The following is a 111,051-nucleotide window of genomic DNA, read 5'->3' as shown; positions in this document are numbered from 1 at the left end:
GTTGCCGACGCCCGAACCATATTCGCCCGAGTAGCTCAGGTTCAGCCGGACGCCCTTCGACACGGGCGCGGCCACGCCCAGCGCGAGATGCGCCATGGTATCGCCGCGCTCGGCCGCCAGCGCCGACATCAGGCCGCCCGCGTTCGCCGCGGCATAGGAGGCGCTGGCCCGGCCGTTGTCGCCGCTGAACTGGTGGCGGATGCCCGCCTCGGCCCAGGGGGTGATTCCGCCGAGGTCGAAGCTGACTCCCAGCGCGGCATCGCCGAACAGCGCGTTGCCGGTGTTCCGGGCCACTTCCAGCGCGAAGCCCGAACCGCCCTCGGTCAGGTGGTTGCGACCGCCCTCGACATAGGTGAGGCCGACGCGCGGCGTGATGCGGGCCGAGCCCAGCGCCACCTGATAGCCCGCCGACACATCGGCGACGAAGCCGCCCAGGCCGTAGCGCGAAGTGGCGGTCGCGCCCGGCACGGCGCGACGGGTCTTGGCCCGCGACAGGTCATAGGCGACCAGGCCGCGCAGCGCGAGGCCGCCGAGCTCGGCACTGGCCGAGACGCCGACCTGCATGCCCTCCAGCCTGGTGGTGGCGCCCAGGCCCTCCACCGTCTGGCTGGTCGAGAGCGTGCCGGCAAAGGCATTCACCCGGGCCGTTTCCGAGAAGCCCCAGCCGAACCCGCCGAGCAGGCCGCGGCTGTCGCTGCGCAGGTCGTGCGCGCCGGTGCCGGCATTCCCCTGGAGCGCGCCCTCCTGATACAGGCCCTGGGCGAAGCCGTAGAAGCCGACATGGCCCTTCCCGCCATTCTCCAGCGTGCGCATCGCATCGACCACGGCCAGGCCGTTCTCGATGCTCGCCTGGTCCGCCGCCGCATAGGCTTCGGCGCTGAGCTGGGCGAAGCCGGCGGCACGCGAGGCGCCGTTGGTTTCGACCAGCGCCGGCAGGGCGGTGGTGAAGGCCTGCACCATCTGGCCGCCGCCCAGCACCGCATTGGCGTAGCGGATCGAATCGCGCACATTGGCGCCGAAGGCGGCGTCATTTTGGAATTCGCCGACCAGCTGGATACGGTTCCCCCGCGTCGCGACGAAGCCGAACACCGTTTCCGACTTGTTGATCGTGGTGAAGCCGCCGGTGATGCCGCCCTGTGCCACGACGAGATCGAGCGCGCCGCCCGGCGTGGACTGGAGAATGCCCGTGATGTCCAGCGTGGCGCCCGGCTGGATGTTCATCGTGCCCGAGATGTTCAGGCGGTCGCTGCCGGTCGGCGCCATTTCGAGCAGCAGGTTCGAGCCGTTGGTGAACAGCACGTTGCCGTTGACCGTCATGGTCCCCGGCGAAGCGCCCGGCGACAGCGTCCCGCGCACTTCGATGTTGGCGTTCACCGTGCCCGCGGTGCCGAAGGTCGCGCCGTGGCTGACCACGATGGTCTTGGCCGAGGTGATGGTGGTGCCGGCCTGGCCGATCAGGCGGCCGCCGGTGACCGAGACGGTGTCGTAGCTGATGTTCCCCGTCAGCGACACCACGCCGCCGGCAACGTTGAACGCCTCGAATTCGGTGAAGCCCTGGCCGTTCCACGCGGTCGGCGCGGCATAGGTGCCCTGGGTGTTGAACTCGAGCGTGTCATAGCCCGTGCCGCCGCTGGCGGTGCCGGTGATCGCGTTGGCGCGGCCGAGCGTCAGGCGGTCGTCGCCCGCGCCCAGCGCGACATTGCCCGCCAGCGTGCCCTGCACGTTGAGGTTGTTGGCCCCGTCATTGCCCGTGAGCGCCGGCGTGGTGAGCGTGGAGCCCGCCGCGACCGTCAGCCTGGCGCCGAACAGGTCGACCGTGTCGAACTGCGCGTCGCGATCGACGATCAGCTCGCCGGCGTCGCCCGATTCGAGCTGCTCGAAGCCGGTGGCGTTGACGCTGCTCAGCTGGCGGACGGTATTGACGGCCTGATTGAGCACCAGGCGATCGATGCCGTCGCCGCCGTCGATCGCGCCGCTCAGGGTCGCGCGGCTGGAAAGCGTGAGGACATTGTTCGCTACGCCGAAGCTGATCTGCTCCGCGGAGATCGCGCTGCCCGCGGCGATGGTCAGATCGCCCTGCTCCACCGAGATGGTCTGGTAGCTGCCATTGCCGCTGATCGCGAGGTTGCCGGCACCCCGCGCCAGGATGTCCTCGAAATTGAGGATCCTGGCGGTGGCGAGCGTCGCGGTCTGATCGGCGAGCGTGTTGAACACGAGCGCGTCATGCCCGGCACCGCCATTGACCGTGCCGAGGATCGAGCCGCCATCGACGATCAGCTGGTTGTCATGCTCGTCGAAGTTGAGCGTCTGGTCGGCCGCGATGGTGCCGCCCAGCGTGAGCGACGCGCCGCCGGCCACATTGATCGTCTCGAAGCTGGTGATCCCGCCGGCGATCCGCGAATCGCCCGTCAGGTTGAGGTTGAGCACGTCGTTCCCCGCGCCCCCGTCGAGCATGCCAGAGAGCGTGCCGTTCAGGATCATGGTGAGCGTATCGTCGCCGCCGCCCAGCGATACGCCGCCGGTGAGCGCGGTATTGAGGATCACCGATTGCGCGCTGTCGTCGCCGATGATGTTGCCGATGTGATGATCGCCCATGCCCGGATTGACCGTCAGGTCGGCGCCGTTGCGCAGCGTCACCGTGTCGAAGTCCTGGTTCATGCCGATCGTCAGCCGGGCATTGCCCGAGACGTCGAGCGATTCGAAGTTGACGACGTTGGGCAGGTCGCTGGTGTCCTGCGTGATCTCGAAGGCCACCGTGTCGATGCCCTCGCCCCCGTCGATCAGGCCGGTGACGGTGCCGCCGGCAAGCACGAGGCGATCATTGCCCGCGCCCAGGTCGATATTGCCCTCGACCACGCCGCCGGCGTTGAGCGTCACGGTATCGTTGCCGCCGCCCATGGCGAGGCCGCCGCCGATCGCGCCCGAGACGGTGACCGATTCCGCCGCGTCCGAGCCGGCCAGCGCAGTCGCGCCCTGGGTCTGGAAGCGCGTGCCGGCCGCCACCGTCACGTTCGAACCCGCCATGTTCAGCGTGTCGAGATCGGCGGTGCCGCGGATCGTGATCGAGCCGGTGCCGCGCTGGCCCAGCGTCTCGAAGCCGCGGAACTGATCGAAATTGACCGTGCCGCCGCCGGTCACGTCGACGAGCAGCGTGTCGGTGCCCTCGCCGCCATAGGCCGTGCCGGTGAAGATGCCCGCGGCGGCATAGACGAAAGTGTCGTTGCCGTCGCCGAGGCGCAGGTCGCCCTGGAGCGTGCCGTAATTCTCGAAGACGTCGTCGCCGGCGCCCAGGTCGACATTGCCGATGATCGTGCCGCCGGCGAGGTTGCGGATCTTGTCGGTGGTATTGATCGTCTGGATGCCGCCGGCGATCACATAGGTCTGGGTCGTGTCGTCACCCGGGGCATGGAGATCCATTCCGCCCGCGTCGAAGTTGCTGTCGCCCTGCAGGACCGTGTCCGCCCCGCCGCGGATCATGCCGAGATTGTCGAGCTCGAACAGCCGCAGCGCCGCATCGACGCCGGTGCTGCCATAGCCCTCGTCGTCGAGGCCCGTGACCATCAGCGCCGTCGACACGCCGCCGGTGGCCTCGATCGTCCCGCCTGCCGCATTCGTCATGCCGACGATGCCATGGTCGCCGAGCAGGGCCGCGAAGACCCCGGTGGCGATGGCCGCCGACGAACCGCTGCTGCTGCCGCCGCCATTGGCCGCGATCCGGCCGCTATTGACCAGCTTGCCGACCAGCACCGGCTGCTGCTCGTCGGGGCAATCCTCGCCGAACGCGCCGCCGAGCGCAGTGAGCAGCAGGCCGGTGCCGCCCCGGCCGGTGGACTCGATCGTGCCGCCATTGGTCACATCGAACGCCTGGCCCAAGACCTGCGCCCCGGCGCTTTGAAGGTTCGCCGCGCTGATCGTGCCGGTGTTGGCGAGCTTGACCAGCCCCCCTTCGCCAAGGAGCCGCATGCCATTGCCGCCATCGGCCGACGCCGTGATCTGGCCGCTGTTCGTCACATCGATGCTGCGGCCGTTCGCGTCGCTGCCATAGCTTTCGACCTGGGCGCCGTCTCCCTCGGTCGAGGTAATCCTGCCGCTGTTGTTGAGGGTGAAGGCACCGATGCCATAGTCGCGATAGACCCTCAGGCCGTTCTGCCGCGCGGTGATCGTGCCGGTGTTGGTGAAGCTCGACAGCGTGGCGGTGGCATAGACTCCCCGAACCGCGCTGGTGATCGTGCCGTTGTTCACCAGGTCGAGCTGGGCGTCGTAGCGCGGATCGGTGACTTCGATCGCGGCGTTCAGCGTGTCGTCGGCGATGTCGAAATTGGCGTTGTTGATCACCTTGCCGTCGCCCAGCGCGCGCAGGCCCCTGGTCTGCGTCGCCGCGGAAGTGATCGTCACTTCGGTCTGCGCGCCGCTCGCCTCGACGCCGTGCAGCTCGAAGTCCGTGGGGATCACGTTGGTGGCGAGATCGAAGGTCCCGCTGCTGGTGAAGGACCGGCCATAGGCGTCGATGCCCGCCCCGCCGGTCACGGTGCCGCTCACGTCGAGCGCCGCGCCGTTGCGGGTGAGCACCGTGTCGTCGCCATTGCCCATGTCGAGATTGCCGGTGACCTTGCCGCCGGTCGCGAGGTAGAGATCATTGCCGTTGCCGAGCAGCACATGGCCGGTGATGGTGCCGGCATTCTCGACAATGTCATCGGCATTGCCGCCGACGATCGCGGCGCCCGGGGTGCCGGCGGCATTGTCCGTCTTGTGGCCCTGGATCAGGCCGGCCGCATAGTTGACGATGCGATTGACGCCGTAGCCCGTGGTCTCGATCGCATTGCCATGGGCGCTGGTGATGTCGCCGCTGTTATGGACCACCGAATTCTCCATCCGGATGCCGGTGCCCTGCATGGTGACCCGGCCGACGCCCAGATTGCCGCGGTCGTTGGTGAACATGCCGTTGCGGAGGTCCACGCCGAGCCCGAAATTGCCCGCCGAGGCGTCCTTCGAATCTTCCCAGATCGAGGCGCGGTTCATGATCGTGCTGCCATCGGCCTCGAGCAGCACGCCATAGGCGCTGCCCAGCTTGCGCAGGTTGGTGCTCGCCGAGATCAACACTTCGGTGCCGGCCCCGGTCTTGAGCGCGGTGCCGCCGGTGATGCCGATATAGCCGCTCTGCGCGAACAGCTCGACGCGGCGGGCATAGGTCGCGTCGACCGCGATGCCCGCGGTGCCGCCGTTGACGGCGCCGGCAATCACCAGGTCGAGCCCCTGCCCGCCCTCACCGAACACGCTGCTCGTCGAGTCCTTCTCGACGATGATCGACGGACGATCATAGCCGCCATTGTTGAAGCCCATGTCGAGCACGACGCGACCGTCACCGGCCACGCGCAGCAGGCCGCTATAGCTGTAATGGCCGCCGGTGCCGTCGGCCGGTCCTTTCAGCGTCAGCACCGTGCCGGCCCCCGCCGCCTCGTAGATCGTGCCGCCGGAGAAGCCGGTGGCCTTGCCCTGGAGCACCGAGAAGGTCTGCGTCTCGCCGGCACGGGCCTGCAGCACGTTGGCGCCGGCGCCCATGTCGAGCGTTCCGGTCACCAGCCCGCCGGTATCGACGCTGCCGTTCTGGCCAAGCCGCTTCAGGTCGACGACCAGCTTGTCGTCGCCGGCTCCGGTCGAGACATTGCCCTGCACCGAACTGCCCTCGGCCAGCCACACCATGTCCTTGCCCGAGCCGCTCAGCACGACGTCGCCCACGATCACGCCCTTGTTCGCGACCTGCGCGCCGGAGGGAGCCTCGGTGTACAGCTCGACGGCGGCGCCCGTGCCCGCGCGGATCTCGCCTTCGTTGATCAGCCGGGGCGAGTTGTAATATTGCGTGCCATAGGCGGAAACCGCGGCGTGCCCGCCGGTCCCGACGATCGAGCCGCGGTTCGTCAGGCTCGAGTCATAATAGAGGACCACCGCCCGATCGCCGCGGATCACGCCGCCGGTGTCGTTCAGGAAATTGCCGTACAGGCTGTCCAGGCTCACGGCGGCGCTGTTCTCGGACGTGTTCGAGATCGTGCCGCTGTTATAGCCCGAACCGGCCACGCTCACCGCAGTCGACACCGATCCCTCGGCATGGATCGATCCGCGATTGGTGAAGCCATATGCGTTCTCGGCGGACCCGCCGCCTCTCGTGCGGATGCCGGAGAACGCCTCTCCGGAGAGATTGATCGTCGCGCCCGTGTCGTTGACGAAGCTGGTGCGGTAGTCATTGGCGTCGATCAGCGCGGTCGGGGCGTCGTTCTCGGGGGTCGATATGCCGGTGAAGTTCAGCGTGCCGCGATTGACGAAGGTCAGCGGCGCCCCGTTGTTGAAGTCGTTGTACGCCGTGATGGTGAGGCCGGCGTCCGATCCGGTATAGGTGAGGTTGGCCAGGTTGGTGACGGTTCCGGGGCCGGACACGTCGAGGGCGCCGGTCAGGTTCTCGGCCGCGATGGTCACGTCGAGGTTGCAGCCGCACAGGTCGAGCCCATAGCGCTCGAAGCCCGTCGGCAGCTGGCCGAAGGCGATCGTCCCCGAGCCGGTCATGCGGATGCCATAGGTGTCGATGCCCGCGCCGCCGTCGAGCGTGCCGCCGGGCATGCCGGCAAGGCCGGTCCCATTGCCCTCGCGCCAGAACTGGTCGTCGCCGTCGCCCAGCACGATGTTCCCCGTCACGCTGCCGCCGATACGCTGGTAGAAGCGATCGCCATATTGGCCGAGCGCGAGGCTGCCGCCGATCTGGCCGGCATTCTCAATCTCCGCTCGCCCGGTGACTCGAATGGCTGTGTCGCCGGCGCTGCGGATCACACCCCCGGCCTTGTTCTGGAGCTCGAGGTACAGGGCCGAGATCGCCGGCGCGGCGCCGCGCGCCTCGATCAGGCCATGATTGCGGATATCGCCCTGGTCGACGGCGATGGCCGCTTCGGCGGCCGAGTTGTTCGCGATGGTGCCGCGATTCTCGATATCGAGATATTGGGCACGGATCGCCGAAACATCGCCGCCCTCGATCGTGCCGGCATTCGCGCCCTGGGCCTCATGGACGTCGACGCCGCCTTCGATGCGGCCGGTGCCACGGTTGCGCAGCTCCAGCGCGGCCGAACGGGCGCGCACGGCCGGGCCGTCGGTACCGCGCACCAGGCCGCTATTGTCGAGCGTGATGAAACCGCCGGCATCGTCGCCCTGGCGCAAGGCGTTGCTGCCCGAAAGCGTGCCCGACCTGCCGATCTTCACGTCGAGATTCGCCGTGTCGGCGAGCAGGACCGCGGGGCCCTGGGAGAAGACCCCGCCATCGACGATCAGCTTGCCGCCGACGTCGAAGCGCAGCGCCGGACCTTCGATCGCCTGGCTGCCGACGGTCGCGCCGGGCCGCACGGTGACCGTGCCCTCGGCCACGGCCATGACGAAAGGCGCCGACGTGCCCGTGCAGACGACCTGCGCGCCTTCGCCCGCGCATTGCGCGCGCGCCGCCGTCGAGGAAAGGGCGATGGCCAGCGTCGCCGCGCTCACGAACAGCGCCGCACGGCCCTTGGCGCGAGGAAGAATCGAAATACGGGTCGGGAACGCGGTACGCGCCATGATGCTGCTCCAATGCCGGAAGTGCCGGCCCGGATGTGCGCGCCAGCGTGAACAGCAAGGGCAGATGCCGATGTTCGAAAAGGAGTGCCAACCCTTTAATTGCACAGCGGAATGCAACTTCACGCCACTGTGCAGTTTTCAGCCGGGTATTCCCGCCAGGATGTTCTGGACCAGCAGCCCGGTCATCGCGCTCGCCGAATGATTGCCATGGCGCGCCGACACTTGGGCGGCCTGCTGGCGCATGCGATCGTCGCCGGCGGCGCGGCGCAGCGCCTCCCGCACGACATCGGCGCCGGCGGACACGGCCTGGGACCGCGCGACGCCGGCGAGGCGCAGCCGATAGGTGAGCAGCAGCGATTCCAGCGTATCGGGCAGGAGCAGCTGCGGCACGCCCGCGGCGAGCATGCTCGCCGACGCGCCATAGCCGCCGCGGCCGACATAGAGCGCCGCCCCCGGCCCCGCCGCGGCGAGATCGATGGGCGCGGCGCTGTACCGGATATTGGGCGGCAATGCCCCGCCGGGCGGGCTCGCCGAATGCCAGAGCACCGGCCAGCCCAATCCGCCGAGCGCCTGCGCCACCACCGCGCTGCCGCCCCGGTCGAACGGCAGGTAGACGAGCGTGCGCGGCCCCTTCCCCCCGGGCCATTCGGGATGGGCGTCCGCTGCGATGCCGATCAGGGGGCCGTAATAGAGGCTCGCCCTGTCGGGCCCATGATGGTCGAGCTCGGCCCAGGCGAGCGAATGGAGCGGCGCCCCCGCGAGCAGCTCGCCGAGCCCGGCGAGCGCGGGCGCGCCGAAATGGCGGCAAATCTCCCGTACCGCCTGGTCCGCGGGTTGCCGTGCCGCGGCCAGTTCGGCGGCGGCGTGCCCGGCCCAGGGCTGCAGGCTCGCGCCCGCGTCGCGCGCGCGGGGCGCCACGAAGGTCGGGCCGAGCCTGTGCGCGGGAAGCCCGGCGACATGCGCCGCCAGCAGGGACATGGGGGCATGCTCCACCAGCAGCGCGCCCGGCTCCAGGCGCTCGAGGACATCCAGCCATTGCCGGACCAGGGGGATCGCGCCGGCCGCATCGGTCAGCCCGCCCGCCGCGAGCACCTGGCCATAGGTCAGCGTCTCCCGCCGGGGCACCGGGCCGGCGAAGCGCGGGCTCTGCACCACCAGATCGAAGGCGTCGCGCTCGAGCCGAAGCGCGGTCTGCGGGGTACGCGCCGCCAATGCCAGATGATGCCCGCCTGCGCGCAACGCGCGGCAGACGGGCGCGAGGGTGGCGACATGGCCATATCCCAGCCCGAGTTCCCAGGTGGCGAGCAACCGCATGCAATCTCCCGGGGCGGACCGGAGCAATCCCGCACCCTAGCCGCGACCGGGCGCCGGCGCACAGCCGCCTTTCTTCCCACCGGCGTGCAATCCCGTCGCGAGGCGGACGGCTTCCGTCGCAGCCGATGCGGCATGGCCGGCCCCGATTGCGCATGGGCGCGGCCAGCATTGAAAGGGGGCAGCCATGTTCATTGTCGGGGACATCCGTCCGGAGACTTCCGCGCCCCGCAGCCGGCGCGACAATCGCGCCGCGATCCTGCACGCCGGCCGCGCGCTGTTCGCGCGCCACGGCGTTGCCGGCGTCACCTTCGAGCATATCGCGCGCGAGGCGCAGCTGACGCGCCGGACGATCTACAACCACTTCGCCAATGTGGACGATCTGTTCCTGGGCGTGGTCCAGCAGACGCTGCGGCAGCTGAAGGCGCAGATGCCCGCCGCGCCGCCCGCCGAGCAGCAACTGCACGCCGGGCTGACCCGGTTCATGCGGGACTTGTTCGGGCTGTTCGCCGGCCCCTGCTTCTCCGATCTCCATCTGGCGCTGGTCCGCCACGGCAATGATCGCCCGGACCTTCGCAGCGCCTTTGCGCGCGAGCTCCTCGATCCGCTGAACGCCAGCCTGGCCAGCTATCTCGGCGCGCGGCGCGCCCGCGATTTCCACCGGGATCCGCAACGCAGCGCCCGCGAAATCGTCGCGATCATGCTCGGTCTCGCCGAGACGTCGCGCCTGCTCGGCCGCACCGACGAGGAGGCGATCCGCCAAGCGCTCCCGCTGATCGCTGCCCTGGCCGAGGCGCTCGCCCGGACGCAGCAGAATCAGCTCTGCCGGGTGGCCTGAGCCGCCACCCGGCGCCGGCGCGGCGGCAAGGCCCGCGAATCGCTCCCGCACGTCACCGGCAGGGGTATCCCGAAACGAAAAGAGCCCGCATTTCTGCGGGCTCTTTTCATCGGGGGAATGGTGGAGCCGAGGGGGATCGAACCCCTGACCTTCGCAATGCCATTGCGACGCTCTCCCAGCTGAGCTACGGCCCCAAACCCCGGGAAGACGGGCCCTCTAGAAGGGCTCCGCGGGTCTGGCAAGGACCTTTTTTCGGTCCCTGCCGATTTCCCCGAATTATTGCTCTTCGTCGTCGCCGCCGGTCTCGACGCCCAGGTCGTCGTCGCCGCCCAGATCGACGTCGTCGTCCGCCGAGGGCTCCTCGTCGTCGTCGCCGATGTCCAGATCCTCGTCACCCAGATCGGAATCCTCCGCCTCGGGCTTCTCGGTCTTCACTGCCTCGAAGGGCAGCGGCTGCTTGGACTTCAGGATCGGCTCCGGATCCCAGGAGAACCCGCAGCTGATGCAGGTCACCGGCTCGTCCTTGGTCAGATCGTAGAAGCGCGTTCCGCACTTCGGGCACGCGCGCTTCGTGCCCCATTCGGGCTTCACCATGTGTTGCCTCTTCGCCTTTCAAATCTTGGATTTCGGGAACAGGTCCCGGAAAGTGGGAGGCGCCTTGCCATGCCGCAAGGGCGCTGTCAAAGCCGCGCGTCATGTCCGCCTCTCCTCCCCGCCCGCTCAGCGTCTCCGCCCGCGGTCCCCTCAAGGGCCGCGTCACTGTCCCCGGCGACAAGTCGATCAGCCATCGCTCGCTGATGTTCTCGGCGCTCGCCGTCGGCGAAAGCCGGATCGAGGGGCTGCTCGAGGGCGAGGACGTGCTCGCCACCGCTGCCGCCATGCGCGCGATGGGCGCGACGATCACGCGCGGCGACGATGGCGCATGGACCGTCAGCGGCGTCGGCGTCGGCGGGTTGCTCCAGCCCGAGACCGCGCTCGACATGGGCAATTCGGGCACCTCGACCCGGCTGCTGATGGGCCTGGTCGCCAGCCATCCGATCACGGTGACCTTCACCGGCGACGCCTCGCTTTCCAGCCGCCCGATGGGCCGCGCGATCGAGCCGCTCGGCCAGATGGGCGCGGAGATCACCGCCAGCCCGGGCGCCAACGGGACTCGGACGCTGCCGCTGATGCTGAGGGGGATCAGCCCCGCCGTGCCGATCACCTACACGCTGCCGGTGGCCTCGGCGCAGGTGAAGTCGGCGGTGCTGCTCGCCGGGCTCAACACGCCGGGCATCACCCGGGTGATCGAGCCGGTGCCGACTCGCGACCATAGCGAGCGCATGCTGCGCGGCTTCGGCGCCGAGCTGACCGTGGAGGACGGCCCCGAGGGCAAGATCATCTCGATCCGCGGCGAGGCGGAACTGAAGCCCCAGCACATCGTCGTGCCCGGCGACCCCTCCTCGGCCGGCTTCTGGATGGTCGCCGCGTCGATCGTGCCGGGATCGGACGTCACCATCGCCAATGTCTGCATGAACCCGACCCGCACCGGCCTGATCCAGGCATTGCGGATGATGGGGGCATCGATCGAGGCGCTGGACCCGCGCGAGGTGGGCGGCGAGCCGGTCGCCGATCTGCGCGTGCGCCATGCCCCGCTGAAGGCAATCGAAGTGCCGCCCGAGCTCGCGCCCAGCATGATCGACGAATATCCGGTCCTGTTCGTCGCTGCCGCGGTCGCCGAAGGGCGGACGGTCGCGCGCGGCGCGCACGAGCTGCGCGTCAAGGAATCGGACCGGATCGCGACGATGCGCGCGGCGCTCGAAGCCAATGGCGTCGTCCTCGAGGAATTCGACGACGGCCTTGCCATCACCGGCACGGGCGGCGCGCCGATCCCGGGCGGCGGCAACGCCGTCTCCAGGCTCGATCACCGCATCGCGATGAGCATGACCGTCGCCGGCCTTGCCGCCGCCGCGCCCATCGCGATCGACGACATCGCGCCGGTGCAGACCAGCTATCCCGCCTTTTTCGACGTGTTGGACAGCCTCGTCGCATGAGGCTCGGCCGTCGCGCCTTTCTGGGCGGGATGGCCGCCGGCACCCTGGCCCTCCCCGCCTGGGCCGGGCCGCGCGACAAGATCCTGTTCAAGCCCGACCGGGAGCTGATGGTCCCGGTCGAGGGCGGCAGCGTCTATGTGCGGGTGAACGGCGACCTCAAGGGCCCGCGCCCGCCGCTGATCTATGCGCATGGCGGCCCCGGCGGCGATCATTCGGGGCTGCTCCCCCTCACCGCCCTGGCGAGCGAGCGCGCGGTGATCCTGTGGGACCAGCTCGACAGCGGCCGCTCGGACGCGCCGCTCGATCCGAAGAACTGGCGGGTATCGCGCTTCGTCGACGAGATCGACCGGATTCGCGACGCGCTCGGCATCACGCGCTGGCACGTCGGCGGCGGCAGCTGGGGCGGCACGCTGGCGATCGAATATGGCGCGCGCCGGCGGCCGGGCACGGCGAGCCTGATCGTCCAGTCGCCGCTGATATCCACCAGGAGCTGGATCGCCGACGCCAATCTCCTGCGCTCCCGGATGCCCGCCGAGACGCGCGCCACGCTGGAGAAGTGCGACACCGCCGCGCCGCCGCCGGCCCAGGCCTGCGAGGCGGCGACCTGGGACTTCTACCGCCGCCACGTCATCCGCTCGCAGCGCGCCGACGGCATCGCCGCCTATCGCGCCCGGGCGCCGCGCGATGCCGGCGACACGCTCTACCAGCGCATGTGGGGCAAGGCCGAGTTCGTTTCGACCGGCACGCTCCGCGACTATGACGGCGAGCCCCTGCTCGCGAAGCTCGACGGCCCGCGCACCTTGTTCGTCTGCGGCGAATATGACGAGGCGCGGCCGGAGACGGTGGCGAAGTTCGCTGCGCGCGTGCCCGGCGCGACATTCAGGGAAGTGATGGGATCGGCGCACTCGATCCTGTCCGATCGGCCCGAAGCCTATCTCGCCCTGCTGCGCGCGTGGATGGCACGCCACGACGCCGCCTGAACGCGGATTTGCATCCGAATCGCTTGACGGCGCGCCCATGTGCCGCGAACGCTCGGACATATGATCATCGCAGTCGACGGACCGGCAGCCTCGGGTAAGGGCACCATCGCGCGCGCCCTGGCGCAGCATTACGGGTTGCCGCATCTCGATACCGGCCTGCTCTATCGCGCCGTCGCCGCCACCGTGCTGCGCGAGGAGCTGGATCCGGCCAGGGAAGCCGACGCGGTCTCCGCCTGCAGTTTCGAGGATTATCTGCTCGACGATCCCTGGCTGCGCTCCGACGAGGTGGGCAAGGCCGCGTCCGTCGTGTCCGCCCATCCGCTGGTGCGTGCCGCCTTGTTGAACCGCCAGAAGAAATTCGCACGCCAGCCCGGCGGTGCGGTGCTGGACGGGCGCGATATCGGCACGGTCATCGCGCCCGACGCGGACGTGAAGCTCTTCGTCAAGGCGACGCCGATGATCCGCGCCCAGCGCCGCCACCTGGAGCTGCGCAAGCACGGTGTGCTCACCAGCCTCGACAAGGTGCTGGCGGACATCCGGGCCCGCGACGAGCGCGACTCCAAGCGGACCGAGGCGCCGATGACCCAGGCCGGCGACGCGGCGCTGCTCGACACCAGCTTCCTCTCGATCGACGCCGCCGTGCAGCGCGCGATCGCGATCGTCGAGAGCAAGACGAACCCGATCCACGCTTCCGGCTGACGCAGCGCCCCAGGGCCGATCGACATTCAGCTCTGCCCCTTCCGTTCCCGGCGGCGAGGGACGGAAGCTGCATGTCGAAGCCCCTCCCTTCCGTCATGCTGACCTTGTTTCAGCATCCAATTCTCCACCAGCGATATCGCCGGTGGCACCTTGGCCCCTGAAACAAGTTGGCATGTATCCCCTTGAGACAAGGCGTGCCCCAATAGCCGTCATCCCCGCCTCCCTCTGCCGTCATCCCCGCGCAGGCGGGGATCCAGGGTAGCCCGGGGCGATCGAAGCAATCGCGCGAACGCTTTCCGGAAGAGGGCGGGGGCTGCTGCGCCCGCCCCGCCCCTGGCCCTGGATCCCCGCCTGCGCGGGGATGACGGAGGGGTACTTGTCCCAGCGGGACAAATGCCAAACAAGTTCAGGGTGACGGTGGAGGTTGGTTCGCAGTGTTCCGGCCCGCCAAGCCACACCCTTGGCCTGAATGTCGATCCGCCCTAGATTTCCAGCTGGATCTCGCCTTCCGTCGGCTGGGTGAAGCCGCGGATGATCTGCAGCATGCCCTCGGTGCCGAACAGCTGGTAGAGCGTGAACAGCCCCTGGGCGAGATCACCGCCGAACTTCATCGAGAAGCGCTCGATGCTGCAATCGGCCATCTCCACCGGCCCGCCCGAATAGACTAAAATCACGTCGTTGAAGCTGCAGTTGCGAAAGACGTTGCCGTCGAGCACGACCTCGGCATTCTCGAAGCGCTGCTTGTCATATTCCATTTTCATTCCTCGCGACCTGGGCCCGGACCGCACGTCGCATCCCGCGCGCCTCTCCGCAATGCTTGCGGATAAGGGCGGTTTCGGGTAGAGCGCGCGCGTCTGGCGGACGGGTGTCCGCGGAGGAAGGCGCGGAGGGGTGACTCTCACGCGCCCTTTTCGCTTTGATCGGCGTCTTGTCTTTCCTTCGCTTGCGCTCGCACCACGGATGCCGCGACCGGCGACCGGCCGCCGCGGCGAGTCTGGCCCAAAGACCGTCGGATCCAACCGACTGGCCGGAAACAACATGATTAGGAACTGAAACCCTTATGGCCACTACGGCAAATCCGAGCCGCGACGATTTCGCGGCGCTTCTCGAGCAGACCCTCGGTCAGGCTGACGGCTTCGAAGGCCGCGTCGTGATCGGCACTGTCACCGGCATCGAGAACGACCTCGCGGTCATCGACGTCGGCCTCAAGTCGGAAGGCCGCGTGCCGCTGCGCGAATTCGCCGCGCCGGGCCAGAAGGCCGATCTGAAGGTCGGCGACGAAGTCGAAGTCTATGTCGATCGCGTCGAGAACGCCAATGGCGAAGCAATGCTCAGCCGCGACCGCGCCCGCCGCGAAGCCGCCTGGGACAAGCTGGAAGCCGAGTTCGCCAAGTCGGCCCGCGTCGAGGGCGTCATCTTCGGCCGCGTCAAGGGCGGCTTCACCGTCGACCTTTCGGGCGCGGTGGCCTTCCTCCCCGGCTCGCAGGTCGACATCCGCCCCGTGCGCGACGTCACTCCGCTGATGGACATCCCGCAGCCCTTCCAGATCCTCAAGATGGACCGCAAGCGCGGCAACATCGTCGTGTCGCGCCGCGCCGTGCTCGAAGAGACTCGCGCCGAGCAGCGTTCGGGCCTCATCCAGAGCCTGGCCGAGGGCCAGATCATCGACGGCGTCGTCAAGAACATCACCGATTACGGTGCGTTCGTCGACCTGGGCGGCATCGACGGCCTGCTGCACGTCACCGACCTCAGCTACAAGCGCGTCAACCACCCGTCCGAGATGCTCAACATCGGCGACACGGTCCGTGTCCAGATCATCCGCATCAACCGCGACACCCAGCGCATCTCGCTCGGCATGAAGCAGCTCGAGAGCGATCCGTGGGATGGTGCCGGCGTCAAGTATCCGGTCGGCGCGAAGCTGTCGGGCCGCGTGACCAACATCACCGAATATGGTGCGTTCGTCGAGCTCGAGCCGGGCATCGAGGGCCTGGTCCACGTCTCGGAAATGAGCTGGACCAAGAAGAACGTGCACCCGGGCAAGATCGTCTCGACCTCGCAGGAAGTCGAAGTCGTGGTGCTCGAGGTGGACGCCGAGAAGCGCCGCATCTCGCTCGGCCTCAAGCAGGCCCAGCAGAATCCGTGGGAGAAGTTCGCGGCCGAGCATCCGATCGGCACCGAGGTCGAGGGCGAAGTCAAGAACGCCACCGAGTTCGGCCTGTTCATCGGCCTGGACAACGACGTCGACGGCATGGTCCACATGTCGGACATCGCCTGGGGCATCTCGGGCGAGGACGCGCTCAACCTGCACCGCAAGGGCGAGGTGGTTAAGGCCATCGTTCTCGCCGTCGAGCCGGACAAGGAGCGCATCTCGCTCGGCATGAAGCAGCTCGAGCGTGGCGGCGTCGCCGCCGCGGGCTCGACCGCCTCGGCCGATCGCCTGAACAAGAACCAGGTCGTCACCGTCACCATCCTCGAAGTCCGCGACGCGGGCCTCGAAGTGCAGGTCGGCGAGGACGGCGCGACCGGCTTCATCAAGCGCACCGATCTCGGCCGCGACCGCGACGAGCAGCGTCCGGAGCGTTTCCAGGTCGGCCAGAAGCTCGATGCGATGGTCACCGGCTTCGATCGCTCGAAGAAGCCCACCTTCTCGGTCAAGGCGATGCAGATCGCCGAGGAGAAGCAGGCAGTGGCGCAGTATGGCTCGTCCGATTCGGGCGCGTCGCTGGGCGACATCCTGGGCGAGGCCCTCAAGGCCCGCAACGAAAAGAACTAAGAACTTCGACGGGGAGCGGCAAAACCGCTCCCCGTTTCGTTTATTCCCGGATATCATGGGTTAATAGCCGTCTGCGGGTTGATGCAGGTTGGCGAACAGGGTTAGAGAGCCGATCAGGGATTTGGCGTTCGCGCGGAAGACCGCAGATCCGTGTGCGCAAAGGGAGGGTTGCGGATGATCCGCTCGGAACTGGTTCAGTTGCTGGTGCAGGACAATCCGGGCCTGTCGGTCCGTGAGGTCGAGAAGATCGTGTCGGTCTTCTTCGACGAGATTGTCGGCCGGCTCCAGCAGGATGGCCGCGTGGAACTGCGCGGCTTCGGTGCCTTCTCCACCCGTGCGCGCGACGCGCGTGTCGGCCGCAATCCGCGTACCGGCGAGACGGTCGAGGTGGATGCCAAGCGCGTCCCCTATTTCAAGCCCGGCAAGGAAATGCGCATCAAGCTCAACGTCTGAGCGATGCGCACCGCTTGACGCTGGCGATTCCATGCGCTTGCGTGGATGCGTGCGGACGTGGCGGAACCGGTAGACGCCGGAGACTTAAAATCTTCTGCCCTCAGGGGCGTGCGGGTTCGAGTCCCGCCGTCCGCACCAGCCGTCCGGCATCCCCCGCCCCGTAACCGCCAGGCCGGCGGGATCCGCGCGCAGGCCGCCGCACCGGGCCGGGCAGCGGCGCGCACGCGAATCAACGGCCCGGCCGCCTGCTCCCTATGAAGCCGCCGCCAGGCCGAGCCGGCCCGCAAGCTCGGCGAATTCCACCTGCGACAGATTCGGCCGCACGGCGAACTCGATCACCGCGTCGAACGCCTCGCGAGGCGCCTGCTGCCGCATGCCGGCCAGCATCGCGGCGCGCTCCGCCGGATTGGCGGCCGGGACCATCAGGCGCATGAAGGCCATTGCCTTCTCCGGCGACAGCGAGCCGACGATGCGGCCCTCGATCGCCAGCAGTTCGGCATCGGAGAATTGCGACCAGAGCCGCGGCGCCGCCACGGTCTCTTCCTCGAGCATATGCGCCAGGTCGCGCGCCACATAGCCGGAGAAGGAAAGATAGAGGCGACGGCCCAGGCCCGGGCGCGCCGCCGCATCCGCCGCCTCGATCCTCGCGATGCGCATCTCGATCTCGGCGAACATGGCGTGGTGATCGTCATGCTGGCGGTCGAGGCGCGCGACGCAATCGGCGACGTGCGAGCGCAGCGCGTCATGGACGTGCCGGTTCTCATGCTCGATATGCGCGGCGGCGAGCACCAGCAGCTCGCGCATATCCGCCAGCAGTTCGGCCGTCCCCCGGTCATCGCCGAAATCGGCACAGCCCAACCGGACGAGCAGGTCGCATTGGGCCTTGCGAAGACCCTTGTGAATTGGACCGTAGAAATCATACCGGCCGCCAAGGTCGATGATATCGGCACGATCATTTGCCTGAGTCACTAAACGCTCCACGATTTGTTGCTACTGGAGCGGCCTCTAGGGACGGCGCGCGGGGGCCTCTCCCTAAAAGCTTCCTAAGCAGCGTCCACTGTTCCTAAAAATTTGCTATCTGGGCGAAGATGTCATGGAGAAGTCGATGATAGGCACCGACATCGCCGCGTTCCTCGAAGGCCCTGTCATGATTCTGCTGTCGACATGCGACGGCGCGGACCGCGCCTGCATCGCCCGCGGATCGAGCATCCGTTTCGACCGGCGCAACGGACATATCCATGTCCTGTTCTCCGGCAGCCAATGGCCCGATGTCGGCGGCAATGTCGCGACCGGCGCTCGCATCGCCGTCACCGTGGTGCGGCCGAGTGACTATCGCGCCTTCCAGATCAAGGGCATCATCGGGTCGGCCGCCCCGGCTTCCGCAGAGGAGCAGCAACGCGCCACCGCCTATGTCGCGCGCATGCTGGAAATCATGGCGGAGCTTGGCGTCACGACCCAGCAGCTCTCGCACACGCTGACCGACAGGGACCTGGTCAGGGTCAGCTTCCTGCCCACCGACCTGTATGCGCAGACGCCGGGCCCGGGCGCCGGGCAACGCCTGGAGCAGGCGCCGATATGAACACCCGGCTCAGCGATATCCGGGACAGTTTCGAGGGCGTGATCCCCTCGGTGATCGCGACCACCGGCGCGGACGGCATGCCGAACATCTCCTATCTCTCGCATGTCCATTATATCGACGAGCGGCATGTCGCCCTGTCCAACCAGTTCTTCTCCAAGACCGCGGCCAATGTCCGCGATCGGGGCGTGGCGACGCTGATGGTGGTCGACGGGCGGACGGGACGGCAGCATATCCTCGACCTGCGCTTCCTGCACTCGACCACCGAGGGCGAATTCTTCGAGGGCGCCGCGTCCCACCTGGCGGTGATGAGCCTTTCCCAGGGCATGGCCGATGTCATGAAGCTGCGCAGCCTCGAGATATATGAAGTGCACGGATGCCGGCCGGTCGTGCCGGCCGCACCCCTCGCCTCGCCGGCCGAACCGGAGATGCGGCGGGATCACCTGCACGCGGCGGCCCGGCTCTGCGCGGCCATCGCCGAGCAGAGCGATGCCGAAGCGATGCTCGATTGCGCGCTCGAGGGCATGGCGGCGCGGTTCGGCTTCGCCAACGCGGTCGTCCTGGTGCCGGACGACGAAGGCGGGAAGCTGAGCACGATCGCGAGCCGCGGCTATCCGGCGTTCGGCATCGGCTCCGAGATCCCGCTCGGCATGGGCACGATCGGAGTTGTCGCGGCGCTGCGCCGGTCCTTGCGGATCTGCGACATGCGCCGCGGCGAGCGCTATGCCCTGGCGGTGCAGGCCGAAGCCATGCGCAACGGGCTGGAGGAGATCCCGCTTCCCTCGCTGCCCCAGGCACGCAGCCAGCTCGCAGTCCCGCTGTCGAGCCGGGGAAGGCTGGTTGGCGTGTTGTTCGTCGAATCCGAACGGGCGTTCGCGTTCAGCCATGCCGATGAGGAGGCATTGTCGCTCGTCGCCAGTCAGCTCGCGACGAGCCTGTTGCTGACGGAGCGCGATCGCCCGGAAGGCCGGGCGTCGCCGTCAGCGGGGCATCGGCCGGCGGCCACGACGGAACGGCGGATCGCGATCCGTTATTTTCCCTTTGACGGCAGCATCTTCGTGGATGGCGGCTATGTCATCCGCGGGCTGCCGGGGCGGCTGCTGCTGCATTTCCTGTCCTGCTATCTCAGGACCGGTCGCACCGATTTCACCAATCGGGAGGTTCGGCGCGACCCATCGCTTCGATTGCCCGAGTTCAAGGACAATCTGGAGACTCGCCTCATCCTGCTGCGCCGGCGCCTGGAAGAGCGCGGCGGACCGATCCGGCTGTCACGACCGGATCGGGGCCAGATCCGCCTGGAGTGCGACGGCATGCCCGAGATTGAAATGGCCACGGCCGATCGCGGTTAGCCGTTTCCGCCTCGGCGCCCACCGCCCGCGACGCCGGCGCTTACGGGCTGTCGGGTTTGTCATCCTGGGTGGCGATGATCACGCCTCCCGCCACGATCGCGACGACACCGATGATCGCGATGATCGGTGCGCCGGCAAGGTCCGACTTGTGCTTGGATCCGGTCGACGCACGCAGCGACAGCTTCGACGCGGAAGTTCCATAGGCGTCGGTTTGGGACGCCGCGAGCGCCGGCACGGCCGCCAGCGATACCAGGGCGGCGACAGCCGCAGCCCGTCCGAGAATACGCATGGTACACACTCCCCTTTCAAAGGAATGGGAGTGAAATGCCCCGCATGCCCCGATGGTTCCCGCATTGCAGCAAATCGCGGAAGCACCGCAGGGGTTGGCAGCGGCGCGCGGCGATCATACACCCGGTCTGCCCAGCCGGATTTTCCTGATGTCCCCTCGCCTCTTCTGCCTGTTGTCCTTCGCCATGCTGGCGGCGTGCGACGGCGGCGCGGGGCAGCGGCGCGACGATACCGCGGTGGTGGTCAGCGCGATCGGTTCGGGCAGCGCGCTCGCCGATCCCGACGCCGGGGAGCTGGACCCTGCCCGCCGCGTGCTGCTCGGCGCGACGGCACAGGGCCTGGTGCGGTTCGATGCCGCCGGCCAGATCGAGCCGGGGCTGGCCGAGCGCTGGATCGTGATCGACGATGGCCGCAGCTACATCTTCCGCCTGCGCGACGATGCGACCTGGCCGGATGGCGAGCCGGTCACCGCCGAGCAGGTGGTGCGCGCCCTGCGCCGCACGATCGCGCCGCGTTCGCGCAACGCGCTCTCGCCTTTTCTCGCGGTGATCGACGAGATCGTCGAAATGACGCCGCAGGTGATCGAAGTGCGGCTGAAACGCCCCCGGCCCGACCTGCTCAAGCTGTTCGCCCAGCCCGAGATGGCAGTGTTCCGGCTCGACGGGCTCGACGGCAGCGGGCCGTTCCGCGCCACGCCGCATCGTGCCGGCGTGCTGCTGCGCCCCGCCCCCGATCCGGACGCCGCCGAGGACGCCGCCGCCCCGCGTCCGCAGGAGACGCTGCGCTTCCATGGCGAGCGCGCCGCGGTGGCGCTCGCGCGGTTCCGCGACGGCCAGTCGGACCTGGTGCTGGGCGGCAGCTTCGCCGACTGGCCGCTGGTCACGGCATCGGGCATCGCCGCGCCCAATGTGCGGCTGGACAACGCGCTGGGATTGTTCGGCCTGGCGATCGTCTCGCGCACCGGGTTCCTCGCCGATCCCGCCAATCGCGCCGCGATCGCCATGGCGATCGACCGCGCCACGCTGACCCGCCAGGTCCATCCGGACTGGGCGCCGGTCGAGACCCTGCTGCCGGCGCAGCTCGATTCGGCCAATCCCCCCGCCCAGCCCGCCTGGGCACCGCTCGACCTCGACCAGCGCCGGCAGAGCGCGCGGGCCTCGGTCGCCGGCTGGCGGCGCGCGCATCCGGGGCCGGTCACCCTGCGCATCGCCTTGCCCGCCGGCCCGGGCGCCACCCTGGTCTGGTCGCGGCTGGCCGAGGCGCTCTATGCGATCGGCATCGTTCCCGTCCGCACCCCCCTTGATGCGCCGGCGGACCTGCGCCTCGTCGACGCCGTCGCGCCCTATGACAGCGCCCGCTGGTTCGTCGCCACTGCCTGCCAGGCCTGCTCGGACGATGCGCAGACGCTGATCGAAGCCGGGCGCGACGCGCCGGACCTCTATGCGCGCGCGCATCGCATCGCGGAGGCCGATGCCGCGCTCACCGCGGACGGCGCTTTCATCCCTATCGCCCAGCCCTTCCGATGGTCTATCGTCGCCTTGCGGCTGCAGGCCTGGCAGGGGAACGCCCGGGCGTGGCACCCGTTGAACCACCTGCGCAACGAGACGAGGTGAACGTGGCGAGAACGACACGGATGGCTTCGGGGGCAAAGGCGGCAGCGGCGGCGCTGCCGCTGGGAACGCATGCGGCGGACGTGCGCCGGCGGATCGAGATGATGGAGCATCTGCTGGAGCGCAGCGTCCCCATTCCCGGCACCAAGGCCAAGGTGGGCCTCGACGCGATCCTGGGCCTGGTGCCCGTGGGCGGCGACCTGATCGCCGCGCTGCTCGGCCTCTATATCGTCTGGGAGGCCCGCAACCTGAAGATGCCCGCGACGACGATGATGCGCATGGTCGGCAATGTCGGCTTCGACTGGCTGATCGGGCTGGTGCCGGTGGTGGGCGACGCGGCGGACTTCCTGTTCAGATCGAACACCCGCAACCTCAGGCTGATCAAGCGGCATCTCGACCGGCACCATCCGGGCACCGCGACGGTCCATCAGCGCTAGGTTGAGAACCCAAACAAGCCCTTTAGGTCACTTCCGTCATCCCCGCACAGGCGGGGATCCAGGGTAGTCCGGGATGATCGAAGCAATCACGCCCGTGCTAGCCGGAAACGGCAAGACGAGCCTCGCCCCCTTGGCCCCTGGCCCTGGATCCCCGCCTGCGCGGGGATGACGAGTAAGGGATAGCGGGGATGACGGTTGAAGGAATGAGTCCCTCGACCCTAGCGCCGGCCGCCCCGCCAGATCTTCAGCGCGCTGCCATCCGCCGCGCCGCCGGTACCGGGCCGGCACGCTTCGTAGCGCATTCCCTTGTCCAGGCAGAGCCAGAGCTCGTCGAGCCACCCCTCGCGCGTCACCGTCACGCGGATCGCGCTGGCGGGAATGCCGCGATTGGCTTCGGCGAACCGCGCCTTGAACCGGCCGACGGTGAGCTCGCCGCGCGACAATTGGTCCATGTCCGGATAGCGGACCGCGTCGTAGAGCCGCTTCGCCGTGCCGAAATAGGCGGCCGGCGACATCGATGTGCAGGTGCCGTGCTTGGCCCATTCGTGCTGGATCAGCTGGGCCGACGGCGTGGCGCAAAGCATCGACTTGATCTGCGCGGGCGGCAGGATGCGCGTGTCGGCGCAATATTGCGGCCAGCTCCGCGTCTCTCCATCCGGCCACAGGCCGTGCAGGGTGAAGCCGAAGCGGGCGCCCTGGCGGCACTGGAAGCGATTCTCCGGTTCGTCGCCATGGGCACGGCAGAAGCCCGGGCTCCAGGTGAGCGCCAGCGTATAGGAGCCGATCGGCATGATGCGGCGCGGCTCCTTCGCGCCGGGCAGGTCGGGGCGCGGCCGCTCCACCTTACCGGGCACGCGGCACATCAGCGCCTGGGCCGAGGCGATGCCGGGCAGCAGCGCGAGGCCCGCGCCGGCGAGGCCGAGTATCAGCTTGCGCATCTCCATGTTCCTCATCCCTGCGCGAAATCCAGGCCGATATCGGCGGCGGGCGCCGATTGGGTGAGCCTGCCGACACTGACATAGGTGACGCCGCTCGCGGCGATCGCCCGGATCGTGTCGAGCCGCACACCGCCCGAGGCTTCGGTCGGCACCCGGCCCGCGACCAGCGAGACCGCCTCGCGCAGCGTCTCCGGCCCCATATTGTCGAGCAGCAGATGCGTCGCGCCCGCGGCGAGCGCCGGCTCGATCTGGTCGATCCGGTCGACCTCGACGATGATGCGCGCGATCCCCGCGGCGACGGCGCGCCGCGCCGCCTCGGCCACCGATCCGGCAACGGCGACGTGATTGTCCTTGATCATCGCGGCATCCCACAGGCCCATGCGATGGTTGGTGGCGCCCCCCATGCGGGTCGCATATTTCTCCAGCCTGCGCAGGCCGGGCAGCGTCTTGCGCGTGTCGAGCAGCGTGGCGCCCGTCCCGGCAATGGCATCGACATAGCTCCGCGTCATGGTCGCGATGCCGGACAGATGCTGCACGGTGTTGAGAGCGGAACGCTCGGCGGTGAGCAAGGCGCGCGCGCGCCCGCGCAGCCGCATCAGATCGGTGCCCGGCGCCACGGGATCGCCATCCTCGACCAGCCGCTCGATCTCCACCGCGGGATCGAGCGCGCGGAAAAACGCCTCGGCAATGGGCAGGCCGGCGACGGTGATCGCGTCGCGGCTGTCCATCACCCCGGCGAATACCGCCTCGGCCGGGATCACCGCGGCGGAAGTGATATCACCCCCGTCGCCCAGATCCTCGGCAAGCGTGGCGGCGACGAAGGCATCGAGATCGAATCCCGGCAGCGCGAAGACGTGTGGCATGGCGCGCTTGTGGCATAGTCCGCGCGGACGGCAAGGGGGTGCGGAACCGCGCGGGATCGGTTCGAACCCGAATTGACCGGGATGCGGCACGCATACAGGCTGGCGCCATGGCCGATATCGAACCCGCCGCGATGCCCGAAGTCCGCCGGTTGCACGGCTATTGGGAACGCCGCGTCACGCATCGCCCCTCCCCGCCGGAGGACTGGATGGCGGACAAGCTGCTGCTCGACGCCCTGGGGCTGGGCCTGGAGCAGACATTGCAGTTCCTGGGCCGCGAACGGCCCGATTTCGAAGCCTTTCGGCGCTGGATCGTGGCGACGGCCGGCCCGCCGGACCCGGTGACGCTCGCCCGCTATCATGCCGCGATCGCGGGCGCCCCGCCCCCGCCGCAGGTCGCCGCCCGGCTCGCGCGGATCGACGCGATGCCGGCGGTGCTCGACGCCGCCGACCTCGCCCATTGGGATGCCCAGGGCTATGTGATCCTGCGCGGCGCGATCACGCCCCGGCAAGTCGCTGCCGCCGCCGCCCTGCTCTGGGAAGCGGCCGGGGCCGATCCGGCGGATCCGGCGAGCTGGCACAATCCCCGCACCAACGGGCTGATGGTCCAGCGCTTCCAGCACCCCGCATTGGAGGCGGCGCGGCGCGCCCCGCGCGTGCACAAGGCCTTCGCCCAGCTCTGGGGCACGAGCGACCTGTGGCCGCGCATCGACCGGATGAGCTTCAACGCGCCGCTGCGCGCGCCGCAAAGCTTCGCCGCGCCGCGGCTGCACTGGGACGTCAGCCTCGTCCCGCCGATCGCCTTCGCGACCCAGGGCATCCTCTATCTCTCCGACACCGCCGCCGACCAGGGCGCGTTCGAGCTGGTCCCCGGCTTCCACCACCGCCTGGTCGAGTGGCTGGCGGCGCTGGGCGACGCCGATCCGCGGACGGTGGATCTGAGCGGCCAGGCGGTGCGCATCCCCGCGCGTGCCGGCGACCTGATCATCTGGCGGCACGACTTGCCGCACGGCGCCAGCCCGAACATCGCGGCGCGGCCGCGGCTCGCGCAATATGTGAACTATTATTCGGCGGAGATGGGCATCCAGCCGGCATGGCGATGAAGGGCATGTCCCGGCGTCGCCCCGGCCTGGTGGCGGAGTGACGAAGAGGAAGCGAGGCTAACTGTCCTCGGCCGCCATCCCGCCATTCCTTCCACCGTCATCCCCGCGCAGGCGGGGATCCAGGGCCAAGGGCGGTTGCGGGCAGTCGAGTCCTGCGCGCTCCGGAAGGGGCTCACCTGGCAGCATCCTTGTCCTGCGCTACCCTGGCCCCCCGCCTCCGCAGGGATGACGGGGTTCGCTGATTGGGTCGCGACCCTAACCCCTCCCGGCAGCATCCCTACCGATCGCGCCCAGATCGCCCTGGCCCACCGTGCCCGCCGCCATTTCCAGCATCCGGTCGAGGCTCTTCTTGGCCTGGAGGCGCAGGCCCTCCTCGATCTCGATGCGCGGCGTGAGGTCGCGCAGCGCGAGGTAGAGCTTCTCCATCGTGTTGAGCGCCATATAGGGGCAGATATTGCAGTTGCAGTTGCCGTCGGCACCGGGCGCGCCGATGAAGGTCTTGCCCGGCATCGCCTTCTGCATCTGGTGGATGATGTGCGGCTCGGTGGCGACGATCAGCGTGTCGCCCGGCACGGTCTGCGAGAATTCCAGGATGCCGCGAGTCGAGCCGACATAGTCGGCGTGATCGAGCACGTGCGGCGGGCATTCGGGATGCGCCGCCACCGGCGCGCCGGGATGCTGCGCCTTGAGCTTGAGCAGCTCGGTCTCGCTGAACGCCTCGTGCACGATGCAGACGCCCGGCCAGAGCAGCAGGTCGCGGCCCACCTTGCGCTTGAGATAGCCGCCCAGGTTGCGGTCCGGCCCGAAGATGATCTTCTGGCTCTCCGGGATCTGGGCGAGGATCTTCTCGGCCGAGCTCGAGGTGACGATGATGTCGCTGAGCGCCTTAACCTCGGTCGAGCAGTTGATATAGGTCAGCGCGATATGGTCCGGATGCGCCGCGCGGAAGGCGGCGAACTGATCGGGCGGGCAGCTGTCCTCCAGGCTGCATCCGGCATTCATGTCGGGCAGCACCACGATCTTGTCCGGCGAGAGGATCTTGGCGGTCTCGGCCATGAAGCGCACGCCGCAAAAGGCGATCACTTCCGCATCGGTCTCGGCGGCCTTGCGGCTGAGGTCCAGGCTGTCGCCGACGAAATCCGCCAGGTCCTGCAGCTCCGGCTTCTGATAATAATGGGCGAGGATGACGGCATTGCGCTCCTTGCGCAGCCGGTCGATCTCCGCACGAAGATCGAGCCCCGACAGGCTTCCGCCGATACCATTGCGCGCGTCCATGCCTAACACTCCCTTGCCCGCGCCGCACATGGCCCGGCGCGCGCGCGGGTTCAAGGTCGATCAGGGAAAGTGCGCGGCAAAGGCACGATCGGCACCCGGCGTGCCCGCCACCACGGCGCGCGCCACCGATTCGCCGATCGGCGAGAAGGCGATCGCCTCGCCCACCGCGAAGGTGCCGATCATCGCGCCCAGGCCCCAGAGCCAGGCCGGATGCACCCGGCCGGTGCGCCGCCAGTCCACGGCCATGCCGATCAGCGGGAAGATCGCCGGGGCGAGCAGGGCCGCGACCAGCCACGACCACGGAATCATGAAGGGCACCGGCAGGATCCGCCCGAAGCCCGGCCCGGTGATCGTCGCCATCGAGCAGAGCATCAGCCGGCGATGCCAGTCCGAGCGACCGCGCATCGAGAACCCGGCAAGGGCCAGCCCGGCGAAGCAGAGCAGGCCGGCAGGATTGCCGAACAGGAACTCGGGCAACGCGAAAAAGGGCGGTCCGCCATGATCACGCACCGCATAGAGCGTGATCGCCAGCCCCATCGCCACCATTGCCGGCACCCAGGCCAGGGCGATCCAGCCGAGCCGGCGATGGATCGCCGCGTTCCCGGTGGCGATCAGCAGGTTCTGCGCCAGATAGATCAGGATCCAGCCCATGAAGACAAAGGCATGGACATGATAGATCAGCGGCAGGCCGAAGCTCGACCGGCCCAGGGCCAGGTTGAGCGAGAAGCCGGCGAGGATCACCGCGATCATCGCCAGCGACAGGATCAGGAAGAAGCGATCGCGCTGGACGCGCGGCATTGGTTCGGCGAGCGTCGCCATGTTCAGTCCCCCAACTGAAATATGCACTGCCGTGAAGGTAGCGCATTCGGGCCGGCCGCTCAACGGCGCGACCGCTCACCATTTGTTGGCGACGACGTCCTCGGGCCTGCGCGATTCGTCCCAGCGCTCGGCCGGGCGATTCGCCTCGTCGGGGAAGATCACCTGGACATCGGCGGCGATGCCCGTCGCCCGGAGCGGCATGGTGAAGCTGCGCTCCACCGCGCGCCGGGTCGCGTCGCGAGCCATGCGCATATAGGGGCCCGACTGGGCCTGGCGCAGCAGCTCCTGCTGGCCGGCCTTGCGATTGGCATCGTCGAGCTTGCCGCCGACATCGGTGACCGAGAGCAGGATGCCGCCATTGTCATATTGGCGAACCTGGTCGAGATCGACGTCCGGGCCCATCGCCTCGACGGCCGGCAGCCGGACGGTGAGCAGCTTGTTCTGCGCGTCCCAGGTCACATCCTCCTGGCGCAGCTTCGACAGATCGACTTCGTAGCGGACGCTGCCCGGCATGATCATCGTCTTCTGCGCGGTGAGGCCGAGCTGGCTCTGCTTCGAGGTGACCACCGCGACGAACTTGGCCGCGAAGGCCGACAGCCGGTTCTGCTCGCGCAGCCCCTGCAGGCTGGCCTGGGCCACCGTCTCGGGCGTCGGGCCCTGGAACTGCCGCTTGATCGTATCGCCCAGGAACCAGAAGCCGGCGCCCATCGTCAGGACCACCGCCAGCACGATCACGAGAGTGACACCGAACAGCTTGAGGCAGCCCCCGCCGCCCTGCTTCACGCTGTCGTCTTCCAAACGCCGTCCTCCTCGATCACGAGCCCCCGGTCGCGCAGATCGATCAGATGCGCGAGCACCGATCGCCCGGCCGCCCCGCTCAGCCTGGGATCGAGCCCAGCATACATGCGCTCGACCATGGCGGGAACCGCGCCGACATCGGCCCTGAGCAGCCGCAATATCTGCCCCTCGCGCTGCCTGCGATGCCCGATCAGCCCGCGCACGAAACGGTGGGGCTTCTCGATCGGCTCGCCATGCGCGGGGAAATAGATGCGGTCGTCCTCGCGCGCCATCAGCTTGTCGAGGCTGGCCATATAGGCGGCCATGTCGCCGTCCGGCGGCGCGACCACGGTGGTCGACCAGCCCATGACGTGGTCGCCGCAGAACAGCCCGCCGCTCTCCGGCAGGGCGAAGCAGAGATGATTCGAAGTGTGGCCCGGCGTGGCGACCGCGACGAGCGTCCAGTCCGGGCCCGAGACCGATTCGCCGTCGGCCAGCACGCGATCGGGCGCATAGCCGGTATCGAATGCGGCGTCGGCGCGCGGGCCGGCATCCTCGAGCGTGAGCGGGGCGCAGCCGATGATCGGCGCGCCCGTCGCCGCCCTGAGCGGCGCGGCGGCGGGGCTGTGGTCGCGGTGCGTGTGGGTGCAGAGGATCGCCGCCACCCTGCGCCCGCCGATCGCGGCGAGCAGCGCGGCGAGATGGCGGGGATCGTCCGGCCCGGGATCGATCACGGCGAGCACGGAAGTGCCGACCAGATAGGTCTGGGTCCCGGTATAGGTGAACGGCGAGGGATTGGGCGCCAGCACCCGCGTGACCAGCGGATCGAGCGCCATGGCCAGGCCGGTCGGGGCATCCGCGATGATGTCCATGCCCCCGAAATGGCCTTTGCCGCGCCGCAGCGCAAGACCGGCCCGCAAAACGGAAACGGGGCCGGCCGCGAAGGAGATCGGCCGGCCCCGTCGAAAGGCGTTCGTGAAAGGGGCTTTTTGACGAACGCCCTTCCCCTCCATGTCACTTGTCGTCGGCGGCGCTCTTCTCGACTTCGGCGATCGCCTCATCGATGCCCTTCAGCGCCTTGGCACGCTGCTCGGCGCTGAGATCGGACTGGCTCTCGATCGAGCGCCGGGCCATGCGCAGGCCCATCATCGCGCTGCGCATGCCCATCCGCTTGGCGTCGATCGCCGCCCGCTCGGCATTGATCGTGATCCTCTCGATCCGGTTGGAGCAGACGATCATGACCTTCTTGCCGTCCCGCTCGAACTTCTCGACGACCGGCTTGCCGTCCGCCGTATCGGAACATTTGCCGTTCCGGACCTCGGGCACGCTGGCGCGGAGCGCGTCGAGATCGGGCAGCTTCGTCTCGGACGAACTGCCATCGGCGTGCACCATCACGATCTTGGTGAGGCGCTTGCCGTCCTTCTTGTCCTTACCGTCGCCATCGTCGCTATAGCTGTAGACGTAGCGCCTGGCCTTGACCGGAGCCTCGGGCGCTTCCGGCGCGGCGGCGGGCGCCCGCGGAGCGACCGGCTCGGCGGCAACCGGCGGCGCCGGCGGCGCGGGCACGTCCTGGTCCAGCTTGACGCCGGTGACGGTTTCCACCTTCGCCTTGATCTGCTCGGCGGCCTGCGTTCCCGAGGCAGTGAGACCAAGCGCGGCGAGGCCGAGCGCGCCGGTGCCGATCAGGCCGGCGGCGAGGCGGGCGGGGGTGTTCTTGTGGGTCTTCGAAAGCATGCGGAGCCTCCCTTTGACTTCGTTGATCGTGTGCAAGTGACATGCCGCCGAGACCGCACCCCCATGCGCGGACTTGACGATCGCACGGCCATAGGCATGGCGCAGTGCCTGGGCGCGGCCGGCGAGCACCAGGGCGTCGCAGGCCATTTCCTGGTCGGCGCGGAAGGCGCGGAAGGCCCTCCAGGCGACCGGATTGAACCAGTGGATGGCGAGGACGAGCAGCGCGACCCAGTTCGCGATCAGGTCCCCCCGGACATGGTGGCCGAGCTCATGGGCCAGCGCGAGGGCGCGCTCCTGCTCGTCATAGCGCTCGGTGAAGTCGCACGGAAAGGCGACATATTTGCGCAGCACGCCGAAGGCGAGCGGCCCGTGCACCGCGTCCGTCTCGATCACGCGCACCTTGCCCTGCGCCACGGTGCGATCGACGCGGGCGGCCCTGAGCAGCCGGGCGCAGTGGCGGCGATGCGCGATCAGGTGCCAGGCGAGAAAGGCCAGCGCGCCGATCGCCCACAGGCCGAGGCCCAGGATCAGCAAGCTGGGACCGCTCGCGCCATAAGTGGGCGCGACCAGCGCCGCGGTGGCCGGGTGGCTGCCGGTGCCGATCTCGATCATCGTCACCGCGCCCTTGTCGATCCCGGCGGGCAGCGCCTCCGGCTTGATCACGCCGGTGACGATCCCGGGCACATCCGCCTCGCGGACGAAGGGCGCGATCAGGCTGGTGAGCTGCCAGTCGCCCGGCAGCGGGGGCAGCAGCATGCGGATCACCGGCAGCGCCCAGAGCGCATAGGCCATTTGCGGGCCGAACGCGCGGCGGACGGGCGCCCGGATCGCGAGCACCAGCAGCATCAGCAGCGTGCTGGCGACAAAGGTCTCGATGAGCCAGCCGGTCATTGCTTGAGCTCCTTCAGCAGCGCCTCGATCTCGGCGATGTCCTGTTCGGTGAGTTCGTCGCGCTCGGCGAGATGCGCGACCAGCGGCGTCAGCCTGCCGCCGAAGAGGCGGTCCATCAGCTTGCGCGATTCCCCGGCAACATAGTCGCCGCGCACGACCAGCGGGCGATAGAGGTAGCGCCGCCCCTCTTCCTGGTGCGCGATGATGTTCTTGGCGAGCAGGCGCCCGAGCAGGGTCTTGACCGTGTTGGCGCTCCAGCCGCGCTCGGCGGGCACGCGCTCGGCCACTTCCTGGGCGGTGAGCGGCGACTCTTCCCACAGCACTTCCATCACGGCGTGCTCGGCGTCGCTGATCCGTTCCGTCATCGTTCCCTCTTTCCTCGACTACTGTTGTAATCGTTACGATTACATCTGTAGTCAAGTGGGTGAACGCCGGCTGAACGAATTTCGTCGGACTTTTCGGGCGCCCTTGGGGCGAGGGCGTGAAACTGTCGGGATCGTTTACAGCCGCACGAGATGGTTAAGAGCCGATAACCAGCGTGAAGCCCGGAAATCCTCGGCTCGCGCGAACTGGCACGGGGGCTGCAAAGTAAAAGGCACCCCAAGCGTTCAACGCTTCATTCCAGGGTGGGTCGACCGCTACTTTCCCCGGTCTCGCGTCGACCCACCCGACCCGGGGTTCCCCGAAAGCTGATGTCGAATAGGGCGCGACTCGCCCCATGAACCGTCATCCCCGCCTTAGCAGGGATGACGAGAGCAGTGGCCGCAACGCCGGCGGTTATGCGGAAGCCGCTCCGGCGCCCTTGTCGGCCAGCAGCGCACCCAGCTCGCCGCTCTCGAACATCTCCATCATGATGTCCGAGCCGCCCACGAACTCGCCCTTCACATAGAGCTGCGGGATGGTCGGCCAGTCGGAGAATTCCTTGATCCCCTGGCGGATGCCCTGGTCCTGGAGCACGTCGACGCTCTCGAACTCGGCACCGAGATGGTTGAGGATCGCCACCGCGCGGCTGGAAAAGCCGCACTGCGGGAAGAGCGGGCTGCCCTTCATGAACAGCAGCACCGTGTTGCTGTCGACCAGCGCCTTGATGCGCGCCTGGGTATCGTCGGTCACTTCACTTACTCCTCGAGCGGCGCTTCGGTGGTGAGCTGGAGCGCGTGGAGCACGCCGCCCATGCGCCCGCCGAGCGCGGCATAGACCGCCTGGTGCTGGCGCACCCGCGGCATGCCCTTGAACATCGGCGCGACCACGCGCGCCGCATAATGATCGCCGTCCCCGGCAAGATCGGTGATCTCGACCCGGGCATTGGGGATGCCGGCCTTGATCAGGTCCTCGATCTCGGCGGCAGCCATCGGCATCAGACTTCGCCCATCAGCTGGCGGCGCGCCTCGACCGCCTGCTCCGCGAGCGCGCGGCGCACGGTGGCGTCGTCGGTCTCGATGCCGGCGGCGAGCAGGTCGCCGAGCAGCTTGCGGATCACGTCCTCGTCGCCGGCTTCCTCGAAATCGGCCTGGACGACCGCCTTGGCATAGGCGTCGGTCTCTTCCGGGGTCAGCTTCATCTGCGCGGCGGCCCATTGGCCGACCAGCCGGTTGCGGCGCGCGGTGACGCGGAAGGCCATGTCCTCGTCGCGCGCGAACTTCGCCTCGAATGCCTTTTCGCGATCGTCGAACGTGGTCATTGCAATCCCCTAACTGGCGTTTGGTGCGGAGATAGGGGGGCGATGGGCATAGGGCAAGCCAGCCTTCTCCCCTCCCTGGAAGGGAGGGGTCGGGGATGGGTGGATATACGCGATACGGCGGGAGCGGGCTTCGAACCCCGGCAGTATCGCCAAGCCTCCACCCACCCCCAGCCCCTCCCTTCCAGGGAGGGGAGCGCCTAGATCGTCACCACGACCTTCCCGATCACCTGGCGCGCGGCCATCTTGGCGATCGCCTTGCCGCCATCGGCCAGCGCGAAGGTCTCGGTGACCCTGGGCGCGATCCTGCCCTCGCCCCACAGCCGGAACAGCTGGCCGACATGCGCCGCATTGGCCTTGGGATCGCGCGCCGCGAAGGCGCCCCAGAACACGCCGCACACGTCGCAGCTCTTGAGCAGGGTAAGGTTGAGCGGCAGCCTGGGGATGCCCGCCGGGAAGCCGACCACCAGATAGCGCCCTTCCCAGCCGATCGCGCGCAGCGCCGGCTCGGCATAGTCGCCGCCCACCGGATCGTAGATCACATCGGCGCCCTGCGGGCCCAGCGCCGCCTTGAACTGTTCGGCCAGCGCCTTGGACTGGTCCTTGTCGAACGGCGCGCGGCCATAGACGAGCGCCTCGTCCGCGCCCGCCGCCCTGGCCGCCGCCGCCTTCTCCTCCGAGGAGACCGCCGCCACCACGCGCGCGCCGAACGCCTTGCCCAGTTCCACCGCGGCAAGGCCGACGCCGCCCGCCGCGCCCAGCACCAGCAGATTATGCCCCTCGCGCAGATGCCCGCGATCGAGCAGCGCGTGGATCGTCGTCGCATAGGTGAGCAGCAGCGCCGCGCCCTCTTCGAAGCTGCGGCCCTCGGGCAGGCGGAACAGGCGGAAGGCCTCGATCGCGATCTTCTCCACCAGCCCGCCATGGCCGGTCACCGCAATCACCCGGTCGCCCACCGCCCAGTCGGTCACGCCCTCGCCCACGCTCTCGATCACGCCGGCGATCTCGCCGCCCGGCGCAAAGGGGCGCGGCGGCTTGAACTGGTACTTGTCCTCGATGATCAGGAAATCGGGATAGTTGATCGCGCAGGCCTTCACCGCGACCACGACCTGCCCCTTCCCCGCTGCCGGATCGGGCAGATCCTCCAGGATTAGAGTATCAGGTCCGCCCGGTTGCTTCGAGAGCAATGCCTTCATTCGCCGTCTCCACCGCAAGCCAGGGGCGATCCTTTGCCATCCCGGCTTCGAATTTCGAAATCGCGGTATCTTGTGCCAGCGTCATGCCGATCTCGTCCAGCCCTTCCATCAGGCATTGGCGGCGGAACGGGTCGAGATCGAAGGCGAAGCGATCCTGGAAGGGCGTGGTGACGGTCATCGTCTCCAGGTCGATGGTGATCTCGTCGGTCCTCGCGACTTCGACCAGCCGGTCCACCGCTTCCTGCGGCAGCACCACCGGCACGATGCCGTTCTTGAAGGCATTGCCCGAGAAGATGTCCGAGAAGCTCGGCGCGATCACGGCCCTGACGCCCAGATCGGCAAGCGCCCAGGCGGCATGCTCACGGCTGGATCCGCAGCCGAAATTGTCGCCGGCGACGAGCACGGGCGCACCGGCATAGCGCGGATCGTCGAAGACATTGCCCGGCTGCGCGCGCACGCTCTCGAAGGCGCCCCTGCCCAGCCCCTCGCGCGTGGTGGTCTTCAGCCAGTGCGCCGGAATGATGATGTCGGTGTCGATGTTGCTCGCGCCCCACGGATAGGCGCGCCCCTCGACCTTGCGAACGGCTTCCACGCTACACAACCTCCCCGATCAGCGGGTGGCCATGATCTCCGCCCTGGCCTCGACCGTCTTGCCCGTGGCCGCATAGGCCGCGGCCAGGCCGCTCAGCACCGTACCCGCAATCAACGCGACTAGCGCCCGCTTCATAGAACATCCCCTTACGCATCCTCCGACATCAGCTCCCTGACATCGGTGAGGCGCCCCCGGATCGCCGCTGCCGCCGCCATTGCGGGTGAAAGCAGGTGCGTCCGCGCCCCCGGACCCTGCCTCCCTACGAAATTACGGTTCGAGGTGGAAGCACAACGTTCGCCGCTGGGAACCTTGTCGGGGTTCATCGCGAGACACATCGAGCAGCCCGGCTCGCGCCATTCGAACCCGGCCTCGCGGAAGATGCGGTCCAGCCCCTCCGCCTCGGCCTGGCGCTTGACCAGGCCGGAACCCGGCACGATCAGCGCCTGGCGGATGCGGTCGGCGACGTGATGGCCCTTCACCACCGCCGCGGCGGCGCGCAGATCCTCGATCCGGCTGTTGGTGCACGAGCCGATGAAGACATGCTCGATGGGAACATCCTCCATCCGCATGCCCGGGGTCAGCCCCATATAATCGAGCGACTTCTGCGCGGCGGCCCGCTTGGCGGGGTCTGCGAAGCTCTCCGGATCGGGCACGGCGCCGGTGATCGGCACCACGTCCTCCGGGCTGGTGCCCCAGGTGAGCGACGGCGCGATGTCGCTGGCCTGCAGGATCACGCTCTTGTCGTACACGGCGCCGGCGTCGCCGGGCAGCGTCCGCCACCAGGCGACGGCCCTGTCCCAGGCCGCGCCGGCCGGGGCCATCGGGCGCCCCTTGAGATAGGCATAGGTCGTCTCGTCGGGCGCGATCAGGCCCGAGCGGGCGCCGCCCTCGATCGACATGTTGGAGACGGTCAGCCGCCCCTCGATCGACATGTTCCGGATCACGTCGCCCGTGAACTCGATGACATAGCCGGTGCCGCCGGCCGCGCCGATCCGGCCGATGATCGCCAGCACGACATCCTTGGGGCTCACACCGAAGCCGAGCGTCCCGTCGACGCGGATCTCCAGCGTCCTGGACTGTTTCAGCAACAGCGTCTGCGTGGCGAGGACATGCTCCACCTCGCTGGTGCCGATGCCGAACGCCAGGGCGCCGAGCGCGCCGTGCGCGGACGTATGGCTGTCACCGCACACCAGCGTCGCCCCGGGCAGGGTGAAGCCCTGTTCCGGCCCGATCACGTGCACGATGCCCTGCCGTGCATCGAGCGCGTCGATATAGGGCACGCCGAACTCGGCGACGTTCGCCCGCAGCGCGGCGAGCTGGCCGGCGCTCGCCGGATCGGCGATCGGCAGCATCTGCCCCGCGGCGTCCACGCGCGGCGTGGTCGGCAGGTTGTGATCGGGGACCGCCAGCGTCAGGTCCGGGCGGCGCACCGGCCGCCCCGCCGCGCGCAGGCCGGCAAAGGCCTGGGGGCTGGTCACCTCATGAACGAGGTGGCGGTCGATATAGATCAGGCAGGTTCCGTCGTCCCGGCGCTCGACCACATGGTCGGCCCAGATCTTCTCGTAAAGGGTACGCGGTTGAGCGGTCATGCGGGCGCTTTAGTCGATTCTTGCGCACAGGCAAGCGTTCGTGCAATTTTCCGTCGCATAGTTGAACTATTCTCCGGTCAGCGGCCCAGCCGCGCCGCCTCGCCCCTGAGATAGGCATGCAGCGCCGCGATCTCCATGTCGCCGAGCGCATGCACGGCGTCCCGCGCGACGGCCGATATCGGGCCGCGATCGCGCCCATGCCTCCCCATCCCGGCGCGCAGCAACCTGTGGAAGGCGGCGGGATCCTGGCCGGCGGCCCGGGGCGCCAGCGCGGGGGCGGCCGGTCCGTCGCCCGGCGCATGGTCGTCGCCCAGCCGATGGCACGCGGCACAGGCAGTGTCATAGACATAGCGACCGGTCTCGGGCGGCCGATGCGCGGGGGCGAGCCGGACATGGCGAACGCTCTCCTCGAAGCTGCCGGTCAGCATGCCCAGGCGCGGCAGCGGGCCATAGCTGGTCTCGACGCGCGAATCCCCCGCCCCCGGCTTCAGCGTGCGCAGCCAGGCGATGATCCGGCCGAGATCGTCATCGGCCCAGCTGCCAAGCGCCCGGCTGGGCATGCGGAAGAGCGTGCTGCCGTCCCGCTTCACACCGTACCGGATCAGCCGGACGAGCTCGGCGTCCGAATATCCCGCGAGCTTGCGGGCAAGCGCGGGCGGAGCGATCGTGCCGGCCAGCCGGTCGCTGGTCCAGACGCGCCCCTCGCCGTTCGGCCCGTGGCAGCCGCGACAGCCCGCCAGCCTGGCGAGCCTGCCCCCCTCGGCGATCGCGGCGGGATCGCGGGGAATGGCGACTCTGTCGTCCGGCACGGCATGGCCGCGTCCGATGATCCACTCGGAGCCAACGAACAGCCCGGCCGCCAGCACGATGGCGATCGCCACCAGCGCCTCGAACAGCTTCACCGCACGCCGCATCGGATTCCCCCCGGATTCCCCGGGGCGATCCAGAGCCTAGTTTCGTTACAGCGCCGCGACGAAGCCTGCCGGCGCCCTCCCGGTCAGCCGGCGCCCGCCATTTCCTTCGGCGAGACATAGGCCGGATCGTGCGCGAAGGGCAGCGGCCGCCCCGCCCGCAGCGCCTCCAGGACTTCCGCGAACCCGGTCTCGCACCGGAAGCCGAGGCGACGCTCGGCGCGGGCGGCGTCGTAGACGCGGCCGATGCGCTCCGGGAGCGCCCAGCCCCGCGCCCGGTACAGCTCCGGCGCATCGGGGAAATAGCGCGCGATCACGGCGCCGGCATCGGCCTTGAGCGCGGCGCAGTCCGCCCGCGCGAAGGGCGTCGGCGCGGAGACGATGAAGACGTCGAAGCCGATCTCCGGCGCCTGTTCGAGCGCGCGCAGATGGGCCCGCGCGGCATCCTCCGCGGTCAGCCGGCGGTACAGCAGCTCGTTCGCCTTCATGTTCTCGCCGGAGAGTCCCCGATCGGTGTCGTCCTCCTCCGGGAAGAAGCGGCTGGTGCGCAGCACGACGCAATTGAGCCCGTCGTTCAGCCAGGCCAGGCGGCAGAGCTGCTCGGCGGCGAGCTTGGTGACGCCATAGATGTTGCGCGGCTCGATCGGCCCCGCATCCTCATCGAGCCAGATCGCCGCGTCTCCCGCCTCGTCGCGGATCGCCTGGCTGATCATCAGCGAAGTGGTGGAAGTGAAGACGAACCGGTCGTGCCCGGCACGGGCCGCCGCCTCGAGCAGGTTCAGCGTGCCGGTGACGTTGACGTCGACGAACGCCTGGGCCGGATAGCGCGCGATGTCGGGCTTGTGCAGCGCTCCGCCATGGATCACCGCCTCGATCCCGCGCTCGGCAAAGACCCGGTCGATCAAGGCGCGATCCGCCACCGATCCGATCACGTCGGTGTCCGCGCCCGGCGCGATGTCGAGCCCGGTCACGACATGCCCCTTCGCGCGCAACATCGGTGCGAGGAACCGGCCGAGCCAGCCGGACGAGCCTGTCAGCAGAATGTGCATGGGCGCTCGATAGACGAGCCTCAGCTGCGCCGCCAGTCCGACACGAGGTAGCGGCAGGATGGCGCGGTCCAGTGCGTCGAGAAATGCGAGGCTCCCGCCTCGCGGTCGCGCGCCGTCTCCAGATCGGCCGGCAGATCCAAAGCCACAAGAAACACGATCAGCCCGGTCAGGCCGCAGACCATCCTACGCATGCACAAACCCCGTTACGCCCGTGCGCCGATATCCCGGCACACCCTCTCCGGCAGGTTGCAGCAGTGCGACCTTGTGCTGCGGCGAGCCCCCATGCACCGGATGGTCATGCGGCGCCGCAGCGATGCGACGAATCCGGACATGCGGGCGACCATGCCGCACGCATGCACGTCGAAAGCGGGGAGATCAGGCCAGGCTGGGGACGGTGGAGGCCCGGGCCTCCGCGGGTTCGCCCGCATCGGCCCATTCGGTGCGGCGCTTCACGCCGGGATTGAGGAACAGCACCGGCAGCTTGAGAAACAGCAGCTCGGAATGGATGAACCCGTCGATCGCCCGCTCCCACCAGCGGGGATCGCGCTTGCCGTTCGCCCTGAGCCAGCCGTCATAGGGCGCCCAGTGGCTCGGCTCGTCCTTCTCGATGACCCGGAAGATCTTCATCAGCACCTTGTCGTGCCGCACCAGCGGATGCCGGAGCAGGACGTCGACCTGCTTGTAGCCGCGCTGCTCGGTGAGGGAGATCACCCGGCACAGCTTCTCGAACTGCGCGTCGTCGTCGATCACCGCCTGGGTATCGAGCTCGTCGATCGTGCGGCGGAACATGATCTCGACGAACCGGTCGATATGCCCGCATGTCCGATCGACCTGGAGCGGCATCTTGCCCTGCAGCTCGAACCAGCGCTTGAACATCACATAATGCTTGCGCTCGTCGGCCCGGTGCTTCTCGATCGCGGCGATCAGCGCATGGTCGTCGGGCGCGCGCGCCTTCACCGCCTCGAGCACCCGGTCGATGCTCGTGTACCCGCGATGCTCGTTATAGATGTAGATCGAGCCCAGCAGGTCGAGATAGCGGCGGCGGAACCATGCTAGCATCGAAGAATGCTACGCTTTTGTTTCCGCCCCCGCCAGTCGCGCGAAGATTAATTCGCGGTCATGTGGCCTTGCCGCCGCTCAGGCGGCGACGAGCGCCACCTCATATTTCGCCGTCGTCTTCTCCGCGACTTCCGCTTCGGTGACCCCGGGCGCCAGCTCGACCAGGCGGAAGGGCGAATCATGGTCCGTGCGCTGGAACACCGCGAGATCGGTGATGATCATGTCGACCACGTTCCTGCCGGTGAGCGGCAGCTCGCAGCTCGGCACGAACTTGGGATCGCCGTTCTTGGAGTTGTGCTCCATCACCACGATGATCTTCTTCACGCCGGCGACCAGGTCCATCGCGCCGCCCATGCCCTTGATCATCTTGCCGGGGATCATCCAGTTGGCGATGTCGCCGCCTTCGCTGATCTCCATCGCGCCCAGCACGGTCAGGTCGATATGGCCGCCGCGGATCATCGCGAAGCTCTGCTCCGATCCGAAATAGACCGACTGGGGCAGCTCGCTGATCGTCTGCTTGCCGGCATTGATCAGGTCGGGATCGACTTCGTCGTCATAGGGGAACGGCCCGATGCCGAGCATGCCGTTCTCCGACTGGAGCGTGACCTCCACGCCTTCCGGAATATGGTTCGCCACCAGCGTGGGGATACCGATGCCCAGATTGACGTAGAAGCCGTCCCGCAGCTCCTTCGCGGCACGCGCCGCCATCTCATCGCGGGTCCAGGCCATTATTTCTTCTCCTCGGCCGGATCGGCCCATTGCTTGTCCTTGGGGAACACATCGTCCATCCCGCCCTTCAGGCCGCTGCCATAGACGGGGTTCGGCAGGATGAACCAGCCATGCCCCCAGAGCGGCGCGATCAGCGTGTTGGCGGTGGTGTTGCGGCGGGCGGTAACCGACAGCTCCCTGGCGTTGAACAGGTCGCTGAAATCGCCCAGCTGGTCGCCGCCCATCGCGACGATGCAATAGCGCTCGGCGATCTTCCAGCGCCGCTCGTCCTTGCCGCCGGGCGCGGCGTCGTCGCGCAGGATCAGCGTGTCGCCAAGCGTCACCGGCCCCAGCCCGGCATGGTCCAGCGCCTGGATCGTGAACGCGGCGGTGCTCGCCGAGCGATTGGTATTGTAGATCACGGTGATGCCGTCGCCGCGGATCGCCGCGATCGTCTCGGCGGCGCCGGGCACCGCCTCCACCTTGTCGGCCCCGGTCTCTTCCCAGCGCGTCCAGCGGCCCTGGTCATAGCCGGGCCCGCGCCGGGCGGCGTCGCTCTCGAAGCCCAGGTTGAGCAGCACCGTCTCGTCCACGTCGAACACCACGGCCAGCGGACGCTTGCCGCAGGTCTCGAACCGCGGCGAGGCCAGCGTCGAATCGCGCGTCATCACGACCGAGGTGACCTGGCTCTTGTCACGGCGGAAGCGCAGCTCGCCATGGATATAGTTCCACAGCGCCGCATAGGCCTGCAGGCTGAGCGCCGAAGCCTCGCCCGAGCCATAGAGGAACTGCATCTCGGGCGGCACGCTGCCCGGCGCAGCCACCGGCCCCGGCACCGGCGCGGCCGGAACGCCGCTCGGCGGCGGCAGCCTGGTCAGGTTGGTGAGCTGGACCTTCTTGCCGTCCTCGGTCTCGAACACCTGGCCCGGCTGCGGTGCCGGCCGCTCGGCCTTGTCCTTCTTGCGCTTGTGATCCTGCGAGGTCTTGATCACGCCCGCCGCGGCGCCCAGCGGCACCGCCGCCGCGGCGATGCAGCCCGAAAGGCTGCTCGCGGCGAGCGCGAGGCCCGCGATCGCGCAGGCCCGGTTCACGCCGCCCCCAGCGTCTCTGGGCGGGGCCGGGTGGTCCGGAACTCGATCTTCTTGTCATAGGGCGCGCCGATGATCATGCGCTTCACATAGATGCCCGGCAGGTGGATCTGATCGGGATCGAGGCTGCCCACCGGCACGACTTCCTCCACCTCGGCCACGCAGATGCGCCCCGCGGTCGCCATCGGCTGGTTGAAGTTGCGCGCGGTCTTGCGGAAGATCAGGTTGCCGCTCTCATCGGCCTTCCAGCCCTTGATGATCGACAGGTCGCTGCGGATGCCCCGCTCGAGGATATATTCCTCGCCGTCGAACAGCTTCACTTCCTTGCCCTCGGCCACCAGCGTGCCGACGCCGGTCTTGGTGTAGAAGCCCGGGATCCCTGCCCCGCCCGCGCGGCAGCGCTCGGCCAGCGTGCCCTGGGGGCAGAATTCCACCTCGAGCTCACCGCTCAGATACTGCCGCTCGAACTCCTTGTTCTCGCCGACATAGGAGGAGATCATCTTCTTCACCTGGCGGGTGCGCAGCAGCTTGCCCAGCCCCTCGCCGTCGATGCCGGCATTGTTCGAGGCGATGGTGAGGTCCCTGGTCCCCGCATCGCGGATCGCGTCGATCAGCCGCTCGGGAATGCCGCACAGGCCGAAACCGCCCGCGCAGATCGTCATGCCGTCGAACAGCAGCCCTTCCAGCGCTGCCGTGGCGTTGGGGTAGAGCTTCTTCATCCGCGATTCTCTCCTGACTTCGCCCGGGGCGATAGTCCGGCGCGGAAGCCCGGGTCAAGCGAACCTGAATCAGCTTTCAACTTCGCTGCATCGCAGCAAATGCCGGGACTGCCCGCCATCCAACCTGAACAGGAGATGATCAACCCCGGCGGTGTGGCACAAAGGCAACACGGCAGGATTGTAATTAAATTGCCATATTGCACTGCGGAATCGGAGGCCTACGTAGAGGCCCGGATGGCCATCCGAACCTGAGTATCAAAGTCCAAAGGTAGGAAAAGAAATGCGAATTCTCGCAACGACCGCGCTCGCCCTGGTGGCGGCCACCGCAACCCCCGCCCTCGCGCAGGACGGCACCTTCCAGGGTCCGCGCGCCGAAGTGATCGGCGGCTGGGACCGCGTGAACGGCGATGGCGACGGCAAGTCGGGTTTCGTCTATGGCGGCGCCATCGGCTATGACCTGCAGCGCGGCAAGGCCGTGTTCGGCGTGGACGCCGAAGTGACCGGCTCGACCACCAAGGTCACCGATGCCGGCGTCACCGTGAAGGCCGGCCGTGACCTGTATGCGGGCGTTCGCGCCGGTGTCGCCGTCACCCCGACCACCCTGATCTACGCCAAGGGCGGCTACACCAACGGCCGCATCACCGGCGAGACCGGCAATGTCCGCGTCTCCGACAATCTGGACGGCTTCCGCCTGGGCGCCGGCGTCGAGCACGCCTTCGGCCAGCGCCTCTACGGCAAGGTCGAGTATCGCTACTCGAACTACAGCCAGGACGTGGAGCGTCACCAGGTGCTCGCGGGCCTCGGCGTCCGCTTCTGATCTTCCGATCCGAGCAGGAAGGGGCCGCGCGGGCGACTGCGCGGCCCTTTTCCGTTTGCGGTTCCGCTGCGATAGCGCCGCATGCTCGCACTCATTCTCGCCTGGATCGTCGGGGTGAACCTGTGGACGATGCTGCGCTTCCGGCAGGACAAGCGGCGCGCGGCGGCCGGCTTGCGCCGCGTTCCGGAGGCGCAACTGCTCCGGCTCGCGCTGCTGGGCGGCACGCCGGGCGCGTTCGCGGCACGGCGGCTGTTCCGCCACAAGACCCGGAAGCAGCCCTTCTCCACGCACCTCGCGCTGATCGCCGCCGCGCAGCTGGCCGTCGCGATCGCGCTCCTCGCCCTGTGGCTCCGGAAATGAGCGGCTATCAAACAAGTGCCTGATCTTTCACCGCCATCCCGGCCTTGAGGTGACGAAGGAAGAATATGGGTCTCAGCCTAGGGCCCGTCGTCCAGCATGATCGAGCGGTGCGGCGCGCGCCCGCCATAGCTTTGCTCGGCCACCTTCGCCCCCGCCGCGCGCAGCGCGTCCGGCCGGTCCGGCGAGCGCACGCCGACGATCGCGGCTTCGAACTTCATCGTCCCGGCAAAGGCCGGCACCGCGCGCACCCGCTCCAGCCAGCCCGCCGTGCGCGGCCAGCGCGCCGGGTCGATCTCGAACCCGGCGAGCGAGGCGTTGCGGAAGAAGCACGCATAAGTGAAGTCCGCGGTGCAGACATGGTCGAACAGAAAGCCGTCCGCCGGCGCCCGCGCCTCGATCCAGTCGAGCGCTTCGGGCAGGTCGCGCGTCGTCACCTGCGCGATCAGGGCGTGGTCGGGCTCGCGCTTCCAGACATAGGGGACGATCGTCTTCTGGTAGAAGAGCCGCCAGATGATCAGGTCGCCGAGCCGGCTGTCGGCATATTCCTCCATCCAGCGCGCCTTTGCCCGATCGGCCGCGCCCCGGGGCATCAGCGGCGGCGCGGGCCAGCGCTCGTCGACATATTCCGCGATCACGGTCGAGTCGTTGAGCACCAGCGCGCCGTCGATCAGCACCGGGATGCGGCGCAAGGGGCTCACCCGGGTGAATTCCTCGGTGCCGTAGAAGGGCACGATCGGGTCCATCTCATAATCGACGCCCTTGTGATCGAGGGCGACGAATACCTTGCGGGCATAGGGCGACACATGATTGCCAATGATCAGCATGGCGCCAGGGGTTACGCTCCCCGCCCCGCCCGGTCTAGACATGGGCCATGACCGCGAAACGAACCGGGGGCCGGATCCTCGTCGACAATCTGGTCGCGCAAGGCTGCGACCGCATCTTCCACGTGCCGGGCGAGAGCTTCCTCGCCGTGTTGGACGCGCTGCACGACGTGCCCGCGATCGACGTGGTCACCTGCCGCCAGGAAGGCGGCGTCGGCTTCATGGCCTGTGCCGACGGCGCGATGACCGGCCGGCCCGGCATCGCCTTCGCGACGCGCGGGCCGGGCGCGACCAACGCCTCGATCGGCGTGCACGTCGCCATGCAGGATTCGCAGCCGATGATCCTGTTCGTCGGCGATGTCGACCGCGGCATGCGCGACCGCGAGGGCTTCCAGGAAGTCGACCTGCCCGCGATGTTCGCTCCGCTCGCCAAATGGGCGACGCGGATCGAGGATGCGCGCCGCATCCCGGAATATGTCGCCCGCGCCTGGGCCGTCGCGACTTCGGGCCGGCCGGGACCGGTGGTGATCGCGCTGCCCGAGGACATGCTGCGCGACGAAGTCGAGGCGCTGGACCGGCCCGCCCTCGCGCCGCCGCTCCAGTCGCCCGATTTCGTCGAGATCGACCTGCTCTATGACGAACTGCGCAAGGCGAAGCGCCCGGTCGCGATCGTCGGCGGCGCCGGCTGGGACGGCGAGACCGGCGAGGAATTCGCCAGGTTCGCCGAGCGGATCGGCCTGCCCGTGGCCGGCGCCTTCCGCCGGCAGGACGCGATCCTGAACAGCTCGCCCGCCTGGGCCGGCAATCTCGGCTATGGCCCGAATCCGAAGCTGGTCCAGCGGATCAGGGAGGCCGACCTGCTGCTCGTCGTCGGCGCCCGCCTCGGCGAGGCGACGACCGACGGCTATGCGCTGATCACGCCCGACCATCCGGGCCAGACGCTGGTCCATGTCCATCCCGATCCAGGCGAGCTCAACCGCGTCTATCTGGCCGACCTGCCGATCTGCGCCCGCCCCTTCGAGTTCGCGGCGACGCTGGCGGCCGAGGAGGAAGCCGAGCTGCCCCGCTTCGACGCCGAGGCCGCCCATGCCGACTGGATCGAATGGTCCACGCCGAAGCCGCGCGAGGGCGTTGCCCTCGACCTCGGCCAATGCGTCGCGGCGATGCGCGCGGCGATGCCGGCGGACACGATCATCTGCAACGGCGCCGGCAATTTCTCGAGCTGGTGGCACCGCTACTGGCCCTATGGCCCCCAGCCCTCGCAGCTCGCTCCCACCGCCGGTGCGATGGGCTATGGCGTGCCTGCCGCCGTGGCGGCGGCGCTGCGTTTCCCGGATCGCGCGGTGGTCGCGCTCGCGGGCGATGGCGACTTCCTGATGAACGGCCAGGAGCTCGCCACCGCCGTCCAGCACGGCGCCGACCTGATCGTCCTCCTGGTCGACAACGCCGCCTATGGCACGATCCGCATGCACCAGGAGCGCGAATATCCCGCGCGCCTCTCGGGCACGACGCTGCGGAATCCGGATTTCGCCGCGCTCGCCCGCGCCTATGGCGGCTGGGCCGAGACAGTGGAGGCGACCGCGCAGTTCGCCCCCGCGCTGGACCGCGCCCTCGCCCGGCCGGGCCTGCGCCTGCTCCATCTCAAGACCGATATCGAGTTCATCACCCCGGGGCTCACCGTCTCGGGCCTCAGGAGCAAATAATCCCGCCGGCCCACGGCCTTGGCCGCCCTGCCGCCGCTATAATGCGGGCAGGACAATCGAAGAGGCGAGTATATGGGCTGGCGGCACCTGCACGTCGGGCAGAAGGGCGACAATCTGACCATCCAGAACCGCCGGGTCTGGCAGGAGGAATGGCGCTGGATCAATGCCGAGACCGTGCGCCTGCCCGATCCGCTGGTGCCGATGGACATACTTTCGCACATGATCTGCGAAATCGGCCCGAGGACCCGCCCCGTGCGCTTCGCCGCGCACAAGCTGCAAAGCGATCTCTGGTCGTTCTACGTCCCCGATTGAGCGGCGGGCCCCGGATCGGGATCCAGGGCGAGAAGCCGAACAAGCCTTTGAAACCGTTTCCGTCATCCCCGCACAGGCGGGGATCCAGGACCAAGGGCGGGGCAGGCGCAGCAGCCCCCGTCCTCTTCCGGAAAGCGTTCGCGCGATCGCTTCGATCGTCCCGGGCTCCCCTGGATCCCCGCCTGCGCGGGGATGACGACGGAGGGAAGCGGGGATGACGGCTGTTGGGGCACCCCTTGTCTCAAGGGGATAAGTGCCAGGGAAGATCAGCCGGTCGCGAGCCCCTCCGCGATCTCCCACCAGGCCGGATCGCGCTTGCGCCCCAATATCGCCGCCGCGGTTTGCCCCTTGTCGTCGGGAATGTCCCCGCGCGCGCCGGCGCGGACGAACATGGCGAAATGCTCCGCCGCGCTGCCCTTCTTCAGCATCAGGTGCAGCGCCGTCCGGCCCTTCCCGTCCCGCGCATCGGGATCGGCGCCGCCGATCAGCAGCTCCTCCGCCGGCCCGAACCTGCTCCAGCCCACGGCCCCCAGCAACGGCGTCTCGCCGCGGCCGGCGCCTTCCTCGATATCCGCGCCATATGCGAGCAGCAGCCGGATCGTCGCGCGATCCTCGTTCCAGGCGGCGGCGAACAGGCAATGATTCGAGTCGCAACCCGCCTCCAGCAGATGCGCGGCGAGCGGGTGGTTCCCGCCATGCGCCACCGCGAACCACAAGGGCGTCGCGCGCCATTCGCCTTCGGTGAAGGCGGCATCGTCGAGCCCCAGGCCGAGCGCGAGCAGCAGCTCGGCCATGGCGATGCCGGTGCCCGGCGTCGCACAGGCCAGGTGCAGCCAGTTCCGCCCGCGCGCATCGCGATGGCCAAGCAGGTCGGGCCTGGCCGCCAGCCCCGCGCGCACTTCCTCGACGCGGTGCCGGCGGACACTCTCGGTGAGGCTGGTCTTCGAAACCATGCCGCATCCTATCCTCGAATCCCGTGCACGCGAAGAGGCCGTCCCGGTCGCCCGGAACGGCCTCCCCTGAGCATCCTCCAAGGGATCAGATATCGTCGCCGAGCGCGCCCTTCACCTTGCCCATGAGCTGCTGGCCCTTGCCCTTCAGCTCCTGGACCTTGCCCTCGGCGTCGAGCTTGTCGTCCGCGCGGGTGCGGTTGGGATCGTCGGCATCGCCCGCCATCGCCTGCTTGGCCTTGCCGACCAGCTCGTTGACGTTGCCCTTGATCTTGTCGGTAAGTTCACCCATGATTTCAACCTCCTGGCCGCGGATCGGCGCTTGGCCGCGCCGGTGATCCGTAGACTGAAACAACGGTCCGCGCCGGTTATGGGTTCCGTCATGCCAGAGCGGATTGCCGAGCATTATGAACGTCATGCGCATGCCTTCGATCATGCGCGGCGCAAGCGCTTCACCGAGCGACCATGGCTGGACCGCTTCCTGCTGGGCGTGCCGAAGCGCGCCCCGGTCCTCGATCTTGGCTGCGGCGCGGGCGAGCCGATCGCGCGCTATCTGCACGACGCGCACCATCCGATCACCGGCGTCGACGTCTCGGCGAAGATGATCGCGCTCTGCCGCACCCGCTTCCCGCGCGAGCGCTGGATCGCGGCGGACATGCGCGGCGTGGTGCTGGACGGCATGTTCGGCGGGATCATCGCCTGGGACAGCCTTTTCCATCTTCCCGCCGACGACCAGCTCGCCTTGCTCGAGCGGATGGCGCCCTGGCTGTCGCCCGGCGGCGCGCTGCTGTTCAACAGCGGGCCGGAACGCGGCACCGCGATGGGCTGTCAGTTCGGCGAGCAGCTCTATCATGCCAGCGCCGGCCCGGCGGAATATCGCGCCGTGTTCGCAAGGACCGGCCTGTTCGAAGTCGCCCATGCGCCCGAGGACGCGGCGACCGGGGGCCGATCGGTATGGCTGGTGCGGCGGCCGCATTAGGTCTCCCGCCTCCCACAAATTCCGCGCAACCGGCTTCCGTTGAAACCACACCCGTCATCCCCGCCTGCGCAGGGATGACGGTAGAGAAGCGGGGATGATGGCGGAGAAACGGGAATGTCGGTGGAGAAACGGGAATGTCGGGGCTTGCCGATCGAGTCCCGGCCTCGGCCCGAAGTCCGCATGACATAAGCCCCTTACGGCGCCACCTTCTGCAGGAAGGCGATCACCGCAGTCCAGGCGGGTTCGGCGCCCTCGGGGTTCTTCGCGCGCAGCAGCGTGGAGGAACCATGCGCCCCGCCCTGCTTGGGCACGAACTGCTCCTTCTGCCCGGGCACCGCGGCCAGGATGTCGCGCACCGCGTCGATCTCCCGCCCGTCCTGCGCCGAGGTGGCGAACACCGGCGCCTTCACGTTCGCGGCGGCCGTGCGCACCATCGTCTTGTTGTCGAAATACTCGCCGGGCGAGAACGCCATCACGGCCTTTACCTGATCGGGATAGTCCGCGGCGAGCAGGAAGACGAGCGACGCCGAATAGCTACTGCCCCACAGGATCACCGGCAGCTTCCGGTCCTTCGCCCAGGCCAGCGCCGCCACCAGGTCCGGCTTGGCCTGATAATAGCTCGTCGAGCGGCCCAGCGCCTTCACCGTCGCATTGCCGCCGAACAGGTCGCCGCCGGCGCGCTGGTCGATGCGCAGCGAGCTATAGCCCCAGGTCGCCAGCCTCGGGGCGATGGTCGCATATTCGTCCTTGCCCGAGCCGGCCTGGTGAAAGAGCAGGATCAGCGCCTTGGGCTTCTCGACGCTGGTATGGACGCCGAACACCTTCACGCCGTCCGCCGCGGTGAGCGTCACCGGCTCGGCGGAGATGGCGCGCGATTCCTTGGGGACGGCGGCGGGCCTGGGGTGGCAGGCGGAAAGCCCGAGCAGCGCGAGCGCCGCCCCGGCGGCCAATCCCGTCGCGCGCATCAGATCAGCCCCGCCAGCGGGCTCGACGGATCGGCATAGCGGCGCTTGGCCATGCGTCCGGCGCGATAGGAGAGCCGCCCCGCTTCCACCGCCGCTTTCATCGCCGCCGCCATCAGGATCGGGTCCTTGGCCTCGGCGATCGCGGTGTTCATCAGGATGCCGTCGCAGCCCAGCTCCATGCCCACCGCGGCATCGCTCGCCGAGCCGACGCCGGCATCGACCAGCACCGGCACCTTGGCGCCTTCCACGATCAGCCGGATCGTCACCTGGTTCTGGATGCCGAGGCCCGAGCCGATCGGCGCGCCGAGCGGCATGATCGCCACCGCGCCGGCATCCTCCAGCCGCTTGGCGGCGATGGGATCGTCGACGCAATAGACCATCGGCTTGAAGCCTTCGTTCGCCAGGATCTCCGTGGCGCGCAGCGTCTCGACCATATCGGGATAGAGGGTCCGCGCCTCGCCCAGCACCTCGAGCTTCACCAGCTCCCAGCCGCCTGCCTCGCGCGCCAGCCGCAGCGTGCGGATCGCCGATTCGGCATCGAAGCAGCCGGCGGTGTTGGGGAGATAGGTGATCTTCCTGGGGTCGATATAGTCGGTGAGCATCGGCGCATTGGGGTCGCTGACGTTCACGCGGCGCACCGCCACCGTGACGATCTCGGCGCCGCTCGCCGCGACGGCGGCGGCATTCTGCTCGAAATCCTTGTACTTGCCGGTGCCGACGATCAGCCGCGAGCGGAAGGTCTTGCCGGCGACCGTCCATGTGTCCTCGTCGACGGGCCGGCCATTGTCGACCTCGCCCCCCGCGACCGGATGGTCGCCACCGCCGACGAAATGCACGATCTCCAGCTCGTCGCCATCCTCGACGATCACCTGGTCGAGCGTCGAGCGCGGCACCACTTCCAGGTTGCGCTCCACCGCCAGCTTGGCGGGCACCAGCCCCAGCTCCTCGGCCAGCTGGGCGATGGTCAGGCCGGCGGTCACTCGCCTGTGCTCGCCGTTGACGGTGATGGAGACGGTGCCGTCGATATGCATGGACTGTCCTTGGAAATTTGATCGGGAGCGCGGGCTCATATAGGGAAGCCGCTCCCGCGCCCGCAACCGAAAGGCTTGGCCTTGGCCGACATGATCTACGTCCTCAACGGTCCCAACCTCAACCTGCTGGGACTGCGCGAGCCGGAGATCTACGGTTCGGACACGCTCGACGACATTGCGGGCCGCCTGGAAGACCGGGCGAAGGAACTGGGGCTGGAGATCGACCTGCGCCAGTCGAATCACGAGGGCCATCTGATCGACTGGCTCCACGAGGCCCAGGCCCGCGGCGCCAGGGCCGTGCTGCTCAACGCGGGCGCGTTCACGCATACCAGCCTCGCGCTCTACGACGCGATCCGCTCGATCCGGACGCCGGTGCTCGAAGTACATATCTCCAACCCGCTCGCGCGGGAGGAGTATCGCCACCACAGCTATGTCGGCATGGCCGCCAGGGGAACCATCGCCGGTTTCGGGGCGCTGTCCTACATGCTTGCGCTTGAAGCCGCCGCGCTCCTCTGACAAAGGGCGCCGTTTCATCGGAAGACGAGATCAAATGGCAGAAAAGAACGACAAGACGGGCGCAATGCAGGTCGACATCGACCTGGTGCGGCAGCTCGCCGCCGTGCTGGACGACACCAATCTCACCGAGATCGAAGTCGAGGACGGCGATCGCAAGGTCCGCGTCGCGCGCACCGTGCAGGCCGCGCCGGCCATCCTGCAGGCGCCGATGGCTGCGCCGGTAGCCGCTCCGGCCGCCGCCGCGCCGGTTGCCGCCGCCGCCGCCGCCGCCGAGGCCGCGCCCGTCGCGGCGCTGAACGCAGTCAAGTCGCCCATGGTCGGCACCGTCTACCTGGCGCCGAATCCGGAAGCGGCGAACTTCGTCGCGGTCGGCCAGGCGGTGAAGGCCGGCGACACGCTGCTGATCATCGAGGCGATGAAGGTGATGAACCCGATCCACGCCACCTCGGCCGGCACGGTCAAGGCGATCCTGGTCGACAATGGCCAGCCGGTCGAGTTCGACCAGCCCCTCGTCGTCGTCGAGTAACGCGGCACCATGCCTGAAATCAAGAAGCTCCTGATCGCCAATCGCGGCGAGATCGCGCTGCGCATCCATCGTGCCTGCCACGAGATGGGCATCAAGACCGTCGCGGTGCACTCCACCGCCGATTCGGACGCGATGCACGTCCGCCTGGCCGACGAGGCGATCTGCATCGGCCCGCCGGCCGCGGCCGAGAGCTATCTGAAGATCGACCGGATCATCGCCGCCGCCGAGATCTCGGGCGCGGACGCGATCCATCCGGGCTATGGCTTCCTGTCGGAGAACGCCAAGTTCGCCGAGATCGTCGAGGCGCACGGCATCATCTTCGTCGGGCCCAAGCCCGAGCACATCCGCACGATGGGCGACAAGATCGAGGCGAAGCGCACCGCCGGCGCGCTCGGCCTGCCGCTCGTCCCCGGTTCCGACGGCGCGATCAGCGATGTCGAGGAAGCCAAGCGCATCGCCGAGGCGGCCGGCTATCCGGTGATCATCAAGGCCGCCTCGGGCGGCGGCGGCCGCGGCATGAAGGTCGTGACCAACCCCGCCGACCTCGAAGCGCAGATGCTCCAGGCCGGCAGCGAGGCGAAGGCCGCCTTCGGCGACGCCACCGTCTATCTGGAGAAATATCTCGGCAACCCGCGCCATATCGAGGTGCAGGTGTTCGGCGACGGCAATGGCAACGCCATCCACCTGGGCGAGCGCGACTGCTCGCTCCAGCGCCGCCACCAGAAGGTGCTCGAGGAAGCCCCCTCGCCCGTGCTCTCGGCCGAAGAGCGCGAGCGCATCGGCGGGATCTGCGCCAGGGCGATGGCCGATATGGGCTATCGCGGCGCCGGCACGATCGAGTTCCTGTGGGAAGACGGCGAGTTCTACTTCATCGAGATGAACACCCGCCTGCAGGTGGAGCATCCGGTGACCGAGGCGATCACCGGCCTCGACCTGGTCCGCGAGCAGATCCGCGTCGCCGAAGGCCATGGCCTGACGCTGCGCCAGGAAGATGTCGTCTTCCGCGGCCATGCGATCGAGTGCCGCATCAACGCCGAGGATCCGCGCACCTTCGCGCCCTCGCCGGGCCTGGTGAAGGGCTATCACGCGCCGGGCGGCATGAACGTCCGCGTCGATTCGGGCCTCTACGCCGGCTACAAGGTGCCGCCCTATTACGACTCGATGATCGCCAAGCTGATCGTCTACGGCACCACCCGCCAGGGCGCGCTCCGCCGCCTGCGCCGGGCGCTGGAAGAGTTCGTGATCGACGGGATGAAGACCACCATCCCGCTCCACCAGGCACTGCTCGACGACCCCGAATTCCAGAAGGGCGAATATACGATCAAGTGGCTGGAGGAATGGCTGGCCCGGCAGGACGACGCGCAATCGTGAACGCCACCATCTACCACAATCCCCGCTGCTCCAAGTCGCGCGAGGCGCTGGCGATCCTGAACGGGACGCCCGGCCTCGCGGTCGAGGTGGTCGAATATCTCAAGACCCCGCCGAGCCGCGAGACGCTGAAGGCCCTGTACCAGCGCGCCGGCATGACCGCGCGCGAAGGCCTGCGCATCGCCGAGGACGCCGCCAAGCCGCTGAAGGGTGCGGACGACGACGCGATCCTCGATGCGATGGCGGCCAATCCGATCCTGATCGAGCGGCCGCTGGTGGCCACCGACAAGGGCGTTCGCCTGGGCCGCCCGCCGGAGCGGGTGCGCGAGATCCTGTAGGACGGGAACCCAAGGTATCTGAGGCCATATCCGTCATCCCCGCCTGCGCGGGGATGACGATGGAGGGCGTAAGTCCCCAACCCGCCACCACCCACATTACCCGTTTTGGCGAATTCCCGGCCGGATTAACGCGAATATTACGATCGTTCCCGTAACGATCTCGCCGGAAACGGGGGCGGGGAATGCGGACAGGGACAAGGATCGATGAGCGTAGCGCGGGCAAGGGCTCCGCGCGGCTCGGCGCCGGGACCGGGAGAGCGCGCGCATGAACGCGCCGGTCTCCCTCCACTCGCCGCTCGATCGGCTGGTCTCCTGGTTCCGCCGCGGCGAAGGCGAGGATCCCTGGGCCGCGCCCGACCGGACCGCGCTCCACCGGCTGCGCTACGAGCAGATCGGCGCCTTCCTGTTCCAGCACGGCCTGGAGCCCAGCACGACCAATTTCGATTTCGCCGGCCGCTTCCTCAACGGCCTGGAGGCGCCGCTGGTGCGCGCCGCGCAGGAGCTGCTCAACGCCAAGGGCAGCCTGACCGACCGCGACGTCGAGCGGATCGTCGAGCGCTGCGCCGCGAGCGAGACGCCGGACAAGCTCGACAAGCTCACCCGCGAGCTGGAGAGCAAGGTCGCCGACTGCCTCGCCGCGGTGGGTGACGCCACTGCCTCGACCAGCGCCTATTCCACCGCGCTCGGCGAAGCCGCGGACCAGATGGGCAGCGAGCCGGGCGAGGCCTATCGCCGGCTGCTCGAAGTCACGCTCGAAGTGGCCGAGACGACCCGCAGGATCGGCGGCCGGCTCGAGCGCACGCGCGAGGACACGCGGCGCCTGCGCGCCGATCTCGAGCGCGCGGTGCGCGAGGCGGAGGAGGACCATCTCACCGGCCTGCCCAATCGCCGCGGCTTCTTCGCGCGGATGGAAGAGATGCTGGCGCGGCCCGATGCCGCGCCCTTCGCCCTGGCGCTGTGCGACATCGACAATTTCAAGGCGATCAACGACCGGCACGGCCATCATACCGGCGACCGGGTGCTCCGCTTCGTCGCGCGCTTCCTGCGCGAGGGCCTGGGCCGCCGGGTGACGGTCGCGCGCTATGGCGGCGAGGAGTTCGTCTGCCTGTTCGAGGGGGCCGATGCGGAAGAGGCCGCCGACATGCTCGACGGCTGCCGCGCCCGGCTGCGCGAGCGGCTGCTGCGCGACCAGACCACGGACCTGCCGATCGGCAGGATCAGCTTCTCGGCCGGCGTCGCGCCGGTCGCGGACGATCACGCCGACGCGCTGCGCCTTGCCGACGATCTGCTCTATGCGGCGAAACATGCCGGCAAGGATCGCGTGGTGACGTCTTCGCTGCCGGTGGCCTCGGCGGCCTAGAGGCGGATCGGCGTTCAGGCTAAGGTGTGGCTTGGCGGGCCGGAACACTTCGAGCCAACCTCCTTCGTCACCCTGAACTTGTTTGGCGCGTATCCCGCTGGGACAAGTATCTCTGCGTCATCCCCGCGCAGGCGGGGATCCAGGGTAGCGCAGGGCGACGATGCTGCCAGGTGAGCCCCCTTCCGGAGCGCGCGGGACTCGGCTGCGCGCAACCCGCCCGTGGCCCTGGATCCCCGCCTGCGCGGGGATGACGGCTATTGGGGCACTCCTGGTCTCAAGGGGATGATCGCCAACTTGTTTCAAGGTCCAACGTGCCCCCAGCAACGTCCGTCCCTCGCCACCAGGAAGGAACGGAGCTGGATGTCAATTCGCCCTGGTTCCTTCCCCTCCCGCAGAGGAACTGGCTAGGTGAGGACTCATATTCTTCCTTCGTCACCCCGGCCTTGCGCCGGGGTCCCGCTGCCTCGCCAGCACAGGAGGAAGCGGGATCCCGGCTCAAGGCCGGGATGACGGTAGAAAATCAAATACTTGTTTGGGTTCTCAACCTAGTCCCGCCGCAGATGGGTGATGTCCTGCTTCAGGCCATAGAGATAGGCTGCACGGCCGTCGCGCACCTCGACATCGGCGGTCACGCGCATCCAGCGCATCTCGCCGTCCGGCCGCCGGATCTCCGCCTCGAAGGTGAAGCTGCCGCAATTGGCGATCGCCTCCGACCGCAGCCTGGCCAGCTCGGCCCGCGATTCCGGGCTGTACATGGCGACCACCTCTTCGCGCCGCACCGGACGATCGGGCGGCAGGCCGAAGATCGCGAACACCCCGGGCGTCCAGCGCAGGGAATCGTCGGAAAGGTCGCATTCCCAGGCGGCCGGCATCGGCGCGAGCACCGCGGGCGCACCGTCGGGCACGACGTGCAGCGCGTTCGCCCAACCCATCGGCACGCGCCCGGGCGGCGGCGCCGCCACGCGATCTATCCAGTGATTCGTCACGCTACACCCAAGGCTCCACTCCGCTCGCCTTGCTACGCCTCCAATGGTTAATCTCCAACCCCCGCATATTCCGACGATTCGGTCTTTTAATGTAGGATTCCATCCGCTTGGCTCGGCCGCGATGCGAACGCCCCGCCCCTTCCCCGCTCCTCGCGCGCCACGGGCGCGCAGGAGAGCAGCCGCGCGCGATGCCGTCGGGGCCTTTGCGACCTTCCGCGCCGTTCGCGCACCCGGGTGCGTCAAGAGAGTCAAGATTTTCGCACCGCCCCTGCCCGGGGGTGACGCGGGCACATGCCCTCGCTATGGGCTGCGCCCATGACCCAGATCACGTCCGAGATCGTCGCCGAGCACGGCTTCACCCCCGAAGAATATGAGCGCGTCCTGAAGGCGATGGGCCGCGAGCCCAACCTGACCGAGCTCGGCATCTTCTCGGTGATGTGGTCCGAGCATTGCAGCTACAAGTCGAGCCGCATCCATCTGAAGAAGCTGCCGACCACCGGCCCCCAGGTAATCTGCGGCCCGGGCGAGAATGCCGGCGTGGTCGATATCGGCGACGGCCAGGCCGCGATCTTCAAGATGGAGAGCCACAACCACCCGTCGTACATCGAGCCCTATCAGGGCGCGGCGACCGGCGTGGGCGGCATCCTGCGCGACGTGTTCACCATGGGCGCGCGCCCGATCGCCAACATGAACGCGCTGCGCTTCGGCCGGCCCGATCACCCCAAGATGAAGCACCTCATCGCCGGCGTGGTCCATGGCATCGGCGGCTATGGCAATTGCGTGGGCGTCCCCACCGTCGGCGGCGAGGTCAATTTCCACAAGGCGTATGACGGCAACATCCTGGTCAACGCGATGACGGTCGGCATCGCGGACACCGACAGGATCTTCTATTCGGCCGCCTCGGGCGTCGGCAATCCGATCGTCTATGTCGGTTCGAAGACCGGCCGCGACGGCATCCACGGCGCGACCATGGCCTCGGCCGATTTCGGCGAGGACAGCGAGGAGAAGCGCCCCACCGTCCAGGTCGGCGATCCCTTCACCGAGAAGCTGCTGATCGAGGCGTGCCTCGAGCTGATGTCGTCGGACGCGATCGTCGCGATCCAGGACATGGGCGCCGCCGGCCTCACTTCCTCGTCGGTCGAGATGGCGAGCAAGGGCGGCGTCGGCATCGAGCTGATCATGGACGACGTGCCGCAGCGCGAGACCGGCATGACGCCGTACGAGATGATGCTGTCGGAAAGCCAGGAGCGCATGCTCATGGTGCTCAAGCCCGGCCGCGAAGCCTTTGCCGAGGCGATCTTCCGCAAATGGGAGCTCGATTTCGCGGTGATCGGCCATGTGACGGACACCGGCCGCATGGTGCTGAAGTGGCAGGGCGATATCGTCGCCGACATCCCGCTCGCCCCGCTCGCCGACGAAGCGCCGCTCTATGACCGGCCGCATGTGCCGACGCCGAAGCCGGCCGAACTGACCGATGTTCCCGAGAGCGCCGATCCGGCCGCCGACCTGCTCAAGCTGGTCGGCACGCCCGACCTGGCCAGCCGCCGCTGGATCTGGGAGCAATATGACCACATGGTCGGCGGCGATACCGTGCAGCGCCCGGGCGGCGATGCGGCGGTGGTTCGCGTGCACGGTTCGGGCAAGGGCCTGGCGATCACCACCGACTGCACCCCGCGCTATTGCTTCGCCGACCCGGTGGAGGGCGGCAAGCAGGCGATCGCCGAGGCATGGCGCAACCTCTCGGCCGTGGGCGCGACGCCGCTGGCGGTGACCAACTGCCTCAACTTCGCCAATCCGCAGCGCCCCGAGATCATGGGCCAGATCGTCGGCTGCCTCGAGGGCATGTCGGAGGCCTGCCGCGCGCTCGACTTCCCGATCGTCTCGGGCAATGTCTCGCTCTACAATGAGAGCAAGGCGACCGGCGGCGGCTCGGCGATCCTGCCGACTCCGGCGATCGGCGCGATCGGGCTGCTCAAGGATTATTCGAAGAGCGCGACCATCGCCTTCAAGGGCACCGGCGACATCATCCTCGCGATCGGCGAGCGCTCGGGCCATCTCGGCCAGTCGCTGTGGCTGCGCGAGCTGCACGGCCGCGAGGAAGGGCCGGCCCCCGAGGTCGATCTGATGATGGAGCGCCGCACCGGCGCCTTCATCCGCTCGGGCATCTGCACCGGCGCGATCACCGCCTGCCATGACGTGTCGGACGGCGGACTGGCGGTCGCGATCGCCGAGATGGCGATGGCGTCGGGCATCGGCGCGATCATCGACCAGCCCCAGCCCTTCGGCATCGCCGGCTCGTTCTTCGGCGAGGACCAGGGCCTGTATGTCGTCACGATCTGCGACACCTGCCTTGCCGACTTCCTCGTCGCGGCGGACAAGGCCGGGCTGGTCGCCGATCCGATCGGTCGCACGATCAAGGACCGGATCATCTTCGAGCTGGAAGAAGGCGATTTCTGCGTGAGCCTGGCCGATCTCAAGGCAGCGCACGAAGCGTTCTTCCCGGAGCTGATGGGGGAAGACGCGGCCCTGGCCTGAGGTAGGTGCATGCCGGGCCGGCAATGAGGGAGGTCATGATGCCCGCTGGCTATTCCGGCACGCCGCTGGCGAAGAAACTGGGGCTCAAGCCCGGCATGCGCTGCTGGTTCCGCGACATGCCGGACAGCGTCCGCGCCGAGATCGATCCCGCTGGGCTGGGGATCGAGGAATATGCCGCCGCCTGTGCCGGGCTGCAGGCGGCGCATGTCTTCGTCACCGAGCGGGCGCGGCTCGAACGGGAATTGGCGGCGCTGCTCGCCCTGATCGACCGGAACGGCTTCATCTGGGTCTCCTGGCCCAAGAAAGCCGCCCGGGTGGAGACCGACGTTACCGAGGACGTGATCCGCGCGGTCGCGCTGCCCATGGGACTGGTCGACATCAAGGTCTGCGCGGTCGATCCGGTCTGGTCGGGCCTGAAGCTGGTGATCCGCCGGGAGAATCGCTGAGCGCTACGGGGAAAACCGGATTGCCCGGCCCGAGACACCGGTGGCATCGTCGAATCAGAGGGAGCGTCCATGGCCGAGCACGAAGCGCTGCCGTGGCAGCCCTATCCGGAACTGAGCGACGATGTTCGGATCGCCCGTGCCCGGGCGTTCCTTGCGGAAATCGCCGCCCGCCGCAGCTGCCGCGCCTTTGACGAGCGGCCCGTGCCCCGCGAAGTGATCGAGGTGGCGCTGCGGGCCGCCGGCTCGGCACCGAGCGGCGCCAACCGCCAGCCCTGGCACTTCTGCGCGATTGCCGGGGCGGAAGCCAAGGCGGCGATCCGCGTCGCCGCCGAGGAGGAGGAACGCCATTTCTACGCCAACCGTGCGCCGCGATCCTGGCTCGATGCGGTACGCCCGCTCGGCACGCATGCCGACAAGCCCTTTCTCGAGACGGCGCCCTGGCTGATCGCCGTCTTCGCCCGGCGCCTTGCCGACGAGGAAGCCGTGCCGCGCAACTATTACGTCACCGAGAGCGTGGGCATCGCCACCGGGATCCTGCTCGCCACGCTGCACGCCGCCGGCATCGCCACCCTGGTCCACACGCCCAGGCCGATGCGCTTCCTCAACCGCGTCTGCCGCCGGCCGGACAGCGAGAAGGCGCTGATGCTGATCGTCGCCGGCCACCCGGCTGCCGAAGCCATGATCCCGGTGGCCGGCAGCATGAAGAAGCCGCTGGAGGAGATCAGCTCCTGGCTGTAGCGTCGGGCGGGGAGAGCGGGAGGACAATAGACATGGCCCATGCCGGACGCCGGATCCTGGTGGCGACGCTGGTCGCCGGCACGCTCGACATCGCCGCGGCGGCGATCCTCGCGCTCCAGGCCGGGCGCACGCCCGACGGCATGCTGCGCGGCGTCGCCAGCGGTCCCTTTCCCGGCGCGACCGGCTGGGGCACGGCCGGCGCGGCGCTGGGGCTGGCGGTCCATTTCGCCATCATGGCGGTGATGGCGACGCTGTTCGTCCTCGCCGCCGACCGGCTGCCCCTGCTCAAGGCGCGGCGCATGGTCGCGGGCATCGGCTATGGCGTCGCCAGCTGGGCGGTGATGAACCTGGTGCTGCTGCCGCTGCGCTGGCCGGCCGTCTTCCCGCATCTCGACCCGCAGACGGTCGCGACCCAGCTCTTCTGCCACATCGTGCTGGTCGGCATCCCGATCGCACTGATCGCCGCACGGCGCTGAATGCCGGCTCCCGCCGCGGGCATCCGGCTCGCTTCCCTCGATATGGTCCGCGGCGTGGCGGTGCTGGGCATATTGCTGCTCAACATCCTTTCCTTCGCCATGCCAGAGGCCGCCTATGTGAACCCGCGCGCCTATGGCGGCTGGCACGGGGCCGACCTGGCGGCCTGGGCGATCAACTTCGTCCTGTTCGACGGGCGGATGCGCGGGCTCTTCTCCTTCCTGTTCGGCGCGTCGACGCTGCTGGTGATCGAGCGGGCCGAGGCAGGCAGGCGCAGCCCCGCCGGCGCGCATTACCGGCGCATGGCCTGGCTGCTCGTCTTCGGCATCGCCCATCTGTTCCTGGTCTGGCACGGCGACATCCTCGCCCATTATGCGATGATCGGCATGATCGCCTATGCGATGCGCAGCCTGCCCGTGCCGCGCCTGCTCGTGCTCGGCACCATGCTCGCCCTGGCCGGCGCGGTCCTGTTCGCGACCATTCCGCTGGGCATCGTCCAGCTGCAGGCGAGCGCGCCGCATGGCGCCGAGCTCCGCCACTATGCCCAGGCCTTCGGCGTTCCCGCCCCGGCCGACATCGCCCGCGATCTCGCCCTGCACCGTGGCGGCTATGGCGCGATCCTCGCCGATCGGGTGCGCGAGGACGGCGGCGCCCTGTTCGCGCTGTTCGTCTTCTTCGGGCCGGAAACGCTCGGCTATATGCTGTTCGGCATGGCGGCGCTGCGCAGCGGCATGCTGCGCGGCGCATGGACGCGGGCGCGCTATCGCCGCTGGCTGATCGTCTGCTGGGGCATCAGCCTGCCCGCCTATGCCGCGCTGGCATGGTGGCAATGGCGTTCCGGTTTCGACATGCGCGTGGTCGCGGCGATGCTGCCCCTGACCGCGCTGGTCCGCCCGCCGATGATCGCGGGATGGATCTGCCTGATCCTGCTCCTCGCCCGGCCGGGCGGCGCGCTGACCGCCCGCCTCGCCGCGGCGGGGCGCATGGCCTTCACCAACTATCTCGCCACCAGCCTGATCTGCACCACGCTCTTCTACGGCTATGGCCTGGGCTGGTATGGGCAGCTGACGCGCTGGCAGCTCTATCTGGTGGTCTTCGCGATCTGGGCGCTGATCCTGCTCTGGTCCAGGGCCTGGCTCGACCATTTCCGATTCGGCCCGTTCGAATGGCTGTGGCGCAGCCTGGCGCGCGGGAGCTTCCAGCCGATCCATGGGCGCGCGCCAGATAGTAATGCGAGTGCCTCGCAATAGTCTTGCGAATCAGTGTCAATAGCCCTACCTCTTCCCGCGAGAGTTGTGAGGGTCTGATGGTCGTTTGCGTTTGCAATGCTCTTCGGGAACGTGAGGTACGCGCCGCCGCGCGCGAAGGCGCGACCAGTGCCTGCCAGGCCTATCGGGCGCTCGGGTGCCAGGCCAAGTGCGGACAATGCGTGCCGTTCGCACGCGAGATCATCGCCCAGGAACGTGCTGCTGCGTAACGTTCGCAACAGCCAAGAACCGCAGAAATCAGCCATTTTCTGACTGTCCAACCCGGCGTTCCGCGCCTATTCTGCCGCCCGAAATCCAATCACAAGCACAGGTGGCGGCAATGAAGGGCGACCCCAAGGTCCTCGATTATCTCAACGAGGCGCTCAAGAACGAGCTCACCGCGATCAACCAATATTGGCTGCACTACCGGCTGCTCGACAATTGGGGCGTCACCAAGCTGGCCGAGCTCGAGCGCCACGAATCGATCGACGAGATGAAGCACGCCGACAAGCTGGCGGAGCGCATCCTGTTCCTTGACGGCCTGCCCAATTTCCAGCTGCTCGGCCGCCTGCGCATCGGCGAGACGGTGGAGGAGATCCTCAAGGCCGATCTGGCGGTGGAGATGGAGGCGATCCCGCTGCTGCGCGACGCGATCCAGCATTGCGAGAGCGTGCGCGACTATGTGTCACGCGATCTGTTCGCTCATATCCTCGAAAGCGAGGAAGAGCATGTCGACACGCTGGAGAAGCAGTTCGACATGATCGCCCGCATGGGGCTGGAGAACTATATCCAGCTCAACAGCGAGGCGGCCGAGGCGAGCTAGGGTCAAAGCCTGACCAGGGCTTTGCTTCTATTTGCCGTCCTGACTTCTTCCGTCGTCCCCCGCCATCCCTCCCTTGTCATCCCCGCCTGCGCGGGGATGACGGAAATACTCTCAAAAGCTTGCCTGGATTCTCAACCCGGGCCCCGGCGGTCAGCCGGCGAGCGAGCGCCGGCCGAACACCGGGCGGCGCTCCACCAGCGGGTTGGATTCGCGCTCGAGCAGCGCCAGCGTCGCCTCGAAAAGCGGGCGCAGCTGCACGACATGTTCGAGCACATCGGTCGGCGTGTCCTGCCGCTCGATGCACAGGCGCGCGCTCATTTCGATCGTCTCGGCTAGGTCCGCCAGCGGATCGGCGCCGAACTGGCGCGATTCGCCCTTCAGCGTATGCGCGGGAATCACCATCGACGCGGCATTGTTCGCCCGCATGGCCTCCTCGATTCGCGCAACGGACTTGACGCCGTCTTCGCGAAAATAGCCGAGAATGCGCACGAAATTGGCGCCGAGCTCGGCCCGCGCCTGCGCAAAACTGTCCCAGTTCACCAGCTGCTCGTTGCCGGTCATCGCTTCTTTCCCCTACTCCGCACCCTCCAGAGCGTTCCGAAAGGTATCGCCCGTGTGTAAACACAGGGTTGATTTGGGGTCAGGATCGTTACGGAAGCGATTGGATTCTCATTCCTTATCGCGATCGAACGGATTCTTCGGCGCGCGCAAGGTCAGCCGCACCGGCACCGCGCCGAAATCGAATTCGCGGCGCAGGCCGTTGATCAGATAGCGCTGATAGCTCATCGGCAGCAGGTCGACGCGGGTGCCGAACAGCACGAAGCTGGGCGGGCGCGTCTTGTTCTGGGTTACGTAGCGCGGCTTGATCCGCTTGCCGCCGGGGGCGGGCGGCGGATTCGCTTCGACCGCGCGCTCGAACCAGCGATTGAGCTGGCCGGTGGAGACGCGGCGCGACCAGGCCTCGCGCGTCTTGAAGGCAACGTCGATCAGCGTGTCGAGCCCCTTCCCCGTCGCCGCGGAGACCGTCAGCAGCGGCACCCCCTTCACTTGCGCCAACCCTTCGTCCAGCGCGCCCTTCACGCCGTTGAACAGGCTGGAGGCGTTCTCGGCCACGTCCCATTTGTTGAGCGCGATGATCAGCGCGCGCCCCTCCTGGAGCACGCGATCGGCGATCTTGAGGTCCTGGACCTCGAGCCCGCGCGTGGCGTCGAGCAGCAGCACCACCACTTCGGCGAAGTCGATCGAGCGCAGCGTGTCGGCGACGGAGAGCTTCTCCAGCTTCTCCTCGACGCGCGCCTTCTTGCGTAGCCCCGCCGTATCGATCAGGCGGACCGGGCGCATATTGCCGTCGAAATCCTCCCATTCCCAATCGATCGCGATCGAATCGCGCGTGATCCCGGCCTCGGGCCCGGTGATCATCCGGTCCTCGCCGAGGAAACGGTTCACCAGCGTCGACTTGCCCGCGTTCGGCCGGCCGACGATCGCCAGCTTGAGTGGGGCATTGGGGTTGTCGGGATCCTCTTCCTCGACTTCCTCTTCCTCGCGCTCGACATGCGGCAGCAGCGCCTCGAACAGGTCGCCCATGCCCTCGCCATGTTCGGCCGAGAGCTGCACCGGATCGCCGAAGCCAAGCGCCATCGCCTCGATCACGCCGGTCTCGCCCGCGCGGCCCTCGGCCTTGTTGGCGACGAGTATGATCGGCCGGTCAGTCGAGCGCAGCCAGCGGGCGATCTCCTCGTCGAGCGGCGTCACGCCGGCCCGGGCATCGACCAGGAACAGCGCGACATCGGCCTCCTGCACCGCCGCCTCGGTCTGCTGGCGCATCCGGCCGGGCAGCGTCGCCGCGTCCTCGTCCTCATAGCCCGCCGTGTCGATGATGCGGAATTCGAGCCCGAGCAGGTTCGCATCGCCCTCGCGGCGATCGCGGGTCACGCCCGGCTGATCGTCGACCAGCGCGAGCCTCTTGCCGACCAGCCGGTTGAACAGCGTCGATTTGCCGACATTCGGCCGGCCGATGATGGCGACGATGGGCAGTGGCATGGCGTGAAAACTCTTGTCGACGGTGTTCAGACGAGGAAAACGGCATGGCACCCAAAAAAGCAACGGGCGAGGCCTTTCGGCCCCGCCCGCCTGCCATGGCCGGGACAGATGCTCAGCGGAACGCGGTCAGGCGCCCCTTGTCGTCCAGGATGTAGAGCATGTGGTTCGCCACCACCGGCTGGAGCGAGATCGGCGCCTTCAGCTCGATCGTCGAGCTCACGCTGCCGTCGGTCGGCGAGACGAAAACCAGCTCGCCGCGCGTGCTGCCCAGGATCAGCTTGCCGCCGGCCAGGACGGGGCCGATCCAGTTCCACGGATCCTTGGGCTTCTTGTCGTTCTTGTAGCGCTTGAGCGGCGCGATCCAGCGCACCTTGCCGCTGGTACGCGAGAGGCACAGCAGCCGGGCGTCGTCGGTCACCACGAACAGCCATTCGCCCGCCACCCAGGGGGTGGAGATGCCGGCGATGTTCTGCTCCCACATGCGGTTGCCGGTGGCGATGTCCATCGCGACCATGCGGCCGCCCTGCCCCACGGCATAGACGCGGCCCTGGTCGATCACCGGCTCGGCATCGATGTCCGACAGCGAGGAGACCGAAGTGGTCATGCTGCTGCGCGACAGCACGTCGCTCCACAGCGAGCGGCCATTCTCGTAGCGATAGGCATTGAGCTCGCCCGACGAGAAGCCCGCGATCACGGTACCCTGCGCCGAGGCGGGCGCCGCGACGCCGAACACGCCCTGCGATTCGAGGCTGGCCGAAGCGGTCCAGCTGACGTCGCCATTCTCCTGCTTCATCACGAAGAGCTGGTTGTCCTGCGTGACGACATAGGCATTGCCGTTGGCGAGCGTCGGCGCGCCGCGCAGCGGGCCGCCGGGACGCTTGCGCCACAGCTCGGTACCATCGGCGACCTTGAGCGCCACCACGTCCCCCAGGCCGTTGGTGGCGAAGACATGCTCGCCCGAGACGCTGACGCCGCCGCCGAAGCGCGCGGTCTTGTTGCCATCGGCCTTCACCGTCGCGGCGCGCCACAGCTCGGCGCCGGTGGCGGCATCCAGCGCATGGACCTGGCCGTCGGTATCCATCACGAACAGCTTGCCGCCCGCGACCACCGGCGAAGCGGCGAGACGCTCCTTCTTGGAGGTCTTGGCGATCTGCTGGCTCCACACCTGCGACGGCGTGGCGGACAAGGCGAGATGGCCCATCGACTTGGCGGCGTTGCCGCCCGGCTGGTTCCAGTCCTCGTTCGCCGTCGCTTCCGGCACGAGCACGTCGACATTCGCCAGCGACTTGTCGCTGGTGATGTCGTTTTCGGACATCAGGATGGGAACGCGCTCGCCGAGCACGGGCGTCTTCTTGCCCTGCCCCTTGAGTACCCCGCAGCCGCTAACCAGCGCGAGTGCCGCAAGGGCCCCAGCCACCCTCAGCTTATTGTTCATTTAGCCTGCTTTTCCTTCGACTGATCGAGGACGTCGATCCCCAATACGCTCGCCAGCTGAACCGCGCGTTGCCGCGTCGTATCCGGCACATTGTCACCGCCCTGGGCGATCTGCTGGAGGAGCTTGCCCGCCTCGGCGCGCTTGCCGAGCTTGATCTGCGCGGCCGCGACCATTTCGCCGGCGCTGCCGAACCAGGCCGAAGCCGGCTTGGCGAGACCCTGGAGGCGCGAGACGACCACTTCCGGCTTCAGCGTGTCATATTCCACCGCGGTCTGGCGCAGCAGCGCGTAATCGCGGAACGGCTTGGCGAAGCCGCCATTGCCGGCAACCGCCGCGAACTTGGCGGCGGCGCCCTTCGCATCCTTCTTCTGCAGCAGCAGATTGCCCTCGATGATCGACGACATTGCGGCATAGCCGTTGGTGCCGCTGGCGGCGAGCTTGGCAAGCTCGGGGTTCGCCTTGTCGAGCTGGTTCTGCTCGATGTTGCGCAGGGCGGCGTCATATTGCTCGCCCTTGGCGCCCGCGGCGGCATCGGTCTGATGCTGCCAGAACAGGAAGCCGCCGAGCGCGGCGAACGCGACCACGACGGCGCCGATGATCAGCCGGCCATAATTCTGCCAGATGCCGAGCATCTGCGAACGGCGATATTCCTCGTCGACTTCGCGCAGGAAGGCTTCGTCTGTCGTGCCGGAGGGGGGAAGCGCCAAAATCTACTCCATGCGTCTCTTGCGGGCGCGAACCTAAATCGTGCCGTGCGGGAATCAACAGAGCGCTCGGTAGCCCGTCAATCCCGCGGCGCATAGACCTGATCGGGGCCCGGGAAGGCCCGCGACCGAACATCGGCGGCATAGGTTTCAACCGCGGCGGAAATACGGCCGGCGAGATCGTCATATTTCTTCACGAACCGGGCGGTCCGCTCGAACATGCCGAGCATGTCGTCGATCACCAGCACCTGGCCGTCGCACTCGGCCGAGGCGCCGATGCCGATCACCGGGCACGAGACCGCCGCGGTGATTTCCCGGGCCAGCGTCTCGACCACGCCTTCCACCACGATGCCGAAGGCGCCGGCGGCAGCGATCGCCCGCGCATCGTCGAGGATCTGGGCATGTTCGGCGTTGCTCCGGCCGCGCGCGCCATAGCCGCCAAGCGCGTTGACCGCCTGGGGCGTGAGGCCGACATGGCCGACCACGGGGATCCCGCGCTTCGTCAAAAACTCGACCGTGGGCGCCAGCGTCTCGCCGCCCTCCATCTTCACGCCGGCCGCCCCGGTCTCGGCAAGCACGCGCGCGGCGGAGGCAAAGGCCTGTTCGGGGCCCTGCTCATAGCTGCCGAAGGGCATGTCGACCACGACCAGCGAGTGCCAGCTGCCGCGCACCACCGCGGCACCGTGCGCGATCATCATCTCCAGCGTCACCGGCAGGGTGGAAGGCAGGCCGTAGATCACCTGGGCCAGGCTGTCCCCCACCAGCAGCACGTCGCAATGCGGGTCGAGCAGCTGCGCCATCCGCGTCGTATAGGCGGTGAGCATCACGATCGGATCCTTGCCCTTGCGATCGCGAATCGCGGGAACGGTGAGCCGCTTCATCGGAGCGGGAGTCGGGTTTGCGCGGCTCGTGGCCGTATCCATGGTGACGTGCGACATAGCGGCGGGTCTAGCGGGTTGCGACGAGGGTCGCCAGTGTAACGGCGTCCGGCGGGCCACCCCGCCCCCTCACGCCCCCCCTCACGCCCCCTTGCGATTTTCCACCCCCGCCATCCTCATTTCCCGTCCCGTCCCCGCCGTCCCGTCCCCGCCATCCCATCCCGTCGTCCCCATGCCCCCTCCGTCATCGCCGCGCAGGCGGGGATCTAGGGCCACGCAGGATGGTGCTCGACACCTCTGGATCCCCTTCTTCGCGGGGATGACGGAGGGGAGGGTTCGAATCACTTGACTCAATGTCAATAATACTCAACATTGAGTTATATATTTCGAACCTGAGGTGCGTTATGCCATTCAAGGAAAAGATCGCCTGGATCTCGATGATCACCACCGCGCTGGTGTGGGGCGGCTATTTCGGCTTCATGCTGGCGACCGGCGGCAAGCTGCACGGCGCCGTCTATTTCACCGGCTTCATTGCCGCGGTGATCCTCCAGACGATCCTCGCCACGGGTGCCGCGATCGTCACCGCGGCGCTCGCTCCCGCCGATGCCAGCGCCGGCAGCGACGAGCGTGACCGCGACATCGCCCGGCGCGCCTATGCCCTTGCCTATCCCGTGCTGATCGCGCTGGTGTTCTGCGTTGCGGGAAGCGTGCATCTGGGCTTCGACAGGATCGACATGGCCTATGCCATCATGGGCGCGATCGTGATCGCGGAGATCGTCCATTATGCCGCGCAGATCGCCGGCTATCGCAGGGGGCACTGACATGGCCTATCGTGAGAAGACCGCTTGGCTGACCCTGATCTGCATGGCCGTGGCCTATGGCATCTACTTTCCGATGATGGCGCTGCGCGAAACCCCGCCCACGCTGTTCGACATCCTGTGGAGCTTCGGCATCATCGCCGGGACCCAGGCGGTGGTGGTGATCATCGGCCATATCGTCCTCGCCGCCCAAGCCCCGGGCGCCGCGGGCCGCCGCCCGGACGAACGCGACAAGGCGATCGCCCGGCGCGGCGCGTCCGCGGGCTATTATGCGCTGATGGCAGGCACGATCCTGGTCGGCGTGGTCATGCCGTTCAGTGAGCCGCCGCCCAAGATCGTCAATACCGCGCTGCTCGCGATCGTGATCGCCGAAGCGGTGAACCACTGCCTGGTCCTGCTGAGCTATCGGAGGGGCTGGCATGGCTAGGGTGGTCAACCAGGTGCGCACCTTGCGCTTCCTCGCCGGCGAGATGACCCAGGCCGAGCTGGGCGAGAAGATCGGCCTCACCCGCCAGACGATCGCGGCGATCGAGCAGGGCAAATATTCGCCGTCGCTCGAAGCCGCGTTCCGCATCGCCCAGGTGTTCGGCAAGCCGCTCGAGGAAGTGTTCAGCTGGGAGGCGTGAACGCGCGCGGCCCGCGCGCGCCGGTCAGAGCAGCGCCCGGGCGTAGTTCTCCGGCTTGAAGCCGACCAGGATCCCGCCCGGATATTCGAGCACGGGGCGCTTGATCATCGAAGGCTGGGCCAGCATCAGCGCCGCCGCCTTGCCGGCATCGATGCCCTCGCGATCGGCATCGGGCAGCTTGCGGAACGTGGTGCCCGCCCGGTTGAGCAGCACTTCCCAGCCGGCGATCCCGCTCCAGCGCGCGAGCCGGACCGCATCGATCCCCGATGCCTTGTAGTCGTGAAAGGCATAGGCGATGCCATGCTCGTCCATCCAGGCGCGCGCCTTCTTGATCGTGTCGCAATTCTTGATGCCGTACATGGTGACCGTCACGTCGCGCCCTCGCCTGCTCATGGTTTCGGCCATGCGATAGCGTGCTTCGCGGCGGAAAACAGTCGGCTTTCGATCCGGCGGGCCATGCACTAGGCTGGGTGTCCGAATTGGTGCCGAGAGAACAGCGCGATGAATCGGTTCGACAAGCTGGCGCTGACGGCGGCGATCCTTGCGACGCTGCTGTTCGCACGGCACGCGATATCGGCCGCCAGCCTCTATCTCGCCCATGCCTCGCCCGCGACGGTGGCGGGCCGGATCGCGGGGGAACTCATCGTCACCTATGGACCGATCGCGGTCGCGGCTCTGTTCTGGCGCTGGTCCAAGCGCACGTCCATGCCCTGGCTCCCGCATCTGCTGTTCCTTCCCGTCGCGCTGCTGGTCTTGTGGGCGGGCGCCGCGCTCCTGCTCACGCTGGCAGAGGCATCGAACTTCGACGACACTATCGGAGGGCCGGTGGTCGCCGCCTTCCTGCTGTTCCTGATTGCCATCGGCATCTATTGCGCCGCGCTTCTCTCGTCGCCGAGAGGCCCGCGCCCGACCGGGGAGCGCGGGGCATGACCGGGCCGAAGCTCCTGTCCGGCGGCAATCCCCAGATTCCCAAGGGCGAAGGCGACGCGCCGGTGCAGGCCTATATCGCCGCGATGCCCGGCTGGAAGCAGCGGATCGGGCGCGCGATCGACGATCTCGTGGCGGGCGCCGTGCCCGGCGTGCGCAAGGCCGTGAAATGGAACACGCCCTTCTACGGTGCGCCCGATCGGGAAGGCTGGTTCCTCGCCTTCCACTGCTTCGACCGATATGTGAAGCTCACCTTCTTCCGCGGCGCTGCGCTCGATCCGGTGCCGCCCGGTCCATCGAAACAGCAGGACGTGCGCTATCTCGACATCCGCGAGGAGGACGCGATCGACGAAGCGCGACTGGCCGCGTGGATCCGGCAGGCGAGCACCCTGCCCGGCGAGATGCTCTAGGACGGATCGCGATCCGACCAATCCGCCCCGGAGGGAGAGGAATGCCGCCCCGCCTGGTCGTTCAGGAAACGGCCGAACGTGACCACGCCCTGCCGTTCCAGCCCGAGGGCTTCGTAGAAGCCGAGCGCCTCCGCATTGCCTTCGCGCACCATCAGCTGGATCTTCGGGCAGCCGCGCGCGTGCAGCCAGGCCTCCGCCTCCGCCATCAGCGCGCGGCCCAGTCCGACGCCGCGGGCGGCGGGTGCGACCGCGAGATAATAGACCCAGCCGCGATGGCCGTCGTCGCCCAGCATCACGCTGCCCATGATCTCGCCGCCCTCCCCCTGCGCGACCAGGATCGTCGCGGATTCCGCCGCGAGCGCGCGGGTGAAATCCTGCCCGGGATCATTCCACGGCCGCGTGAGCCCGCAATCCCGCCATAGCGCGATGACCGCCACCGCATCCTCGGCGCATGCCTGCCGGATCATGCCGGGCGCCGCGCGATGTGCCACAGCGTCACTGCGCCGATCAGCATCCAGATCACGTTCAAGGTCGCCGAGGGGATGGCGCCGTTCCAACCGCTGTTGACCACGAAACAGCCCGCGCCGATGACGTTCATCCACTGATAGGCGCGCGACCGGCCCGTCAGCCTGCCGGAAGAAAGCAACAGATAGGCAGCCAGGATCAATGCTGCCCCTGTCCAGCCGACGATCTCGATCAGCAGCCTCTCGACGCTCATCGCGCGATGCAGGTGACGCCGGCCCACAGGTTGGTCACCTTGCCGTCGGGCGCGGGCGAGCTGAGCAGGCCGGAAAGCGCGCCCATCATGAATTCGTTGCCGATCGACGTCTCGCCGACGTCCACCGTGCCGGCCGCCTCCAGCTCCTTGCGGCTGGTGCCGATGCCGATGCCCTTGGCCGTGGCGAACCCGGCCGCCTCGCGCCCGTCCAGGTCCCAGCCGGCGAACTTGCCGTCCTGGAAATAGAGCGAGAGCCCGTCGCGGAAGGCCGCGGAGCCGAGCGGGCCGGCACCGCAATCCTGGTTGCCCGCTTCCTCGATCGGGCTGCCCAGCGCGCCGGCGAGCATCTGCACCGCATCGGCCCTGGCCATGCCGAAGCGCACATGACGGGAGGAGCCGTCGGGCAGCACCAGCGTCAGCTCCTCGGGCGCCAGCCGAACCCCGATGCCCGGCGCCTCCGCGCGCGCGCTCGCCGCATTGGCCTCGGCATTGCTCGCGGGCGGGACGATGATCTCGGCCTCATTCGCCGCCGCATCCTTCTCCACCGGCTTTTCGGGCTCGGGCGAGCAGGCGGCGAGCAGGCCCAACGCCACGAGCGCCCACGGCAGCGGCTTGATCGTCATCGTCCCTTCCCCACCCGGTTCGCGGCCATTTTCTCACTATCCCGCGGCGCCCGCAATGGCTTCAGGCGAGCGCGGCGACGGGCGCGCGGCGGAAACAGCCCTGCTGATGATCGTTCACCAGCCCCACCGCCTGCATCCAGGCATGGACAATGGTCGGCCCGACGAACTTGAAGCCGCGGCGCTTCAGCTCCTTGGAGATCGCTTCGGAAAGCGGCGTGGTCGCGACGAAGCCGTGCCCCGGGCTCTGGATCGGCGCGCCGCCGGTAAAGCCCCAGCAGAATGCGGCAAAATCCTCGCCGCGCGCCTGCATCTCGCACCAGATCTGCGCGCCCCTGATCGTCGCCTCGATCTTGGCCCGGGCGCGGACGATGCCGGGATTCGCCATCAGCCGCTCGACATCCTCGGGCCCGAAAGCGGCGACCTTCACCGGATCGAAGCCGGCGAACGCCGCGCGAAAGGCTTCGCGCTTGCGCAGGATGACGATCCAGGCGAGCCCGGCCTGGAAACCCTCGAGCATCAGCGCCTCCCACAATTCCCGCGAATCGCGGATCGGCACGCCCCATTCGGCATCGTGATAGGCGCGGTTGAGCGGATCGCTCACCGCCCAGGCGCAACGCGGCAGATCGTCGGTCATCGGCTTCCCCTGATCGTCTCGCCGATACGCACTTCGCCCAGCCCGAGCCAGTCCGCCATGCGGGCGAGCTCGATCGCCAGCCGCTCCTCGGTATCGCGCGGCGCATGCGGTTCCAGCGTCACCCGGTGCGCGAGCAGCCGGCCGGCCTGGCGATCGGCCTTGAGGTCGACGCGCGCGGTGAGCGCCTCGTCCATCAGGAAGGGCAGCACGAAATAGCCATGGGTCCGCTTGCCGGCCGGGACGTAGATCTCGATCCGGTAGCGGAAATCGAACAGGCGCTCGGTGCGGGCCCGTTCCCAGATCAGCGGATCGAAAGGGGCCAGCAGGGCGTCGCCGCGCACCCGGCGCGGCAGGCGGGCATCGCGGTGCAGCCAGGCCTTCTGCGTCCAGCCCTTCACCTGGACCGGGATCAGCGTGCCCTCTTCCTCCAACTCGGAGACGGCGCCCTTCGCCTCTTCGGGCCTGAGCCGGAAATAATCGCGCAGGTCGGTCGCGGTCGCCACGCCGAGCGCACGGGCGCTGCGCTCGATCAGCACGCGCTGGGCGGTCGCGGCATCGGGCGCGGGCAAGTCGTAGACCGCGCGCGGGATCACGCGCTCGCTCAGGTCATAGACCCGCTCGAAACTGCCGCGCCGCGTGGCGGTGGTGATCTGGCCCGACCAGAACAGCCATTCCAGCGCGAGCTTGGTCTCGCTCCATTCCCACCAGCCGCTTTTCGAGCTGCCATTCTCGAACTCGGACGCGGCGAGCGGCCCTTCGCCGGCAATGCGGTCGCGCACCGCCCTGGCCTCGGCGTTGCGTTCGCGGGCGAACAGGCGGAGCTGGCGCCAGCCGATCTCGCCGCGCTCGGCCCGGGCCATTCGCCAGCGGAAATAGGGATGGAGATCCACCGGCAGCAGCGAAGCCTCGTGCGCCCAATATTCGAAGAGCCTGCGCCCGCGCCGCGGCCCCCAGGCATCGCGCTCGAGCAGGGTCCGGTCATACCCGCCCAGCCGCGAAAAGGCGGGCAGATAGTGCATCCGCGTCAATACGTTGACGCTGTCGATCTGATGGAGGCCCAGCCGGTCCACGGTGCGGCGGAGGTGCGCGGCCCCCACATTGCCGGGCCGGCGCGCGCCGAAGCCCTGCGCCGCCAGGAAGATGCGGCGAACCTGCTGCGGCGAAAGCGTTTCCCCCGCGTTCATGGCGTGGTGAGCGCCGCGAGGTCGGCCGGCAACAGCTGCTTGAACAAGGCGAGCACCCGCCTCCCCTCGGCAGGCGGCAAGGTGATCGCATGGCGCACCGCCGCGGCGATCAGCGTCATCACCAGCTGGGCATAACGCTCGATCGCCGCCGGGCTCGCCCCGCCCGCGATCGGCCGCACCGCCTCCGCGAGCAGGCTGGCGAGGAAGGCGCCATCCTCCTCGTCGAGCTTCTGCAGGGCACGATCGGCCTGGGTCGCCTGCCAGATGTCGCGCATCATCGGTTCGTCCATGAACATGCGATAATAGCTGTCGACGATATCGCCCAGTGCCGGATGCAGGTCCGCCGCGCTCTTCACGGTGGCAAGGTCGCGCGCCACACAGGCGCGGCCGATCGCGTTGCAGCGCTCGGCCAGCGTGCCGATGATCGCCGCCTTGTCCGGGAAATACTGATAGAGCGAGCCAAAGGGTATGCCGGTGCGCTCGACGATGTCGCTCATCCGAAAGGCGTCGCTGCCCTTCTCCGCCATGACCGCCGCGGCGCATTCCAGGATGCGCTCGAACCGCTCGCGGCTGCGCTTCTGCGTGGGCACCATCCGCGCCCGCGCCGCGGACGGTGCCGCCTCCCGTTCCGTCCCTGCCGGCCTTCGCCCCATTCCGCTTCCCGTCATGCCCGCTTGACGAGTCAAATACGAGATATTATCGGGTTTAGCAAATACGATATATTCTCGTATTCAATCGAAGGGCCTGGATCATGCGAACCTTTCTCGTTCCCGGACTGCTCTGGTTCTCGGCAATCGGCGCCGGACTGATGGCCGGGGTCTATTATGCCTTCTCGACCTTCGTCATGGCGGCGCTTGGCCGGATTGCCCCGGTCTCGGGCCTGGCCGCGATGAACGCGATCAACGTCGACATAGTGCGCTCGTCCTTCCTGCCGCTGTTCCTCGCGACCACCGTCGCGGCAGGACTGATCGCGGTGGCCGGCGCGCTGCGCTGGGGCGAGCCGGGAGCGCCGGCGATGATCGCGGGCGGCACGATCTATCTGCTCGGCATGTTCGGCGTGACGATGTTCTTCAACGTGCCGCTCAACGACGCATTGGCCGCGGCCGGCGACGGTCCCGGCGCGGCCGGGATCTGGGCGCGTTATCTCAAGGAATGGACGATGTGGAACCATGTCCGCACCCTGAGCTCCGTCATCGCGCTTGGACTGTATGTCGCGGCGCTGGTGCAGCGCTAGGGTCAAGATCCAATCAGGAAATACCGTTGCCCCCGCCTGCGCGGGGATGATGATATCCGTTGATTGAGGCGGTGACCTAGCCCCCGACCTCACTCCACTCGATTATTTCGAGCGGCATAACCGCTTGATCTGCCTGGCCGGAATATTTCCGGCCGGCACTACATCGTCAGACAAGCCGTCAAGAAGTACCGCTTTTTGAAAACATTGGATTTTTCGCTCAATCACGAGAAATCGCGGTTTCGCCGTCTATCGATCGACACGTAGCACCGATCATAGCCATGAACCAACGGTTCACGGCTATGATCGTGGCTGGATTCCGCCTGCGCATGCGTCAACGCAGCCGGCCTGACGATAATCTCACCACGCCCGGTGCGCAGCCTTCGAGACATCTTCCCACGCTTCCCAGGTTTTCATCCGCTCGCCGTAGACGTGACGGACCATCGGCAGATCAGTGCCCAGCATCAGTCGCAAAGGCGGATTGTCGGAATCCACGAGCTTGGCGATGGCCGGCCAGGTCGCCGCCGGATCGCCAGGCACCAAGCTTGTCATCGACTGAGCAACAGCGTCCCGGACGTCGTCGTAAGCCGCCATCGACTCGGCGACTTTCAGCGAAGTCCCGAAATCAGTCGCATAGGCGCCAGGCTCGATCATTGTCGTTCTGATTCCGAAGGGGGCAACCTCGGCAGCGAGCGCTTCGGCAAAGCCCTCGATGGCGAACTTCGTCGCTTCGTAGATCCCAAAGGTTGGAAAGGTGATCAGGCCGGCCACGCTCGAAACGGGAAGGATGTGACCGCTGCCTTGCGCGCGAAGAAAGGGCAAGGCGGCCTGGACGAGGGAAATCGTGCCCAGGACATTCGTCTCGAAGACAGCCCGAATATCCGCAAAGCGCGTTTCCTCGACCGCACCCATGATGCCGTAACCGGCATTGCTCAGAATGATATCGAGCCGGCCAAAATGCGCATGTGCCATTGCCACCGCCTCGAACACGGCGTCGCGGTCGGTGACGTCGAGACGCAACGGCAACACCTGGTCGCCATAGGTGCCGACCAGATCGGCGATGGCATCCGGATTGCGCGCCGACGCGGCAACCTTGTCGCCGCGCGCGAGGGCTCCTTCCGCCCAGAGGCGACCGAAACCGCGCGCAGCTCCCGTAATGAACCAGATCTTGCTCATGATGATTGTCCTTCGCGACACTATGACACTTTTAGTCTAAATGTCAGCTAGCATCATTGACATGAATGGTCAATATGTCAGAGTGTCAGGCATGAGTGATTCAGCAAGCACACGCCGGTCGCATATCGTCGGGGCGGCAACGTCGATATTCCTGCGCTACGGTTTCGGCCGGACGACGATGGCGGATATCGCCAAAGCCTCGGGCCTGACGCGGCCGACCCTCTACCTCACATTTCCAGACAAGGAATCCGTGTTCCGGGCCGTCGTCGAAGCGATGGTCGACGAGAAGATTGCGCAGATCCGAACCGGGATCGCGGGCTTGCCGACGGTCGATGAGAAGCTGCTCTATGCATGCAATGCCTGGGCAACCGAAGGGTATGAGCTGATGCAGGCCCATCCCGACGCGCGCGATGTCTTCGACCTGGGCTTCAAAGCCGTCTGCAGTGGCTACCAGGTTTTCGAAGATCAGCTGGCCGACATCCTGGGGAACGCGGTTGACCGATCGGCTCTCGATCTGTCGTCGGCGGATATTGCCCGGTCGATTGTCTATGCCCTCAAGGGCTTCAAGGATATTGCGACCGACAGCGCAGACCTCCGGACCCTGATCGCCACGCATGTCGCAATCGTCAGCGCCGCGCTGGTCAAGGCGCCTTGATGGGGAAGGCAGAGAGATTGCGCGGCGTTGGGTCGGCCGACCTCATTCCCACTCGATTGCCTCAATGGCCAATAAATCATTGATATAATTCACAAATTATACCTTCGCCGAGTCCGTGCCCGGCACACAAACCGTCAAAAATCTACGCTTTTGATTTCAAACGATTTTTCCTGAAGAAATTTTTTGCAAGGCTTCGCCATCTATCGCTGTCGATCGCCCCATTCCGACGCCTTGGATCGCAGTTGCCTTCGTAGCGGCGCTCCAAAGATACCGTCACCGCCCTAACGAACACTCGTGGGAAATGCGAGCGTCAGCCTTGCGGGGAGTACGTCAATAATAGGCAGGCGGCCGAAAGTCGTGATCGTCGTCCTCGGCAAACAGCCGGCTCTCCTCAAGCCGACGCTCAAGACCATCTGCCGACAGCGCCAACTCGCGACGCGCCAGCTTTTCCTCCGCAAACGTCAAAAGAACCGCAATCCTTGCGGACGCATCCGCTTCCAGCTCGGCGCGCAGCGATGAGACAAGGCGCCGCAGCCGATCGAGCGAGGCCATTTCCTCCAGCAGGCTGTCGAGCGCCTTGGACCGGCGTTCGTCGATGTGTTTCTGGCGAAGGACACTCTCGCGACGCTGCCGTTCTTCCTCGCGCTGGCGCGCATCCGAAAGCACGAATTCTTTCGCGAGATAGGTCATCGGTTTCGACCAGACGAGATCGTAGAATTCTTCGCGCGTGAAGGTTCTGGACATGCACGGCTCCTGCCTTGCTCAGGTTGCACTAATGCGAGAGTCCTGATGCTTGCTCGGGCCACCGCGACGATCTTGATGCGCGATCACGATCGTTACTAGACCTTGTTGAAGTCGGGCGGATGTTATAAAACCTCGGATGCCATGGATAAGTCTCCGAGGAAATATAACACATCTGAGACCCAAGGGGAGCGGGCGCGAAAGCTGCTCGCCCAGCATGGCATGATGCGCATTCGGGAGCTCGAAACCGAAGGTATTGCGGCTACCACGATTGCTCGCCTGCTGTCTGACGGAACGGTGATGCGGCTGTCGCGGGGCCTGTATCAACTCGTCGATGCCGAGATAGACGCCAATCATGATCTCGCGGAGGCCGCGAAACGCGTGCCGAAGGGCGTCGTCTGCCTCACCTCCGCCCTAGCCTTTCATGAACTGACCGATCAGATGCCGCGAAAGGTCTGGATGGCGATAGGGCATAGGGACTGGACACCCGCCGATCACGGGCCACGCCTCAAGGTGGTGCGGATGTCAGACAGCCTGCTGCGATCGGATGTCGAGACGCATATGATCGAGAATGTCGGCGTTCCGATGTTCACCATCCCGCGGACGCTGATCGACTGCTTCCGTCATCGAAAATCCGTTGGGATCAATGTCGCGGTCGAGGCGCTGCGCGAGACGCTCAGGCAGCGCAAGGCGACACCGGCAGTCATCGCGGAATGCGCGCGCAAACGCGGTGCGTGGTCGGTGATGGCACCGTATCTCGAGACACTCACGCTCGATGGTTGAGAAACGCCCCAACCTGGGCGCCTCGGTCCGTGCGAAGCTGCTCAACCAATCGCGAGCCTCCGGTCAGCCGTTCGACCTCATCCTTGTTCGCTTCGCGCTGGAAAGGTTGCTGTATCGCCTGAGCATCTCCGCTCATTCGGAGCGGTTCATCCTCAAGGGGGCAATGCTGCTCACCACCTGGTTCGATGATCCACTTCGTCCAACGCGCGATCTCGACCTGCTCGGGTTTGGCGATCCGGATCCGGACGCGATGCAAACCACATTTGCCGAGATTTTTGCCATAGAGGTCGATGACGGCATCCTGTTCAACAGCGATGCCTTGCGTGTCGATCGCATCCGAGAAGCACTCGACTATGGCGGTGTCCGCCTCCGGACTATCGCCGATGTCGGCGGTGCGCGTGTGCCGGTCGCGATTGACGTCGGCTTCGGGGACGCGCTCGAGCCCGGTGTCGAAGTGCTCGACTATCCGACGCTGCTCGATCAGCCAGCGCCGAAGCTCCGCGCCTATGCCCGAGAGACAGTGATAGCCGAGAAGTTTCAGGCGATGGTCGCACTCGGCCGCGCGAACTCCCGCATGAAAGACTTCTACGACATCTGGCTGCTCGCCACGAGCTTTTCGTTCGAAGATGACCGGCTGGCCCGTGCGATCAGGGCGACGTTCGAGCGCCGCGAGACGATCATCCCGGAACAGCTTCCGGACGCCCTCACTTCCGATTTTGGTGAGGATCCCGCCAAGGTGCAGCAATGGGAGGCGTTCAAGCGCGATCTCGGCGCCGACCCAGGCAGCTTAGCCAGCGTGTGTGCTGCCCTCGCATCCTTTCTTGGTCCAAGGGCCGCAGCGGCCCGCGCGCTATGACCAATCCGGCCGCTGTCTTGACCATGTTGCGCCCTGCCGCCTCGGGTGAGCACGCCAATGGCCGGTGATTGGACGGACGAGCAGAACGATGCGATCGTCACGGACCATTTTTGCAATGCTCGCCGCCGACATCGTCGGGCGCGCATACAGCAAGGCCGAACATAACCGTCGCCTTCAGGCCATGATCGGCCGGCCGCGCGGCTCGATCGAATACAAACATCAGAATATCAGCGCCGTGCTCAAGGGCCTCGGTGAAGACTGGATTCCGGTTTACAAGCCGGCCTTCAATTTCCAGGCTTCGCTGGTCGATGCTGTGGTGCGCTGGCTCCAGCATCATCCGGCTTGGCTCGCACCGGCCGTGCGGATAGCGATGGGGCCATCACCGGCAGCGCTTCGGGAGGAGGCAATGTTGTGGATCGGCCCGCCACCGACGCACAGCAACGCGCCGCCGCCCGACGAACTCGAGCAGATGACCGCCATCGCCCGGAAGTACGATGTAGCAGAGCGTGATGCCCGCAATCGGGCTCTGGGTCGGGCCGGCGAGGAGCGCATCCTCGCGCATGAACGCGCCAATCTACTCGCAGCCGGCCGAACCGATCTCGCCGAGCGCATACGCTGGGTGTCGCATGTAGATGGTGACGGGGCCGGCTATGATATCCTGAGCTTCGACACGGACGGCAGTGATCGGCTGATCGAAGTGAAGACCACGAATGGCTGGGAACGGACACCGTTTCACATCTCTCGCAATGAGCTTGCGGTTGCCGAGGAGCGCCGCGCCGACTGGCGGCTGGTCAGGTTATGGAATTTTTCGCGGGAGCCGAAGGCGTTCGAACTGCGACCACCGTTGGGGACGCATGTGTCGCTAATGGCGACCAGCTTTCAAGCAAGCTTTTTGTAGCGGCGGTGGCCTCGTGGGTTCGGAATTCAAAGGAGGACATTCGCGGGTGTGTCCGCCCATAGAAATTAGCCCATTCGTTCATGTTCGCGAATACCGCGCGCTAGCGGCCTCACCTCGTACGAGAGTATTCCCGCGTCGCGAAAAATCGCGACGGAAATTTTCTATAGGGCGTCCCTCGTCGCCATTTGCGGTTATGTTGCCCCTTACGATCCGCCTCCCGATTGGCCGCCGAACGACATTTGGCCGTAAGCGGGTATGGCTCGAAGATCAGCATCGGATGGAGTTCGAGCGTTGAGTGGTCGGGGGGACGGGATATCGTTGAAGGCGCGGGGCAAGAAGCCGCTCAGCAGCCTGAACCGCACCCTCCGCGACCAGTTTAGTGATGCGCCGAGGGCATTCCTAATCCGACGGCTATCTGACCTTATCATCGAAAAGGCCCCATCAGCCTCCGACAAGTTGGTAGCCGCCCTCGCTGAGCACCTCGCCACCAACCCCGCAAAACCGTTCGACTGGGACGGATCGGATGATATCAGCATCGACATCAAGCTTACCGGCGACGACCTGATGCCGGCTTTCGAGGCCGCTCTCAAATTCGCATCTGAAGAGCTGCCTGAGATTATTCCTAAAGCGCTCGCGAGCGCCGCGGAGGTCATCGTCCGGTCGCTCCGAGCCGACTGGCCGGCGCAGCGAAAACACGACCAAATGATCATGGCGGGGTTCTCCGCCAACCTGCACGACCGCTGGGGCGATGCCTTTGCGACACTCCGGATGATGTACACGATCTCAGTCGAGATCGGCGGCGGCATTGCAGCCGCTCGCCGCCGGTCGCGCGCTAGGCGCAAGCCTGTGCTTAACGACACTATGCTGCACCTGCACGCGAGGGCCTGTCAGGTGGTGTTCGAGATCATCACTCTGATGGAGAACGGTCTTGCGGATGGCGCGATGGCCCGTTGGCGGACGCTTCATGAGATCACGGTCGTTGCGACGATTTTAGCGGAGCACGGCGAGGAACTGGCGATTCGATACAGGTCGCACGCGGCCATTGAGTCGAAACGGGCGATGGACCGGTTTGTCTTATCGTACGAGCAGCTCGGCTACGCGCCCCCTACGAAACGGGACATCACCGAAACCGATCGGAAATACCAAGCGTGCCTCGACCGCTTTGGCGACAACTTCGGATCGGAGTATGGCTGGGCGGCGCAGCATCTCGGACTCAAAAAGCCACGGCTCGTCGATCTCGAAGTCGCCGCAGGTAAAAGCGCCATGCAGTCCTACTACCGGATGGCCAGCTACAACGTGCACGCAGGAGCCCGCGGCATCGACTTCCGGCTCGGCCTTCTTGACGGCAGCAACACCCCTACGGCACTGGCCGGCGCTAGCAACGCTGGCTTTCTAGATCCGGCGCGGAACACTGCTTACGACTTGGTGCTCATCACGACGCTTTTGTCGTCGGGCACCACACGGTTCGATCGGATGCTCGAGTGGCAAATCTTGACGCAGCTAAGGGACGAGCTCCTGCAACAGCTCGATAAGGCACAGCGTGCGCTCGAGCGCGCGCACCGCGCTCAACTCAGGGCGGAGCGCGCGACGCGATGAACCATTTCCAGACGCTCGCGCCTTCTTCTAAGCCCCCCGATCCGGCAGATCGTTCATGTTACCGGGCCGTCTATACGAACGGCTCGCTTTAGGGCTTTTCTGCCGTGCCGGAACGCTACGTCGAACGGCCGTTTTTGTAAGGAACCGAATATCAATGTTCGCCTAACCGGCATAGTTGGATGATAAAATGTGGGCCGACAGCTAGCCGGCATGTTCGGCGCGCATACTGCGGGAAGGCCGCCCGCAGGGGCAAAATCTCTACATCTCATGCGCAAAGATCGCCGATCTCGCGTTCGATGAGCCTAAAACGCTCCTTAACCTCGTCACCCGCATAAAAAGCAAGCATGTCTTCCTTGGTGAGGGTTCCTTCGGCGAGGAACTTGATAAGGTAGCGCTGATTGAATTCAGCGAGAAGGATCCCCTTCTCAATCTGCGCGAGGATCTGTTTCATATTGTCGATATTGGCGGTAACGAGGTGCTTCACCAGCGCCATGTCGCGCGCATCTTTGATCAGCCGGTTCACGATGATCTTCAGGACATCGGTGTCGAGCTCGAGTGTCTTTGCGTTGAGCGCGATGTCGCGCGCGAGCATGTAGGCGATGGCGAGATTGCGATAATCGCCCTTCTGAGAGTCGATGATCGCGATCAGCCCGATACCGGGCAGGAACTTCAGGTCCTGCACGGCGACCAGGATACTGTTGTCGACGAGCGAGGCGTCGAAGACGATAATCCCGGCCTGGCCGTCGCGATTGGCCTGCGCTTCGAGGAGCTGGCTCCAGGCGGTGTCCGCCTTCTTGGTGAAGATGTCCTTGGTCTGGATGTCACCGAGGCGGATACTCTTGTCGAATTTGCACTCGATTGCGATCCGCTTGCCGCTGTCGCCGGCGAGATGGCAGACTATGTCGCCGGTCTTGTTGCGGCGGATCGTACCGGCGCGGTCGCCGGTCAGTTCGATCCGGTCACCGATTTTCTGCCGATCGAAAAACTCGGACAGAAAGTCGGCGATATCGGTCTCGGCGAGCACGCCCTTCACCGCGGACCGGTAGAACAGCTCCTTCTTCATGTCGAAGATGAGTTTCAGGCTTTCGAGCTCAGTCCCGAGCTCGTTCGCGGTTCGCGAGAGGAAGCTCGAAAGCCGATCCTCCATGAGCGCCAGAACACCGATGTAGAGCGCCTTGTGGAGCTGCTCGTCGCGATCAGCGGCGGGAAGCTTGTTGAAGAACTCGAACAGGATCTTGTTGTCGACCTCGAAGGCACCGAACTGAACGCGACTGTTTTTCTGATCGAGGCTGACGAGCGGCATCTTAAACCTTGCTGTAACGATAATGACCCTTGATGGACGCCGCGAGGAATTCCCCCTTCGATCCGGCCTGATCGAAGGCCTGCGCTATCTGCGGCGGCACCTCATAGTAATGATAGCGGCCGCCGTTGAGAAACTCGACCTCGAGCAGCAGCTGATCCTCATCATAACGGATCGCCGCGAGGTTCGACGAGGTGAAAGGGTTGAATTCCTGCCAGGCCATATGCATCATTCCTTTTTGGGTGGGGTATGGACCGGGTTCTGCTGGAGCCAGGTCTCGACGAAATAGCGGTAGTCCGCGGCAATATGGGTCTTCAGATTCCAACCGCCAGGCGTCATCGAATCCTCGGGCGCGACCTCGTCGCAGATCAGCGGATCCTGGCTGTCGGGACGACGGTCGCGGGGTGGCGCTTGGATCATGGTGCGCATCGGCAGCCGCACTGCTTCGCCCAAGATGATCGCCTCGCCGGTGCGCAGCACGGGCAGCATGCTGGTCAGACCCTCAAGATTGTCGGAGAGCGCGCTGGTTACATGCGAGCGATCGGTCGAATTGCTCAACCGCATCGCAAAAAATGTCCCGCACTGCGACAGGATCGTCGGGTTGATCTCAGCCGGGCGCTGGCTGACAATCATCGCGCCGATCCCATATTTGCGACCTTCCTTGACGATCCGCTGCGTCGCGATCGAGGCCGCGCTGCTTCCGTCGTCACCAAGGTAGCTATGCGCTTCCTCCATCACGACGAGCAGCGGGCGCTCGCGCCCGCCCTCGGAGAGATTCCGGGCCCAGAAAAGACCGTCATAGAGAACACGCAGGATGTTGCCGATGATGTCGTTCGTCACCGTCGAGGGGATGCCCGACAGGTCGAGGATCGTGATCGGCTTGTCGCTGCCAAGCCAATGCCCGACCAGATCGGCAAGCGTCTTGGTCGTCTTGCCATCGAGGCCGGGATGCCAGTCACCCGCCTTCAAAAGAAAGTCGTATCGGGCAACACGCAGCCGTGCGCCCAGCGCTTCAAGCGGTCCTCGGATGTTGAGGACGTCCGGGAGGGCGTTGACTTTGTCGGGATCGCCCGCGACGTTCTTAAATTTGCGGAAACGGGGCGGAATGCCCGCCTGCGCGTCGCCAATCTGCTTCACGCCCGTCGCATCGAGCTCATAGGCCCAGGTCGCCGGGTCATTGGGATTTGCGCCCGCTACGTTGTGATACGTCCCGAAGTCCCGACAATAGAGATCATACCAGAGCTTGTTGAGCGAGAAGGGCACCGGGCTGTCTGCGGTGATGCTTGCCGGGTCGACGCCGACGATAGGCTGGGCGGCGAGACTCGCAATCTTCGCAGCGAGGATTTCCTCTAGGATGATGTTCCGGGCCTTGCCATCGGGAGGGAGGCTCCCGAACGTCACCCGTAGCAGCTCGTCGAAACTCAGCGCCCAGAAGGGAATGCAAAGCCGGTGTTCGTTGGCGTAGCGGGAATCAGGACTGATCTTGAAGATGTTCGCGCGATCGCCGAGCGCCTTGCCATATTCGCCGTGGAGATCGAGCACGACGATGCGCGCTGACGGGAAGCGGCTCTCGTCCGACAAGACATTCAAGAGCCCTGCGACCGTCGTCGATTTGCCCGAACCGGTTGTCCCGACCACGGCGCTGTGACGGGTCACCAGCTTGTTGACGTCGACTAGCGCATCGATCGACTCGCTGCCCGCGACATGACCGACGCGGACGAGGTGGTTCTGCTTGTCCGACCGGCCATAGATCGCTCGAAGATCGGCCTCGGAGACGAGATGGACTTCGTCCTCGAAGGTCGGATATTGCGAGATACCACGCTGAAACCGGCCCGACCGATAGCCCTCGCCGATCAGTTGAACCGTCATCCAGCGCAGGCCATTCGGCATAGAAAGCGCCGCCTTTTCGGGGACCGCACTTGCTCCCACCTGCGAGACGATGCCGTAGAGATCGACATAACCGACCGGGATTTTGACGAAGCTACCGATCTGGCCGATCTTGTGCCCTTGGCCGTGAACAAAGCTCAGGCCCGAGAACCGATCCGACGTCAAGGTGACGCTGACCGACGTGCCGCTGACGTCCTGAACCGTTCCGATGACGGTCGCCCGGTCGGCGATGTCAGGCCGGATCATCGCTCGTCCCGTCACCGGAGAGACCACGCAACAGCGCGCCGAGCGCGGCGAAGTCGCCGAGCCGCACGGTGACCTTGTCGCCATCCTTCACAAGGATGCTGGGCGGCAGCACAAGATCATCCGCGCCATCGCCTGTCCAATCGCCGAGTGTGCGACCGACAATGGCCTTGTTAAAACCCAGCAGGCTCAGATTCGGGGTCGCTAGCGCGCATTGGCGCGCCAGCGTGTAGCTCTCAGCCTCTAGGTCTCCATGAACGAAGGCAAAGACATGCGCGGTCGGGTTCGCCTCAAGGCTGCGGCATATAACGTCGTTGATATGCTCGTCTGCGAAGGAATAGCCGCAGATGAATAGTAGCGACGACGGCGCAAGTAGGAAGGCCTTCAGTCGGTCGAGCATCGCGAGATAAGGCATCTTGCGACTCTGGTCATATTTGAGGTGTGACGGATAAATTAGATAGCTCTGCTGGTCGGTTTTCTGGTCGGTTCGAACGACGTCCGTCTCATTCTCTAGGCGCCAGTTCAGAGATCCATGAATCTTCCAGAGCCGGGTCCACCGCGGCGGCAATAAGCCCTCATCCTCAACAGCGCCGAGATCGAAGAAAGCTTTCCGGGCCCCAATGAAACCGTCAAAATAGGGCGCGGAGCTTTCCTCGAGCGCCTGCTCCATCAATAGATCGTAATTGGTGGTGAAGAGATGGGCGGGCCGCTCACGCCGGATCGAGCGACTCCAGATTGCGAGATTGTGATAAGGGCTGTCCTTCGCCGGAAGGGCACGGGTGACTTCCTCTGAGATTACTTTGCAGACCTCCGCATCCAGAATTCTGAGCTCAGCTTCCGTAAGGCCGCGGACATTTCCGATGCCAGCGACACTCGCGAACACGCGGATACGGCTGAGGATGAGCTCGATATTGCCGCTGTTGCCGCCATCCTCCTTCACGATCTGAACTAACTTGTCCCAGCTTGTGGGGTTTGCGGGATCCTCGCTGGACAGCGTCTTGGCGATCACCTTCGTCAATCCGGCCACGTCCCAAATCAGCGGGTCGGTAATAGTTTTTCCGTCCTCCTCACGCTCATTGACTCGGATCGACAGTGGGCAGCCCGCTCCCAGGAAGAAGCCGATTGGTTTACGGTTCTGCGACAGCGCCTGCTGAATGAAGCTGATCTGTCGAACCGGATCATGTTTGTGCATTTTGCCCCCTAACCAGCGTTCCCTCCCTGGTCCGACATAGGTAGTCCCTGATCGCCTCCCCGAACAGGCCAGGAATGTCGGGCGCCCCGAAGGCGAGCGACATGGTACGCTGGCGTGATCGTTCATAGTCGCAGCGCGCGACCTTCCTCAATTTTGCTATCGCCATCATTCGGTGAATTCTAATTCCTTAGCGGCGCTCAAACCTTTCACTGGACGCCCGCCATCGTTTTTCAGCGTCCTTCGAGATGCCGCATGATCGCGGCGAACCTTCTCGAAAAGTCGTACTTCCCGTAGCGGCCAAGCTGTTCGACTGCATGGCGGATCGCTTTTGGAACCTGCTTGATCACCGTGACATGCCCCGTGCTGTTGATCAAAAAGCCGAACGTGCGATGGACCATGCGGTCGTCAGCCTTCCTTCCCTTGTCACTTCGATGCATGCGCGCTTTTACGTATCCGGCAAGGACCAAGTCGGTCTTACCGAGAAAATCCAGAAGAAAGGCTTTGTCGGCGCGCAGCCACTCCCCGCCGCCCCCATCCTCACCGGACCACAGATTTGGTCCACCCCAGGCTTCTCCGACAAAGGCCGAGCGCGCCCCGTCGAGCCAGCACCGCCCAGCTTCATCGGCGCGAGCGATGCCGTGTATGTCGCGTAACCACGCCCCCGGTGACGGGCGACCTTGCGAGCTTGCCGCAGCGAACGGATCATATCGGTCGAGCGAACGATCGGAATAATCGCGAGTCTTTATCCAGCACCGGATCGAGGATCCATAGCCGGGGAATTCGTGGCGGTTGTCGCGCTCCTCTTCTAGGTTTGGGAGGCCACGATGAAAGGGGTCGATCAACATGGCCGCCAGGAGCGCGCCCCTAGCGATTATCGACGGCGCCAGCAGGCTGGACGCGCTCATATTGTTGTGGTCGGAGTTCAGCCAATGACCCGCCACGACCAGCCCGCGACTTCCGATCTCGCGATCTGCAATGCCGATCGCACAGCTCAAAAACCGCTCGTCATCCGCATCATAGATACTGGTGCGGTCGCTCTCCGGCATCGGGATCGAGGCGCCGACGTCGAGTGGCGTAAGATCGGTCCACTCGGACAGCCAGGAATCGTCGCTGCGTGACGGTCCGATGCTCCTGAGGAAGCCGCCCCAGTCGTCACCATGATATTCGCTACGGCTGACCGGCCGTGTCGCGAGCATTTCTCCTGCCGCGATCTGGAGGGCATGCCACGCGAGATACCCGCCGTAGCGGTCCTTTTCGGGTGGGTAACCGCCAGACCAGCTGCTCGACCGATCATTCTCATAATGAGGATGGGGGCAGGAAAACATGGAACGGATGTCGGGATCATACTGGCGTATGATCTCAAGCACGCGTCGACGGATCTTCCAGGGCTCCTCACGAAACAGCCGGGCAACGGATGCGACCTGATATTTCTGGAAGTCATAGTCGAAAGAGAAATGATCGTCGGGATCGCGCTCGCCTTCTGGTGGCACGTCATGCGCGTCGAAGTAGAATCGTTTCCCTTTATAGATCGGCAAGGTTGAGCGATTGGCTTTGAAAATGGCCTGTTCCTCGCTCGCGCGCTCCGTTTTCGCCAGTGCCCGCAGGCTGTGGCGCAGCGCGATAAGCGCCGCTTCACGGATGGCAGGATGCGGAAAGCCGGCGCTGAGCGCGATCGCCTTTAGGAACGCCCTGTGCTTCACCACGCGGTCGGGGTAGTCGCGCGCGATCCGCGCGAGGCCCAGCAACAGCCATTGCTTTGAGTTGAAAACGAACAAAGGAATTCCGGGATCGGAGCAGGCGCCACCATCTCGGTCGAAACATGCCACGACAGCATCGACCACATCGAAGCGGTCGAACCGCGCCAGCTCATACATGGCGTGGGTCGCGCGCCAGCGCATAGCAGCCTGCGGATGGCCGAGCCGTATCCAAAGCAAAGCCGCCGCGCTTTCAGCCTCGCCGGACGTTCCTGCGAAACGTTCGCGCCATGGCCCATCCCCAATATCGTCGGGGATCGTGTCTGCGACGCGACCGAGAATATGTTCGAGCCCCGCTCCAAGGGCTGCCTGGCTGACACCGGGCGCGACCTCGGCGGACAGGGATAACCAGTCCTCGCCTGAGAAGTTGAGAGCATCGGGGCCAAGCCGCTGCACCACCAGCGCGGCGATCTCGGCTCGCCCGAGGCCGAACAGTGAAGTTATTCGACGCCATGACCGGATAACTTCCCAGCCCGTGCCGGCGAGTTCCTCGGGGTGATGCGCTATGAGATTCCGTGCGATGTCAGGCAGCAGTTCAGCGATCGCCGGCGATTGCTTAGACCAGTCTGGCAGAACGGGCTCCAGCGCTGCCAGCTTGTCGGCAAGGTCGGGCCCAGCGACAGACGCGAGCACCCTCAGCAGCGCGAAGCGATCGTTCGGCCGATTAGCACGCGAGACCAGGGCCTCAAGGACCCGTGCCGGCCATTGGTAGCCTTTGCCTTCAGAGGCGAGGATGGCCGCGCTGATGGCGTCGAGGTCATGTAGCGCGATCTGGGACGGCACCGGTTCGCCAGAGCGGGAACCGCGTGAAGGCGGCGCGTCGTCCACATCCGGTTCGGCGCGCAGCCCCTGAAGACGCCCCAATGCTCGACTGTTCGCCGGCAGATAATTGCGCGCCAGCCGACGCAGGCCGCCAATCACCCGCGTATCCGGTGAAAGAGCACTCTCGCGATCGATCTCGCGCAGCAGGATTTCGAACAGGCGTTCGTGATGACAGCTTGCGAGCCCTGGAAGTATCGCTTCCGCCAGCCGGTCAAGCCGTGCGCCTTTGGTCCCTTTGTTCGGTGCCAGGCAAACGAGCGCCGCAGCGATGTCGGAGGACAATTTGCCCGCGCCGGTGAGCGAGCGAAGCATGGGCGCAAGGGTGAAGGAAAGAGCCGCGGTATCTCGATCATCGAGACGGGAAGCTGTGGCCAGCATGCCAAGGCCGAGTACACCGTGGAGCGCCTGGGACCATTCGAACCAAGGATAACGGTCCGCATCGGAGAACTGCAACTCGAAGATGCGCGGGAGCGTGTGCGCAGCCTTCGCGCTGAGCGGCGGCCCGTGAAAATGCGGCGCGAGTTGAAGAAGCGAGTTAGCGCGCTCGAAATCGTCCGCACCCAGTGCCTCAGCGAGGTCGAGCCCGCGCCGGAAATAGACCGCAGCATCGGCGGATGACGTTCTCCAGACAGCCCGCGCCAAACGACCATATTGGCTAAGTCGCGCCGACGTTTCCGCCAACTTGACGATGCGGCTTTCGGTGGATGCGGCTAGCAGCATGACGGCCTGATGCAGGTCGGGATTACGAGACAGGCATTCGATCGACCAGATCAGGGGATCGATCGGCATATCGCGCGCATCGGCCAGCAACGTCGCCAGGCGAAGGGCCGTTTCGGCGTTGAGCGCCTGGAGTACGGTCCCGCTCAAGAGGAGCGAGAGGCCAGCGAGGCGTGCAATGAAGACCGCCCCGTCTCGGAACGGATATTCGCCTGCGGTGCGGACATCCTTTTCGAGCGCATCAAGCCAGTCATCGATGATGGCGCCGCGCGCGGCAGGTACCGCCACGATCAAGGCGCGCACGCGCTCCGCATAGCCAAGGGCTGGTCGGACCCGATGTTTAAGTAGACGAATTTCGCGCTCGTACCGGTCTCGTCCGTGGGCGCTGTACTGCGCGGTCCGCCTCCTCTTGCCTCGCGCACCTGAAGACTTGCGCGTCTTTCCTTCGAGCCGCTGCGTCAGCTCGCGCTCGAATGTAACGGGTCCTTTGGTACGCAAGCTCTTGGGCACTAGCTGAAGCAGTTCGGAAGGGGCGATATCAATGAGGGCGGTATGCCGGCGTTTGAGAGCAGCCTCCAAGCCTGCCGCCACGACAGCGTGCACCGGCGCCATTTCGGACATTCGAAACTCTTCGAACGCAAAGACGGTATTGGCGCGCCCGTCGAATGAGCCCCGGATCGTCACAGCGTCGGCGCGACGGCCCAGATCAAGGGCGCGCATACCAGCCACGAGCAAGGCTTCTAGCGGCAGCGCGTCATCGCCTGAGTTGGGCGTTGATGCCAGCCGGCGCACAAAGGCTCGCTCTCGGTCGGGATTGCCATCCGACTGCATCAGCGCAGCTGCAAAAGCACCTCGGATCGCGAGTGGGCAGCGCAAAAGCTTGTGGCGCGCGAGTGCCATATTGGGCGCGTCCCGGCCGCCAGCAGCATGGCGATCGCCAAGCTCCAGCGCTTGGAGAACGATGTCATAGGCGAACTCATCTCCATTGGCACTGAGCCAAGAGAAAATGCGGCGATCTTCGCCGATCAGGAGTTCGACATAGCTGAATCCGGCGCGATCCATATCTGACGCGCGATAATCGCCGTAGTCGTCGCGATGTGCTGCGCGGTGACGATGCCAGTCGATCGAGCGCGTCGCATGACGTTCAGCCTCACCGAACTCGCCCGCGAACGCATAGGCCAGGGCCAAAGCCGAGTGGCGGCCACCAGGCCAGCCAGCCTTGGTCGCGAAGAGGCGGCGCTGGGCCTCCTGATCACCTGAGATCGCGACCAGATCGGGATGCTCGTACAGGAAACGGTCGGCGCGTTCGTGACCGGATGCTACAAGCGACGCCTCGAGCGACAGCCTGAACAGATCGTCGGTCCGGCCAGCCCGAGCGGTAGCCTGCAGCGCAGCCACGATCCGGGCCAGCCGGATCTCCTGTTTCCCGATCTCGCTGGATCCAGCGGGGAGCGCTGGATCGAAGGCGAGTGCAACGAGCTCGTCCACCTGCCCAGTCGCCGTCAGCACCTGTGGCAGCGCACGGGCCGCATAGTCAGACAGCGACTGCCGCTTCGCCAGACGGTCGATCACGAGCCTGCGCGCATCGGGATCCTCTTCGGACATCTGCCGGATGAGCGTTTCCGTTGGCTCGTCGCGGAACATCAGCCCGTAGCGCGTACGCTCCAGTAACGGCGCCAGATCTGTCGCGAAACTCTCGATATCACCGGCCGTCAACCCTTGCGCCGCTGCCAATTCGTCCAGAGGGACCGGCGGAGGCAACATCGCCAAACCGGCAAGAAGGGCTCCCACCTCGGACTGCGTCGTGCCGCGCCGAACTGCCTCACGCTGTGCGGAGGCGATACGCTCCCTCAAAATCGATTCTAGTACGTCTCCGGGGTCGCCACTCGTGGGGGCTTGCAGGTCATAGGGCCGCCCAGCCGTCAGAAAGGCGACAAGGCAGCGGGGGTTACGACCTGAACGTGTAGACAACGCGACGACGTCGGCCGAGGTAGCCGACGAATCATGGGTCAGGATGAGCTCCCGGGTTTCCTCCGGCGTGAACAAAGGGACCGGAAAATCCTCGGTTTCGATATCCTTTTTCGTGAGGGCGAGACGACTTGTGCGGCACGACGCTATGGCGCGAACACCGTCGATCGGATCGATGCTGAGGCTCTTGAGGAGAAGATAGGCAAACGAGTTCGCGCCCGTGTCGCGTGCGGCAAGCGCGGCATGGTCGATGGCGTCGAGCACGAGTGCCACCCCGCCGTCAGGATCGGTCTGACGCAGCGCGGTCACCGCATCCTTCAATCTAAGCCGAAAGCCGCGAAGCAACGCCTCCTCCTGCGTCGATGGCAACAGAAGATCGCACAGGCCGCGCGCTGCCAGCAGGTTCGCGAGATGCACCAAAGTCCGGCTGGCGAGATGCCGGGGGTAAGCGGGCTCTCGCCACCTGCCGGCGCCAAAGCCGTCGAACAGGACGACGGCGTGGGTCTTGCTCAATCGCTCAGCGAGTGCCTGCATGAGCACGGTTTTTCCGACCCCGCCTTCTGCGTGAAGAATGAGGGGAAGCGACACCGCTTTGGCCTTGCCGACAATCTCGTCCAGCACGGGACGATCGATGATCGCGCCCACGTCAGGAAAGGCGTCGGCGGTCGGATAGAGATCGTCCTCATGATCAATCTCGAGTTCACCGAGGACAGTGACGCGCTCGACAATATTATCGTGCTGACCGGCAGAGCCCGCCTTTTCGCGCATGAGATGCTCGAGACCCCGTAGCCGGATGCGCGTTTGCGGATCGCCCGGGGCGCTCCAGTTCGCGATTTCCCGGCGCAGCCCTTTGCGCGCTTCCGTGAGACTGCCAAGCCGCCCGACGGCGACAAAACGCTGGAAGAACGCCCGGACATCGACGCCCGCCTCCGCAAATGCCAGGCGCAACTGTGCGGCCTGAGTGCCGGCATCGCCCGCTACGTCCGAGCCGGAAGCCAGCGCGGCAATGGCTTCGGTCAAATTCTCGTGAATTGGTCGGTTGGTGGCGAACTCATAATGTGCCCGCCCGGCGATCTCCTCGCCGAAGCGCTCGATCCGCTCGGCTTCGCCCTTCGCAAATTTCGCCAGGGTGGTCCGCAGATCGCTGGCGCGTAGTGGCGTCTGGGCGTTTGCAATGGAATATTTGAACTGGACGACTTCGATACGTTTCGCATCCGCAACCGTTCGACCGCCATAATAGCGCACCAGATCAGCGACTTCCGTGGCCGTCTGGCTGTGCAGGTCTTCGTCTTCGCGGCTGAAGCCCTCCATTGCGAGGGCAACGAGATCGGTGTCAGGCGGCAACAAGGCCAGCGCGCTTCGGGCAGCCCAAGCCTCGTGAAATTGATGGCCATCTCTGGAAGCTCGAACTGGATCTATTCGGGAAGCGTCGCGCGTGCCGATGTCCACCCGTTCCGTCCGCTTGCTCAAACTTGCCTCACAGCCTCATTGGGTTCCGATGATACCAACGCGGGATCGCTCGTTCAATCTTTGTTCCATCCTTCAGATGGACCTTATCGCGCGATTAGCATGGCTACGGTTCCGCCGGGTGAGCGCAGAAGCGAACAAGATCGACATCACATACTATGGGCCTGACGCTCTTTGGTTGGCGTGATGCACTTCAATTAATATTATGACCCCAATACGCAGTATTGGCCGATCGTCAGCCGACGGAAAGCGATGTATTGAGACGTTCGGCTATCTGCCGATTGCACTTCATAACCTTTGGCCCGATTTATCCACTAACCCAGACACGGGAGAGAGGGCTCAGTCAGCTCTTCCATTGATCGAAGGGGGAGTTGGTCGTCCCCGTTCAAAGTTCTGAACGGCAGAAATTCCCAGATCCGCTCCTTCTTCCAGTAATGAACGAACGGCAGTTTTCGGGATCGCAACGCCATCCTATGAACGTCTGATTATGGGGCGCGCAGCTACTATGATTTCCAATCATCGTTTCGAGCAAAATCAAGGAACTAGGAAAGAATACCGCCAGCGCCTCTCCCGGCCTTGCAGAGGCAGATAATACAGCGTTTACATATAGCTACGCCGGGAAAAATACCGTCAAGCAGGCTCATATGGCTGACGGCATAATTGTGAATGGTGGAAATGCGTTTCAAGATACCTCCATAAATACCGTCAAAGCCAACTTCAGGCTGGCTAATTTCAAAGCAGCAGTTTGTTATAATTCAACCACTTACGTTCAATTGACCATACGGCTCGCGACTACCCGCATCAAATCCGCAAACCATTGTAAAATCTGCGAAATTCTACGCCAGAACCGCCGATTGCCGCCGTTTCCCTACTCCCATTCGATCGTCCCCGGCGGCTTCGAGGTATAGTCGTACACGACCCGGTTCACGCCGCGCACTTCGTTGACGATGCGCGTCGCCACCCGTGGGAGGAAACCGCCCGGGAACTCGAACGCCTCGGCGGTCATGCCGTCGATCGAAGTCACGGCACGCAGCGCCAGCACCGCATCATAGGTGCGGCCGTCGCCCATCACGCCGACGGTGCGCACCGGCGTCAGCACCGCAAAGGCCTGCCAGATCGCGTCATAGAGCCCGGCGTTGCGGATCTCCTCCAGATAGATGGCATCCGCCTTGCGCAGGATGTCGCAGCGCTCCCGCGTCACTTCTCCCGGGATGCGGATCGCCAGGCCCGGCCCCGGAAAGGGATGGCGGCCGACGAACTGCTCGGGCAGCCCCAGTTCCCGGCCCAGCGCGCGGACTTCGTCCTTGAACAGCTCGCGCAGCGGCTCGACGAGCTTCATGTTCATCCGCTCGGGCAGGCCGCCGACATTGTGATGGCTCTTGATCGTCACCGATGGCCCGCCGGTGAAGCTCACGCTTTCGATCACGTCCGGATAGAGCGTGCCCTGCGCCAGGAAATCGGCGCCGCCGATCTTCCGCGCCTCTTCCTCGAACACGTCGATGAAGGTCTTGCCGATGAACTTGCGCTTGGCCTCGGGATCGGTGACCCCGGCCAGGCCGGTGAGGAACAGCGTCTCGGCGTCCACATGGACGAGCGGGATGTTGTAATGGTTGCGGAACAGGCCGACGACCTGCTCGGCCTCACCCGAGCGCATCAGCCCATGATCGACGAACACACAGGTGAGCTGGTCGCCGATCGCCTCATGGATCAGCACCGCGGCTACCGCGCTGTCGACGCCGCCCGAAAGCCCGCAGATCACCTTGCCGCTGCCCACCTGCGCGCGGATCTCGGCGATCTTGGTCTGGCGGAACTCGGCCATGGTCCAGTCGCCCTGCAGACCGCAGACATGGCGGACGAAATTGGCCAGCAGCTTGGCGCCGTCGGGGGTATGGACCACCTCGGGGTGGAACTGCATCGCATAATAGCGCCGCGCATCGTCGGCGATCACCGCGAACGGGGCGCCGGTGCTGTGCGCGACCGGGCGGAAGCCGGGCGCCAGGTTCGTCACCTTGTCGCCATGGCTCATCCACACCTGATGGTTCTCGCCCTCGTGCCACATGCCGTCGAACAGCACGCAGCCATCGTCGATCTCGATAAAGGCGCGGCCGAACTCGCCGCTGTCGCCAAGCTGCACCGTGCCGCCGAGCTGGTGCATCATCACCTGCTGGCCATAGCAGATGCCCAGCACCGGCAGGCCGCTGTCGAAAATCTCCTGGGGAACCCGGGGGCTGCCCTCGTCGAGCACCGAAGCGGGCGAGCCGGAGAGGATGATCCCCTTGGGCTGCATCCGGGCAAAGGCCTCGGCGGCGGTGGTGAAGGGCGCGATCTCGCTATAGACGCCCGCCTCGCGCACGCGGCGCGCGATCAGCTGGGTAACCTGGCTGCCGAAATCGACGATGAGGATGGAATCTGCATGCTGGTCCATGCCCAGCGCGCTTAGCCAGAACCGGCGCCGGGGGAAAGGCCGGCGCGCGATTATGCATAAGTTTATTCGCTGGGGTGACGGGGTTTGCCGATTGAGTCGCGCCCCAGGCACCGGCCGCGATCCGGCCGGCGATCTCGCCCAGGCGGCCCTGGGCAGTGTCGCTGGCCTTGTTGGCGAGCAGGATCACGGCCAGCTTCTTCTCGGGCCAGAGCATCATCGCGCTGGCAAAGCCCCAGGTGCCGCCCGAATAGCGCAGCTGGCGCCCGCCCTCGGGCAGCCGGGAGACGATCCAGCCAAGGCCCACCCAGCTCTGCTTGTCGAGCGTGAACCAACTGCCCTTGTGGCTGAGCGCCACCGCGGGATCGCGCTCGTCGAGCTGGAGCGCGGCATAGCGCAGCATGTCCGCCGCCGAATAGCGATAGCCGAACTGGTCGCGCGGCAGCACCGCGGCCACCCTGCCCTCGGCATCATGGCCGGTCGCGGCGTCCTTCGCCCCGAAGCCGAGCGGCCCCTCGATCTCGCGGGCCAGGATCCGGTCATAGGGCATGCCGTAGATCCGCTCGAGCGCCACGATGAGCAGCTGCGCGGCGACATTCGAATGGGCGACATTCTCGCCCGGCCTGGCGGCCGGCGAGACGGTGCGCAAGTCCTTCAGGAACTGCGCCCTGCCATAGGCCTTCAGCGCCTCGGCATGCTTGAAGCGGCCGGGATCGGGATCGAGCTTCGACAGGTCGGGCAGATTGTCGGGCAGGCCCGAGGTCATGCTGGCGAGATGCACCAGCCGCACCGGCTCGCCCTCGAACGCCAACCCCGGATAGGCACCATCCAGATATTTGCGGACGTCATCGTCCAGGCTCGCCTTGCCCGCCAGCACCGCGCGGGCAAGCAACAGGCCGGTCATCGTCTTGGAGATGGAACCGATCTCGAACGCGGTATCCTTGCCCGGCGCGCCGCCGCCCCTGGCGGTTTCGCCGAAGCCGTGGAAATGCACCTCGCCGTCGCGGAGCACGCCGATGGTCAGGCCGACGCCCTGCTCCTCGGCGAGGAACTTCTCCCCCTCGGCACGAACCGCGGCGTCGAACGTTTGCGCCGGCGCCGCCATCGGTGCCAGCACCAGCCACATCCCCAACAGCGCGCGCGACAGCATCCCCGGTATCTCCCCCGGCAGCGTTCAGAGCGACTGCAGCCCCTCGATCGTCACGATCGGGCTGCTGCCGCGGCGCAGGGCGCAGCGGAAACCATGGCTCTCCCGCGTGGTGTCGCGATAGCCGTCGGCCAGCTCCACCTGCCCCTTGATCACCCAGCTCTTGCCATTCCAGACGGTGCTGGTGACCGTGGAGACCTGGGCCAGCCGGGCATAGCGCTCGCCCAGGCTCTCCGCTTCCGCCGCGCAGCGATCGGCGGCCGCATCCTCGTCATAGAGCCCGTCGAACTGCGCGGAATTCGGCGCCGGCATCTCGGCAATCGAGCCGGTCGCGGGCGGCGGCGCCTCGCCATAGCGGCTGCCATCGACCGGGCCGGTATCGATCGGCACCCGCTCCTCGGCCGGTTCCGCGCCGTGCGACTTCTTCTTGCCGCTCGAGATCAGCGCGAGCACCCCGCCGACCACCAGGCCGCCGACGATCGCATCGCCCACGTCGAACTTGTCCTTGTGTTTCTCACGCGAAGGACGCCAGCGCTCCTGCGCCTGGGCCGGCATCGCCAGCCCCATCATCGCCACCGCCGCGATCCCGGCGCCCGCAAGCTTCAGAACACCCATGCCGCCCTCCGTTACTTTCACGAAACGAGAACTATGCACATCAGCCTGTCGCGTGGCTGAACCGATTTGCGACAAGGCGCCGTTCCCCCGAGAGAAGAACGGCGCCCCCTTGCCTATTTGCGCTTCACCTCCAGCCCGGTCCACTTGGCCGTGAAGGCCCAGAGGTCGGCGGCTTCCTCGATGATCTTGTCGGTCGGCTTGCCCGAGCCATGGCCCGCGCGCGTCTCGATGCGGACGAGATGCGGCTTGTCGCCGATATCCGCATGCTGGATCGCCGCGGTGTATTTGAAAGTGTGCCCGGGCACGACGCGATCGTCGGTGTCGGCCGTGGTCGCCAGGATCGCCGGATAGGCCACGCCCGACTTGATGTTGTGATAGGGCGAATAGGCGTAGAGCGTCTTGAAATCGGCTTCCTTCGACGGATAGCCATAATCATCCACCCAATAGCGCCCGGCCGTGAAGCGGTCGAAGCGCAGCATGTCCATCACGCCCACCGCCGGCATCGCGGCAGCGAACAGGTCCGGCCGCTGGTTCACCACCGCGCCCACCAGCAGTCCGCCGTTCGAGCCGCCCTGGATCGCCAGCTGGTGCTTCCCGGTGATGCCTTCCTTGATCAGATATTCGCCCGCGCCGATAAAGTCGTCGAACACGTTCTGCTTGTTGGCCAGCCGGCCGCCATCGTGCCACGCCTTGCCATATTCGCCGCCGCCCCGGATGTTGGCGAGGACGAACACGCCGCCCTGCTCCAGCCAGGCGAGGCGCGACGACGAGAAGCTGGGGCCATAGGAGACGTTGAAGCCGCCATAGCCCCAGAGCAGCGTCGGCGCCGGGCCGGTCACGCTCTTCTTGCGGACGATGAACATCGGCACCTTCGTTCCGTCCTTCGACGCGAAGAAGCGCTGCTCGACCTGATAGTCCTCGGGCTTGAACAGCAGCTTGGGGCGCGCCCAGGGCGTGCTGGTGCCGGTCGCCAGGTCGTAGCGATAGATGGTCGTCGGCTCGTTGAAGCTCGTATAGGCATAGAAGGTCTCGGGATCGTCCGGCTCGCCGCCAAAGCCCGAGGCGGTGCCGACGCCGGGAAGCTTGACCGGGCCGATCGCGCCGCCGTCGAGCTTGTAGCGGCGCACCTCGGTCTTGGCGTCGACCAGATAGCTCGCCACCAGCGTGCCCCCGACGATCGCGGCGCCTTCGAGAGTCGCCGCGTCCTCTGGCACCAGGTCGGTGGTGGTCGGGTTCGCCGCCGCCACGTCCATGGTCACGATCTTGAGCTTCGGCGCCCCCTTGTTGGTGACCCAGTAGAATCTGGTGCCGACATTGCCGGCCAGGCCCCAGCTATTCTCCAGCCCCGGCACGATCACCCGCGGCTTGCGCGCCGGGTCCTGCAGGTCGATCAGCGTGATCTGGTAGCGGTCGTCGGTGCCTTCGCCGGTGGTGATCACCATCCAGCGGCCATCGTCGGTGATCTGGGCGTAGTGGCTCCACTTGGGATGATCGGGCGTCTCGAACACCAGCGTGTCGGCGCTGTCGGGCGTGCCGAGCTTGTGGAAGTAGATCCGGTGGTTCTCGTTCAGCGCCTGGTATTTCGCGTCGGCGGCGACATCCGGGTAGCGTGAATAATAGAAGCCGCTGCCGTCCTTGGCCCAGACCGCGCTCAAGGTGAACTTCATGCCATGGACGCTGTCACCGGTCTCCTTGCCGGTGGCAACGTCGAGCACCTTGGCGGTGCGCCAGTCGGTGCCGCCGTCCTGGATCGCGTAGAGCAGATATCTGCCGTCCTCCGAGGGCGCCCATTCGGAAAGCGCGGTCGCGCCGTCCTTCGACCAGCCATTGGGATCGATCAGCACGCGGCCCTCGCCGTCGAGCCGGTCGCGGACGAACAGCACCGCCTGGTTCTGCAATCCCGAATTGTGCAGGTAGAAATAGCGGCCGCCCTTCTTCTGCGGCGCGCCGAAACGCTCATAGTCGAAGAGTTGCTTGATGCGTGCCTTGAACCATTCCCGGCCCGGCAGCGTCGCGAGATAGGCGCCCGTCACCTTGTTCTCGGCATCGACCCAGGCGGCGACTTCCTTGTCGTTGCGCACGTCGTTCTCGAGCCAGCGATAGGGATCGGCGACCTTTATCCCGAACTGTTCGTCCGCCACGTCGACGCGGCGGGTTTCGGGATAGGCGAGCTTGGTCACTTTGGTCTCCGGCTTTGTCTGGGCGAAGGCGGGGGCTGCGAGGAGCAGCGGCAGGATGAGGGCGCGGCGCATGGGGCCTCCGAATGGGAAAGCCCCTAGGCTAGCGCGCCGGCGCGGGCGCTCAAGCGAAACCGAGGATCGAAGTCTCCGAAACGGCCCAGATCAAAGCGCCCAGGATCGGCGCCAGCGCCGTGGCGGCCGAGAGCCACGCGCCCATATTGGTTCGGGAAGGGTTCCTGCGCATGCCCCGGATATGGGAATCCGGACGGGCCGAAAGAAGTGCAGGAAAACTTTCGGGCCTGAAACGAGAATGGGCGGCCGCACCAGGTGCGACCGCCCTTCCCTGTCTCGATATCGAGGCCGATCAGGCGACGGCGTCGAAATCCTCGTCGGCGAGCACCGGGCCCGAATCCTGGCCCTTGGCCGAGACGTCGCGATCGACGAACTCGATGATCGCCATCGGCGACGCGTCCGAAGCGCGCGGGCCGGTCTTGATGATGCGGGTATAGCCGCCGTTGCGGTCCGCATAGCGGGCCGACAGGACGTCGAACAGCTTCACCAGCTGGGCGTCGTCGAGCAGCCGGGCATGCGCCAGGCGGCGGTTCGACAGGCCGCCCTTCTTGGCCAGGGTGATCAGCTTCTCCACATACGGACGAAGCTCCTTCGCCTTGGCGAGGGTGGTGGTGATCTGCTCGTGCTTGATGAGCGCGGCGCTCATGTTGCGGAACAGGGCCGCGCGATGGGCCGAGGTACGCTGCAGCTTGCGGCCGCCAACGCGATGACGCATTGTCTTCTTCCTTCCGTTCGTCTGGGGGCCGTTCAAGGTACCCCAAGCCAGGCAGCGACGCGGACTGCCCCAGTTTTACGTCATCCCCGCCAGGGGACCCGATCTTCCTCACAGGCCCGGCCGCGGCGGATCCAGGCCGGGATCGTTGCCGGGCCAGCTTGCGCCAGCCCGGTACGACTTAGCCCATGATCTCCTGCTCGAGCTTCTTGGCCATTTCCTCGATGTTCTCGGGCGGCCAGCCCGGGATTTCCATGCCGAGGCGCAGGCCCATCGACGACAGGACTTCCTTGATCTCGTTGAGCGACTTGCGGCCAAAGTTCGGCGTGCGCAGCATCTCGGCCTCGGTCTTCTGGACCAGATCGCCGATATAGATGATGTTGTCGTTCTTGAGGCAGTTGGCCGAGCGGACCGAAAGCTCCAGCTCGTCGACCTTCTTCAGCAGGTAGCGGTTGATCTGCGAAGCATCGCCCGAGGCGCCTTCCGCCGCCGGAGCAGCCGCCGCCATGCCGATCGGGGCCGAGCGGGTGATCGCCGAGTCGTCGAAATGGACGAACAGCGCCAGCTGGTCCTGGAGGATGCGCGCGGCATAGGCCACCGCGTCTTCCGGCGTGATCGTGCCGTCGGTCTCGATCGACAAGGTGAGCTTGTCGTAGTCGAGCTCCTGGCCGACGCGGGTGTTCTCGACCTTGTACGAGACCTGGCGGACCGGGCTGTACAGGGCGTCGACCGGGATCAGGCCGATCGGCGCATCCGCCGGACGGTTCGACGCGGCGGGGACATAGCCCTTGCCGGTGTCGGCGGTCAGCTCCATGTTGAGCGTCGCGCCATCGTCCAGGTGGCAGATGACGAGATCGGGGTTCATCACCTCGATGTCGCCCGAGACGGCGATGTCGCCCGCCTTCACCTCAGCCGGGCCGGTGGCCGAGAGCTGGAGGCGCTTCGGGCCTTCGCCCTGCATGCGGATCGCGATCTGCTTCACGTTGAGGACGATGTCCGTCACGTCCTCGCGAACGCCCGCCAGCGAGCTGAACTCGTGGAGGACGTTCTCGATCTTGATCGAAGTGACCGCGGCGCCCTGCAGCGACGAGAGCAGCACGCGGCGCAGCGCGTTGCCGAGCGTCAGGCCGAAACCGCGCTCGAGCGGCTCCGCCACGAAGGTCGACTTGCGCTTGGGATCGCCACCGGGCTTCTTCTCGAGGCCGTTGGGCTTCTTGAGTTCCTGCCAGTTCTTAGCGTTGACCGACACGGGCTTTCCTCATGTTGGGCGGGACTAGAGGCGCGTCCCGCCAGGTAATTACTGCAAGACCGCGAGCCCGCCTCTGGGCCCGCGGCAACAAGCAGGAACGATCAGACGCGACGGCGCTTCGACGGACGAACGCCGTTGTGCGGGATCGGCGTCACGTCACGGATCGACGTGATCTGGAAACCGACCGCCTGCAGCGCGCGGAGCGCCGACTCGCGGCCCGAACCCGGGCCCTTCACTTCCACCTCGAGGGTGCGCACGCCGTGCTCGGCGGCCTTGCGGCCCGCATCCTCGGCGGCGACCTGGGCGGCATACGGGGTCGACTTGCGCGAGCCCTTGAAGCCCATCATGCCGGCCGACGACCACGAGATGGCGTTGCCCTGCGCGTCGGTGATGGTGATCATCGTGTTGTTGAAGCTGGCGTTCACATGGGCGACGCCGGCGGTGATGTTCTTGCGCTCGCGACGGCGAAGGCGCTGCGGTTCACGTGCCATTTTCTTGTCCCTTCCGACCTAGCGCTTACTTCTTCTTGCCGGCGATCGGCTTGGCCTTGCCCTTGCGGGTGCGCGCATTGGTGTGCGTGCGCTGGCCACGGACCGGCAGACCCTTGCGGTGGCGCAGGCCACGATAGCAGGCCAGGTCCATCAGGCGCTTGATGTTCATCGCGGTTTCGCGACGCAGGTCGCCTTCCACGGTGTAGCCGGCGTCGATCGCCTCGCGGATCTGCAGCACTTCCTGGTCCGACAGGTCCTGAACGCGGCGCTCCGGCGCGATGTTCAGCTTGGCGGTGATCTCCTTGGCCTTGGTCGCGCCAATGCCGTGGATGTACTGCAGCGCGATGACGACGCGCTTGTTGGTCGGGATGTTGACACCCGCAATACGAGCCATGAAATTTGTTCTCCCAGCTCCACGGGGTGCCGCATGGCAGCTCGCACCCCATCTCGTAGCGTTGATTCCGAAATGCGGCGGCACGACGAGCGCACAAGCACGCCGCCGGATACCGGTGTTTCGGAAGATGCGCGACATATGCGTCCACCAGCGCAGAGTCAAGCGCTGTGGGAAAGGCTTTCGCCGGAAATGGAGTCATACACGAATCCGACGCTTCCGCCAAGCCGATGCCCCGGCCCGCCTTGCGGGCGCCATGTTCAACCGGATGGTTGAAGCTTTTGTTGACTCTCTTGTCTATCCCGCTTGCACGCGGCGGTGCCGGCCGACCGGCCGAACCCGTCCCGCCAGGCGGGCGCAGCAGAACAGGCGGAATCCAACATTGCAAGCCGGATGCGCCGCCCCTGCCATGCGCCAGGAGGAAGATCCCCCTATCCTTCCGCGGCCAGGCGATACCCCGCGCCGCGAACGGTATGGAGGATCGGAGCCTCTCCTTCCTCCAGCTTGCGGCGCAGGCGGCCGATATGGACGTCGACCACGTTCGAGCCGGGATCAAAACGGCAGTTCCACACATGCTCCAGCATCATGGTGCGCGTGACGACCTCGCCGGCATGGCGGGCCAGATATTCGAGCAGGTGGAACTCGCGGGCCACCAGCGGCACGGCGCGGCCGGCGCGGGCGACGGTGCGGCTGAGCAGGTCGATCTCAAGATCGCCCACCACGATCCGCGTCGCCTTGGCGTCCGCCTCGGCCCGGTCGGCCCGGCGCAGCAGCGCGGCGATGCGTGCCCGCAGCTCGGCGAAGGAGAAAGGCTTGGCGAGATAGTCGTCGGCGCCCGCCGCAAGCCCGCCGACCTTGTCGTCGACCGTGCCGAGCGCGGAGAGCATGATCGCCGGCGTCCGCAGCCCCCGCTCGCGCAGTACGCCGAGCATCGACAGGCCATCCATGCCGGGAAGCATGCGATCGAAGATCCAGAGGTCGAAATCGCCCTCGGCGGCACGGGAAAGGCCGGCCTGGCCGTCGCCGCACGCCTCCACCTCGAAACCGGCATCGGCAAGCCCCTGGGTCACGAAGTCCACCGCGGCAGCGTCATCCTCGACGATCAGGATATGGTGCGTCACGTCCGTCCTCCGCCCGACCCGGCATCAGGGGTGGCCGACGGACAAGGGGGCGTCCGCCGGCCGAGCGTCGATGCCAGGGCAGCATCGGCGACTTCAGGGCGCACCGGTGTCCCAGGCGCTCTTCCCGGCGAGCCCGGTCCGGAAAGGGGGCTGATCCGGACCATGGCACGGCGTCGGTCGCAGGGGGAGGAACGACCAGGCCGGCGCCGGGAAGAGCATCGGGGCAAACCGCATGCGGTTGACCTCTGATGCATGACCGGCGGGGGCGTGCCGGCCATGGCCCCTGATAGTCGCCGGCACCGCCTCGGGCGGTGACCGGGGCATGACAAAATCGTAATGTTGCGAGGCTCAGCGCTCGGCCGCCGCCTTCAGCCGGATGACCTGCGCCGCGAGCACGCCGTCGACCGGCGCGGCGATCCGACCCAGGCCCGGTGCCCCGGCCACGGCATATTCGACGCTGACCATCGTCGACTTGCCGTCCGCCGCGGGATCGAGCGTGACCGTCATCACCGCCCCGGCCGGAAAGGCCTGTAGCGGTCCCAGCCCGCCGCTGAGGCGCAGCATCCTGCCGGGCCGGACGAAGATCACCCGCATATGCTCGACGCCGCCACCATCCGGCAGCTTCTCGCACCAGCAGCCGCCGGGGCGCGCGTCGAGCGAGAGATTGGCGGCGCTGCCCGACCAGCTATGTTCGTCGCTCCACCAGGCCGATGGCGCGATCAGCACCGCCCACACCCTGGCGGACGGCGCGGCGATCATGGCCTTTTCGGTGACGGTGAAGCTGGTTTCCGTCGAAGCGGTGACTTCACCAGCAATGGCGGGGCCAGCAATAGCGGGGCCGGCAATAGCGGGGCCGGCGGCAGGCACGGCGGCGGCAAGCGCCAGCACGATCGGCAAATGGGCGTTCATCTTCCCTCCTCTCATCGAGGCAGGGCGATCATAGCGCGCAGAGCAGCATTCCAGAAGCGGCGGCGACGCGGCGCGGCACTTCGATCTCGATCCGGCCCGCCGCCATGCGCGCCCGGGAAAGATAGTGGAGCGTGCCATCGAGATAGGCATCGAAGGCGCTGGCCCGCACATGCTGGCCGTCGACGAACCGGCGCAGCGCATAGGGGCTGGCGCCGGGCGGGTTGAGCCCCTCGGTCACCAGCGTGGCGGAGCGGATGCCGCTCGCCGCAAGCAGCGCGGGCGCGGACGGGTGGAAGGTGCCGCTCGGATAGCAGAAATGCTCGGGCGCGCCGCCACCGGTCGCGGCGACCAGCGCGGCGCGATTCGCCGCGATCTCGGGCACGAGCTGGCCGATGCGGCCGGCGACGTCGATGTGCCGATGGGTGTGCAGCTGGATGTCGAGCCCCCGGCCATGCGCATCGGCGAGCTCGGCCGGGCGCATGAGGTGGAATTGCCGGCATTCCAGCCAGGCCTCGCCCACGCCGAGCGCCCGGCCATAGGCGCGCAGCGCGTCGAGCCGCTCGGGCTCGGGCAACGCCTCGATCCGGCGGACCGCCGCGCCGCGATCCTCGGCGGCCCGGCCCGAGGCGGTGATGAGATAGTCGACCGCGACATTGACCACCGGCAAGTCACGCCCCGCATACCAGGTGGTCGCATAGAGCGTCGCCGGCAGGCGATGCCGCTCGAGCACCGGCAGCATGTGGCTGTGGGTCGAGGCCCAGCCATCGTCGATCGTGATCACCACCGCGGCACGCGGCAGGCGATTGGCGGCGAGCCGCTCGACCGCCTCGCCCAGCGGCAGCACCGGCAAGCCCGAGCGCGCGAGCCGGGCCATGCGCGCCGCGAACCGGTCGGGCGTCATGAACAGGCAGCTGCCGAACGGGGCGCCGGGCGCCAGCCAGAGGCCATGATAGCAGAGGATGCGCAGCTGGGCGCCGGTCGCGCGGCGGGCGAGCATCGAGAGGCCGGTCCACCGGGCGGCTCGCAACAGGGCGCGCTTGGGCAGCATTGACGAACCGATCCCCCGCCCGGCCGGAATGCCGGAGCAAGGCGGGATCGTCCCAGCCCCGGCTTAAGCGGGGGTTAGGGCAACAATATATTACAAAGGCGGGGAATTATCCCGTTCGAGCAGGTATGTACTCCCCGGCGAAGGCCGGGCCCCAGTCGCGGCATATTCGCAAGGGCGCAGTGCCGTCGAGGGGCCTTCGAGGCTGGGCCCCGGCCTTCACCGGGGAACTGCTTCCCGCTACATGTTTGAAGGGGATAGTCGCCCAAGGCCGGAATCTCGTGCGCCTCCCCTTGAGGAAGCGGAGACATCGGGGTCTCGGCACGATCCATATACCAGGTCATCCTCGCGAAGGCGGGGATCCAGGGTAGCGCGGGATATCCACGCCGTCGCGCGAACCGCCTTCCGGAGAGGGCCGGACCTGCCGCACGCATTCCACGCCCGGCCCTGGATCCCCGCCTTCGCGGGGGTGACGAAGGAAATCAAACCCTCGATCGGGGCCCATGGCCCCGACCTACCCCTTGCCGTCGAGGATCGCGTCGATCTGCGCGCCGACCTCGGCGATGTCGGCCATGCCGTCGACCTTCCGCACCAGGCCCCTGGCCTCGTAGAAGGGCAGGATCGGCGCGGTCTTGGCGCGATACTCGGCCATGCGGGTGCGCACCGTCTCGGCATTGTCGTCCGGGCGGCGCTTGAACTCGTGATGGCCGCACACGTCGCAGGTGCCCGCGACCTTGGGCAGCTTGAACTTGTCGTGATAGCCCTCGCCGCAATTCGCGCAGGTGAAGCGGCCCTCGACGCGCTCGACCAGCGCATCCTCGTCCACTTCCAGCTCGATCACATAGTCGAGCCTGCGGCCGCGCTCCGAAAGCAGCGTATCCAGCGATTCGGCCTGGGCCACGGTGCGCGGATAGCCGTCGAAGATCGCGCCCTTCAGCGTATCTTCCATGTCGAGCCGCTCGCCGATGATGCCCGAGACGATCGCGTCCGACACGAGCTCGCCCGCGTCCATGACCGCCTTGGCCTGGAGGCCGGTGGGCGTGCCCGCCTTGACCGCGGCGCGCAGCATGTCGCCGGTCGAGAGCTGCACCATGCCGCGCTCGCTCTCGAGGCGCTTTGCCTGGGTGCCCTTGCCGGCTCCCGGCGGGCCCAACAGGATGATGTTCACTAAGCCTATCCCCTCAGTTTCGGCCAGTTCGGGCCGCGCTCAGCGCGCGCGGCCCTTGAGCTTCGCTTTCTTGATCAGGTCGCCATACTGGTGCGCCAGCAGGTGCGACTGGATCTGCGTCACTGTGTCCATCGTCACGTTGACGACGATGAGCAGGCTGGTGCCGCCCATCAGGAACGGAATGCTCATCGACGAGAACACCGCTTCGGGAACGAGGCAGATGATCGTCAGATAGGCCGCGCCGATCACGGTGATGCGGGTGAGCACATAATCGAAATAGAGCTCGGTGTTCTTGCCGGGGCGGATGCCCGGGATGAACCCGCCATAGCGCTTGAGGTTCTCGGCGGTCTCCTCCGGATTGAACACCACGGCGGTGTAGAAGAAGGAGAAGAAGATGATGCCGAGGCCGTAGAGCGTCATGTACACCGGCGAGCCGTGGCGCAGCCAGGTGTTCAGGTTGATCACCAGGTCGCCCCACCAGTTCTCGCCCGCGGTCATGTTGCCGGCGAACTGGGTGATGGTCAGCGGCAGCAGCAGCAGCGACGAGGCGAAGATCGGCGGGATCACGCCGGCGGTGTTGAGCTTGAGCGGCAGGTGGCTGCGCTCGGCCTGGACGCCGCGCGCGGTCTGCCGCTTGGGATACTGGATCAGGATGCGGCGCTGGGCGCGCTCCATGAAGCAGATGAACAGCACCAGGATCGCGACGCCGACGATGATCGTGATCAGGCGCAGCGGATCGATCGAGCCGGTGCGGCCGCTCTCGAACAGCTGGACGAGCGTGGTGGGCAGGCGGGCGACGATGCCGGCCATGATGATCAGCGAGATGCCGTTGCCGATGCCGCGATTGGTGATCTGCTCGCCGATCCACATCAGGAACATGGTGCCGCCGATCAGCGAGACCACCGCGCCGATGCGGAAGATCATGCCCGGCTCCACCACGGGCTGCAGGCCCTGGCTCGCGCCGAAGGTCTCGAGCCCGACGGCGATGAAATAGCCCTGCACCGCGGTCAGCGCGACGGTGCCGTAGCGGGTATATTGGTTCAGCCGCTTGCGGCCGCTCTCGCCTTCCTTCTTGATCGCGTTGAGCTGCGGCGACAGCGAAGTCGCCAGCTGCACCACGATCGAGGCGGTGATGTAGGGCATCACGCCGAGCGCGACGATCGACATGCGGTTGAGCGCGCCGCCGGTGAAGTTGTTGAAGAAGTCGAGCACGCCGCCCGCGGTCTGCTGCGCGAGCAGGTTGAGCTGGGTGGGGTCGACGCCCGGCAGGGGCACGTAGCTCAGCATCCGGAAGACGATCAGCGCGCCGAGGGTGAACCACAGACGCTTCTTGAGATCGGTCGCCTGGGCGAACTTCGCCAGGTTGATGCTGGAAGCAAGTTGATCGGAGGCGGAGGCCATGTGTTGGTCAGTCCCGGAAATCAAAGCGGCGGGAAAGCGTTCTACCGCCCCCCGCCGCTGATATAAGTCCTAAGCTGCGAAGGGCAATGCGCCCTCGCCCTGCTCCGGCGTTCGCCGCGCTTCCGTCACCCCGGCGAAAGCCGGGTCTCAGGCCGCGGGCGCGCGCACGTTGCACGAGATCCCGGCTTTCGCCGGGATAGCGCTCAGGCCTTGGCGGCGGCCTTCTTGGCTTCCTTGTCCGCCGCGCGGGCCTTCTGCACGACGCGGTGCTTGGCCTTGGCCTTCTCGGCGGCCGGCACGATCTCGGGGATCGTCACGGTGCCGCCGGCCTTCTCGACCGCCGCGATCGCGCTCTTCGACGCGCCGGCAACGGTGAAGTTCAGCTTGGCCTTGAGCTCGCCCTTGCCGAGCAGGCGCACGCCGTCCTTGCCGCCACGGGTCAGGCCCGCCGCGTTCAGCTCGGCCTGGGTCAGGTCGGTCGCGGTCAGCTTGCCCGAATCGATCGCCTTCTGGATCGCGCCCAGGTTCACCTCGGCATAGTCCTTGGCGAAGATGTTGTTGAAGCCGCGCTTCGGGATGCGCATGTGGAGCGGCATCTGGCCGCCCTCGAAGCCCTTGATCGAGACGCCTTCGCGGCTCTTCTGACCCTTCTGGCCGCGGCCGGCGGTCTTGCCCAGGCCCGAGCCGATGCCGCGGCCGACACGGACGCGGCCCTGGCGGGCACCATTGTTATCGCGGAGATCGTTGAGCTTCATGGTCGTGCACTCGCTTTCGCTTTTGTCGCGCTGATGGAAAAGGAAGCGGGGCCCATAGCGGGGGAGACGAGGTTTGTCATCCCCTTTTGAAGGCCACGGCCATCAATCGAAAATCCAGTGCCGCTTCAGATATGCATCGAACATTGGAACCGTGAAAGCGATGTCGCCGTGCGCCGGACTATAGATCATTCCCTTCGCGATGATCTGGGCTCGCCGCGGGCCCAAGGTGGCCAGCTTCTCGTTCAACTTCTCCGCGACATCGGATGATCGATACGGGCCGCTCCCCAAACGGGCCATAGCGATGACATACTCCTTTTCCTTGGGCGTCAGTCGATCGATACGAACCTTGAAGAAACCCTCATCCAGGCGTCGCAGGGCGTCCTTCTCCGCAACTTCGAGGCAGGCGACACTGATTGGAGATTCGTCCGACGCATTCCAGACCTGATATCCCCATTCCTGCAGGAAATAGGGGTATCCACGCGTAGCCTCGACTATGCGAGCGAGGACGGCAGCGTCGATCCTCTCACCTTCTTCCTGGATGGGCTGCCGAATTGCATTCGTCGCATCGTCACTCGAAAGTGCGTCGACCTTCGGGAAAATGAACAATCTCTCGGCGTAGGATTTCGCGTCTCCCGAGAGTGCCGCAATGGCCGGCAACCCCGCGCCGAACAGCAGCACCGGCAAGGCCTTCTGATTGACGCGATGGATCGCAACGATGAGAGCCCCCAACTCCTCGGTCGAGAGATACTGCACTTCATCGATCAGCAGCGCCCAACCCCGTCCACCCGCCCTGGCTGCTTCGCCAACCTTCAGGAACAACTCGGTGAGGTCATATTCCAGGTTACCACTGTCAGCCACTCCCGGCTCCGGATCCACGGAGACGTCGAAATCACCTACGCTGATCTTGAACACACTCGCAAAACCGCGCAGCGCCCGCAGCGCGGCGTATGACGCGGATTTTGCCTGCTCGCTCAAAGACAGCTTGCGAAGTACCTGATGGATCTTGGGATAGAGGAGATCGACTAGCTTTCGATCTTCGGGCGCTTCAATGAAGGATGTGAGGTAGCCGTGCTCTTCCGCGATCTGTTCGATCTTATTCAGAAGCACGGTCTTCCCCACACCGCGCAGTCCAAGCAGCATTTGGGATTGGCTGGGCCGCCCCAGCAGCACACGCTGCAGAGCCGTATCTGCTGTCGCGATAATTTCCTCACGCCCAGCCAGCTCCGGTGGCTGGGAACCCGCGCCCGGTGCAAATGGATTTCGAACGGGATCCATATCTAGCCTTTTATATCCGTCTATATCTCATATCCGATATATATAGCTATAAAGAGCTAGAATCAATTTGGCGCCGAACCTTCGACGCCGGATCCGCCCCGCAACGGAAAAGGGGCGGTAGTCGCCTACCGCCCCCTTCCCTGTTTGCTGCGGGATACGCGAAGGCCTTAGCCCTCGAGCACCTTAACCATGTGCGGCAGCTTGCGGATCATGCCCCGAACTTCGGGCGTGTCCTCGAGCTCCGAGACCTTGTGCATCTTGTTGAGGCCAAGGCCGATCAGCGTCGCGCGCTGATCCTTGGTGCGGCGGATCGGCGAGCCGATCTGCTGGATCTTGACGGTCTTGCGGGTTTCCTGGGCCATGTCGCTTACTCCGCGATCGCGGCCGCATCCGCCTCGGCGGTCTGCGAACCACCGCGGCCGAGCAGGTCGGCGATCTTCTTGCCGCGCCGCTGGGCAACCGACTTCGGCGAAGTCTGCTCCACCAGCGCTTCGAACGTCGCGCGGATCATGTTGTAGGGGTTCGACGTGCCGACCGACTTGGTCACCACATCGGCAACGCCCAGGCTCTCGAAGATGGCGCGCATCGGGCCACCCGCGATGATCCCGGTACCCTGCGGGGCCGAGCGCAGCGTCACGCGGCCGGCACCGAAGTGGCCGTTGCCGTCGTGATGCAGGGTGCGGCCTTCCTTGAGCGGAACGCGAACCATCGCCTTCTTGGCCGAGGCGGTCGCCTTCGAAATGGCTTCCGGCACTTCGCGGGCCTTGCCATGGCCGAAGCCGACACGGCCCTTGCCGTCGCCCACGACGACCAGCGCCGCGAAGCCGAAGCGCTTGCCGCCCTTCACCGTCTTCGAGACGCGGTTGATGTGGACCAGCTTCTCGATCAGTTCCTCGCCGCCATCCTCGGCGCCCTGGCCGCGACGATCGTCGCGACGGCCGCGGTTGCCGTCACGGCCGCCACGGCCGCGATCGCCACCACCACCCGGGCCACCACGGCCACGGCCGCGGCCACGACCCTGCTGCTCCTGGGGAGCCGCACCGGCGTCCTGGGCCTCGAAGCCCGCGCCTTCCGGCGCCTGGTTGTTTTCGTCAGCCATTCTCAGAACTCCAGCCCGCTCTCACGAGCGGCATCGGCCAGCGCCTTGACGCGGCCATGATAGAGGAAGCCACCGCGGTCGAACACGACCTGGGTGATGCCGGCGGCCTTGGCGGCCGCGGCAACGCGCTTGCCGACTTCCTGCGCAGCCTCGATGGTCGCGCCGGTCTTGCCGCGCACGTCCTTGTCGAGGGTGGAGGCAGCCGCGACGGTCTTGCCCTGCGTATCGTCGATCACCTGGGCATAGATGTGCTTGCCCGAGCGATGGATCGAAAGACGCGGACGACCACCGGCACGCGCACGAAGCGCAGTACGGTTGCGGCGACGACGCTTCGCGAAAAGCGAGAGACCCTTGGTGCTGATCACTTCTTCTTCCCTTCCTTACGGAAGATGAACTCGCCGTCGTACTTGATGCCCTTGCCCTTGTACGGCTCGGGCTTGCGCCAGCGGCGAATCTCGGCCGCAATCTGGCCGACCTTCTGCTTGTCGATCCCCGAGATCTCGACCGTGGTCTGATCCGGGGTCTTGATCTCGATGCCTTCCGGCACGTCGATGTTCACGTCGTGCGAATAGCCGAGCTGGAGCTTGAGCACCTTGCCCTGCGACGCAGCGCGATAGCCGACGCCGGTGATCAGGAGCTTCTTGGTGAAGCCCTCGGTCACGCCGGTGATCAGGTTCTGCACGAGCGTGCGCTGCATGCCCCAGAAGGCGCGCGCGCCCTTGGTCTCGTTGGCCGGCTGCACCGAGATGCTGCCGTCCTCGACGGTGTAGCTGATCTCGTCACGCAGGTTGAGCGAAAGGGTGCCCTTGGGACCCTTGACGCTCAGCACGCGGCCTTCGATCGAGGCGGTAACGCCTGCCGGCACGACGACCGGCTTCTTGCCGATGCGGCTCATCAGAACACCTCCGCCAGCACTTCGCCGCCGACATTCTGCTCGCGCGCTTCCGCGTCCGAGAGAACGCCGCGAGGCGTCGAGACGATCGTGATGCCCAGGCCGTTGCGCACGCGGGGAAGCTCCTGGCTGCCCGAGTAGACGCGGCGGCCCGGCTTCGAGATGCGCGCGACGTGCTTGATCGCCGGCTGGCCCTCGAAATACTTCAGCTCGATGCGGATGCCCGCGGCGGGGCCCATCTGCTCTTCGCTATAGCCACGGATATAGCCTTCGCGCTGGAGCACATCGAGAACGCGCGCACGCAGCTTGCTCGCCGGCGTCAGGACGGAGTCCTTGCGGGCGCGCTGGCCGTTGCGGATGCGGGTGAGCATATCACCCAGGGGATCGGTCACTGCCATCTTCGTGATCCTTACCAGCTCGACTTGGTGACGCCGGGGATCAGGCCCTTGTTGGCCAGATCACGCAGGATCACACGAGCGAGACGGAACTTGCGGTAGTAACCGCGGGGGCGCCCGGTGAGCTCGCACCGGTTGCGAATGCGGGTCGGGTTCCCGTTGCGGGGAATCTCGGCCAGCTTGAGACGCGCGATGAGACGCTCGGTCTCATCGAGGCTCTGGTCGTTCGCGATCGCCTTCAGCTTCGCATACTTGCCGGCGTACTTCTTCACCAGCTGCTTGCGACGCTCGTTCTTGTTCACGGAACTCAGTTTCGCCATGACTTAAGTTCTCTTTCCTTTACGCGGCCTTGGCTTCGCCGTCCGCATCCTGCGGGAACGGGAAACCGAAGAGACGGAGAAGCTCGCGGGCTTCGTCGTCGGTCTTCGCGGTGGTGGTCACGATCACGTCCATGCCGCGGATCTTGTCGACCTTATCGTAGCTGATTTCCGGGAAGATCAGCTGCTCCTTGAGACCGCAGGCATAGTTGCCACGGCCGTCGAACGACTTCGGGTTCAGGCCACGGAAGTCGCGAACGCGCGGCAGCGCGATCGTGATGAAGCGGTCGAGGAACTCGTACATGCGCTCGCGGCGAAGCGTGACCTTCGCGCCGATCGGCATGCCCTCGCGCAGCTTGAACTGCGCGATCGACTTCTTCGCCTTGGTCACGACGGGCTTCTGGCCGGCGATGAGCTCCATCTCCGACGCGGCCTGCTCGACCTTCTTCTTGTCCTGCGTGGCTTCGCCGACGCCCATGTTGAGCACGATCTTCTCGATCTTCGGCACTTCCATGACGTTCTTGTAACCGAACTTCTCGGTCATCGCCTTGGCGATCTGCTCGTCATAGAGCTTGCGCATGCGCGGCGTGTAGGAATCAGCCATTGATGACCTCCCCGGTCTTGACGGCGACGCGGACCTTCTTGCCGTCGCGCTCCTCGAAGCGGACGCGGGTCGGCTTGCCGTCCTTGGTCACGTGCGCGACTTTCGACACCGCCATCGGCGCTTCCGAACGCTCCAGGCCACCCTGCGGGTTGGTCTGGCTCGGCTTGCGGTGGCGCACGGCGACGTTGACGCCCGAAACGACGACCTTGCCGTCCTTGGGCAGCGACTTGACGACTTCACCGGTCCGGCCCTTGTCCTTGCCGGACAGGACGATGACCTGGTCGCCCTTCTTGATC

General features: G+C 66.6%; 114 protein-coding genes and 2 tRNA genes (2 of these 116 cut by a window edge). 40 read left to right on the top strand and 76 right to left on the bottom strand.

Annotated elements, in window-relative coordinates:
- Window positions 1-7,584, bottom strand: partial view of a hypothetical protein gene (locus ACIQCS_RS01990; RefSeq protein ID WP_345850712.1) — the 5' portion only. It extends 57 nt beyond the left edge of the window; only the first 7,584 of its 7,641 coding nucleotides appear in the window; it begins with the start codon at window positions 7,582-7,584; its stop codon lies off the left edge, out of view.
- Between the two features lie 138 nt (window positions 7,585-7,722).
- Window positions 7,723-8,898 (bottom strand): nucleotide disphospho-sugar-binding domain-containing protein, encoded by a 1,176-nt coding sequence (locus tag ACIQCS_RS01985; protein ID WP_345850711.1) that lies wholly within the window; start codon window positions 8,896-8,898, stop codon window positions 7,723-7,725.
- Between the two features lie 184 nt (window positions 8,899-9,082).
- On the opposite strand from ACIQCS_RS01985, the gene ACIQCS_RS01980 reads away from it, so the two are divergent.
- Window positions 9,083-9,733 carry a TetR/AcrR family transcriptional regulator gene (locus ACIQCS_RS01980; RefSeq protein WP_345850710.1) on the top strand — a complete coding sequence of 217 codons (651 nt, stop codon included), beginning with the start codon at window positions 9,083-9,085 and terminating at the stop codon, window positions 9,731-9,733.
- A 118-nt stretch (window positions 9,734-9,851) separates the two neighbouring features.
- Here ACIQCS_RS01980 and ACIQCS_RS01975 read toward each other — a convergent pair.
- Together ACIQCS_RS01975 and ACIQCS_RS01970 are read right to left on the bottom strand one after the other, a co-directional pair.
- Window positions 9,852-9,927 (bottom strand) — tRNA-Ala (locus tag ACIQCS_RS01975).
- Window positions 9,928-10,009: 82 nt separating this feature from the next.
- Window positions 10,010-10,327, bottom strand: coding sequence for a TIGR02300 family protein (locus tag ACIQCS_RS01970; RefSeq protein ID WP_280281437.1), 318 nt, complete (start codon window positions 10,325-10,327; stop codon window positions 10,010-10,012).
- Between the two features lie 101 nt (window positions 10,328-10,428).
- Here ACIQCS_RS01970 and aroA point away from each other — a divergent pair, with 101 nt between their 5' ends.
- The 3 genes from aroA to cmk are packed head-to-tail and all read left to right on the top strand — an operon-like array spanning window position 10,429 to window position 13,445.
- A complete protein-coding gene (aroA, locus tag ACIQCS_RS01965) occupies window positions 10,429-11,766 on the top strand; it encodes a 3-phosphoshikimate 1-carboxyvinyltransferase (protein ID WP_345850709.1) in 1,338 nt (445 codons plus the stop codon).
- A complete protein-coding gene (locus tag ACIQCS_RS01960) occupies window positions 11,763-12,746 on the top strand; it encodes a proline iminopeptidase-family hydrolase (RefSeq protein ID WP_345850708.1) in 984 nt (327 codons plus the stop codon). Before aroA ends, ACIQCS_RS01960 begins: the two co-directional genes overlap by 4 nt.
- 60 nt (window positions 12,747-12,806) lie before the next feature.
- Entirely contained in the window at window positions 12,807-13,445 is a 639-nt protein-coding gene (cmk, locus tag ACIQCS_RS01955; RefSeq protein ID WP_345850707.1) for a (d)CMP kinase, read from the top strand.
- A gap of 482 nt (window positions 13,446-13,927) precedes the next feature.
- Here the strand turns inward: cmk and ACIQCS_RS01950 are convergent, their stop codons facing one another.
- Complete coding sequence (locus ACIQCS_RS01950; protein WP_345850706.1) at window positions 13,928-14,200, bottom strand: hypothetical protein; 273 nt, start codon at window positions 14,198-14,200, stop codon at window positions 13,928-13,930.
- Window positions 14,201-14,505: 305 nt separating this feature from the next.
- On the opposite strand from ACIQCS_RS01950, the gene rpsA reads away from it, so the two are divergent.
- From rpsA to ACIQCS_RS01935, 3 genes are all read left to right on the top strand, one after another.
- Window positions 14,506-16,218 (top strand): 30S ribosomal protein S1, encoded by a 1,713-nt coding sequence (gene rpsA, locus ACIQCS_RS01945; protein ID WP_345850705.1) that lies wholly within the window; start codon window positions 14,506-14,508, stop codon window positions 16,216-16,218.
- A 174-nt stretch (window positions 16,219-16,392) separates the two neighbouring features.
- Window positions 16,393-16,671 (top strand): integration host factor subunit beta, encoded by a 279-nt coding sequence (locus tag ACIQCS_RS01940; RefSeq protein ID WP_137861523.1) that lies wholly within the window; start codon window positions 16,393-16,395, stop codon window positions 16,669-16,671.
- Window positions 16,672-16,722: 51 nt separating this feature from the next.
- Window positions 16,723-16,809 (top strand) — tRNA-Leu (locus ACIQCS_RS01935).
- A 114-nt stretch (window positions 16,810-16,923) separates the two neighbouring features.
- Here ACIQCS_RS01935 and ACIQCS_RS01930 read toward each other — a convergent pair.
- Window positions 16,924-17,640, bottom strand: a complete 717-nt coding sequence (locus ACIQCS_RS01930; protein WP_345850704.1) for a hypothetical protein — start codon at window positions 17,638-17,640, stop codon at window positions 16,924-16,926.
- 136 nt (window positions 17,641-17,776) lie between these two features.
- Here ACIQCS_RS01930 and ACIQCS_RS01925 point away from each other — a divergent pair, with 136 nt between their 5' ends.
- A complete protein-coding gene (locus ACIQCS_RS01925) occupies window positions 17,777-18,250 on the top strand; it encodes a hypothetical protein (protein ID WP_345850703.1) in 474 nt (157 codons plus the stop codon).
- Window positions 18,247-19,596 (top strand): GAF domain-containing protein, encoded by a 1,350-nt coding sequence (locus tag ACIQCS_RS01920; protein ID WP_345850702.1) that lies wholly within the window; start codon window positions 18,247-18,249, stop codon window positions 19,594-19,596. Before ACIQCS_RS01925 ends, ACIQCS_RS01920 begins: the two co-directional genes overlap by 4 nt.
- Before the next feature lie 40 nt (window positions 19,597-19,636).
- Here the strand turns inward: ACIQCS_RS01920 and ACIQCS_RS01915 are convergent, their stop codons facing one another.
- Window positions 19,637-19,885, bottom strand: a complete 249-nt coding sequence (locus ACIQCS_RS01915) for a hypothetical protein (RefSeq protein WP_345850701.1) — start codon at window positions 19,883-19,885, stop codon at window positions 19,637-19,639.
- 148 nt (window positions 19,886-20,033) lie between these two features.
- Here ACIQCS_RS01915 and ACIQCS_RS01910 point away from each other — a divergent pair, with 148 nt between their 5' ends.
- Window positions 20,034-21,497: an ABC transporter substrate-binding protein gene (locus ACIQCS_RS01910; protein WP_345850700.1), complete on the top strand. Its 1,464-nt coding sequence runs from the start codon at window positions 20,034-20,036 to the stop codon at window positions 21,495-21,497.
- Window positions 21,498-21,517: 20 nt separating this feature from the next.
- Window positions 21,518-21,931 carry a DUF4112 domain-containing protein gene (locus tag ACIQCS_RS01905; RefSeq protein ID WP_167299330.1) on the top strand — a complete coding sequence of 138 codons (414 nt, stop codon included), beginning with the start codon at window positions 21,518-21,520 and terminating at the stop codon, window positions 21,929-21,931.
- Between the two features lie 218 nt (window positions 21,932-22,149).
- Here the strand turns inward: ACIQCS_RS01905 and ACIQCS_RS01900 are convergent, their stop codons facing one another.
- The gene (locus ACIQCS_RS01900) at window positions 22,150-22,869 is read right to left on the bottom strand and encodes a ribonuclease T2 (RefSeq protein ID WP_345850699.1); all 720 of its coding nucleotides are present in this window, start codon (window positions 22,867-22,869) and stop codon (window positions 22,150-22,152) included.
- Window positions 22,870-22,880: 11 nt separating this feature from the next.
- Window positions 22,881-23,732 carry a carboxylating nicotinate-nucleotide diphosphorylase gene (gene nadC / locus ACIQCS_RS01895; RefSeq protein ID WP_345850698.1) on the bottom strand — a complete coding sequence of 284 codons (852 nt, stop codon included), beginning with the start codon at window positions 23,730-23,732 and terminating at the stop codon, window positions 22,881-22,883.
- 107 nt (window positions 23,733-23,839) lie between these two features.
- On the opposite strand from nadC, the gene ACIQCS_RS01890 reads away from it, so the two are divergent.
- A complete protein-coding gene (locus ACIQCS_RS01890) occupies window positions 23,840-24,832 on the top strand; it encodes a phytanoyl-CoA dioxygenase family protein (protein WP_345850697.1) in 993 nt (330 codons plus the stop codon).
- A gap of 255 nt (window positions 24,833-25,087) precedes the next feature.
- Here ACIQCS_RS01890 and nadA read toward each other — a convergent pair whose 3' ends face one another.
- From nadA to ACIQCS_RS01795, 19 genes are all read right to left on the bottom strand, one after another.
- Window positions 25,088-26,107 (bottom strand): quinolinate synthase NadA, encoded by a 1,020-nt coding sequence (nadA, locus tag ACIQCS_RS01885; protein ID WP_345850696.1) that lies wholly within the window; start codon window positions 26,105-26,107, stop codon window positions 25,088-25,090.
- A 60-nt stretch (window positions 26,108-26,167) separates the two neighbouring features.
- Entirely contained in the window at window positions 26,168-26,926 is a 759-nt protein-coding gene (locus ACIQCS_RS01880) for a hypothetical protein (RefSeq protein WP_401529910.1), read from the bottom strand.
- A gap of 75 nt (window positions 26,927-27,001) precedes the next feature.
- Window positions 27,002-27,724 (bottom strand): DUF4230 domain-containing protein, encoded by a 723-nt coding sequence (locus ACIQCS_RS01875; protein WP_345850694.1) that lies wholly within the window; start codon window positions 27,722-27,724, stop codon window positions 27,002-27,004.
- A complete protein-coding gene (locus tag ACIQCS_RS01870; protein ID WP_345850693.1) occupies window positions 27,706-28,575 on the bottom strand; it encodes an MBL fold metallo-hydrolase in 870 nt (289 codons plus the stop codon). Before ACIQCS_RS01870 ends, ACIQCS_RS01875 begins: the two co-directional genes overlap by 19 nt.
- Window positions 28,576-28,717: 142 nt before the next feature.
- Complete coding sequence (locus ACIQCS_RS01865; protein WP_345850692.1) at window positions 28,718-30,328, bottom strand: M56 family metallopeptidase; 1,611 nt, start codon at window positions 30,326-30,328, stop codon at window positions 28,718-28,720.
- Window positions 30,325-30,693: a BlaI/MecI/CopY family transcriptional regulator gene (locus ACIQCS_RS01860; RefSeq protein ID WP_280281457.1), complete on the bottom strand. Its 369-nt coding sequence runs from the start codon at window positions 30,691-30,693 to the stop codon at window positions 30,325-30,327. The genes ACIQCS_RS01865 and ACIQCS_RS01860 overlap by 4 nt, the downstream gene beginning before the upstream one ends.
- Window positions 30,694-31,105: 412 nt before the next feature.
- Entirely contained in the window at window positions 31,106-31,441 is a 336-nt protein-coding gene (gene grxD / locus ACIQCS_RS01855) for a Grx4 family monothiol glutaredoxin (RefSeq protein ID WP_345850691.1), read from the bottom strand.
- A gap of 5 nt (window positions 31,442-31,446) precedes the next feature.
- Window positions 31,447-31,686, bottom strand: a complete 240-nt coding sequence (locus tag ACIQCS_RS01850) for a BolA family transcriptional regulator (RefSeq protein ID WP_345850690.1) — start codon at window positions 31,684-31,686, stop codon at window positions 31,447-31,449.
- Window positions 31,686-32,009 carry a DUF1476 domain-containing protein gene (locus tag ACIQCS_RS01845; protein ID WP_345850689.1) on the bottom strand — a complete coding sequence of 108 codons (324 nt, stop codon included), beginning with the start codon at window positions 32,007-32,009 and terminating at the stop codon, window positions 31,686-31,688. Before ACIQCS_RS01845 ends, ACIQCS_RS01850 begins: the two co-directional genes overlap by 1 nt.
- 197 nt (window positions 32,010-32,206) lie before the next feature.
- On the bottom strand, window positions 32,207-33,202 hold the full coding sequence (locus ACIQCS_RS01840) for an NADPH:quinone oxidoreductase family protein (RefSeq protein WP_294049748.1): 996 nt from the start codon (window positions 33,200-33,202) through the stop codon (window positions 32,207-32,209).
- Entirely contained in the window at window positions 33,165-33,794 is a 630-nt protein-coding gene (gene leuD, locus ACIQCS_RS01835) for a 3-isopropylmalate dehydratase small subunit (RefSeq protein WP_345850687.1), read from the bottom strand. Before leuD ends, ACIQCS_RS01840 begins: the two co-directional genes overlap by 38 nt.
- A gap of 146 nt (window positions 33,795-33,940) precedes the next feature.
- A complete protein-coding gene (gene leuC, locus ACIQCS_RS01830) occupies window positions 33,941-35,383 on the bottom strand; it encodes a 3-isopropylmalate dehydratase large subunit (RefSeq protein ID WP_345850686.1) in 1,443 nt (480 codons plus the stop codon).
- Window positions 35,384-35,460: 77 nt separating this feature from the next.
- On the bottom strand, window positions 35,461-36,297 hold the full coding sequence (locus ACIQCS_RS01825; protein WP_345850685.1) for a c-type cytochrome: 837 nt from the start codon (window positions 36,295-36,297) through the stop codon (window positions 35,461-35,463).
- A gap of 83 nt (window positions 36,298-36,380) precedes the next feature.
- Window positions 36,381-37,343, bottom strand: a complete 963-nt coding sequence (locus ACIQCS_RS01820; RefSeq protein WP_345850684.1) for an NAD(P)-dependent oxidoreductase — start codon at window positions 37,341-37,343, stop codon at window positions 36,381-36,383.
- Window positions 37,344-37,363: 20 nt separating this feature from the next.
- Window positions 37,364-37,534, bottom strand: a complete 171-nt coding sequence (locus tag ACIQCS_RS01815; RefSeq protein ID WP_345850682.1) for a hypothetical protein — start codon at window positions 37,532-37,534, stop codon at window positions 37,364-37,366.
- Between the two features lie 184 nt (window positions 37,535-37,718).
- On the bottom strand, window positions 37,719-38,402 hold the full coding sequence (locus ACIQCS_RS01810; RefSeq protein WP_280280245.1) for a ferritin-like domain-containing protein: 684 nt from the start codon (window positions 38,400-38,402) through the stop codon (window positions 37,719-37,721).
- A gap of 78 nt (window positions 38,403-38,480) precedes the next feature.
- Window positions 38,481-39,131 carry a 3-oxoacid CoA-transferase subunit B gene (locus ACIQCS_RS01805; RefSeq protein WP_345850679.1) on the bottom strand — a complete coding sequence of 217 codons (651 nt, stop codon included), beginning with the start codon at window positions 39,129-39,131 and terminating at the stop codon, window positions 38,481-38,483.
- The gene (locus tag ACIQCS_RS01800; RefSeq protein ID WP_345850677.1) at window positions 39,131-40,201 is read right to left on the bottom strand and encodes an HAD family acid phosphatase; all 1,071 of its coding nucleotides are present in this window, start codon (window positions 40,199-40,201) and stop codon (window positions 39,131-39,133) included. Before ACIQCS_RS01800 ends, ACIQCS_RS01805 begins: the two co-directional genes overlap by 1 nt.
- On the bottom strand, window positions 40,198-40,917 hold the full coding sequence (locus tag ACIQCS_RS01795) for a CoA transferase subunit A (RefSeq protein WP_280280248.1): 720 nt from the start codon (window positions 40,915-40,917) through the stop codon (window positions 40,198-40,200). The genes ACIQCS_RS01800 and ACIQCS_RS01795 overlap by 4 nt, the downstream gene beginning before the upstream one ends.
- A 280-nt stretch (window positions 40,918-41,197) precedes the next feature.
- Here ACIQCS_RS01795 and ACIQCS_RS01790 point away from each other — a divergent pair, with 280 nt between their 5' ends.
- Together ACIQCS_RS01790 and ACIQCS_RS01785 are read left to right on the top strand one after the other, a co-directional pair.
- Complete coding sequence (locus ACIQCS_RS01790; protein WP_345850676.1) at window positions 41,198-41,734, top strand: porin family protein; 537 nt, start codon at window positions 41,198-41,200, stop codon at window positions 41,732-41,734.
- An 81-nt stretch (window positions 41,735-41,815) separates the two neighbouring features.
- On the top strand, window positions 41,816-42,094 hold the full coding sequence (locus ACIQCS_RS01785; protein WP_345850674.1) for a DUF1294 domain-containing protein: 279 nt from the start codon (window positions 41,816-41,818) through the stop codon (window positions 42,092-42,094).
- Between the two features lie 77 nt (window positions 42,095-42,171).
- Here ACIQCS_RS01785 and ACIQCS_RS01780 read toward each other — a convergent pair whose 3' ends face one another.
- A complete protein-coding gene (locus ACIQCS_RS01780) occupies window positions 42,172-42,918 on the bottom strand; it encodes a glutathione S-transferase family protein (RefSeq protein WP_345850673.1) in 747 nt (248 codons plus the stop codon).
- 47 nt (window positions 42,919-42,965) lie between these two features.
- Between ACIQCS_RS01780 and ACIQCS_RS01775 the strand changes: the two genes are divergently transcribed.
- Both ACIQCS_RS01775 and ACIQCS_RS01770 read left to right on the top strand, forming a co-directional pair.
- Window positions 42,966-44,618: a thiamine pyrophosphate-binding protein gene (locus tag ACIQCS_RS01775; protein WP_345850672.1), complete on the top strand. Its 1,653-nt coding sequence runs from the start codon at window positions 42,966-42,968 to the stop codon at window positions 44,616-44,618.
- Between the two features lie 72 nt (window positions 44,619-44,690).
- Complete coding sequence (locus tag ACIQCS_RS01770) at window positions 44,691-44,930, top strand: hypothetical protein (RefSeq protein WP_280280253.1); 240 nt, start codon at window positions 44,691-44,693, stop codon at window positions 44,928-44,930.
- Between the two features lie 266 nt (window positions 44,931-45,196).
- Here the strand turns inward: ACIQCS_RS01770 and ACIQCS_RS01765 are convergent, their stop codons facing one another.
- Both ACIQCS_RS01765 and ACIQCS_RS01760 read right to left on the bottom strand, forming a co-directional pair.
- Window positions 45,197-45,883 carry an ankyrin repeat domain-containing protein gene (locus tag ACIQCS_RS01765; protein ID WP_280280254.1) on the bottom strand — a complete coding sequence of 229 codons (687 nt, stop codon included), beginning with the start codon at window positions 45,881-45,883 and terminating at the stop codon, window positions 45,197-45,199.
- 85 nt (window positions 45,884-45,968) lie between these two features.
- The gene (locus tag ACIQCS_RS01760; RefSeq protein ID WP_345850670.1) at window positions 45,969-46,172 is read right to left on the bottom strand and encodes a CsbD family protein; all 204 of its coding nucleotides are present in this window, start codon (window positions 46,170-46,172) and stop codon (window positions 45,969-45,971) included.
- 90 nt (window positions 46,173-46,262) lie between these two features.
- On the opposite strand from ACIQCS_RS01760, the gene ACIQCS_RS01755 reads away from it, so the two are divergent.
- On the top strand, window positions 46,263-46,859 hold the full coding sequence (locus ACIQCS_RS01755) for a methyltransferase domain-containing protein (protein WP_345850668.1): 597 nt from the start codon (window positions 46,263-46,265) through the stop codon (window positions 46,857-46,859).
- Between the two features lie 194 nt (window positions 46,860-47,053).
- Here the strand turns inward: ACIQCS_RS01755 and ACIQCS_RS01750 are convergent, their stop codons facing one another.
- Both ACIQCS_RS01750 and thiS read right to left on the bottom strand, forming a co-directional pair.
- The gene (locus tag ACIQCS_RS01750) at window positions 47,054-47,824 is read right to left on the bottom strand and encodes an alpha/beta hydrolase (RefSeq protein ID WP_294049754.1); all 771 of its coding nucleotides are present in this window, start codon (window positions 47,822-47,824) and stop codon (window positions 47,054-47,056) included.
- The gene (gene thiS / locus ACIQCS_RS01745; protein ID WP_345850666.1) at window positions 47,824-48,855 is read right to left on the bottom strand and encodes a sulfur carrier protein ThiS; all 1,032 of its coding nucleotides are present in this window, start codon (window positions 48,853-48,855) and stop codon (window positions 47,824-47,826) included. The genes ACIQCS_RS01750 and thiS overlap by 1 nt, the downstream gene beginning before the upstream one ends.
- An 81-nt stretch (window positions 48,856-48,936) precedes the next feature.
- On the opposite strand from thiS, the gene aroQ reads away from it, so the two are divergent.
- From aroQ to ACIQCS_RS01720, 5 genes are all read left to right on the top strand, one after another.
- Window positions 48,937-49,371, top strand: a complete 435-nt coding sequence (aroQ, locus tag ACIQCS_RS01740; RefSeq protein WP_345850664.1) for a type II 3-dehydroquinate dehydratase — start codon at window positions 48,937-48,939, stop codon at window positions 49,369-49,371.
- Between the two features lie 34 nt (window positions 49,372-49,405).
- Window positions 49,406-49,897 carry an acetyl-CoA carboxylase biotin carboxyl carrier protein gene (gene accB / locus ACIQCS_RS01735; protein ID WP_345850663.1) on the top strand — a complete coding sequence of 164 codons (492 nt, stop codon included), beginning with the start codon at window positions 49,406-49,408 and terminating at the stop codon, window positions 49,895-49,897.
- 9 nt (window positions 49,898-49,906) lie between these two features.
- On the top strand, window positions 49,907-51,268 hold the full coding sequence (gene accC / locus ACIQCS_RS01730; RefSeq protein WP_280280262.1) for an acetyl-CoA carboxylase biotin carboxylase subunit: 1,362 nt from the start codon (window positions 49,907-49,909) through the stop codon (window positions 51,266-51,268).
- Window positions 51,265-51,603: an arsenate reductase (glutaredoxin) gene (arsC, locus tag ACIQCS_RS01725; protein WP_345850661.1), complete on the top strand. Its 339-nt coding sequence runs from the start codon at window positions 51,265-51,267 to the stop codon at window positions 51,601-51,603. The genes accC and arsC overlap by 4 nt, the downstream gene beginning before the upstream one ends.
- Window positions 51,604-51,868: 265 nt before the next feature.
- Window positions 51,869-52,963, top strand: a complete 1,095-nt coding sequence (locus ACIQCS_RS01720) for a GGDEF domain-containing protein (protein WP_345850659.1) — start codon at window positions 51,869-51,871, stop codon at window positions 52,961-52,963.
- A gap of 545 nt (window positions 52,964-53,508) precedes the next feature.
- Here ACIQCS_RS01720 and ACIQCS_RS01715 read toward each other — a convergent pair.
- Window positions 53,509-53,925: a PAS domain-containing protein gene (locus ACIQCS_RS01715; RefSeq protein ID WP_401529895.1), complete on the bottom strand. Its 417-nt coding sequence runs from the start codon at window positions 53,923-53,925 to the stop codon at window positions 53,509-53,511.
- Window positions 53,926-54,264: 339 nt separating this feature from the next.
- Here ACIQCS_RS01715 and purL point away from each other — a divergent pair, with 339 nt between their 5' ends.
- The 7 genes from purL to bfr all read left to right on the top strand — a co-directional run bounded on the left by purL (window position 54,265) and on the right by bfr (window position 60,212).
- Window positions 54,265-56,484, top strand: coding sequence for a phosphoribosylformylglycinamidine synthase subunit PurL (purL, locus tag ACIQCS_RS01710; protein WP_345850655.1), 2,220 nt, complete (start codon window positions 54,265-54,267; stop codon window positions 56,482-56,484).
- Window positions 56,485-56,522: 38 nt separating this feature from the next.
- Window positions 56,523-56,930: a hypothetical protein gene (locus ACIQCS_RS01705; RefSeq protein ID WP_345850654.1), complete on the top strand. Its 408-nt coding sequence runs from the start codon at window positions 56,523-56,525 to the stop codon at window positions 56,928-56,930.
- A gap of 69 nt (window positions 56,931-56,999) precedes the next feature.
- Window positions 57,000-57,668 (top strand): nitroreductase family protein, encoded by a 669-nt coding sequence (locus ACIQCS_RS01700; protein WP_345850652.1) that lies wholly within the window; start codon window positions 57,000-57,002, stop codon window positions 57,666-57,668.
- A gap of 32 nt (window positions 57,669-57,700) precedes the next feature.
- The gene (locus ACIQCS_RS01695; protein ID WP_345850651.1) at window positions 57,701-58,144 is read left to right on the top strand and encodes a hypothetical protein; all 444 of its coding nucleotides are present in this window, start codon (window positions 57,701-57,703) and stop codon (window positions 58,142-58,144) included.
- Window positions 58,145-59,392 (top strand): DUF418 domain-containing protein, encoded by a 1,248-nt coding sequence (locus tag ACIQCS_RS01690; protein ID WP_345850649.1) that lies wholly within the window; start codon window positions 58,145-58,147, stop codon window positions 59,390-59,392. It begins immediately after the preceding gene.
- A 56-nt stretch (window positions 59,393-59,448) separates the two neighbouring features.
- Window positions 59,449-59,619 (top strand): (2Fe-2S)-binding protein, encoded by a 171-nt coding sequence (locus tag ACIQCS_RS01685; RefSeq protein ID WP_345850648.1) that lies wholly within the window; start codon window positions 59,449-59,451, stop codon window positions 59,617-59,619.
- 110 nt (window positions 59,620-59,729) lie between these two features.
- On the top strand, window positions 59,730-60,212 hold the full coding sequence (bfr, locus tag ACIQCS_RS01680) for a bacterioferritin (RefSeq protein ID WP_086128691.1): 483 nt from the start codon (window positions 59,730-59,732) through the stop codon (window positions 60,210-60,212).
- 150 nt (window positions 60,213-60,362) lie between these two features.
- Here bfr and ACIQCS_RS01675 read toward each other — a convergent pair whose 3' ends face one another.
- From ACIQCS_RS01675 to panB, 5 genes are all read right to left on the bottom strand, one after another.
- Window positions 60,363-60,773: an Hpt domain-containing protein gene (locus ACIQCS_RS01675; protein WP_086128690.1), complete on the bottom strand. Its 411-nt coding sequence runs from the start codon at window positions 60,771-60,773 to the stop codon at window positions 60,363-60,365.
- A 108-nt stretch (window positions 60,774-60,881) separates the two neighbouring features.
- Window positions 60,882-62,252 (bottom strand): ribosome biogenesis GTPase Der, encoded by a 1,371-nt coding sequence (gene der, locus ACIQCS_RS01670; protein ID WP_345850646.1) that lies wholly within the window; start codon window positions 62,250-62,252, stop codon window positions 60,882-60,884.
- A gap of 112 nt (window positions 62,253-62,364) precedes the next feature.
- Window positions 62,365-63,687, bottom strand: a complete 1,323-nt coding sequence (locus tag ACIQCS_RS01665; RefSeq protein ID WP_345850645.1) for a PQQ-binding-like beta-propeller repeat protein — start codon at window positions 63,685-63,687, stop codon at window positions 62,365-62,367.
- A complete protein-coding gene (locus tag ACIQCS_RS01660) occupies window positions 63,684-64,394 on the bottom strand; it encodes a tetratricopeptide repeat protein (protein ID WP_345850644.1) in 711 nt (236 codons plus the stop codon). Before ACIQCS_RS01660 ends, ACIQCS_RS01665 begins: the two co-directional genes overlap by 4 nt.
- A gap of 77 nt (window positions 64,395-64,471) precedes the next feature.
- On the bottom strand, window positions 64,472-65,329 hold the full coding sequence (panB, locus tag ACIQCS_RS01655; protein WP_345850643.1) for a 3-methyl-2-oxobutanoate hydroxymethyltransferase: 858 nt from the start codon (window positions 65,327-65,329) through the stop codon (window positions 64,472-64,474).
- Between the two features lie 344 nt (window positions 65,330-65,673).
- On the opposite strand from panB, the gene ACIQCS_RS01650 reads away from it, so the two are divergent.
- From ACIQCS_RS01650 to ACIQCS_RS01640, 3 genes are read left to right on the top strand one after another with little or no spacing between them, the layout of a single operon-like run.
- Window positions 65,674-66,090 carry a hypothetical protein gene (locus ACIQCS_RS01650; RefSeq protein ID WP_345850642.1) on the top strand — a complete coding sequence of 139 codons (417 nt, stop codon included), beginning with the start codon at window positions 65,674-65,676 and terminating at the stop codon, window positions 66,088-66,090.
- Between the two features lies 1 nt (window position 66,091).
- The gene (locus tag ACIQCS_RS01645) at window positions 66,092-66,514 is read left to right on the top strand and encodes a hypothetical protein (RefSeq protein WP_345850641.1); all 423 of its coding nucleotides are present in this window, start codon (window positions 66,092-66,094) and stop codon (window positions 66,512-66,514) included.
- Window positions 66,507-66,713, top strand: coding sequence for a helix-turn-helix transcriptional regulator (locus ACIQCS_RS01640; RefSeq protein ID WP_086128683.1), 207 nt, complete (start codon window positions 66,507-66,509; stop codon window positions 66,711-66,713). Before ACIQCS_RS01645 ends, ACIQCS_RS01640 begins: the two co-directional genes overlap by 8 nt.
- Before the next feature lie 24 nt (window positions 66,714-66,737).
- On the opposite strand, the gene ACIQCS_RS01635 is transcribed toward ACIQCS_RS01640, so the two are convergent.
- Window positions 66,738-67,085, bottom strand: coding sequence for an ArsC family reductase (locus ACIQCS_RS01635; RefSeq protein ID WP_345852070.1), 348 nt, complete (start codon window positions 67,083-67,085; stop codon window positions 66,738-66,740).
- Window positions 67,086-67,214: 129 nt separating this feature from the next.
- Here ACIQCS_RS01635 and ACIQCS_RS01630 point away from each other — a divergent pair, with 129 nt between their 5' ends.
- Complete coding sequence (locus ACIQCS_RS01630) at window positions 67,215-67,643, top strand: hypothetical protein (RefSeq protein ID WP_345850640.1); 429 nt, start codon at window positions 67,215-67,217, stop codon at window positions 67,641-67,643.
- Window positions 67,640-68,050 (top strand): DUF1801 domain-containing protein, encoded by a 411-nt coding sequence (locus ACIQCS_RS01625; protein ID WP_345850639.1) that lies wholly within the window; start codon window positions 67,640-67,642, stop codon window positions 68,048-68,050. Before ACIQCS_RS01630 ends, ACIQCS_RS01625 begins: the two co-directional genes overlap by 4 nt.
- On the opposite strand, the gene ACIQCS_RS01620 is transcribed toward ACIQCS_RS01625, so the two are convergent.
- From ACIQCS_RS01620 to ACIQCS_RS01595, 6 genes are all read right to left on the bottom strand, one after another.
- Window positions 68,047-68,517 (bottom strand): GNAT family acetyltransferase, encoded by a 471-nt coding sequence (locus ACIQCS_RS01620; RefSeq protein WP_345850638.1) that lies wholly within the window; start codon window positions 68,515-68,517, stop codon window positions 68,047-68,049. The two genes, ACIQCS_RS01625 and ACIQCS_RS01620, sit on opposite strands and share 4 nt — an antisense overlap.
- Window positions 68,514-68,768, bottom strand: coding sequence for a hypothetical protein (locus ACIQCS_RS01615; RefSeq protein WP_345850637.1), 255 nt, complete (start codon window positions 68,766-68,768; stop codon window positions 68,514-68,516). Before ACIQCS_RS01615 ends, ACIQCS_RS01620 begins: the two co-directional genes overlap by 4 nt.
- A complete protein-coding gene (locus ACIQCS_RS01610; RefSeq protein ID WP_345850636.1) occupies window positions 68,765-69,391 on the bottom strand; it encodes a hypothetical protein in 627 nt (208 codons plus the stop codon). Before ACIQCS_RS01610 ends, ACIQCS_RS01615 begins: the two co-directional genes overlap by 4 nt.
- A 61-nt stretch (window positions 69,392-69,452) precedes the next feature.
- Window positions 69,453-70,025, bottom strand: coding sequence for a DNA-3-methyladenine glycosylase I (locus ACIQCS_RS01605; protein WP_345850634.1), 573 nt, complete (start codon window positions 70,023-70,025; stop codon window positions 69,453-69,455).
- Window positions 70,022-71,209: a DNA glycosylase AlkZ-like family protein gene (locus ACIQCS_RS01600; protein ID WP_345850633.1), complete on the bottom strand. Its 1,188-nt coding sequence runs from the start codon at window positions 71,207-71,209 to the stop codon at window positions 70,022-70,024. The genes ACIQCS_RS01605 and ACIQCS_RS01600 overlap by 4 nt, the downstream gene beginning before the upstream one ends.
- On the bottom strand, window positions 71,206-71,799 hold the full coding sequence (locus tag ACIQCS_RS01595) for a TetR family transcriptional regulator (RefSeq protein ID WP_345850632.1): 594 nt from the start codon (window positions 71,797-71,799) through the stop codon (window positions 71,206-71,208). Before ACIQCS_RS01595 ends, ACIQCS_RS01600 begins: the two co-directional genes overlap by 4 nt.
- Before the next feature lie 161 nt (window positions 71,800-71,960).
- Here ACIQCS_RS01595 and ACIQCS_RS01590 point away from each other — a divergent pair, with 161 nt between their 5' ends.
- A complete protein-coding gene (locus ACIQCS_RS01590) occupies window positions 71,961-72,443 on the top strand; it encodes an anthrone oxygenase family protein (protein ID WP_345850631.1) in 483 nt (160 codons plus the stop codon).
- Between the two features lie 357 nt (window positions 72,444-72,800).
- Here the strand turns inward: ACIQCS_RS01590 and ACIQCS_RS01585 are convergent, their stop codons facing one another.
- Window positions 72,801-73,616, bottom strand: a complete 816-nt coding sequence (locus ACIQCS_RS01585) for an SDR family NAD(P)-dependent oxidoreductase (protein WP_345850630.1) — start codon at window positions 73,614-73,616, stop codon at window positions 72,801-72,803.
- 91 nt (window positions 73,617-73,707) lie between these two features.
- Between ACIQCS_RS01585 and ACIQCS_RS01580 the strand changes: the two genes are divergently transcribed.
- A complete protein-coding gene (locus tag ACIQCS_RS01580) occupies window positions 73,708-74,271 on the top strand; it encodes a TetR/AcrR family transcriptional regulator (protein ID WP_401529879.1) in 564 nt (187 codons plus the stop codon).
- Between the two features lie 330 nt (window positions 74,272-74,601).
- Here ACIQCS_RS01580 and ACIQCS_RS01575 read toward each other — a convergent pair whose 3' ends face one another.
- A complete protein-coding gene (locus ACIQCS_RS01575; RefSeq protein WP_345850628.1) occupies window positions 74,602-75,015 on the bottom strand; it encodes a hypothetical protein in 414 nt (137 codons plus the stop codon).
- Between the two features lie 141 nt (window positions 75,016-75,156).
- On the opposite strand from ACIQCS_RS01575, the gene ACIQCS_RS01570 reads away from it, so the two are divergent.
- From ACIQCS_RS01570 to ACIQCS_RS01555, 4 genes are all read left to right on the top strand, one after another.
- Window positions 75,157-75,795, top strand: a complete 639-nt coding sequence (locus tag ACIQCS_RS01570; protein WP_345852068.1) for a type IV toxin-antitoxin system AbiEi family antitoxin domain-containing protein — start codon at window positions 75,157-75,159, stop codon at window positions 75,793-75,795.
- On the top strand, window positions 75,788-76,651 hold the full coding sequence (locus ACIQCS_RS01565; RefSeq protein ID WP_345850627.1) for a nucleotidyl transferase AbiEii/AbiGii toxin family protein: 864 nt from the start codon (window positions 75,788-75,790) through the stop codon (window positions 76,649-76,651). The genes ACIQCS_RS01570 and ACIQCS_RS01565 overlap by 8 nt, the downstream gene beginning before the upstream one ends.
- A 115-nt stretch (window positions 76,652-76,766) precedes the next feature.
- Window positions 76,767-77,549, top strand: a complete 783-nt coding sequence (locus tag ACIQCS_RS01560; protein ID WP_345850626.1) for a DUF3883 domain-containing protein — start codon at window positions 76,767-76,769, stop codon at window positions 77,547-77,549.
- A gap of 318 nt (window positions 77,550-77,867) precedes the next feature.
- Window positions 77,868-79,145: a DUF5677 domain-containing protein gene (locus ACIQCS_RS01555; RefSeq protein ID WP_345850624.1), complete on the top strand. Its 1,278-nt coding sequence runs from the start codon at window positions 77,868-77,870 to the stop codon at window positions 79,143-79,145.
- A gap of 265 nt (window positions 79,146-79,410) precedes the next feature.
- Here the strand turns inward: ACIQCS_RS01555 and ACIQCS_RS01550 are convergent, their stop codons facing one another.
- From ACIQCS_RS01550 to rplX, 28 genes are all read right to left on the bottom strand, one after another.
- Entirely contained in the window at window positions 79,411-80,448 is a 1,038-nt protein-coding gene (locus ACIQCS_RS01550; protein ID WP_345850622.1) for a hypothetical protein, read from the bottom strand.
- A gap of 1 nt (window position 80,449) precedes the next feature.
- On the bottom strand, window positions 80,450-80,668 hold the full coding sequence (locus tag ACIQCS_RS01545; protein ID WP_275497870.1) for a KTSC domain-containing protein: 219 nt from the start codon (window positions 80,666-80,668) through the stop codon (window positions 80,450-80,452).
- A gap of 5 nt (window positions 80,669-80,673) precedes the next feature.
- Window positions 80,674-82,578, bottom strand: coding sequence for a helicase HerA domain-containing protein (locus tag ACIQCS_RS01540; protein WP_345850618.1), 1,905 nt, complete (start codon window positions 82,576-82,578; stop codon window positions 80,674-80,676).
- On the bottom strand, window positions 82,565-83,767 hold the full coding sequence (locus ACIQCS_RS01535; RefSeq protein WP_345850617.1) for an SIR2 family protein: 1,203 nt from the start codon (window positions 83,765-83,767) through the stop codon (window positions 82,565-82,567). Before ACIQCS_RS01535 ends, ACIQCS_RS01540 begins: the two co-directional genes overlap by 14 nt.
- 230 nt (window positions 83,768-83,997) lie before the next feature.
- Window positions 83,998-90,498: an ATP-binding protein gene (locus ACIQCS_RS01530; RefSeq protein ID WP_345850616.1), complete on the bottom strand. Its 6,501-nt coding sequence runs from the start codon at window positions 90,496-90,498 to the stop codon at window positions 83,998-84,000.
- Between the two features lie 865 nt (window positions 90,499-91,363).
- A complete protein-coding gene (guaA, locus tag ACIQCS_RS01525) occupies window positions 91,364-92,920 on the bottom strand; it encodes a glutamine-hydrolyzing GMP synthase (protein ID WP_345850614.1) in 1,557 nt (518 codons plus the stop codon).
- Complete coding sequence (locus ACIQCS_RS01520; RefSeq protein WP_345850613.1) at window positions 92,826-94,067, bottom strand: serine hydrolase domain-containing protein; 1,242 nt, start codon at window positions 94,065-94,067, stop codon at window positions 92,826-92,828. Before ACIQCS_RS01520 ends, guaA begins: the two co-directional genes overlap by 95 nt.
- A 24-nt stretch (window positions 94,068-94,091) precedes the next feature.
- Window positions 94,092-94,679 (bottom strand): hypothetical protein, encoded by a 588-nt coding sequence (locus ACIQCS_RS01515; protein WP_345850612.1) that lies wholly within the window; start codon window positions 94,677-94,679, stop codon window positions 94,092-94,094.
- A 113-nt stretch (window positions 94,680-94,792) separates the two neighbouring features.
- Window positions 94,793-96,931 (bottom strand): prolyl oligopeptidase family serine peptidase, encoded by a 2,139-nt coding sequence (locus ACIQCS_RS01510; protein WP_345850610.1) that lies wholly within the window; start codon window positions 96,929-96,931, stop codon window positions 94,793-94,795.
- A 292-nt stretch (window positions 96,932-97,223) separates the two neighbouring features.
- Complete coding sequence (gene rplQ / locus ACIQCS_RS01505; protein ID WP_280280292.1) at window positions 97,224-97,646, bottom strand: 50S ribosomal protein L17; 423 nt, start codon at window positions 97,644-97,646, stop codon at window positions 97,224-97,226.
- Window positions 97,647-97,824: 178 nt separating this feature from the next.
- A complete protein-coding gene (locus ACIQCS_RS01500; RefSeq protein WP_345850609.1) occupies window positions 97,825-98,892 on the bottom strand; it encodes a DNA-directed RNA polymerase subunit alpha in 1,068 nt (355 codons plus the stop codon).
- 101 nt (window positions 98,893-98,993) lie between these two features.
- Complete coding sequence (gene rpsK / locus ACIQCS_RS01495; protein WP_157025218.1) at window positions 98,994-99,383, bottom strand: 30S ribosomal protein S11; 390 nt, start codon at window positions 99,381-99,383, stop codon at window positions 98,994-98,996.
- A gap of 25 nt (window positions 99,384-99,408) precedes the next feature.
- The gene (gene rpsM, locus ACIQCS_RS01490) at window positions 99,409-99,777 is read right to left on the bottom strand and encodes a 30S ribosomal protein S13 (protein ID WP_280280294.1); all 369 of its coding nucleotides are present in this window, start codon (window positions 99,775-99,777) and stop codon (window positions 99,409-99,411) included.
- A gap of 428 nt (window positions 99,778-100,205) precedes the next feature.
- Window positions 100,206-100,895: a response regulator transcription factor gene (locus ACIQCS_RS01485; protein WP_294049771.1), complete on the bottom strand. Its 690-nt coding sequence runs from the start codon at window positions 100,893-100,895 to the stop codon at window positions 100,206-100,208.
- Between the two features lie 348 nt (window positions 100,896-101,243).
- On the bottom strand, window positions 101,244-101,804 hold the full coding sequence (locus ACIQCS_RS01480) for an SRPBCC domain-containing protein (RefSeq protein WP_345850607.1): 561 nt from the start codon (window positions 101,802-101,804) through the stop codon (window positions 101,244-101,246).
- A 28-nt stretch (window positions 101,805-101,832) separates the two neighbouring features.
- Window positions 101,833-102,852 (bottom strand): polysaccharide deacetylase family protein, encoded by a 1,020-nt coding sequence (locus ACIQCS_RS01475; RefSeq protein ID WP_401529868.1) that lies wholly within the window; start codon window positions 102,850-102,852, stop codon window positions 101,833-101,835.
- 511 nt (window positions 102,853-103,363) lie between these two features.
- A complete protein-coding gene (locus ACIQCS_RS01470) occupies window positions 103,364-104,017 on the bottom strand; it encodes an adenylate kinase (RefSeq protein WP_345850605.1) in 654 nt (217 codons plus the stop codon).
- A gap of 39 nt (window positions 104,018-104,056) precedes the next feature.
- Window positions 104,057-105,418: a preprotein translocase subunit SecY gene (secY, locus tag ACIQCS_RS01465; RefSeq protein ID WP_345850604.1), complete on the bottom strand. Its 1,362-nt coding sequence runs from the start codon at window positions 105,416-105,418 to the stop codon at window positions 104,057-104,059.
- A gap of 203 nt (window positions 105,419-105,621) precedes the next feature.
- Window positions 105,622-106,173, bottom strand: coding sequence for a 50S ribosomal protein L15 (gene rplO / locus ACIQCS_RS01460; RefSeq protein WP_345850603.1), 552 nt, complete (start codon window positions 106,171-106,173; stop codon window positions 105,622-105,624).
- Between the two features lie 102 nt (window positions 106,174-106,275).
- The gene (locus ACIQCS_RS01455; protein WP_345850602.1) at window positions 106,276-107,448 is read right to left on the bottom strand and encodes an ATP-binding protein; all 1,173 of its coding nucleotides are present in this window, start codon (window positions 107,446-107,448) and stop codon (window positions 106,276-106,278) included.
- A gap of 167 nt (window positions 107,449-107,615) precedes the next feature.
- The gene (gene rpmD, locus ACIQCS_RS01450) at window positions 107,616-107,810 is read right to left on the bottom strand and encodes a 50S ribosomal protein L30 (protein ID WP_167297948.1); all 195 of its coding nucleotides are present in this window, start codon (window positions 107,808-107,810) and stop codon (window positions 107,616-107,618) included.
- Between the two features lie 5 nt (window positions 107,811-107,815).
- On the bottom strand, window positions 107,816-108,547 hold the full coding sequence (rpsE, locus tag ACIQCS_RS01445; protein WP_345850601.1) for a 30S ribosomal protein S5: 732 nt from the start codon (window positions 108,545-108,547) through the stop codon (window positions 107,816-107,818).
- 2 nt (window positions 108,548-108,549) lie between these two features.
- A complete protein-coding gene (rplR, locus tag ACIQCS_RS01440) occupies window positions 108,550-108,909 on the bottom strand; it encodes a 50S ribosomal protein L18 (RefSeq protein ID WP_345852067.1) in 360 nt (119 codons plus the stop codon).
- Window positions 108,909-109,442 (bottom strand): 50S ribosomal protein L6, encoded by a 534-nt coding sequence (rplF, locus tag ACIQCS_RS01435; protein WP_345850600.1) that lies wholly within the window; start codon window positions 109,440-109,442, stop codon window positions 108,909-108,911. The genes rplR and rplF overlap by 1 nt, the downstream gene beginning before the upstream one ends.
- Window positions 109,442-109,837: a 30S ribosomal protein S8 gene (gene rpsH / locus ACIQCS_RS01430; protein ID WP_086128654.1), complete on the bottom strand. Its 396-nt coding sequence runs from the start codon at window positions 109,835-109,837 to the stop codon at window positions 109,442-109,444. Before rpsH ends, rplF begins: the two co-directional genes overlap by 1 nt.
- 11 nt (window positions 109,838-109,848) lie before the next feature.
- Entirely contained in the window at window positions 109,849-110,154 is a 306-nt protein-coding gene (rpsN, locus tag ACIQCS_RS01425; RefSeq protein ID WP_345850597.1) for a 30S ribosomal protein S14, read from the bottom strand.
- 19 nt (window positions 110,155-110,173) lie between these two features.
- A complete protein-coding gene (gene rplE, locus ACIQCS_RS01420) occupies window positions 110,174-110,755 on the bottom strand; it encodes a 50S ribosomal protein L5 (RefSeq protein ID WP_086128652.1) in 582 nt (193 codons plus the stop codon).
- Window positions 110,748-111,051, bottom strand: partial view of a 50S ribosomal protein L24 gene (rplX, locus tag ACIQCS_RS01415; protein WP_345850594.1) — the 3' portion only. Its footprint extends 14 nt past the window's final position; the window shows 304 of its 318 coding nt (coding positions 15-318); the start codon falls outside the window, past its right edge; it ends in the stop codon at window positions 110,748-110,750. Before rplX ends, rplE begins: the two co-directional genes overlap by 8 nt.

The organism is Sphingomonas sp. NPDC092440, from assembly GCF_044754985.1.
Classification (GTDB): Bacteria; Pseudomonadota; Alphaproteobacteria; order Sphingomonadales; family Sphingomonadaceae; genus Sphingomonas.
The sequence above is the reverse complement of the archived record's forward strand: the minus strand, read 5'-3'. Positions and strand labels throughout refer to the sequence as shown.

Coding starts and splice junctions, on each gene's coding strand:
- ACIQCS_RS01985 (WP_345850711.1), bottom strand. CDS start 8,898: ATGCGGTTGCTCGCCACCTGGGAACTCGGGCTGGGATATGGCCATGTC.
- ACIQCS_RS01980 (WP_345850710.1), top strand. CDS start 9,083: ATGTTCATTGTCGGGGACATCCGTCCGGAGACTTCCGCGCCCCGCAGC.
- ACIQCS_RS01970 (WP_280281437.1), bottom strand. CDS start 10,327: ATGGTGAAGCCCGAATGGGGCACGAAGCGCGCGTGCCCGAAGTGCGGA.
- aroA (WP_345850709.1), top strand. CDS start 10,429: ATGTCCGCCTCTCCTCCCCGCCCGCTCAGCGTCTCCGCCCGCGGTCCC.
- ACIQCS_RS01960 (WP_345850708.1), top strand. CDS start 11,763: ATGAGGCTCGGCCGTCGCGCCTTTCTGGGCGGGATGGCCGCCGGCACC.
- cmk (WP_345850707.1), top strand. CDS start 12,807: ATGATCATCGCAGTCGACGGACCGGCAGCCTCGGGTAAGGGCACCATC.
- ACIQCS_RS01950 (WP_345850706.1), bottom strand. CDS start 14,200: ATGGAATATGACAAGCAGCGCTTCGAGAATGCCGAGGTCGTGCTCGAC.
- rpsA (WP_345850705.1), top strand. CDS start 14,506: ATGGCCACTACGGCAAATCCGAGCCGCGACGATTTCGCGGCGCTTCTC.
- ACIQCS_RS01940 (WP_137861523.1), top strand. CDS start 16,393: ATGATCCGCTCGGAACTGGTTCAGTTGCTGGTGCAGGACAATCCGGGC.
- ACIQCS_RS01925 (WP_345850703.1), top strand. CDS start 17,777: ATGATAGGCACCGACATCGCCGCGTTCCTCGAAGGCCCTGTCATGATT.
- ACIQCS_RS01920 (WP_345850702.1), top strand. CDS start 18,247: ATGAACACCCGGCTCAGCGATATCCGGGACAGTTTCGAGGGCGTGATC.
- ACIQCS_RS01915 (WP_345850701.1), bottom strand. CDS start 19,885: ATGCGTATTCTCGGACGGGCTGCGGCTGTCGCCGCCCTGGTATCGCTG.
- ACIQCS_RS01910 (WP_345850700.1), top strand. CDS start 20,034: ATGTCCCCTCGCCTCTTCTGCCTGTTGTCCTTCGCCATGCTGGCGGCG.
- ACIQCS_RS01905 (WP_167299330.1), top strand. CDS start 21,518: ATGGCTTCGGGGGCAAAGGCGGCAGCGGCGGCGCTGCCGCTGGGAACG.
- ACIQCS_RS01900 (WP_345850699.1), bottom strand. CDS start 22,869: ATGCGCAAGCTGATACTCGGCCTCGCCGGCGCGGGCCTCGCGCTGCTG.
- nadC (WP_345850698.1), bottom strand. CDS start 23,732: ATGCCACACGTCTTCGCGCTGCCGGGATTCGATCTCGATGCCTTCGTC.
- ACIQCS_RS01890 (WP_345850697.1), top strand. CDS start 23,840: ATGGCCGATATCGAACCCGCCGCGATGCCCGAAGTCCGCCGGTTGCAC.
- nadA (WP_345850696.1), bottom strand. CDS start 26,107: ATGGACGCGCGCAATGGTATCGGCGGAAGCCTGTCGGGGCTCGATCTT.
- ACIQCS_RS01880 (WP_401529910.1), bottom strand. CDS start 26,926: ATGGCGACGCTCGCCGAACCAATGCCGCGCGTCCAGCGCGATCGCTTC.
- ACIQCS_RS01870 (WP_345850693.1), bottom strand. CDS start 28,575: ATGGACATCATCGCGGATGCCCCGACCGGCCTGGCCATGGCGCTCGAT.
- ACIQCS_RS01865 (WP_345850692.1), bottom strand. CDS start 30,328: ATGACCGGCTGGCTCATCGAGACCTTTGTCGCCAGCACGCTGCTGATG.
- ACIQCS_RS01860 (WP_280281457.1), bottom strand. CDS start 30,693: ATGACGGAACGGATCAGCGACGCCGAGCACGCCGTGATGGAAGTGCTG.
- ACIQCS_RS01850 (WP_345850690.1), bottom strand. CDS start 31,686: ATGCCGATGGCTGCCGCCGAGATCGAGGACCTGATCAAGGCCGGCATC.
- ACIQCS_RS01845 (WP_345850689.1), bottom strand. CDS start 32,009: ATGACCACGTTCGACGATCGCGAAAAGGCATTCGAGGCGAAGTTCGCG.
- ACIQCS_RS01840 (WP_294049748.1), bottom strand. CDS start 33,202: ATGAAGGCATTGCTCTCGAAGCAACCGGGCGGACCTGATACTCTAATC.
- leuC (WP_345850686.1), bottom strand. CDS start 35,383: ATGACCGCTCAACCGCGTACCCTTTACGAGAAGATCTGGGCCGACCAT.
- ACIQCS_RS01825 (WP_345850685.1), bottom strand. CDS start 36,297: ATGCGGCGTGCGGTGAAGCTGTTCGAGGCGCTGGTGGCGATCGCCATC.
- ACIQCS_RS01820 (WP_345850684.1), bottom strand. CDS start 37,343: ATGCACATTCTGCTGACAGGCTCGTCCGGCTGGCTCGGCCGGTTCCTC.
- ACIQCS_RS01815 (WP_345850682.1), bottom strand. CDS start 37,534: ATGCGTAGGATGGTCTGCGGCCTGACCGGGCTGATCGTGTTTCTTGTG.
- ACIQCS_RS01810 (WP_280280245.1), bottom strand. CDS start 38,402: ATGCTAGCATGGTTCCGCCGCCGCTATCTCGACCTGCTGGGCTCGATC.
- ACIQCS_RS01805 (WP_345850679.1), bottom strand. CDS start 39,131: ATGGCCTGGACCCGCGATGAGATGGCGGCGCGTGCCGCGAAGGAGCTG.
- ACIQCS_RS01795 (WP_280280248.1), bottom strand. CDS start 40,917: ATGAAGAAGCTCTACCCCAACGCCACGGCAGCGCTGGAAGGGCTGCTG.
- ACIQCS_RS01790 (WP_345850676.1), top strand. CDS start 41,198: ATGCGAATTCTCGCAACGACCGCGCTCGCCCTGGTGGCGGCCACCGCA.
- ACIQCS_RS01785 (WP_345850674.1), top strand. CDS start 41,816: ATGCTCGCACTCATTCTCGCCTGGATCGTCGGGGTGAACCTGTGGACG.
- ACIQCS_RS01780 (WP_345850673.1), bottom strand. CDS start 42,918: ATGCTGATCATTGGCAATCATGTGTCGCCCTATGCCCGCAAGGTATTC.
- ACIQCS_RS01775 (WP_345850672.1), top strand. CDS start 42,966: ATGACCGCGAAACGAACCGGGGGCCGGATCCTCGTCGACAATCTGGTC.
- ACIQCS_RS01770 (WP_280280253.1), top strand. CDS start 44,691: ATGGGCTGGCGGCACCTGCACGTCGGGCAGAAGGGCGACAATCTGACC.
- ACIQCS_RS01765 (WP_280280254.1), bottom strand. CDS start 45,883: ATGGTTTCGAAGACCAGCCTCACCGAGAGTGTCCGCCGGCACCGCGTC.
- ACIQCS_RS01760 (WP_345850670.1), bottom strand. CDS start 46,172: ATGGGTGAACTTACCGACAAGATCAAGGGCAACGTCAACGAGCTGGTC.
- ACIQCS_RS01755 (WP_345850668.1), top strand. CDS start 46,263: ATGCCAGAGCGGATTGCCGAGCATTATGAACGTCATGCGCATGCCTTC.
- ACIQCS_RS01750 (WP_294049754.1), bottom strand. CDS start 47,824: ATGCGCGCGACGGGATTGGCCGCCGGGGCGGCGCTCGCGCTGCTCGGG.
- thiS (WP_345850666.1), bottom strand. CDS start 48,855: ATGCATATCGACGGCACCGTCTCCATCACCGTCAACGGCGAGCACAGG.
- accB (WP_345850663.1), top strand. CDS start 49,406: ATGGCAGAAAAGAACGACAAGACGGGCGCAATGCAGGTCGACATCGAC.
- accC (WP_280280262.1), top strand. CDS start 49,907: ATGCCTGAAATCAAGAAGCTCCTGATCGCCAATCGCGGCGAGATCGCG.
- ACIQCS_RS01720 (WP_345850659.1), top strand. CDS start 51,869: ATGAACGCGCCGGTCTCCCTCCACTCGCCGCTCGATCGGCTGGTCTCC.
- purL (WP_345850655.1), top strand. CDS start 54,265: ATGACCCAGATCACGTCCGAGATCGTCGCCGAGCACGGCTTCACCCCC.
- ACIQCS_RS01705 (WP_345850654.1), top strand. CDS start 56,523: ATGCCCGCTGGCTATTCCGGCACGCCGCTGGCGAAGAAACTGGGGCTC.
- ACIQCS_RS01700 (WP_345850652.1), top strand. CDS start 57,000: ATGGCCGAGCACGAAGCGCTGCCGTGGCAGCCCTATCCGGAACTGAGC.
- ACIQCS_RS01695 (WP_345850651.1), top strand. CDS start 57,701: ATGGCCCATGCCGGACGCCGGATCCTGGTGGCGACGCTGGTCGCCGGC.
- ACIQCS_RS01690 (WP_345850649.1), top strand. CDS start 58,145: ATGCCGGCTCCCGCCGCGGGCATCCGGCTCGCTTCCCTCGATATGGTC.
- ACIQCS_RS01685 (WP_345850648.1), top strand. CDS start 59,449: ATGGTCGTTTGCGTTTGCAATGCTCTTCGGGAACGTGAGGTACGCGCC.
- bfr (WP_086128691.1), top strand. CDS start 59,730: ATGAAGGGCGACCCCAAGGTCCTCGATTATCTCAACGAGGCGCTCAAG.
- ACIQCS_RS01675 (WP_086128690.1), bottom strand. CDS start 60,773: ATGACCGGCAACGAGCAGCTGGTGAACTGGGACAGTTTTGCGCAGGCG.
- der (WP_345850646.1), bottom strand. CDS start 62,252: ATGCCACTGCCCATCGTCGCCATCATCGGCCGGCCGAATGTCGGCAAA.
- ACIQCS_RS01665 (WP_345850645.1), bottom strand. CDS start 63,687: ATGAACAATAAGCTGAGGGTGGCTGGGGCCCTTGCGGCACTCGCGCTG.
- panB (WP_345850643.1), bottom strand. CDS start 65,329: ATGTCGCACGTCACCATGGATACGGCCACGAGCCGCGCAAACCCGACT.
- ACIQCS_RS01650 (WP_345850642.1), top strand. CDS start 65,674: ATGCCATTCAAGGAAAAGATCGCCTGGATCTCGATGATCACCACCGCG.
- ACIQCS_RS01645 (WP_345850641.1), top strand. CDS start 66,092: ATGGCCTATCGTGAGAAGACCGCTTGGCTGACCCTGATCTGCATGGCC.
- ACIQCS_RS01640 (WP_086128683.1), top strand. CDS start 66,507: ATGGCTAGGGTGGTCAACCAGGTGCGCACCTTGCGCTTCCTCGCCGGC.
- ACIQCS_RS01630 (WP_345850640.1), top strand. CDS start 67,215: ATGAATCGGTTCGACAAGCTGGCGCTGACGGCGGCGATCCTTGCGACG.
- ACIQCS_RS01625 (WP_345850639.1), top strand. CDS start 67,640: ATGACCGGGCCGAAGCTCCTGTCCGGCGGCAATCCCCAGATTCCCAAG.
- ACIQCS_RS01620 (WP_345850638.1), bottom strand. CDS start 68,517: ATGATCCGGCAGGCATGCGCCGAGGATGCGGTGGCGGTCATCGCGCTA.
- ACIQCS_RS01615 (WP_345850637.1), bottom strand. CDS start 68,768: ATGAGCGTCGAGAGGCTGCTGATCGAGATCGTCGGCTGGACAGGGGCA.
- ACIQCS_RS01610 (WP_345850636.1), bottom strand. CDS start 69,391: ATGACGATCAAGCCGCTGCCGTGGGCGCTCGTGGCGTTGGGCCTGCTC.
- ACIQCS_RS01605 (WP_345850634.1), bottom strand. CDS start 70,025: ATGACCGACGATCTGCCGCGTTGCGCCTGGGCGGTGAGCGATCCGCTC.
- ACIQCS_RS01600 (WP_345850633.1), bottom strand. CDS start 71,209: ATGAACGCGGGGGAAACGCTTTCGCCGCAGCAGGTTCGCCGCATCTTC.
- ACIQCS_RS01590 (WP_345850631.1), top strand. CDS start 71,961: ATGCGAACCTTTCTCGTTCCCGGACTGCTCTGGTTCTCGGCAATCGGC.
- ACIQCS_RS01585 (WP_345850630.1), bottom strand. CDS start 73,616: ATGAGCAAGATCTGGTTCATTACGGGAGCTGCGCGCGGTTTCGGTCGC.
- ACIQCS_RS01580 (WP_401529879.1), top strand. CDS start 73,708: ATGAGTGATTCAGCAAGCACACGCCGGTCGCATATCGTCGGGGCGGCA.
- ACIQCS_RS01575 (WP_345850628.1), bottom strand. CDS start 75,015: ATGTCCAGAACCTTCACGCGCGAAGAATTCTACGATCTCGTCTGGTCG.
- ACIQCS_RS01570 (WP_345852068.1), top strand. CDS start 75,157: ATGGATAAGTCTCCGAGGAAATATAACACATCTGAGACCCAAGGGGAG.
- ACIQCS_RS01565 (WP_345850627.1), top strand. CDS start 75,788: ATGGTTGAGAAACGCCCCAACCTGGGCGCCTCGGTCCGTGCGAAGCTG.
- ACIQCS_RS01560 (WP_345850626.1), top strand. CDS start 76,767: ATGCTCGCCGCCGACATCGTCGGGCGCGCATACAGCAAGGCCGAACAT.
- ACIQCS_RS01550 (WP_345850622.1), bottom strand. CDS start 80,448: ATGCCGCTCGTCAGCCTCGATCAGAAAAACAGTCGCGTTCAGTTCGGT.
- ACIQCS_RS01545 (WP_275497870.1), bottom strand. CDS start 80,668: ATGGCCTGGCAGGAATTCAACCCTTTCACCTCGTCGAACCTCGCGGCG.
- ACIQCS_RS01540 (WP_345850618.1), bottom strand. CDS start 82,578: ATGATCCGGCCTGACATCGCCGACCGGGCGACCGTCATCGGAACGGTT.
- ACIQCS_RS01535 (WP_345850617.1), bottom strand. CDS start 83,767: ATGCACAAACATGATCCGGTTCGACAGATCAGCTTCATTCAGCAGGCG.
- guaA (WP_345850614.1), bottom strand. CDS start 92,920: ATGGACCAGCATGCAGATTCCATCCTCATCGTCGATTTCGGCAGCCAG.
- ACIQCS_RS01520 (WP_345850613.1), bottom strand. CDS start 94,067: ATGCTGTCGCGCGCGCTGTTGGGGATGTGGCTGGTGCTGGCACCGATG.
- ACIQCS_RS01515 (WP_345850612.1), bottom strand. CDS start 94,679: ATGGGTGTTCTGAAGCTTGCGGGCGCCGGGATCGCGGCGGTGGCGATG.
- ACIQCS_RS01510 (WP_345850610.1), bottom strand. CDS start 96,931: ATGCGCCGCGCCCTCATCCTGCCGCTGCTCCTCGCAGCCCCCGCCTTC.
- rplQ (WP_280280292.1), bottom strand. CDS start 97,646: ATGCGTCATCGCGTTGGCGGCCGCAAGCTGCAGCGTACCTCGGCCCAT.
- rpsK (WP_157025218.1), bottom strand. CDS start 99,383: ATGGCACGTGAACCGCAGCGCCTTCGCCGTCGCGAGCGCAAGAACATC.
- rpsM (WP_280280294.1), bottom strand. CDS start 99,777: ATGGCTCGTATTGCGGGTGTCAACATCCCGACCAACAAGCGCGTCGTC.
- ACIQCS_RS01480 (WP_345850607.1), bottom strand. CDS start 101,804: ATGAACGCCCATTTGCCGATCGTGCTGGCGCTTGCCGCCGCCGTGCCT.
- ACIQCS_RS01475 (WP_401529868.1), bottom strand. CDS start 102,852: ATGCTGCCCAAGCGCGCCCTGTTGCGAGCCGCCCGGTGGACCGGCCTC.
- secY (WP_345850604.1), bottom strand. CDS start 105,418: ATGGCCTCCGCCTCCGATCAACTTGCTTCCAGCATCAACCTGGCGAAG.
- rplO (WP_345850603.1), bottom strand. CDS start 106,173: ATGAAGCTCAACGATCTCCGCGATAACAATGGTGCCCGCCAGGGCCGC.
- ACIQCS_RS01455 (WP_345850602.1), bottom strand. CDS start 107,448: ATGGATCCCGTTCGAAATCCATTTGCACCGGGCGCGGGTTCCCAGCCA.
- rpmD (WP_167297948.1), bottom strand. CDS start 107,810: ATGGCCCAGGAAACCCGCAAGACCGTCAAGATCCAGCAGATCGGCTCG.
- rpsE (WP_345850601.1), bottom strand. CDS start 108,547: ATGGCTGACGAAAACAACCAGGCGCCGGAAGGCGCGGGCTTCGAGGCC.
- rplF (WP_345850600.1), bottom strand. CDS start 109,442: ATGAGCCGCATCGGCAAGAAGCCGGTCGTCGTGCCGGCAGGCGTTACC.
- rpsH (WP_086128654.1), bottom strand. CDS start 109,837: ATGGCAGTGACCGATCCCCTGGGTGATATGCTCACCCGCATCCGCAAC.
- rpsN (WP_345850597.1), bottom strand. CDS start 110,154: ATGGCGAAACTGAGTTCCGTGAACAAGAACGAGCGTCGCAAGCAGCTG.
- rplE (WP_086128652.1), bottom strand. CDS start 110,755: ATGGCTGATTCCTACACGCCGCGCATGCGCAAGCTCTATGACGAGCAG.